Source organism: Sporomusa sphaeroides DSM 2875 (assembly GCF_001941975.2).
GTDB lineage: Bacteria > Bacillota > Negativicutes > Sporomusales > Sporomusaceae > Sporomusa > Sporomusa sphaeroides.
In genome coordinates this window covers 566,277-681,619 of record NZ_CP146991.1, presented here as the reverse complement: position 1 = coordinate 681,619, position 115,343 = coordinate 566,277, and the positions used below count along the sequence as shown (strand labels likewise).

95 protein-coding genes (2 of these 95 cut by a window edge) are annotated in these 115,343 nt (G+C 48.4%); 24 read left to right on the top strand and 71 right to left on the bottom strand.

Going from position 1 to position 115,343, the window contains the following annotated elements; all coding sequences use genetic code 11:
• On the bottom strand, window positions 1-1,396 hold the 5' portion of the coding sequence (locus SPSPH_RS03080) for a sigma-54 interaction domain-containing protein (RefSeq protein WP_075753146.1). Its footprint begins 326 nt before the window's first position; the window shows 1,396 of its 1,722 coding nt (coding positions 1-1,396); it begins with the start codon at window positions 1,394-1,396; its stop codon lies beyond the left edge, outside the window.
• Window positions 1,397-1,782: 386 nt separating this feature from the next.
• Between SPSPH_RS03080 and SPSPH_RS03075 the strand changes: the two genes are divergently transcribed.
• The 3 genes from SPSPH_RS03075 (at window position 1,783) to SPSPH_RS03065 (ending at window position 4,579) form a co-directional block, all read left to right on the top strand.
• Entirely contained in the window at window positions 1,783-2,637 is an 855-nt protein-coding gene (locus SPSPH_RS03075; protein ID WP_075753144.1) for a class I SAM-dependent methyltransferase, read from the top strand.
• A 270-nt stretch (window positions 2,638-2,907) separates the two neighbouring features.
• The gene (locus tag SPSPH_RS03070; protein ID WP_075753142.1) at window positions 2,908-3,840 is read left to right on the top strand and encodes a permease; all 933 of its coding nucleotides are present in this window, start codon (window positions 2,908-2,910) and stop codon (window positions 3,838-3,840) included.
• Window positions 3,827-4,579, top strand: coding sequence for a TIGR03943 family putative permease subunit (locus tag SPSPH_RS03065; protein WP_075753140.1), 753 nt, complete (start codon window positions 3,827-3,829; stop codon window positions 4,577-4,579). Before SPSPH_RS03070 ends, SPSPH_RS03065 begins: the two co-directional genes overlap by 14 nt.
• Window positions 4,580-4,606: 27 nt before the next feature.
• On the opposite strand, the gene SPSPH_RS03060 is transcribed toward SPSPH_RS03065, so the two are convergent.
• Window positions 4,607-5,029 (bottom strand): DUF3842 family protein, encoded by a 423-nt coding sequence (locus tag SPSPH_RS03060; RefSeq protein ID WP_075753138.1) that lies wholly within the window; start codon window positions 5,027-5,029, stop codon window positions 4,607-4,609.
• Window positions 5,030-5,493: 464 nt separating this feature from the next.
• Between SPSPH_RS03060 and SPSPH_RS03055 the strand changes: the two genes are divergently transcribed.
• Both SPSPH_RS03055 and SPSPH_RS03050 read left to right on the top strand, forming a co-directional pair.
• On the top strand, window positions 5,494-6,105 hold the full coding sequence (locus tag SPSPH_RS03055) for an FmdE family protein (RefSeq protein WP_075753136.1): 612 nt from the start codon (window positions 5,494-5,496) through the stop codon (window positions 6,103-6,105).
• Between the two features lie 34 nt (window positions 6,106-6,139).
• On the top strand, window positions 6,140-6,970 hold the full coding sequence (locus tag SPSPH_RS03050) for an SAM-dependent methyltransferase (RefSeq protein ID WP_075753134.1): 831 nt from the start codon (window positions 6,140-6,142) through the stop codon (window positions 6,968-6,970).
• 158 nt (window positions 6,971-7,128) lie between these two features.
• Here SPSPH_RS03050 and SPSPH_RS03045 read toward each other — a convergent pair whose 3' ends face one another.
• From SPSPH_RS03045 to SPSPH_RS03025, 5 genes are all read right to left on the bottom strand, one after another.
• Window positions 7,129-8,784, bottom strand: a complete 1,656-nt coding sequence (locus tag SPSPH_RS03045; protein ID WP_075753132.1) for a methyl-accepting chemotaxis protein — start codon at window positions 8,782-8,784, stop codon at window positions 7,129-7,131.
• A gap of 268 nt (window positions 8,785-9,052) precedes the next feature.
• On the bottom strand, window positions 9,053-10,690 hold the full coding sequence (locus tag SPSPH_RS03040) for a sensor histidine kinase (RefSeq protein ID WP_075753130.1): 1,638 nt from the start codon (window positions 10,688-10,690) through the stop codon (window positions 9,053-9,055).
• The gene (locus tag SPSPH_RS03035; protein WP_109298148.1) at window positions 10,687-11,382 is read right to left on the bottom strand and encodes a response regulator transcription factor; all 696 of its coding nucleotides are present in this window, start codon (window positions 11,380-11,382) and stop codon (window positions 10,687-10,689) included. Before SPSPH_RS03035 ends, SPSPH_RS03040 begins: the two co-directional genes overlap by 4 nt.
• Before the next feature lie 168 nt (window positions 11,383-11,550).
• On the bottom strand, window positions 11,551-11,931 hold the full coding sequence (locus SPSPH_RS03030; RefSeq protein WP_075753126.1) for a DUF2680 domain-containing protein: 381 nt from the start codon (window positions 11,929-11,931) through the stop codon (window positions 11,551-11,553).
• Window positions 11,932-12,150: 219 nt separating this feature from the next.
• A complete protein-coding gene (locus SPSPH_RS03025; protein WP_075753124.1) occupies window positions 12,151-13,266 on the bottom strand; it encodes an HD domain-containing phosphohydrolase in 1,116 nt (371 codons plus the stop codon).
• Between the two features lie 277 nt (window positions 13,267-13,543).
• Here SPSPH_RS03025 and SPSPH_RS03020 point away from each other — a divergent pair, with 277 nt between their 5' ends.
• A complete protein-coding gene (locus SPSPH_RS03020) occupies window positions 13,544-14,926 on the top strand; it encodes an NAD(P)/FAD-dependent oxidoreductase (RefSeq protein WP_075753121.1) in 1,383 nt (460 codons plus the stop codon).
• A 42-nt stretch (window positions 14,927-14,968) separates the two neighbouring features.
• Here the strand turns inward: SPSPH_RS03020 and SPSPH_RS03015 are convergent, their stop codons facing one another.
• The 8 genes from SPSPH_RS03015 to SPSPH_RS02980 all read right to left on the bottom strand — a co-directional run bounded on the left by SPSPH_RS03015 (window position 14,969) and on the right by SPSPH_RS02980 (window position 22,959).
• Complete coding sequence (locus tag SPSPH_RS03015; RefSeq protein WP_075753119.1) at window positions 14,969-15,616, bottom strand: TrkA C-terminal domain-containing protein; 648 nt, start codon at window positions 15,614-15,616, stop codon at window positions 14,969-14,971.
• A gap of 175 nt (window positions 15,617-15,791) precedes the next feature.
• Complete coding sequence (locus tag SPSPH_RS03010; protein ID WP_075753117.1) at window positions 15,792-16,901, bottom strand: betaine/proline/choline family ABC transporter ATP-binding protein; 1,110 nt, start codon at window positions 16,899-16,901, stop codon at window positions 15,792-15,794.
• 14 nt (window positions 16,902-16,915) lie between these two features.
• Window positions 16,916-17,824 carry an osmoprotectant ABC transporter substrate-binding protein gene (locus SPSPH_RS03005; protein WP_075753115.1) on the bottom strand — a complete coding sequence of 303 codons (909 nt, stop codon included), beginning with the start codon at window positions 17,822-17,824 and terminating at the stop codon, window positions 16,916-16,918.
• A gap of 2 nt (window positions 17,825-17,826) precedes the next feature.
• Window positions 17,827-18,471 carry an ABC transporter permease gene (locus SPSPH_RS03000; protein WP_075753113.1) on the bottom strand — a complete coding sequence of 215 codons (645 nt, stop codon included), beginning with the start codon at window positions 18,469-18,471 and terminating at the stop codon, window positions 17,827-17,829.
• Window positions 18,428-19,111 (bottom strand): ABC transporter permease, encoded by a 684-nt coding sequence (locus SPSPH_RS02995; protein WP_075753098.1) that lies wholly within the window; start codon window positions 19,109-19,111, stop codon window positions 18,428-18,430. Before SPSPH_RS02995 ends, SPSPH_RS03000 begins: the two co-directional genes overlap by 44 nt.
• A gap of 535 nt (window positions 19,112-19,646) precedes the next feature.
• Window positions 19,647-20,108 (bottom strand): GNAT family N-acetyltransferase, encoded by a 462-nt coding sequence (locus tag SPSPH_RS02990; RefSeq protein WP_075753096.1) that lies wholly within the window; start codon window positions 20,106-20,108, stop codon window positions 19,647-19,649.
• The gene (locus tag SPSPH_RS02985) at window positions 20,096-21,187 is read right to left on the bottom strand and encodes an alanine/ornithine racemase family PLP-dependent enzyme (RefSeq protein ID WP_075753094.1); all 1,092 of its coding nucleotides are present in this window, start codon (window positions 21,185-21,187) and stop codon (window positions 20,096-20,098) included. Before SPSPH_RS02985 ends, SPSPH_RS02990 begins: the two co-directional genes overlap by 13 nt.
• 479 nt (window positions 21,188-21,666) lie before the next feature.
• The gene (locus SPSPH_RS02980; RefSeq protein WP_075753092.1) at window positions 21,667-22,959 is read right to left on the bottom strand and encodes an SLC13 family permease; all 1,293 of its coding nucleotides are present in this window, start codon (window positions 22,957-22,959) and stop codon (window positions 21,667-21,669) included.
• Window positions 22,960-23,365: 406 nt separating this feature from the next.
• On the opposite strand from SPSPH_RS02980, the gene SPSPH_RS02975 reads away from it, so the two are divergent.
• A complete protein-coding gene (locus SPSPH_RS02975; protein WP_075753090.1) occupies window positions 23,366-24,643 on the top strand; it encodes an SLC13 family permease in 1,278 nt (425 codons plus the stop codon).
• Window positions 24,644-24,668: 25 nt separating this feature from the next.
• Here the strand turns inward: SPSPH_RS02975 and SPSPH_RS02970 are convergent, their stop codons facing one another.
• From SPSPH_RS02970 to rnk, 3 genes are all read right to left on the bottom strand, one after another.
• On the bottom strand, window positions 24,669-25,265 hold the full coding sequence (locus tag SPSPH_RS02970) for an HD-GYP domain-containing protein (RefSeq protein ID WP_075753088.1): 597 nt from the start codon (window positions 25,263-25,265) through the stop codon (window positions 24,669-24,671).
• On the bottom strand, window positions 25,265-26,236 hold the full coding sequence (locus SPSPH_RS02965) for a GGDEF domain-containing protein (RefSeq protein ID WP_075753086.1): 972 nt from the start codon (window positions 26,234-26,236) through the stop codon (window positions 25,265-25,267). The genes SPSPH_RS02970 and SPSPH_RS02965 overlap by 1 nt, the downstream gene beginning before the upstream one ends.
• Window positions 26,237-26,391: 155 nt before the next feature.
• Window positions 26,392-26,805: a nucleoside diphosphate kinase regulator gene (gene rnk, locus SPSPH_RS02960; protein ID WP_075753084.1), complete on the bottom strand. Its 414-nt coding sequence runs from the start codon at window positions 26,803-26,805 to the stop codon at window positions 26,392-26,394.
• A gap of 304 nt (window positions 26,806-27,109) precedes the next feature.
• Between rnk and SPSPH_RS02955 the strand changes: the two genes are divergently transcribed.
• Window positions 27,110-28,300, top strand: a complete 1,191-nt coding sequence (locus tag SPSPH_RS02955; protein ID WP_075753082.1) for a pyridoxal phosphate-dependent aminotransferase — start codon at window positions 27,110-27,112, stop codon at window positions 28,298-28,300.
• Between the two features lie 88 nt (window positions 28,301-28,388).
• On the opposite strand, the gene SPSPH_RS02950 is transcribed toward SPSPH_RS02955, so the two are convergent.
• Entirely contained in the window at window positions 28,389-29,102 is a 714-nt protein-coding gene (locus SPSPH_RS02950; RefSeq protein ID WP_075753080.1) for a L,D-transpeptidase family protein, read from the bottom strand.
• A gap of 105 nt (window positions 29,103-29,207) precedes the next feature.
• The gene (locus SPSPH_RS02945) at window positions 29,208-29,684 is read right to left on the bottom strand and encodes a YhcH/YjgK/YiaL family protein (protein ID WP_075753078.1); all 477 of its coding nucleotides are present in this window, start codon (window positions 29,682-29,684) and stop codon (window positions 29,208-29,210) included.
• Between the two features lie 226 nt (window positions 29,685-29,910).
• Here SPSPH_RS02945 and SPSPH_RS02940 point away from each other — a divergent pair, with 226 nt between their 5' ends.
• From SPSPH_RS02940 to SPSPH_RS02930, 3 genes are all read left to right on the top strand, one after another.
• A complete protein-coding gene (locus tag SPSPH_RS02940) occupies window positions 29,911-31,227 on the top strand; it encodes a sensor histidine kinase (RefSeq protein WP_075753076.1) in 1,317 nt (438 codons plus the stop codon).
• A gap of 152 nt (window positions 31,228-31,379) precedes the next feature.
• Window positions 31,380-32,066, top strand: coding sequence for a response regulator transcription factor (locus tag SPSPH_RS02935; RefSeq protein WP_075753074.1), 687 nt, complete (start codon window positions 31,380-31,382; stop codon window positions 32,064-32,066).
• Between the two features lie 245 nt (window positions 32,067-32,311).
• On the top strand, window positions 32,312-33,565 hold the full coding sequence (locus tag SPSPH_RS02930; protein WP_269147919.1) for a flagellin: 1,254 nt from the start codon (window positions 32,312-32,314) through the stop codon (window positions 33,563-33,565).
• Window positions 33,566-33,612: 47 nt separating this feature from the next.
• Here the strand turns inward: SPSPH_RS02930 and SPSPH_RS02925 are convergent, their stop codons facing one another.
• From SPSPH_RS02925 to SPSPH_RS02895, 7 genes are all read right to left on the bottom strand, one after another.
• Window positions 33,613-34,029 carry a hypothetical protein gene (locus SPSPH_RS02925; RefSeq protein ID WP_075753072.1) on the bottom strand — a complete coding sequence of 139 codons (417 nt, stop codon included), beginning with the start codon at window positions 34,027-34,029 and terminating at the stop codon, window positions 33,613-33,615.
• 13 nt (window positions 34,030-34,042) lie between these two features.
• Complete coding sequence (fliD, locus tag SPSPH_RS02920) at window positions 34,043-35,938, bottom strand: flagellar filament capping protein FliD (RefSeq protein ID WP_075753070.1); 1,896 nt, start codon at window positions 35,936-35,938, stop codon at window positions 34,043-34,045.
• A gap of 27 nt (window positions 35,939-35,965) precedes the next feature.
• The gene (gene flgL / locus SPSPH_RS02915; protein ID WP_075753068.1) at window positions 35,966-37,024 is read right to left on the bottom strand and encodes a flagellar hook-associated protein FlgL; all 1,059 of its coding nucleotides are present in this window, start codon (window positions 37,022-37,024) and stop codon (window positions 35,966-35,968) included.
• A gap of 14 nt (window positions 37,025-37,038) precedes the next feature.
• Window positions 37,039-38,583: a flagellar hook-associated protein FlgK gene (gene flgK, locus SPSPH_RS02910; RefSeq protein ID WP_075753055.1), complete on the bottom strand. Its 1,545-nt coding sequence runs from the start codon at window positions 38,581-38,583 to the stop codon at window positions 37,039-37,041.
• A gap of 37 nt (window positions 38,584-38,620) precedes the next feature.
• Complete coding sequence (gene flgK / locus SPSPH_RS02905; protein ID WP_075753053.1) at window positions 38,621-40,123, bottom strand: flagellar hook-associated protein FlgK; 1,503 nt, start codon at window positions 40,121-40,123, stop codon at window positions 38,621-38,623.
• A gap of 28 nt (window positions 40,124-40,151) precedes the next feature.
• A complete protein-coding gene (locus SPSPH_RS02900) occupies window positions 40,152-41,861 on the bottom strand; it encodes a flagellar hook-basal body complex protein (RefSeq protein WP_075753051.1) in 1,710 nt (569 codons plus the stop codon).
• 105 nt (window positions 41,862-41,966) lie between these two features.
• Window positions 41,967-42,410, bottom strand: a complete 444-nt coding sequence (locus SPSPH_RS02895) for a flagellar hook capping FlgD N-terminal domain-containing protein (protein WP_083945366.1) — start codon at window positions 42,408-42,410, stop codon at window positions 41,967-41,969.
• 330 nt (window positions 42,411-42,740) lie between these two features.
• Here SPSPH_RS02895 and mqnE point away from each other — a divergent pair, with 330 nt between their 5' ends.
• Genes mqnE through SPSPH_RS02875 form a run of 4 tightly spaced genes read left to right on the top strand, consistent with a single transcriptional unit; the run spans window position 42,741 to window position 46,605 of the window.
• The gene (mqnE, locus tag SPSPH_RS02890; RefSeq protein ID WP_373325759.1) at window positions 42,741-43,841 is read left to right on the top strand and encodes an aminofutalosine synthase MqnE; all 1,101 of its coding nucleotides are present in this window, start codon (window positions 42,741-42,743) and stop codon (window positions 43,839-43,841) included.
• A complete protein-coding gene (locus tag SPSPH_RS02885; protein ID WP_075753047.1) occupies window positions 43,841-44,668 on the top strand; it encodes a menaquinone biosynthetic enzyme MqnA/MqnD family protein in 828 nt (275 codons plus the stop codon). Before mqnE ends, SPSPH_RS02885 begins: the two co-directional genes overlap by 1 nt.
• 2 nt (window positions 44,669-44,670) lie before the next feature.
• Window positions 44,671-45,741 (top strand): cyclic dehypoxanthinyl futalosine synthase, encoded by a 1,071-nt coding sequence (gene mqnC, locus SPSPH_RS02880; RefSeq protein WP_422396975.1) that lies wholly within the window; start codon window positions 44,671-44,673, stop codon window positions 45,739-45,741.
• A 15-nt stretch (window positions 45,742-45,756) separates the two neighbouring features.
• Window positions 45,757-46,605 carry an MTAP family purine nucleoside phosphorylase gene (locus tag SPSPH_RS02875; RefSeq protein ID WP_075753045.1) on the top strand — a complete coding sequence of 283 codons (849 nt, stop codon included), beginning with the start codon at window positions 45,757-45,759 and terminating at the stop codon, window positions 46,603-46,605.
• 87 nt (window positions 46,606-46,692) lie between these two features.
• Here the strand turns inward: SPSPH_RS02875 and SPSPH_RS02870 are convergent, their stop codons facing one another.
• Window positions 46,693-47,628, bottom strand: a complete 936-nt coding sequence (locus SPSPH_RS02870) for a DUF1848 domain-containing protein (RefSeq protein WP_075753043.1) — start codon at window positions 47,626-47,628, stop codon at window positions 46,693-46,695.
• A 181-nt stretch (window positions 47,629-47,809) separates the two neighbouring features.
• Here SPSPH_RS02870 and SPSPH_RS02865 point away from each other — a divergent pair, with 181 nt between their 5' ends.
• Entirely contained in the window at window positions 47,810-48,493 is a 684-nt protein-coding gene (locus SPSPH_RS02865; RefSeq protein WP_075753041.1) for a DNA alkylation repair protein, read from the top strand.
• 98 nt (window positions 48,494-48,591) lie between these two features.
• A complete protein-coding gene (locus SPSPH_RS02860) occupies window positions 48,592-48,753 on the top strand; it encodes a DUF1540 domain-containing protein (RefSeq protein ID WP_075753039.1) in 162 nt (53 codons plus the stop codon).
• A 51-nt stretch (window positions 48,754-48,804) separates the two neighbouring features.
• Here SPSPH_RS02860 and SPSPH_RS02855 read toward each other — a convergent pair whose 3' ends face one another.
• The 25 genes from SPSPH_RS02855 to SPSPH_RS02735 all read right to left on the bottom strand — a co-directional run bounded on the left by SPSPH_RS02855 (window position 48,805) and on the right by SPSPH_RS02735 (window position 85,630).
• Window positions 48,805-50,019 (bottom strand): ABC transporter permease, encoded by a 1,215-nt coding sequence (locus tag SPSPH_RS02855; protein WP_075753037.1) that lies wholly within the window; start codon window positions 50,017-50,019, stop codon window positions 48,805-48,807.
• A 1-nt stretch (window position 50,020) separates the two neighbouring features.
• Window positions 50,021-50,704 (bottom strand): ABC transporter ATP-binding protein, encoded by a 684-nt coding sequence (locus tag SPSPH_RS02850; RefSeq protein WP_075753034.1) that lies wholly within the window; start codon window positions 50,702-50,704, stop codon window positions 50,021-50,023.
• Window positions 50,705-50,736: 32 nt separating this feature from the next.
• Window positions 50,737-51,819, bottom strand: a complete 1,083-nt coding sequence (locus SPSPH_RS02845) for an efflux RND transporter periplasmic adaptor subunit (protein ID WP_075755912.1) — start codon at window positions 51,817-51,819, stop codon at window positions 50,737-50,739.
• A 17-nt stretch (window positions 51,820-51,836) separates the two neighbouring features.
• Window positions 51,837-53,108, bottom strand: coding sequence for a TolC family protein (locus SPSPH_RS02840; RefSeq protein WP_075753032.1), 1,272 nt, complete (start codon window positions 53,106-53,108; stop codon window positions 51,837-51,839).
• A 143-nt stretch (window positions 53,109-53,251) separates the two neighbouring features.
• Window positions 53,252-56,365: an EAL domain-containing protein gene (locus SPSPH_RS02835; RefSeq protein ID WP_075753030.1), complete on the bottom strand. Its 3,114-nt coding sequence runs from the start codon at window positions 56,363-56,365 to the stop codon at window positions 53,252-53,254.
• Between the two features lie 287 nt (window positions 56,366-56,652).
• Window positions 56,653-57,924, bottom strand: coding sequence for a sensor histidine kinase (locus tag SPSPH_RS02830; RefSeq protein WP_075753028.1), 1,272 nt, complete (start codon window positions 57,922-57,924; stop codon window positions 56,653-56,655).
• A 2-nt stretch (window positions 57,925-57,926) separates the two neighbouring features.
• A complete protein-coding gene (locus SPSPH_RS02825) occupies window positions 57,927-58,601 on the bottom strand; it encodes a response regulator transcription factor (RefSeq protein ID WP_075753026.1) in 675 nt (224 codons plus the stop codon).
• A gap of 260 nt (window positions 58,602-58,861) precedes the next feature.
• The gene (locus tag SPSPH_RS02820) at window positions 58,862-59,122 is read right to left on the bottom strand and encodes a hypothetical protein (protein WP_075753011.1); all 261 of its coding nucleotides are present in this window, start codon (window positions 59,120-59,122) and stop codon (window positions 58,862-58,864) included.
• 249 nt (window positions 59,123-59,371) lie between these two features.
• Window positions 59,372-61,033, bottom strand: coding sequence for a ribonuclease J (locus SPSPH_RS02815; protein ID WP_075753009.1), 1,662 nt, complete (start codon window positions 61,031-61,033; stop codon window positions 59,372-59,374).
• Window positions 61,034-61,348: 315 nt separating this feature from the next.
• Window positions 61,349-62,125: an SDR family NAD(P)-dependent oxidoreductase gene (locus SPSPH_RS02810; protein WP_075753007.1), complete on the bottom strand. Its 777-nt coding sequence runs from the start codon at window positions 62,123-62,125 to the stop codon at window positions 61,349-61,351.
• Between the two features lie 189 nt (window positions 62,126-62,314).
• Window positions 62,315-63,643, bottom strand: a complete 1,329-nt coding sequence (locus SPSPH_RS02805; RefSeq protein WP_233138634.1) for an MFS transporter — start codon at window positions 63,641-63,643, stop codon at window positions 62,315-62,317.
• 232 nt (window positions 63,644-63,875) lie between these two features.
• Window positions 63,876-64,727, bottom strand: a complete 852-nt coding sequence (gene panB / locus SPSPH_RS02800; RefSeq protein ID WP_075753005.1) for a 3-methyl-2-oxobutanoate hydroxymethyltransferase — start codon at window positions 64,725-64,727, stop codon at window positions 63,876-63,878.
• 63 nt (window positions 64,728-64,790) lie between these two features.
• Complete coding sequence (ilvD, locus tag SPSPH_RS02795; protein WP_075753003.1) at window positions 64,791-66,521, bottom strand: dihydroxy-acid dehydratase; 1,731 nt, start codon at window positions 66,519-66,521, stop codon at window positions 64,791-64,793.
• Window positions 66,522-66,714: 193 nt separating this feature from the next.
• Window positions 66,715-67,962, bottom strand: a complete 1,248-nt coding sequence (locus tag SPSPH_RS02790; RefSeq protein ID WP_075753001.1) for a four-carbon acid sugar kinase family protein — start codon at window positions 67,960-67,962, stop codon at window positions 66,715-66,717.
• A gap of 223 nt (window positions 67,963-68,185) precedes the next feature.
• The gene (locus tag SPSPH_RS02785) at window positions 68,186-70,108 is read right to left on the bottom strand and encodes a sigma 54-interacting transcriptional regulator (RefSeq protein WP_158027039.1); all 1,923 of its coding nucleotides are present in this window, start codon (window positions 70,106-70,108) and stop codon (window positions 68,186-68,188) included.
• Window positions 70,109-70,184: 76 nt separating this feature from the next.
• Entirely contained in the window at window positions 70,185-71,864 is a 1,680-nt protein-coding gene (ilvD, locus tag SPSPH_RS02780) for a dihydroxy-acid dehydratase (protein ID WP_075752999.1), read from the bottom strand.
• Between the two features lie 120 nt (window positions 71,865-71,984).
• A complete protein-coding gene (locus SPSPH_RS02775) occupies window positions 71,985-72,884 on the bottom strand; it encodes a dihydrodipicolinate synthase family protein (protein ID WP_075752997.1) in 900 nt (299 codons plus the stop codon).
• Window positions 72,885-72,919: 35 nt separating this feature from the next.
• Window positions 72,920-74,488, bottom strand: coding sequence for a response regulator (locus SPSPH_RS02770; protein ID WP_075752995.1), 1,569 nt, complete (start codon window positions 74,486-74,488; stop codon window positions 72,920-72,922).
• Window positions 74,489-74,755: 267 nt separating this feature from the next.
• The gene (locus SPSPH_RS02765; protein WP_075752993.1) at window positions 74,756-76,324 is read right to left on the bottom strand and encodes a histidine kinase; all 1,569 of its coding nucleotides are present in this window, start codon (window positions 76,322-76,324) and stop codon (window positions 74,756-74,758) included.
• Window positions 76,325-76,609: 285 nt separating this feature from the next.
• Window positions 76,610-77,899 (bottom strand): nickel-dependent lactate racemase, encoded by a 1,290-nt coding sequence (gene larA, locus SPSPH_RS02760; protein WP_075752991.1) that lies wholly within the window; start codon window positions 77,897-77,899, stop codon window positions 76,610-76,612.
• A 152-nt stretch (window positions 77,900-78,051) separates the two neighbouring features.
• Complete coding sequence (gene panB, locus SPSPH_RS02755; RefSeq protein WP_075752989.1) at window positions 78,052-78,903, bottom strand: 3-methyl-2-oxobutanoate hydroxymethyltransferase; 852 nt, start codon at window positions 78,901-78,903, stop codon at window positions 78,052-78,054.
• Between the two features lie 26 nt (window positions 78,904-78,929).
• Window positions 78,930-79,763, bottom strand: coding sequence for a 3-methyl-2-oxobutanoate hydroxymethyltransferase (gene panB / locus SPSPH_RS02750; RefSeq protein ID WP_075752987.1), 834 nt, complete (start codon window positions 79,761-79,763; stop codon window positions 78,930-78,932).
• Between the two features lie 31 nt (window positions 79,764-79,794).
• Window positions 79,795-81,459, bottom strand: coding sequence for a dihydroxy-acid dehydratase (ilvD, locus tag SPSPH_RS02745; RefSeq protein ID WP_075752985.1), 1,665 nt, complete (start codon window positions 81,457-81,459; stop codon window positions 79,795-79,797).
• Between the two features lie 395 nt (window positions 81,460-81,854).
• Entirely contained in the window at window positions 81,855-83,684 is a 1,830-nt protein-coding gene (locus tag SPSPH_RS02740) for a putative bifunctional diguanylate cyclase/phosphodiesterase (protein WP_075752983.1), read from the bottom strand.
• A gap of 260 nt (window positions 83,685-83,944) precedes the next feature.
• Window positions 83,945-85,630 (bottom strand): methyl-accepting chemotaxis protein, encoded by a 1,686-nt coding sequence (locus SPSPH_RS02735; protein WP_075755909.1) that lies wholly within the window; start codon window positions 85,628-85,630, stop codon window positions 83,945-83,947.
• Window positions 85,631-85,951: 321 nt separating this feature from the next.
• Between SPSPH_RS02735 and SPSPH_RS02730 the strand changes: the two genes are divergently transcribed.
• The gene (locus SPSPH_RS02730) at window positions 85,952-86,257 is read left to right on the top strand and encodes a tyrosine-type recombinase/integrase (protein ID WP_338736672.1); all 306 of its coding nucleotides are present in this window, start codon (window positions 85,952-85,954) and stop codon (window positions 86,255-86,257) included.
• A gap of 625 nt (window positions 86,258-86,882) precedes the next feature.
• Here SPSPH_RS02730 and brnQ read toward each other — a convergent pair.
• The 5 genes from brnQ to SPSPH_RS02705 form a co-directional block, all read right to left on the bottom strand.
• Window positions 86,883-88,232: a branched-chain amino acid transport system II carrier protein gene (gene brnQ, locus SPSPH_RS02725; protein WP_269147918.1), complete on the bottom strand. Its 1,350-nt coding sequence runs from the start codon at window positions 88,230-88,232 to the stop codon at window positions 86,883-86,885.
• 406 nt (window positions 88,233-88,638) lie between these two features.
• A complete protein-coding gene (locus SPSPH_RS02720; RefSeq protein ID WP_422396974.1) occupies window positions 88,639-89,385 on the bottom strand; it encodes an ABC transporter permease in 747 nt (248 codons plus the stop codon).
• A complete protein-coding gene (locus tag SPSPH_RS02715) occupies window positions 89,382-90,134 on the bottom strand; it encodes an ABC transporter ATP-binding protein (protein ID WP_075752977.1) in 753 nt (250 codons plus the stop codon). The genes SPSPH_RS02720 and SPSPH_RS02715 overlap by 4 nt, the downstream gene beginning before the upstream one ends.
• Window positions 90,135-90,140: 6 nt before the next feature.
• On the bottom strand, window positions 90,141-91,094 hold the full coding sequence (locus tag SPSPH_RS02710; protein WP_075752975.1) for an ABC transporter substrate-binding protein: 954 nt from the start codon (window positions 91,092-91,094) through the stop codon (window positions 90,141-90,143).
• A 43-nt stretch (window positions 91,095-91,137) separates the two neighbouring features.
• A complete protein-coding gene (locus tag SPSPH_RS02705) occupies window positions 91,138-92,340 on the bottom strand; it encodes an MFS transporter (RefSeq protein ID WP_158027038.1) in 1,203 nt (400 codons plus the stop codon).
• Window positions 92,341-92,654: 314 nt separating this feature from the next.
• Here SPSPH_RS02705 and SPSPH_RS02700 point away from each other — a divergent pair, with 314 nt between their 5' ends.
• The 3 genes from SPSPH_RS02700 to SPSPH_RS02690 all read left to right on the top strand — a co-directional run bounded on the left by SPSPH_RS02700 (window position 92,655) and on the right by SPSPH_RS02690 (window position 96,253).
• The gene (locus tag SPSPH_RS02700) at window positions 92,655-93,983 is read left to right on the top strand and encodes a hypothetical protein (protein WP_075752971.1); all 1,329 of its coding nucleotides are present in this window, start codon (window positions 92,655-92,657) and stop codon (window positions 93,981-93,983) included.
• A 174-nt stretch (window positions 93,984-94,157) separates the two neighbouring features.
• Entirely contained in the window at window positions 94,158-95,537 is a 1,380-nt protein-coding gene (hcp, locus tag SPSPH_RS02695) for a hydroxylamine reductase (RefSeq protein ID WP_198930880.1), read from the top strand.
• 167 nt (window positions 95,538-95,704) lie between these two features.
• Window positions 95,705-96,253 carry a hypothetical protein gene (locus tag SPSPH_RS02690; protein WP_075752969.1) on the top strand — a complete coding sequence of 183 codons (549 nt, stop codon included), beginning with the start codon at window positions 95,705-95,707 and terminating at the stop codon, window positions 96,251-96,253.
• Between the two features lie 18 nt (window positions 96,254-96,271).
• Here SPSPH_RS02690 and SPSPH_RS02685 read toward each other — a convergent pair whose 3' ends face one another.
• The 5 genes from SPSPH_RS02685 to SPSPH_RS02665 all read right to left on the bottom strand — a co-directional run bounded on the left by SPSPH_RS02685 (window position 96,272) and on the right by SPSPH_RS02665 (window position 101,358).
• Window positions 96,272-96,724, bottom strand: coding sequence for a hypothetical protein (locus SPSPH_RS02685; RefSeq protein ID WP_075752967.1), 453 nt, complete (start codon window positions 96,722-96,724; stop codon window positions 96,272-96,274).
• Window positions 96,725-96,864: 140 nt separating this feature from the next.
• Window positions 96,865-97,992, bottom strand: coding sequence for a PP2C family protein-serine/threonine phosphatase (locus tag SPSPH_RS02680; protein WP_143558950.1), 1,128 nt, complete (start codon window positions 97,990-97,992; stop codon window positions 96,865-96,867).
• 345 nt (window positions 97,993-98,337) lie between these two features.
• Window positions 98,338-99,114 carry a GTP-sensing pleiotropic transcriptional regulator CodY gene (gene codY / locus SPSPH_RS02675; RefSeq protein WP_075752963.1) on the bottom strand — a complete coding sequence of 259 codons (777 nt, stop codon included), beginning with the start codon at window positions 99,112-99,114 and terminating at the stop codon, window positions 98,338-98,340.
• Window positions 99,115-99,304: 190 nt separating this feature from the next.
• The gene (locus SPSPH_RS02670; protein WP_075752961.1) at window positions 99,305-100,129 is read right to left on the bottom strand and encodes a phosphoenolpyruvate hydrolase family protein; all 825 of its coding nucleotides are present in this window, start codon (window positions 100,127-100,129) and stop codon (window positions 99,305-99,307) included.
• 11 nt (window positions 100,130-100,140) lie between these two features.
• Complete coding sequence (locus SPSPH_RS02665; RefSeq protein ID WP_075752959.1) at window positions 100,141-101,358, bottom strand: Tm-1-like ATP-binding domain-containing protein; 1,218 nt, start codon at window positions 101,356-101,358, stop codon at window positions 100,141-100,143.
• Between the two features lie 188 nt (window positions 101,359-101,546).
• On the opposite strand from SPSPH_RS02665, the gene SPSPH_RS02660 reads away from it, so the two are divergent.
• On the top strand, window positions 101,547-102,536 hold the full coding sequence (locus tag SPSPH_RS02660) for a pyridoxal-phosphate dependent enzyme (protein WP_075752957.1): 990 nt from the start codon (window positions 101,547-101,549) through the stop codon (window positions 102,534-102,536).
• Between the two features lie 575 nt (window positions 102,537-103,111).
• Here the strand turns inward: SPSPH_RS02660 and SPSPH_RS02655 are convergent.
• The 7 genes from SPSPH_RS02655 to SPSPH_RS02625 form a co-directional block, all read right to left on the bottom strand.
• Window positions 103,112-104,266, bottom strand: a complete 1,155-nt coding sequence (locus tag SPSPH_RS02655) for an aldo/keto reductase (RefSeq protein ID WP_075752955.1) — start codon at window positions 104,264-104,266, stop codon at window positions 103,112-103,114.
• 75 nt (window positions 104,267-104,341) lie between these two features.
• Window positions 104,342-105,556: an MFS transporter gene (locus tag SPSPH_RS02650; RefSeq protein WP_075752953.1), complete on the bottom strand. Its 1,215-nt coding sequence runs from the start codon at window positions 105,554-105,556 to the stop codon at window positions 104,342-104,344.
• Between the two features lie 11 nt (window positions 105,557-105,567).
• A complete protein-coding gene (locus SPSPH_RS02645) occupies window positions 105,568-106,158 on the bottom strand; it encodes a DUF3786 domain-containing protein (RefSeq protein ID WP_233138633.1) in 591 nt (196 codons plus the stop codon).
• Between the two features lie 530 nt (window positions 106,159-106,688).
• On the bottom strand, window positions 106,689-106,868 hold the full coding sequence (locus tag SPSPH_RS02640; RefSeq protein WP_075752947.1) for a hypothetical protein: 180 nt from the start codon (window positions 106,866-106,868) through the stop codon (window positions 106,689-106,691).
• 418 nt (window positions 106,869-107,286) lie between these two features.
• Window positions 107,287-110,469 (bottom strand): efflux RND transporter permease subunit, encoded by a 3,183-nt coding sequence (locus tag SPSPH_RS02635; RefSeq protein WP_075752945.1) that lies wholly within the window; start codon window positions 110,467-110,469, stop codon window positions 107,287-107,289.
• 11 nt (window positions 110,470-110,480) lie between these two features.
• A complete protein-coding gene (locus SPSPH_RS02630; RefSeq protein ID WP_075752943.1) occupies window positions 110,481-111,773 on the bottom strand; it encodes an efflux RND transporter periplasmic adaptor subunit in 1,293 nt (430 codons plus the stop codon).
• A 28-nt stretch (window positions 111,774-111,801) separates the two neighbouring features.
• Window positions 111,802-113,139 (bottom strand): TolC family protein, encoded by a 1,338-nt coding sequence (locus SPSPH_RS02625; protein WP_075752941.1) that lies wholly within the window; start codon window positions 113,137-113,139, stop codon window positions 111,802-111,804.
• Between the two features lie 398 nt (window positions 113,140-113,537).
• Here SPSPH_RS02625 and SPSPH_RS02620 point away from each other — a divergent pair, with 398 nt between their 5' ends.
• Window positions 113,538-114,539: a zinc-dependent alcohol dehydrogenase family protein gene (locus SPSPH_RS02620; RefSeq protein WP_075752939.1), complete on the top strand. Its 1,002-nt coding sequence runs from the start codon at window positions 113,538-113,540 to the stop codon at window positions 114,537-114,539.
• A gap of 33 nt (window positions 114,540-114,572) precedes the next feature.
• On the opposite strand, the gene SPSPH_RS02615 is transcribed toward SPSPH_RS02620, so the two are convergent.
• Complete coding sequence (locus tag SPSPH_RS02615; RefSeq protein WP_075752937.1) at window positions 114,573-115,100, bottom strand: DUF5662 family protein; 528 nt, start codon at window positions 115,098-115,100, stop codon at window positions 114,573-114,575.
• Window positions 115,101-115,275: 175 nt separating this feature from the next.
• On the opposite strand from SPSPH_RS02615, the gene SPSPH_RS02610 reads away from it, so the two are divergent.
• Window positions 115,276-115,343 carry the start of a helix-turn-helix domain-containing protein gene (locus SPSPH_RS02610; RefSeq protein ID WP_075752935.1) on the top strand. Its footprint extends 199 nt past the window's final position, so only the first 68 of its 267 coding nucleotides appear in the window; its start codon is at window positions 115,276-115,278; its stop codon lies off the right edge, out of view.

Below are 115,343 nucleotides of genomic sequence, written 5' to 3'. Positions count from 1 at the left end.
GATCGGGATGCAGCCATTTATGCCAGCCATATTGTTTGTTGATCCGGTCTAGAAACTCGGCAGTCAACAAAAAAATGTCTTCCTTACGCTCTCTCAACGGCGGCAGGAAAAGCGGCACAACATTCAAACGGTAATATAAATCTTCCCGGAAAAGTTTGTTTTTCACCATGTCTTCCAGGTTACGGTTGGTAGCGGCCACAAACCGGACATCAACAGCAAGAGTTTTCTTACCGCCAACACGGCGTATCTCCCGCTCCTGAATGGCTCGTAGCAATTTTACCTGCAAGGATAGCGGCAGTTCGGCAATTTCATCTAAAAACAAGGTTCCCTCATGAGCGATTTCCAGCAGTCCTGCTTTGCCCTCCTTGGCAGCACCGGTAAAAGCGCCTGCCTCATACCCAAACAACTCGGATTCCAGTAGGGTTTCGGGCATAGCGCCACAATTGACCTTGATAAACGGCCGGCAGGAGCGGGTGCTCGCCCGGTGAATCAATTGCGCGAACAGCTCCTTGCCGGTCCCTGATTCGCCTAAAATAAGCACAGTGGAGTTTACCCTGGCTACCCGGAAGGCCAGTTCAATTTTTTCTTTCATCTCCTGATTATTGGTAACAATGGTTTTAAACACCTGCTCGGATCGTAAATAGGTAAGCTCCTGCTGATATCTTACTTCCCTTTTTTCCAGTTGAGCCAGTTGCTTTTTTAGGTGGTTTAATTCCGCTAAATCGCGAAACACCGTCACAACCCGAATAACATCGCCGGCTTCATTCAGCACCGGTACACTGGTCAGTAGCAATTCCTTATTATTGCGGATATCCGTAACATGCAAAACCGTTTTATGTTCAATGACAATATCGGACGTAGTCCGCCCGACATAACCGGCTTGCAACAGTTCTTTAACATGCTTGCCAACATACTCGTCGGCCGTAATACCCGTCATATGCTGATAGGCTTTATTTACCCTGATGATATAGCCTTTGCCGTCACTGACTACAATGCCGTCGTCAACGGCTTCAATCAAACATTCCAGTTCCTTATTCATTTCTTTGACAGAGTCTAACTGGGAAGCAAGATCATCGACATCATAATAGTTCTGAAATTCAGCAATTGCGCCTGTGATTTCCCCATGCTGCCAAATCGGCGTGCGGTTGGTAACCACTTGCCGGCCGGCTAAACTCATACGCTCACCGCGTATGGCATTCCCGGTTGCAAGCACTTCCGGCAGGCGGGTGTTGGGTATGACGGCTTCAATTCTTTGACCGATAAGCTCTGCCTGGCTGCGTTCCAATAACTCGGCGGCAGCTTTGTTTACTGCAATAACAAGCAATTTTTTGTTTACAACAATAATACTATTGTAGGTGGCATCAAAAACAGCCGGATAATCTATAGTCTCTGCCATATTGCCCCCCTGTGTTACAAAATACAGCCTGCAGTCGTATTTTTTGAAAATTTATAAGGTTCTTTCTTCTCCACATTAGCGCAATCTTCCTGCTTTCGATAAAGAAAACACGACTTGCGCCGAGCCTTTGGCGACAGCGAAAGCCGATGTTGCCCTTATCCTGCTCTTAAGAAAGTTATACTTTCTGTTAGGACAAAAAATTCTCCGGGTAAAACAGCCCTTATGGGTAATCATCGAAAGAATTGACAATTACTACAAAACAATTTATATTTAAACTAATAACCTGAATCATGAAGATTCAAATGAACCGGTATGAAACCTGAGGAAAGCAGTCCTTAGATGTTCATGCCTTTTTTTATAACTGTTTTAGCAGGAGGGTGCAGTACATGTGTAACACCAAGTTTTGGACAGATGCCTGGCAGGAGGCAAGAGATACTTATCAGGTTCCCCGTTATGGCAGCAAACAGGATTGGCAGCACTTCTGGAATACCTTTGCCGAACTGCATGCTCTGCGCAACCGCCAAAGCCGCCCCATTTATAATGCAGTTATTGAGGCACTGGCTGCTGATGGAGTGATAACCCCCTTTAGCACAGTGCTGGATATCGGCTGCGGTGCCGGTACCTACACACTGCCTTTAGCTGCCAAAACCAGACAGGTTACCGGCTTGGATACCGCAGAGCAGATGCTGGCCATGCTGCAGTCAGAAGCGGCGCACGAAGGGCTTACCTGCCGGATCGCCCCGCTCAACACCGATTGGCTGGAGTTGCCTGCCGAGCCGGCTTATGATGTGGTTTTCGCCGCCAACACAACAGCCATTAATGACTATGACAGTTTAATGAAAATGAATGAGCTGTCTCGCGGCGTTTGCTGTCTGGTAGGGTTTGCAGGAGCCTATCACAGTAAAGTCCGCACTCTGCTCTGGGAACACCTGATGGGAACACCGCCTGAGCACGCAGCTTTCGATATCCAGTATCCTTTCAACATTCTCTATCAGGAGCGGTATCTGCCTAATATCAAATTTTACAGCTACCGGGAACGGTACCGGGAGACCCTAACCTACATGATTGAATACTATACAAGTTATTTTCGGCTGTTTGGACTGGAAGGCCCGGAAACTACAGCCAAAATTACCGGGTTTCTGGCCAACCGGGCGGTCGAGGATTATTGCACCGAGCTCATTAACACAACTATCGGAGTACTCTGGTGGCGGGCCGACCGCAAATCAATTATTCTGGAATAACCGGCTGAAGCTTCGCATAAAGAAAACACGGTTTATATCAAAACCCCGGCAAAAGCACAAACCGATTGGCAAAACAAAAACAACCCTTTAATGGGTTGTTTTTGTTTTGCCGGAAGCAAGGCGCCCGCCTAGAGGGCTACATTTTTTATAGCTGTGCCTTACTGAGCCAGGTATTTCACTAACTGTAATTTTGTTTTCGTTATTAAGAATATTCCTATTTGACGCTCATATACTGTAACTGTACAAAACCCATTATGGCAGGTGATAGGTATGCAGGATTTTAATACGATTTTTCTCAGTATTGTGATTGAGGCACTCCCACTGGTACTGCTGGGAGTGTTTGTTTCGTCCTTTATCCATTCGTTTGTTCCGCCGGAGTGGATTCAGCGTGCACTACCGAAACAACGCCTGACCGGCATTGTCGCAGCCTGCTTGCTCGGGCTGTTCATACCGCTGTGCGAATGCGGCATGGTACCTATCATACGCCGGTTAATCAGCAAAGGAGTCCCTCCTTATATTGCCATCGCCTTTATGTTATCTGCCCCCATTATTAATCCACTTGTCGCCTGGTCTACTTACCTTGCATTCTCCGGATTTCCACCGATGGTTTTTTACCGGCTGACCGGAGCTTTTATCGCGGTTGTTATTATTGGATTTTTGGTGAGCGCCACCCAGCGGCGGCCGGTACTTTGCGCAAGCGAAGCTGCCGCAGCTAACTGCTGCGGGCACCATGCTCACAAGGCTCCCAACTCAACCCCCGGCTTCATGAATGCCTTGCGCGAGATGTTGTATCATGCCTGTGATGATTTTTTTGCCATGGGGCGGTTTCTCCTCCTAGGCTCATTTTTAGCAGCCTTAATTCAGGTAACCATACCCCGTCTGACACTCTTGTCCTTTGGTCAGGATTCTGTGTATTCAATTGGCGGTATGATGCTGTTTGCATTTCTGATCTCAGTATGTTCCCAGGCCGACGCATTTATTGCGGCTCCCTTCCTGGAACATTTCAGCACAGCCTCCCTGGCAGCTTTTCTTATCTTTGGGCCAATGCTGGATATAAAAAATACCCTTATGCTGTTTACAATATTTAAACCGCTATTTACACTCAAGCTTATCCTGATTATTACAGCAACAGTCTTTGCCGTAAGCTTATCCATGGCCTACTTTCCTCAGCTATGGGAGGTGATTTGTTTTGTTCCTGCTTAAACTTTTCGGGGAAAATCTGTTAAAACTTCTGATACTTTTAGGGTTTAGTCTCCTGTTTTACAATACCCTGACGACACATAACCTGTCCCAGGTCATCAATCCTCAATTCATTGGCAACAGTAAGCTCGGTTTTGGGCTGCTGCTGGTACTGACACTCATTCAGGCAATCCGAACACTCGACTGGCGTCATGCCACCGCCTGCAACTGCCAGCATAAAATCGGTCAGTTCTGCTATATTGTATGTATTGGCACATTGATTCTTGGCCTTATTGTTCCCATCAACCCCCTTGGCTCAACAACCGCTTCCCAAAAAGGGGTAAAGTTCATGCAGGCCGGCATCACTATCCCGGCCAGTCTCCCCCTGCCGTCAGAACAGGCTGCATTGGTAATAACCGATGAAAACCATGTCAGATATGTAACTGCGCTCTATGAAAATACAGCTGCATTTATTGGGAAAGACATCAGCCTGAAAGGCTTTGTTTACCGGCCGGACCAATTACCTGACAGGACCTTTCTTGTCACCCGGTTTGAAATTTCCTGTTGTGCTGCCGATGCCGTTCCCAGTGGCCTGCTTGTTGAATGGAATGACAGTCAGTCCATAAAAAACGACAGCTGGGTAGAGGTACATGGAAAATTAGCCACCGTTGATTATCTGGGAAATAAGCTGCCGGTAATTAAAGCTGCAGAAATTATTCCAATCAAGCCTTTGGCAACTCCCTATGTGTATATCAACAACTGAACCGCAATGGCAAAAGCACCGTCAATGCTACCAGGCTTTCCCCTGGACAAGGTCACTTACTTTCGTCACTGCTTCCTTGATGGATACGACCAGCGGCCGGGTTTCCAGCCCAACGATTTCAAAATGGTGCTGATTCACCGGTACCAGTACTTTATGCGCATCGGCGGAAGCAACAGCTTCGGCAATTTTCGGCGTAATCTCGCCCATTAATGAATTCGGAATAATAATACCAATAGGCCCTACTACGATATCTGCTTTACGGATGGAAACAACAACAGCATTTTCGCCGGTTGCGCCGCGCATGGCACCTGCCCGCACCATATTATTGGTTGCCAGTGCATTGGTCCCCAACGCAATAATATCGGCTTTTTGTCCTAATTGTACCGAAAGCTGCGTAACCAGCTGTACCCCCAGTCCCCCGCCCATACCGTCAATAACTGCAATTAACATTACTTTTTACCACCTTCCACCAAACTGGACGCTGACAATGATGTGCAGCCGCTGCGACCGAAGCACAGCAGCCCTGCGCGCAAAAGCGCATAAAAAAGCACAAAAAAACCATGAAAATATCGCTCTGCGCGAAACCTTCATGGCTGCAATCTCTATATAGACTATTTTCCGACAGCTAAATACCTAACCGTACTTCCTACGGCATTTGGCAGCTTCTGCTGCCTTATGTCATGATTGTATCAAAATTCACGTTTATATGTCAATAGATTGTATGAATGTTCTAAAATATAAGGTTTTACTAAGATATATTTATTGACAAGCCGCCTCGAAGTGGGAGATAATAAGTTGAATTACATTTTTTTGAAACTGAGGTATGAAGCCTTGTTGGGAGACGCGCTAGAGCCCCCGGCAACTTTTTGTACCTTTTTTAAATTGCGAGCACAAAAACACGGGAGGTATTGATTATGAACAATCATCCTGCAGACTATCAAAAGGCGATCGAATTTCACGGGCACTGCTGCCCCGGACTGACTATCGGCTACCTGGCCGCAAAAGCCGCTCTGGCACAGCTCAAGGTAGAACGGGCAGCCGATGAAGAGCTTGTTGCCATTGTCGAATCAGATGGTTGCGGCATTGATGCCATCCAAGTGCTGCTGGGCTGCACCATTGGCAAAGGCAATCTCATTTACAAAGACTACGGCAAACAAGCCTATACCATCGGCAACCGGAGCACAGGCGAGGCCGTACGCATAGTCGTTATGGCCGGCAGCATGGTGCCGCTGACAGCAGAGCAGGAAGCCATAAAGTCAGCCGTATTCAGCGGACAAGCCACACCGGAACAGGAAGAATGCTGGCGCCGGCTTCAGTCTGAGCGTACCGGCCGTTTATTGGCTGCTCCGGCTGAAGACCTGTTCAAAATCCAGAAGGTTGAACTCAAACTGCCGGCAGAAGCTAAAATTTTCAATTCTGTCATCTGTGAGTATTGCGGCGAAAAAGTTATGGAATCCCGCGCCCGCTTACAAAATGGCAAAATCGCTTGTCTGGCCTGCACGGAGGAATACAGCCGGGGTTGGTAAACGGCTGTTAACTTAGCAAGGTGAGGTGATTATCATGTATAATGCCCAATTCTGGGCGAAGGCCTGGGACGAATACCGTCAGACAGCAAACAGGCGCCGTCCTGACCCCAAAGCCTGGGTAGAGTTTTGGAACAGCTTTGCCGGCCGTTATGCCGAACATAATGATGACAACCGGCAAACCCATCAGGAAATTATTGATAACCTTACTGCACAGTGGCCGGTACAGGCAGGCGATACCCTGCTTGACATTGGCTGCGGCCCCGGCACCTATGCGCTGCCGCTGGCAGCCAAAGGCATAAAGGTTACCGGCCTGGACACGGCCGCCCAAATGCTGTCAACCCTGCAGGTGCAAGCCGGGCAGGCAGGTCTGTCAAACGCCATTACACCCCTCCATGCCGACTGGAACGACCTGCCGTCAGAGCCGGCCTATGATGTCACTTTTGCCGCCAAAAGCCCGGCGATCAATGACTACAACACGCTGATGAAAATGATCAAAGTCGCCCGTAAAGTCTGCTGCCTTATTGGCTTTGCCGGCCAACACGACCTTGACCTGCGCCGTCAGCTGTGGGAACAGCTCCTGCCGGAACCGGCTCCCAAGCCCTCGTTTGATATTATTTATCCGCTGAACATCCTGTACCAGGAAGGTTATCGCCCCAACCTGACTTTTTACAGCTATAGCCACTCCGAGCAAGAACCCCTAGATGAACTTACTGCCCATTATATCCGGTATTTTGCCATGCTGGGCATAGCCGGCTCAAAGGCGGAAGGCATAATCTCCCGCTTTTTGCAGGACCGGGCTGTCGATGGCCTGTGCACCGAGCAATCAGCCACAACGGTCGGCGTTATGTGGTGGAAGGTAAAGTAGTCGCAGAGGGCCGTTATGCATAAGCGGAGGTTAAGCGCCGGCGTCGCAGCGTTGTATGACGGCCCTCCGCGCCGGGTTTTGTGGGGGACGCACAAATTTATGCCTTCTGTTTAGATCTAAAAAGGACTGAACGCTTTGCTAAGCGTCAGTCCTTTTACTTATACCTTGAACTTTGCCACCAGCTGGTCCATCTCATCAGCCAAATGCGACAACTGATTGGCTGTGGCGGTAAACTCTTCAATGGAAGCAGTCTGTTCCTGAATAGCGGCTGCCGCTTCCTCTGACTCGGCGGCAATTTCTTTGGATACTGCCGCTATATCATTCGAAGAAGCAGCAATCTCGACAAAGCTGGCTGAGGCAGCTTCGTTGAGCTGAGTTATCTCCTCAACTGCCTTCTTGCTGCTGGCCGACCATGACATGATCTCCCGCAGCGCGTCAGCCAGGTTGGCCACCGCCGTCTCAATGTGAGTCAACTCTCCCCCCAGCATGGTATTGGCATTATGCACAGTGTCCACCTGCTGCTGTACCTGCAAAATCTTGGTTGTCACACTGTCAGCCGCTTCATTGGTTTGTTCTGCCAGTTTCCGCACCTCTTCAGCCACCACCGCAAAACCGCGTCCGGCCTCACCGGCCCTGGCAGCTTCAATGGCGGCATTGAGCGCCAACAGATTGGTCTGCCCGGAAATCGCCTTGATTAAATCAATAATCTGGCTGATATCCTTGGAATGCGCCGACAGCAGATTAATGTTCTCGGTCACCTCAGCCACCGTCTGCCGGAGCTGTTCGGTACGCGCACTTACCACCCCGGCATTTTCACCGCCCTTGTTTGCCTGCTGCTGGGAACCTTCCGACAACTCGGACGCTTCCTTGGCATGCTCTACCATCCGCCGCATGCCGGCGGCAACATTTTCAGTACTGCTTGCCAGATGTCCCATGTTAGAATTTTGTTTATTCGCACCTTCCGCCACTTCCTGCACCACATTGGCTACCTGTTCGACTGCCCGGCTGCTTTCCTCACTGGCTCTTGACAGCATCTGCGCCAAATGTTTGACCTGCTGCGCCGTCTCCTGCGACACTTTGATAATCCTTTGCACGCTTTCAATAAACACATTAAAATGCTTAGTCACTGCACCAATTTCATCCTGCCGGCGGTCGTCCAGACGAATCGTCAAATCACCCTCGCCGGTGGCCACTTGCGCGAAAGAATCTGCCAGCTGGTTAATCGGCCTGATAATCTTGTTGATGATAGTAAACAACGCCAGCAACACCACAATCAAACCAAGTAAAGAAACTCCCACCTGCACGCTTTTCGACACGGCGATCTTACTTTGCGAGCTTTGGTCAAGCAAATTTACCATCTTATTGACTTCCGCCACATAAGCCGGAACCGTGGCGTTTATCTCACCCACCTTGGCCGGTAAGTCAGTCCCGTTCGGCAAGGAAGCAAGCAAGGTTTTGTACTTTTCCCAATAAGGCTTTACCACTTCATATTGCTTTTTACTGGCCTCATCACTGATAGGTTCAAGTTTAAGCGTTTCGTCACCTTTGGCAAAACCGCTGATTATCTTGTCGCAAGCAGTAATTTCCTGTTCAATGTCATTAACAATAGCAGCTTTTTTATCAGCAGCAGCCGTCGCATACTGAGTGGACAACAAGGCTAATTTGTACGCCCTGAAGCGTAGATTGCCTGACAGGTTAATGGCAGGTGCATCTCCCTGCAAGACGCTGTATGTATAAAAATTAATCCCCAGCAAACCTACAATAAACATAAACAACACCAAAATAACTGTCAGCAGCCTTGCTTTTATTGACATAATGAACCTGCCTCCTCTGCAGTATCCTGCAACATTCAATTTTACGACCTTTTGTGACAATATTTTACCATTATGTCCGTCTTGTTGCCAGCAGTTTTTTTATAAATGGAGACTTGATTCAGAAGGGGTTTTAACCCCATCTGAATCTTAGTCGGAATTATCCAGGGACTTAGCCGCTCTTAACTCCCGCTTGCAGAAGCGGGAGTCTTAGAGCGGGTTAGTCATCGGATAAAAATCTTTTTTTATAACAGTCCTTTTTTATATACTGTTATCTGTCCGCCAATAGCCCCTTGTTGGGAAATGTAATAATAAACACCGTTCCCTGTCCTACCTTACTGCTTACTTCACTGGCAGCACCATGCAAATTAATTATTTCCTTTGCAATAGCCAGCCCCAGGCCGGTACCGCCGCCGGTGCGGGTATGCGCTTTGTCGGTTTTATAGAAACGTTCCCAGATATATGGCAGATCCTCTGCAGGAATACCGGCGCCGGTATCGGCGACAATAAGCCTTTCCCCGTTGGCGTCTGCGGTTACACTGACTTTGACGGTGCCGCCCGCCGGAGTAAATTTAAGCGCATTATCCAGCAGGATAACCACAAGTTGCGCCAGCCTGTTGCCATTGCCGGTAATATCAGGTATGCCCCTGCCGATATCTACTGTCAGAGTCACTCCCTTTTCCGCACTCCGCTGCCTGAACAGTGTCACAATATTGGCGGCAATCTCAGCTAAAGAAACCGGCTCGGTTTCCAGCTCGGCAGTACGCGCTTCCAATTGGCTTAAATCTAAAAGCTCGGCGATGAGTTTTTCCAGCCGCACAGTTTCATCACGCATGATTTGATAATATTTCATTGCCAGCTCCGGGCTGCTCACCGTTCCGTCTAATAGTGCCTCATTATAACCACGCAGGATGGTCAGCGGGGTTCTAAGCTCGTGTGACACATTGGCAACAAAATCACGCCTTAGCTTGTCTGTTTTTTCGGCATTACTGACAAATACGGCCAGCGCCTTGGCCAGCGAGTTTAAAGACCGGCTCAAATCACCGACTTCATCGTTGGTCTCGGCCTTAGCCTGAACGGAATAGTTGCCGCCTGCCATGGCTGAAGCCACAGCCTGCATGGACCGTAAAGGGCGAATAATGCCTGATGCCAGATAATTGGCTATACATACGGTAATAAGCACAACCACTGTGCCGGCGGCGGCAATATACCAGTAAATCTGGTTCAGAAAACCGTCAAAGCCGGCAAGCGGCGCATGAATCAAAACCGTGCCCAGCGTCTGGCCCTCCGGTTTGAGGGGAACACCCACAACCAGCATATTTTCTTCATAATAGGGATGGTAAAACGTTTTAGCCCAGGCTCCGTCACCGGCAGATTGCACCTGCTGCCCAATTAGCTCCAGCCCCTGGATATCCGCCAAATTATGCACATGATTTTGTTCGGCCGAACTCTCCGGTGCGGCGTCCTGCCGGTCCGCCCCCCGCATCATGCCCTGTCCTTGTCTATGGTGCATCATTCCCGGCCCACCCGGCATGTTACAGGACGCCGGGGCTCCCATTGGGCCCTTTTTCCTCATGCCGCCCCGGTGATGCAAGGTGTTGGCTGCCAGCTCCCGCTCCTCGGATGCGGCCATCAGATTCAGGGAATTATCGACAACCCACACCCTGGCGCTAAGCAGACTGTCAATATTATTAATGAAACCGGCAAGCTGCACATAGTTTATCCGGCCGGCATAGTAGCCTTCTACTACCCGCGCCGTTTCATAGGCTTTGGCCGTAAACTCACGCTGCTTGCCGGCAATGAAGTATTCGCGGATTAAAAGTGCTGCCCCGGCTGATACGCTTGCCAATACCAAAGTGACGACAATAATAAAGCTGCCAAGCAGTTTATGCTGCAGAGATATTCTCACGGTTTCACCTCGAACTTGTAGCCAATACCCCACACGGTCTTGATATCCCACGGAGGCTCTGCCTGAACCGCCAGTTTTTTTCGAATGCGTTTAATGTGGGTATCAACGGTGCGAGTATCTCCGCAATAGCTGTAGTCCCACACACTTTCCAGCAGTTGTTCCCGTGAAAAGGCAAGGCCGGGATGGGAAGCCAGATACCACAGAAGCTCCAGTTCTTTATTGGCAAGCGGAATCTCCTCATCAAACGCCGTCACCGTATGTCTGTCCAGATCGATTACCAAATGCGGATAGCTTAAAACAGCCGCAGACGATTCTTTCGGCATACCCTGACGCCGCAGCACGGCCTTGACCCGCGCAACCACTTCCCGGGGGTTGAAAGGTTTTGTCACATAATCGTCCGCCCCCAGCTCTAGTCCCATAATGCGATCATCGTCTTCGGCCCGCGAAGTCAGCATAATGATGGGTATATGGGAAAACTTGCGGATTTGGCGGCAGACTTCAATACCGTCCAATATTGGCATCATGATATCCAAAATGATGATATCCGGCTTACTCTCCTGGTATCTTATAAGAGCCTCTGCGCCATCTGCCGCTTCCTGCACCGCAAACCCCTCTTTCACAAGATACAGAGCCAGGAGTTCCCGGATAGGCTGTTCATCATCCACAATAAGCACAGTTTTATCTGTCATGATTACCACCTCTCGATTCGCGGGTTCGCATGTTCGTAATTTGCCTGTGCGAATCCGCGGCTTTCTTCGGACAAGCGAAGCATCAAATTAAGCATATCATAAGCCGCCGATGTGCAAAATAGCCTGCCGCGTTTTTGCGGCAGGCTATGCTATTTAATTTATTCACTGCTATTACCGGGCCCAGCCTCCGTAACCGCAGCCTCCCCGCCCATGGCCCCAGCCATGACCTCCATGCATACGGCCTGGTCCCATGCCCATTCCCCCATAACCGTCTTCCATATAGGAGATTTCCTGGTCGGCTTGTTCTTGGGTTAACCAGCCCCATTCTACTTGTCTTTCCAGCACTTGTTTCCTATGTTCCATTCTTTCTTTGTGCCAGCTGTCAAGCTGAGCCTTTTGCTCACTTGTCAGATTAACCTGCTGACCATTTGTGCCAAAAGCCGGACAGAAACCACCGGGGCCGTAAGCATCACCCGGAGCAGCCAGCGCCACGGAACCTGCCAGTGATAATACCAGAATCCCGACAAGGGCAACAACAGTAATTTTTTTCATAACCATCACTCCCTGTTTTTATTTAATGCAAGTATACCCTATCTGTCCAGGAAAAGTGTGACAGAACTGTGAACAATCGGTGAACTAATCGGTACATGGCAGCATAAACAGCAAAAGCCGGGACAGCCTCGTTATGCTTCGAAGCAATCCCGGCATTTCTTATCTGCCTGAAAGCGCTGTTCCTTTTCTGCACCTTAGCGGCTGCCCCCATGCTTACAATCAGCCTACCGCTTCCTCATCATATAGATGCAGCTTGCTTTCAGGGCGCTCCCGCCGCAAAAAACAAAAAAAGGCATCCAGAATTTCCGGATCAAATTTAGTTCCCCGCCCGGTACGCATAACCATCATTGTCTGCTCCAGATTCATAGCCTTGCGATACACCCGGTCTGAGGTTATGGCTTCATATACGTCGGCTATACTAAGTATCCGGGAAATGAGCGGAATCTCCTCCCCGGCTTTCTTGCTGGGGTAACCACGTCCATCATAACATTCATGATGGTACAAAATATATTCGGCCACTTTTTCCAGTTGTTTGATATTCACCAGGGCATCATAGCCTAATTGGGGGTGCCGTTGAATGATGGCATATTCGCTTTCTGTCAGTTTGCCTGTTTTATTTAATATTTGCTCAGGTATACCAATTTTGCCGATATCATGAAGAACAGCCGCAATCGCCAGTTCTCCCAGCAGGTCGGCCGGCAGTTTAAGTTCTTTACCGATTGCCAGCGCAATGTCCCGCACCCGCGCCGAATGCTCGCCGGTATACTGGTCGCGGTTGCCAATTAACTTGGCCAGCGACGTTACCGTCTCGACGGCCAATTGCTGGTTTTGATGTTCAAGCTCCTGCTTCCCGGTTATATCAAGACCAAACTCTAAGACATAACTGACAGAACCATTGCTTGTCAGCACAGGTACGGCCGTTTGCTCGATGTATTTGACGGCGCCGGAACGATTGCGCCGCCGCGTGGTCTGCGTATGCCGTTTGGCTGTAGTCAGTGTTTTTGCTACCAGGCAGTCGGGACAAACAGCCCCGTCGGCAAAGACCTCATAACACTTCCTGCCCAACGCCGCTTCTCTGGTTACGCCGGTAATGGCTGCCGTAACTTCATTAACCATCAACACCTGATAGGTAGAAGAGATAGCCATGACAGAGCAGGGGGAATTTTCCACCAGAACATCAAACAGTTTTTCCTTATCAGTCATCCCCGGATTATCTATACCGGCCGCAGTAGTGCTGCTTTTCTGTTGATAGCGGCGCAAGGTAAAAGCAATATAGACAAGTACAGCCAGCATAAGAAAATTAATACCAATCAACAATGTCTCCGTTCCTGCCACAGCTTCTCCTCCAACCAATCACCCTATAGAAACTACGAATACAAATAGCCAAGCTGTGGAGAGCCTGGCTAAATTAAGTTGTTATTTAAATTCTTCTGACAAAATTTTACCATGCACGCTAAAGGCTGTCTAGTCGGTAATTTTGAGTGGCTATTAAAAGTTTCCAAGGTGCGAAAAGTTTCCCTGAAAAGAACTTTTTTTCTCTTTACAAAACACTGGCTGATAAAGTATAATGTTGTACGGTCTGTGCCACAATCATATAGAGAGGTGGTTTTTTATGTCCAATACATTTGACATTGCCATTATCGGCGGCGGCCCTGCCGGTGTATTCGCCGCTTATGAGCTTATTATGAATAATCCTGGCAGTAAGATTGTGCTGGTAGAAGCCGGACACGACATTTATTCCCGACATTGCCCCATTTCCGATAAAAAAGCACCTGCCTGCATTAAGTGCAATCCCTGCGGCATCATGCGCGGGTTTGGCGGCGCCGGTGCATTTTCCGACGGTAAATATAACTTTACTACCCAGTTTGGCGGCTGGCTCAACGAATACCTTCCTGATCAAAAAGTGCTTGATTTGATTGACTATGTCGACCAGATCAATATAAAATACGGCGCACCGTCTGAGTACTTCAGCACCCAAAACAGCAGCCTGGGCAAAGAAGCGCTGCGGTATGACCTGCACCTCCTGGACGCCAAAGTCCGCCATCTTGGCACGGAAAACAACCTGAAGATCCTGCAATCCATATACGATTATTTAAAAGAAACCATCACCATGCTGTTTGGCGTAACCGTCGATTCCATTAAAAAGGTTGGCAGCACCTTTACCCTGCAAACAGCCAAAGACGGCATTATCGAGTGTGATTATCTGATCGCCGCCCCCGGGCGCGCCGGTTCGGAGTGGTTTTCCCACCAGTGCCGCGATTTGGGCCTCTCCTTAACCAACAACCAGGTGGATGTCGGTGTACGGGTTGAAATTCCGGCTGAAGTTTTCCAGCACATTACCGATGATGTGTATGAAGCCAAGCTGGTATACCGTACCAAACAATATGGCGATTTAGTCCGGACCTTCTGCATGAACCCCAAAGGCTATGTTGTTGCCGAAAATACCGACGGTATTGTTACTGCCAACGGCCACAGCTACCGGGATGAAAAGCTGCACAGCAAAAACACCAACTTCGCACTGTTAGTCAGCAATCACTTTACCGAACCGTTCAATGAGCCGCACCAATACGGCAAACGCATTGCCTCCTTCTCCAATATGCTGGGCGGCGGCGTGCTGGTGCAGCGTTTCGGCGATTTGTTAAAAGGGCGCCGGACTAACGAGCACCGCCTGGCGCAAAGCTTTACCCAGCCAACCTTAAAAGCAACGCCCGGCGATTTGAGCCTGGTGCTGCCCAAGCGCCATCTTGACAATATTATTGAGATGATTTATGCACTTAACAAGATTGCCCCCGGTATGGCTAATGATGACACCCTGCTGTATGGAGTGGAAGTCAAATTCTACAGCTCCCGCCTGAAACTGACAGAGGAACTGGAAACCGAGATTACCGACATGTTTGCCATCGGCGACGGTGCAGGCATTACCCGCGGCCTGTCCCAGGCCAGTGCCAGTGGCGTGCATGTTGCCAGAGTCATAACCGAACGCTTAAAAAAATAGATTAATGTGAACCGCCAAGACTTTTAGTCTTGGCGGTTTTATTCACTCACTTACCCTGACGCTGATTTTTTCCTTAGTTCTATTAAAATACTCGGAAGTCCGCTGATATATACCGGTTTCACCAACCACGACAATTTTGTCATAAGGCTCAATTACGGCGTTGGGGCCGGGGGATATAATGATTTCTGTCCCGCGGCGAATGGCCATCACCGTAGCGCCTGTGTGCTGCCATAGTCTGAGTTCCGCGATGGTCTGGCCTACAATATGGGCGTCGGCATTTATGCCGATTTCCACCGGATTGTAGGGTGTAAGGTTTCTCAGCCGGTCAGAGTAATTGATAATTTCTGTAAGCACTGCCTCAATTTTTCCGTCAAGCTCCTGTTTTTCCCGCAGGAGAATTTCAATTTCCTGGCGCAGGGAGTATACAGATTCCGAACTTTTATAGTGTTCAATAAAATTATATGCCTGCTCTACCGAGAGTATAGTTACTTCCTTGCCTTGCGATACATCGACAACATGTTCATCTTTTAACAGCGAGATGGCTTTCCTGATGGTTTCCGGTGACACATTATAATGGCCGGCCAGCAGCGTCCGGCCTGAAATCTTGCTTCCCTCCTCAAACTCACTATTGATGATACGCTGCGCTAAATCAAGTGCAATAGCCCGAAAAATCGGGACATTCCCCTTCATGTTACATCCTCCAAAAATTTGCTACACTTTAATTATTATTATGACACATCTATTACATACTCTGTACATAGACATTATTCCTGCAAGCCGGGAAAATATGAGCCAAAAGAAAATACGGATTGCGCGCAGCCTGTGGCAAACGCGCAATCCGATGACCTTTTCATATACTCAAGTTTTACAAATTCTCGGCGATAACTCTCACCAGCGAGCTTCTGGTTACCAGGCCACGCAGTTTATTGGTATGGTTTACAACAGGTAAGCAGGACAAATCATATTCCACCATGAGATTAATGGTCTGCCGCAGATTTTCATCAGGCTTGACCGTAACAGCCGCCGGCTTCATCACCTGTTCCACCTGGACGGCCTGATCCAATTTCCGGTGAATATCCATTGCTGTCGTCATCCCCAGCAATTGCTCATTATCGTCAATGACAAACAGACTGTCTACCTTGCTCTGCTGCATTTTCTGCAGCGCTTTCTCTAATGATAAATCCGGGTAACATACAACCGGATTACTGTTCATAATATCCTGGACATTAATCCATTCCGGCTGTTGGAGCAGCCGCCTGGAACCAATAAACTCCTCGACAAACCCATGAGCAGGCTGAGAAAGTATCTTCGCCGGTGTATCATCCTGCAGAATTTTGCCGTCTTTCATGACAACAATGCGATCCCCCAGCTTTATCGCTTCATCCATATCATGGGTAACAAAAACGATAGTTTTACGCATCTCTCTTTGTATCCGGAGCAGTTCGTCCTGCAAATTCTCACGCGTGATGGGGTCAAGCGCACCAAAGGGCTCATCCATCAGAATTATTTCCGGATCGGCAGCTAACGCGCGCGCCACTCCGATCCGCTGCTGCTGACCGCCGCTAAGCTCGTGAGGATAGCGCTGCAGGAATTTAGCGGCAGGCAACCCCACCAGTTCAATTAATTCTCCGGCCTTTTTCTCACACTCGGCCTGGGTAGCCCCTTTTAAATCGAGCACTATCGCAATGTTCTGCCCAATTGTCATATGAGGAAACAGCCCAATGCTCTGGATAACATAACCGATGTTGCGCCTAAGAACGACCGGATCAAAGTTCTCGATATTTTCTCCCTTAATCTTGATTTGCCCGGAAGTCGGCTGAATCAAGCGGTTGATCATCTTCATCGTCGTTGTTTTGCCGCAGCCGCTGGGGCCGATAAGCACTACAAATTCTCCGGCACCGATAGACAGCGTAATATCGTCCAATACCGGCTGCTTGTTGTTAAATGCTTTACTTACATGTATCAGCTCAATCATATGTCGAAGCCTCCTTACTTAATGAGGCCCTTTTTGGTTAGAAAGTCAAGGGCAACCTTCTCGGGGGCCATTTTTTTCTCGTCAACAAGATAATTTAACTCTGTCATCGTATCTGTATCGATTATCCCGCTAAGTTTAGCCAGTTCTTCCTTAACGCCTGCAAACTGTTCCAGTGTGTCATTCCGGGCAATAATTACCGCCTCATAGGGAGGAAAGAAGTTTTTGTCATCTGCCAGCACCTTCAAGTCAAAGCTCCGGATTCTGGCATCGGTGGAATAGGCGATAACGGTATCCACCTCTTCATCTTTTACGGCTTTATAGACCAGTCCTATCTCCATGGGGTAGGTCTTGCCAAAGGTAAAACCATAGAGTTTCGTCAGTGCCTGATAGCCGTCAGCCTCGCGGTCCAAAAAGGAAGTATCTGTTCCCAGCTTCATATTGGCCGCATAAGGTGCCAGGTCCGATACTTTGGTCAAACCGTATTTTTGGGCTACATCTCCGCGTACGGTAAGAGCATAGGTATTTTCGAACCCATAAGGGGCAAATACTGTCTGGTTAAACCGTTTGCCAAATTCGGCCTGAACAAAATCAAAGGCCTGTTTTCTGTCAAATATCGGCTGCTCAAGCCCCAGCGGCCCGGTCATCTCTGTGCCGGTATACCGTGTTGATATATCGACTTCCTTGTTCAACATAGCCTGATGGACAATGGTGGAGGCACTAAGATTCGTAACATGCTCCACTTTATAGCCCAGGTTCTTTTCAATCAGCAGCTTCATCATTTCTGCCAGGATTTTGGGTTCACTGAAAGTCTGTGACCCAATCTTAATGGTTTTCGTATCTTTAGTGCCAGTCATTCCCCCGCAGCCGGTAAAAACAACGGCCAGCACCAGCAGCAAACCAATAGTCAACACTCTTGTTCTCATATTTAAACCCCTCCCTGTTTTTGTCCGGGAATAGCCAGCCGTCCTTCCAGCCAGCCAAGCAAAGCATCCAGCGACAAGGCGATAACGGCTGCCGGAATGGCTCCGGCTAAAATAAGCTGTTCTCTGCCCATTGACATACCGGCCATAATCAGCCGGCCCAATCCGCCGCCGCCGATATAGGCAGCCAACGTAGCCCAGCCTACAATAATAATCGTGGAAGTCCGGATTCCTGCCATGATGGCCGACATCGCCAGCGGCAATTCCACTTTAAACAGTATCTGGATTTCACTCATGCCCATTCCCAGGGCAGCTTCTTTAATGCCTTTGTCCACACTCTCAATGCCTGTCACTGTATTCCTGAGAATCGGCAGCAGCGCATAACAGAACAGGGCCACAACCGCCGGTAAAAAGCCCAGACCAAAGAGAGGAATCATAAAGCCCAGCAATGCCAGGCTGGGAATTGTTTGAATACTGTTTACTACACCAAAGACTGCCGCTGCCAGTTCACGGCGGCGAGTCAGATAAATCCCCAGAGGTACGGCTACGGCAATGGCGGCCACCACGGCAACCGCCGTCATCGCCAAATGTTCAATGCCCGCGGCTTTAATCCTGGGAGACAGCTCGCTGAGGTAAACAAGATACTCCATCACGATCACACACCTCTCTTTCCCGCTGCCAGCTTAAACGCGCCTGAAGCTTGCCAAACAGGGCATCAACCGCAAAGGAAAGACCGGCGGCCAGCAGAGCACCGGCCATGATTTCAATATTATCTACCCGGCTAATCCCCTGAAATACGATTTTCCCTAAGCCGCTGCCGCCAATCAGGGCAACGATAGTGGCTAACCCCACAGTAAGTACGGCTGATGTCCGGATTCCAGCCATCATGACCGGAATGGCCAGCGGTAATTCCACTTTTTTCAACAGTTGAAATTCCGTCATGCCAATACCGCGCCCTGCATCCAGCAGACTGCGGTCTACCCCGGTAATGCCTGTATACGTATTCTTGAGCACCGGTAAAATAGCATACAGCACCAAAGCCGTTATTCCGGCCTTAGCACCAATACCAACAATCGGCATTAACAGCCCGAACATGGCCAGCGCAGGTATAGTCTGGATCGTGTTGACAATCAGCAACACCGGCCGCGCCAGCCACCTGACCTTGCTGCTGACAATCCCCAGAGTTATTCCGACTATCGTAGCAATTAAAATAGCCACTGCGCTCATTATAATGTGGTCTGCAGTCATAGCCAGCAAGGTTTGCCATTGTTCACTGACATACATTATCATACTTGCTCACCCTTTCTTTTCAAACAATTTACATGTTCACATAAAGTTGTTTGTTTTGCTTCTATACTGCCCTTGATTTATATAGCACAGGCATGTTGTCAGTATGAGCACAAGCTGCGTACTTGCGGCTCACACTGACAACATGCCTGTAAAGGAAGTCGTTTTTTTTGCCCTTATTCCTTTTTGATAAAGTTATATTTTGGGGTTAGCATAAAGAAACTTTATAGAAACTCATCCGGCATAAGACTATTTCCATTTTAAAACATTTATTCGTAGTACATTTTTTTACAGGCAACTCAATTATAATATAAAGTTGTTAGATGCGCAAGCATTTGCATGCCGGTTTTGTTTGCTGATCAGGCTCCCAGCCCTTGCAAACCGGGCATAGAAAAGGTATCTATTTTTTTTTAAAAGTTCCGGTAAAGTAGACTTAGCTTCAGGTGGGGTAACCCCATCTAAAGGTTAGTCGCCCTTATCCAGGGACTTAGTCGCTCTTACTCCCACCTGGAGAGGTGGGAGTCTTAGAGCGAGTTAGTCATCGGATAAACCGCTCCCGGGTAAGCACCATAACCAACCGATCCTGGCCTTGACCATATTCATTTTCTCTGAACCCGGTTACTTCAAAACCCAGCTTTTCTTTATACACCTTAACAGCAGCTGCATTGTCGGCTGCCACAGTAAGCTCAACTTCCGCAAAATTGTCAGCAAACAGTTGCTGGATGCTTTCCGCAAGCAGTTCAGTACCTATTCCCTGACCGCGGGCTGCCGGCGCAACCGAGACCCCAACCATATAGGCCAGTTCAGGCCTATTCCAGTCACGCATATACTGAACGGCACCAACCACGCTGTCATTTTTCTTACTGACAAACACTCTGCCGTGCCGCATCAGCGGCACAAGATGCCACTCATTCATTCCCCCGCTGCCAAAAGCCTCTTGTTCCAGTTCAACTAACCGCTTAAGTAACACCGGTTCTACTGTCGTAATTAATTCAGCCATTTGTTATCCTTTCTGAATACTTTTTTTATATACCTGGATTGACTCGCCGAAAGCAAGCCGGAGTAAGTGACTCCAAAAGCCAGTTCATCACCAACCCGCACCGATCTTTCTATATCGGTGATGTCCAGAATCATATGGTCGCTGCTGGCTCCCAGAATGGTTACATTATTATCCAGCGGAATCAGGCCTTCGATATAAACATCCTGCTTACCCAACGCCACAATGGCCTTTTTTCGAATGCCAATATCGGCAAATTCCGGTACATTGCCAAACGCGTCCCGGCCAATGTTACCCCTGGGAACCGATGGTTTGAGCTTAGCCTCAATTACCTCGGCTTTTAAAATAAAAGCATCATTTTTAAGCCAATCAATCGCCCGGTTATTTGTTGTATCAGTTCCCAGCAGCATTCCTTCCCCAATACGCAGCTGGTTAATGCCGGCAGGGATTTCACCCTTTTCCACCAGCAGCAGGGATGATGTACCGCCGCCGGAAAGAATCTGGAGCGTAATCCCCAGCCTGTTCTTAATCAGCTTAGCAAGCTCTACCAAAATATTAAGGTTTGCGTACTCGGGCAAAATACCGCCAAAACAGCCCATATTCGTACCCAGCCCCAGCAGGCTGATTCCATCTACCTTGACTATCGCGCGGACAGCGGCCAGAACATTTTCAATCATAATGCCTTCACGCAAATCCCCAACATCGACCATCAGGATAATTTGATGCCTGAATCCCATCGCTTTAGCCGTTTCCCCCAAAGCCCGAATGACGGCTATCTCGGAATTGATGCTTACATCACTATATTTAACCACATTTTCCACATCGCTCAACCGTGGGATTCGCAAGAGGGTTATCGGCGCCGAAATCCCTTCATGCCGTAATTCAATAATATTTTCCATTCTGGCATCAGCCAGCCCGTCAACCCCGCCTTCGAGGACAGCGGTCACAATTTGAGGAATTGCACTAAACCCTTTGGTAACACCAAGCACTTCAATTCCATGTTTATGGCAAACCTCAACAACTTTAGCCGCGTTGTACTTTATTTTGTCCAAATCGATTTCCAACCGGGAACTAAAGCTCATTCTCCCGCCTCCTGTCAGCAGTATAACAACACCCCGTATTTCAATGTTTTTACAAACAACTTAATTATAATACAAGATTGTTAGATGTTCAATTAGTTTTTTTGGGCTTGTGTAATCAGCCTTATCCATACTATTGTTGCACATAGCCAGGCAAAATATCGGTTTCTACCAAAAAAATCTGACAGGACTGCCTGATATTAAGCAAAGCTGCTGGTACGGTGCTTACCGCCGCTAACAGTACTGAGACGCAGCGTTGGATGACAGTCGTCGGTGCCGGGTCTTGTTGTGGTGCGTGCAACTTACAAATAGATTCTGTTAAAATTAAAAAGATGCCGCCCCTATTGTGCACTACAGGGATAGTATCAGTGCATACAACAGGAGCGGCTCCGCTTGAAAAAATTATGCGTTACAGTTTAGCAGTAAAATACCGCACTTATTTCAAGAAAAAAGGTATATCCTTATCAGCAAAACACGGCCTATCAGCTGAGATACCGCAGGTAAATATAGATATTGGCGATAAATACCGACAGCATGGTAAGCGGAAAGCCAATAAGCATAAACCTGATGAAAGATATGGGATGCCCCGCCTGGGCTGCCAGTCCGGCTACGATGACATTGGCACTGGCACCAACAAGCGTCCCGTTGCCGCCCAAACAAGCTCCCAGAGCCAGGCTCCACCAGAGCGGTTCCAGGTTGGTAATCCCTAAAACTCCCATATCTTTGATCAACGGAATCATCGTAGCTACAAAGGGAATATTGTCGACAAAAGCCGAAGCAATGGCACTTAACCAAAGAATCAGCATGGCGGTTGTTACCGGATTACCGGCAGTCAGTTCCATTGATTTTTGAGCTAATAAGGTGATGACCCCTGTTTCAACAAGCCCGCCAACCAAAATGAACAGGCCGACAAAAAACAGCAACGCTACCCACTCTACCTTGTGGAAAATTTTCTCCAGCTGATGATCAGTATTTTTCTTTGCTAAAAGAATCAGTAAGACGGCACCAAACATAGCTACCGTCGCCGATTCCAGATGAAGCTGCTGATGCAAAAAGAAGAAAGTGATCGTAAGGGCCATCACGCCTAAACAAATTTTAAGCAATTTGGGGTCCGTAATTTGCTCCCGCGGATCAAGACTCCTAATACTTGCGCTCAGTTCCGCCGTTGTCGTAAGCTGCTTGCGATAAATCAGTGCAAGTATGGCAACATTAACAATAAGAATAATCATGGATATGCCGGCAAGATTATTAACAAAGGCAAGAAAGTCCAGTTCTTTTACCGCACTGCCGATCATAATATTAGGCGGGTCGCCAATCAACGTCGCCGTACCGCCAACATTGGAAGCAATGATTTGCGAAATCAAATACGGTATTGGGTCAACCTGAAGCTGCTTGGTGATACTCAGCGTAACCGGAACCATCAACAGTACTGTGGTAACATTATCCAGCAGGGCTGAAGCCAGAGCCGTAATTACACCTAAGACAATCATCAGCTTCAGTGGATTGCCATCCACCGCCTTGGCCGCCCAAATGGCCAAAAATCTAAACAGCCCGGTTTCGCTGGTAATGGCCACAATAACCATCATCCCTACCAAAAGCCCCAGGGTATTAAAATCAATATGATGGATGGCCTGTTCCTGGCCCAATACACCCAGCATGATGACAAGTACTGCTCCCGCTAAGGCAACAACCGTACGATGAATCTTTTCAGAAATGATTAGAGCATATGCCGCCAAAAAAACACCTATGGCAATAGACGACTGACTAAATTCCATTTTTTTATTCTCCTTTTTCATGACTTGTAATAGCTATCAGTTTCTCAATTTAACGCAGCAACACGGCAACCCCCTCTTAATAAATAACTAAAGAGGAGTCTTAAAAAGCTCCTCCCTTTGTTATCCCGGTAAAAGAACAGAAGGAGCCCTTGGTGACAGGCTCCTCCCTAAATGCGACATATTTTTTTATATTTATATCATAAACAAAGTTTACGACGATTGTCAAGTTTTCCTTACAAGAAGTTTTAACCACCACAGAACCCAAATATCTCCTTGTTTAATGGAAAAATAAGTAACTGAAATTGACTTAAAACAGAAACTAGCGTATCATAAAAATGTTATCATTCTTTACAAGAAGAGTCTCAAACACAGACGCTCTTCACATTTTCGGGGGAGGCGCATACATTTGCAGGATTATGCTTTTTGGGGTTCTGTTATTGTTTTTCTGATTACCTATATTTTGATTATTTTGGAAAAAATACCCAGAATGGTAGTCGCAATGGGTGGCGGCATTATCATGCTGCTGCTGGGTTTTTTGACCCAGGAGACCGCACTCAAAGATGATATTGATTTTAACACCCTTGGCCTGCTGACCGGCATGATGATTTTAGTGGCTGTTATTCGCCGTACAGGCGTATTTGAAGCTCTTGCCATTTGGTCTGCCAGCATCACGCGCGGCGAGCCGCTGCGGCTGCTGGCGCTGCTTTCCTTCATTACCGCCACGGTATCGGCCTTTCTGGACAATGTTACCACCGTACTCCTAATTGTGCCGGTAACACTGACCCTGACCAAGATGCTCCAGGTTAATCCGGTGCCGTTCTTAATTTCCGAAATAATTGCTTCCAATGTCGGCGGTACAGCCACCTTAATCGGCGACCCGCCCAATATCATGATCGGCAGTGCAACAGGACTTGATTTCAATTCGTTTATAATTAACCTGGCTCCCATCAGTATTATCGTTTTGGCAGTAACAATTGCCCTGTTATTGCTCATCTACCGCAAAGATTTACATATTGATGAAAAAAACCGGGAAGCCATCTTGCAGCTTAATTGCAGAGAAGAAATTAAAGACTGGCAGCTATTAAAAAAATCACTGGCTGTGCTTGCTCTCACCATTATTGCTTTCGTTTTGCACGGATACCTCCAGTTGGAATCGGCGACCATTGCCCTGGCAGGCGCTATCCTGCTCATGCTGGTCAGCCGGGTAGCACCTGAAGACGTCTTAACCGAAGTGGAGTGGCCGACTATCTTTTTCTTTGTCGGACTGTTTGTCCTGGTAGGCGGTTTAAAAGCCACCGGCGTAATTGGCGAACTAGCCCACTGGACGCTCAGTGTGACCCAGGGAGATTTAGTGCAAACCTCGCTCCTGGTGCTCTGGGTATCGGCTATTGCCTCTGCCTTTATTGATAATATTCCCTTTGTCGCCACCATGATTCCTATGCTCCAGGAAATGGGGCAATTATCCGGCATGAGACTGGAGCCATTATGGTGGTCACTGGCGCTGGGCGCCTGCCTTGGCGGCAACGGTACACTCATCGGTGCCTCAGCGAATGTTATTGTTGCCGGCATTGCCGAAAAGAATGGCATCCGTCTCTTATTTATTCCGTATTTAAAAATTGCTTTTCCCCTGATGATCATTTCCATCATCCTGTGTCATGTGTACTTATTGTTGCGGTATTTTTAGCATACATTCAAAAGGGAGCCTGTTATTAACAGACTCCCTTTTCCTGTCCTGCCTGACAAAACGCAACAAAAGCATCGACAATATCCGGGTCAAATTGCGTTCCCCGACAGCGCAGCACCTCCTGCACGGCTGCGGCCTGTGTCATCGGCAAGCGGTAGGAACGGGCACTGGTCATAGCATCAAAAGCATCGGCAAGGGCGATGATTCTCGCTCCCAGCGGAATATCCTCGCCCTTCAGTCCTGCCGGGTAGCCTAAACCATCCCAGCGTTCATGATGATACCGGACGATTTCGGCCGTAGGCCGGAGCAGCGTGACTTTATTTAAAATTTCAAAACCCACCTGGGGGTGACTTTTAATGACATTAAACTCATCAGGGGACAGCCGGCCGGGTTTCAGCAGAATATGATCAGGTATACCGATTTTCCCGATATCATGAAGATGGGCAGCCACATGAATGTTATCCTGACTGGTTTTTGTCATGCCCAATTCTCTGGCAATGGCGGCCGCAAGCTCGGCCACCCGGTCTGAATGTCCTCTGGTATATGTATTTTTGGCGTCAAGCGCCGCTGTAAAGGCCTCCACAAACTCGTGTATGCCGTCTTCCTGGAATAATTTATCCATTAATGAGTCACACCTTTCTGGTTCTCCTGTTCTTCGCCGGTGGCCTGTCCCTGTGCCTCGCAGTCATAATAGGCTACCCTGTCTCTACCCGAATTCTTGGCATGATACAACGCCAAATCGGCATATTTATACAGCTGTTCGGTATTACAACCGGCGCTGCCGCAGACGCCAATAGAGCAGGTGAGCCTCATACTCTGGCCATCACAGGTTTGAAAGGAATAGTTTTTGATACTAATCCGTATTTGTTCGGCCAAATGCATAGCTTCAATACTATCTGTATCGGAAAGCAGCACCGCGAATTCTTCACCGCCAATCCGGGCAACCATATCACTACGCCGGATACGGTTGCGCAAAATAGCGGCAATGGCTTGCAAAACAGTGTCCCCGGTCTGATGCCCATGGGTATCATTAACTTTTTTAAAATGATCTACATCCAGCATAAACAAGGAAATATTCTGCCTGTTGCGATTTACCCGGCATACTTCCTGCTCCAGATGGTCAAAGAAATGACGTCTGTTCGACAAGCCTGTCAGTGAGTCAGTCATAGCCATCTCGATAAGACGCTTGTTAACCGTTTCCATCTCTTCTTTTTGGTCAAGCAATTCCTGTCGGGCCGCAGCCAATTCGTCGATGACAGCCTTTAATTGACTTTCCCGCAAATTAATCGCCCGGGCCATCCAGTTCATATCACGCCTTACAGAAACAAATTCGTTCTCGTCATCACCTGCCGGCAATTCGTTAGGCAAAGCGATCGGAACCAAATATTTTCCGTCTTTGACATGTTGGCAAAAACGCCGGATGGCCTGCAGATCTCTGGTTACCAGCCACTCTTCCGCCACATAGGGCCCCAGCAGTCCCACCAATAGCGCGATACCTGCCCCGATTGCCACTTGGTCGATCATTATAATGACGGAAACAGGCAGAACTGCCCCTAGCATCATCAAAATTTGCAGTTTTGTCGTAATTCTCACTGCCATCACCTTTGTAATGATTGAGAATAATTATCATTTATGCTCTTTTAAAAAACGCCAGACCTACAAAGCTGGCGTCATTGATAATCATTCCCATTTATTATTGTATTGTACTTGCGCTCTGTTGTCAATTACCATTTCGTGCTCCGCGTTGCCTATAATTCAAAATTTCCTGCAGCCTCAGGTTGATAAAGAAGCTTTTCTACTTTCAACCGCACTATTCCGCCCGGAACCTGCCAATCCAGGATGTCGTTTTCGCGATACCCTAAGATAGCCGTACCAATAGGAGCCAAAACAGAAATCTTGTCTTCCTCCAGATCGGCATCGGCCGGATAAACCAATACATATGTCATTTCTTCCTCGGTATCCAAATTTTTCAGTAAAACCTTAGAATTCATAGTAATTACATTACCGGGAATTTCTTGCGGCAGCACTACACAGGCACGGTTAAGCTCCTGCTGCAGATGGATAAGATATTCCTTACCGCCAATACCAAATTCCCTTTCGGTATTAATAAGTTTATCCAGCTTCTGTTTATCGGCCTCTGTGATGAAAATTTCTCTTGACATGTGACTCTACTCCTTATTGATATCTTACGTCAAACGCAAAATATAGTTTAATAAAAAAATTCATATAATTGTATTATTCAATAAATATTCCGGCAATTCCTGCTTCCCGGGAATGTACCGGTTTTGTCTCCCGGAAACATTCGTGCCGGCAGCAGAATCGTTTTTAAATAAAATTGCTACATCTGTAAAGCAATAGTTTCTTCCCGGCGAACTAAAATAAATCAGAAATAGACTGGTCCTGGAGGAATTTAATATAACCTCGCGAATATTATTTACATCAAGTTTAGAAGGGGTAACTACAAATATGAAACTAGCGCATCGTCTAACTCAGCTTGGCACCGAAAATGCTTTTGAAGTACTCAATGAAGTTAACCGTTTAAAAACGGCAGGCCGCGATATTATTAGCTTCGCCATCGGTGAACCTGACTTTGATACTCCGGAACATATCAAACAAGCAGGCATTACGGCCATTCAAGATAATTTTACCCATTACAGTCCTTCAGCCGGTATCTTACCGCTTAGAGAAGCCATTGCCGGCTATATTGCCAAAACCCGCAGCCTATGTGTAAACCATGATGAAGTGGTGGTGACCCCCGGCGGCAAGCCGATTATCTACTATGTCCTGCATGCACTGGTGGACCCGGGTGATGAGGTTATCTATCCCAACCCTGGCTTTCCCATTTACGAATCGGTTATCCGGTTTACCGGCGGCATACCTGTTCCGGTCCCCATTCTCGAGGAAAAGGATTTTAGTATCGATACTGCCGAATTAGAAAAGCTGATCACCCCCAAAACCAAGCTGATTATTTTAAACAGTCCGCATAACCCTACCGGTGGCATGCTTACGGCCAAGGATTTAGCGCATATTGCCGACCTGGCTCGCCGCCATGACTTATGGGTATTGTCTGATGAAATCTATAGCCGGATTACCTATGGCGGAACCTTTGGCAGCATAAGTTCACTGCCTGGCATGCAGGAAAGAACCATCATTCTTGACGGCTTTTCCAAAACCTACGCCATGACCGGTTGGCGGCTGGGTTATGGCGTTATGAACAAAGAACTGGCTGTCCATATTGCCCGCTTGATTACCAACTGCGAATCCTGCACTAATACCTTCGTGCAGTTGGGCGGTATTGAAGCTTTGACCGGTCCGCAGGACTTTGTTGACGGCATGGTTGACGAGTTCAAGGCCAGGCGCGATTTAATTGCCGCCGGTCTGAACAGTATTCCCGGGTTCTCCTGTAAAATTCCCAACGGCGCCTTCTATGTCTTCCCTAACATAACGGAGGCATGCAGGCGATTGGGGCTGCCTGACGGCAAAGCCCTGCAGCAGCACCTGCTCTATAACGCCAATGTCGCGGTACTGCCACGCTCGGCGTTTGGCAAGCGCAACAGCGGCGAAACGCAGGAATATCTCCGCTTCTCTTATGCAACCTCCTGTGATACGATCGCAGAAGGTCTGGAACGTATCGAAAAGGCTATGCGCTTATCGTAAGGCAAACAGCCGCTCTCTGCAACTTTTCAGTTCCCGAATCATTACCAGGCACGCTCCTGGCGGCAAATGCCGCAGGAGCGTTTCTGCTTCATAGTTTAAGCAAATTCATGGTTTTTTCATCAGTAATGCCGGTTTCCGGCAGCCGGTTATCCCGCTGAAAGGCCCTGAGAGCAGCTTCGGTATCTTTGCCGAATACGCCTTTGGCCCGCTCCTGGTAATAGCCCAGGGCCACCAGCTTAAGCTGTAAGACAACAACATCCGGACCGGCGGTCCCCCGCCGCAGCACCCTTGCGATTTTAGGCTTGGGACCAATAATGTCAACCGGCGTACCGATAGGCACCCAGCCATACAATTCCTCCGAATCGGCATTGCGCATGCGAATGCAGCCATGGCTGGCAAAACTGCCGATTGACCAGGGCGCACTTGTGCCGTGGATACCGTAGCTTCCCCACGAAATATCCAGTCCCATCCAGCGGGTCCCCATGATTTCACTGGGGCTCCAGCCTTTGTACACGATGTTCCATTCTCCAACCGGCGTAGGTGTCGCTTGTTTACCGACAGCAACCCGGTAGCGTTTGAACAGCTTATCATTATCATACAGTTCAAGCACGCGGTCATAGATCCGTATTACCAAGCGCATCTCACCTTCCGGTGCTTTGGCCGGTGTACTGACCGAGTAATTCAGAGCGGCAGCATCCATATATTCGAACAACCAAATCCCGCCAAACATGATAAACAAGGTTGCAATAATGATACCAAAGCAGTTTTTAGCCCTTTTGGCATTCCAACAAAAAAAAGGCATCAGCACTGCCCCCTTCGGCATTTGTTATTACTATCATATTAGCGGCAGTTGCTGCCCATGCTTATAAAATTGGCCGGTGGCTGAATCTTATCAATATTTTTTTGCTTATTTAAGATATTGATCTGCTTTAATTTTCACTACCACTTTCCGGACAGTAAGGCCAGGTTTGCTTACACAGGAAGGGCGATGGATATCCCATGGAAAGAATACGGCAAACATGCCGCTGGAAACTTTTATCGCTATTTCGTCTTTTACCGCCGAATAAAAGGTAGCGTCTCTTTCCGCCAGATACCCTTCCGGCTCCGCTGTTCCGCTGGCGATGTCGCCAAAACCCATGATTTCTTCGCCGGAAACGATATATTGAATGTCGATATATTTACTATGGGTTTCGGCTTTACAATTCTCTTTTACGTCAGGTACATACTCCGCAACAATGGCGTACAGGGCATCGCCATCAATAACATGTTTCCCCAAAGCAATTGTTGAAAAATCGGTATCTCTTAAATACTGCAGCCCCTTTTGCAGCAAGGGCATATTCAACCCGGCTTCTTTATCCGCGTTTTTGATATAACCTAATATCATCTGCCTACACTCCTAATTGCTATTTACTATGTATATGTAACTAATACGCTTATCGACGGCAAATTCCTCCCACAACCAACTGAACGCGCGGCTTCCGCTTTCCCGTTATGATAGCAGGGCACAGAACACAGCCACTATCCCAAGCAGGAAAAGCTTCTCAAAATGTAGTATAATCTACCAAGTGCCACCACTTTCAAAGCCGAAGTTCATCTAAGGAGAACCCAGCATGTTTCAAAAACTGCGCCTTAAACTTACCTTGATCAATGTTTCCATCATCCTGGTCCTGTTCCTGCTGCTCATTGTCAGCACATATGGCTTCGCGAACATCAACATCAGCAATCGTATTGAGTCAATAGCAAATAAAATCATGGCAGACATTCAGGCAGATATCATAACCGACCTGCCGCTGCGTCGCCTGCCGCCAGGCATCTCACCCGGCAGAAGCCCCGCCGGGGAGCCGCAAAGTACGCCGCCAGGCAGCCGGCCTGCCCCTCCGCCGGGTATGCCCCCCGGGCCTAATTTCTTCTTTGTGAAAACCACTGCAACCGGTGAGGTTATTTTCCAGTCTTCCGGCCAGCCTCATGACGCAGAACAATTGAAGGTGCTAACCGACCAGGTTCTGCAGACAGCCTCACCCCAGGGTACCATTACCATAGCACAAACCGATTATTTTTATCTGCAAGCGCCACTGCTCCATCAGCCGGGACAAATCATTCTGTTTCATGACCTGGCTCAGGAAACCGGCATGCTGCGAACGGTCCTGACCGCGTTGCTGGCTGTCGGTGCAGTCTGCGCGATTCTTTCGTTTGGCGCCAGCTTTTATATGGCCAACCGGGCCATGACACCGATAAAACAAGCCTGGCAGCAGCAGAATGATTTTCTCTCCGATGCCTCTCATGAACTGCGGACACCCCTGACTGTCATTCAAACCAACCTGGAGATTGTCCGGGAAAGTCCTGATGAAACGGTGGCCAGTCAAAGCAAATGGCTGGATAACATCCAGGAAGAATCCATCTGTATGATGAACCTGATTAATTCGTTGTTGTTCCTGGCCCGGGCCGATTCGGCACAACAACCCTTGCATAAAGAACCCTTTGCTCTCAGTATGACTCTCTTGCAGGCAGCCGCTCCGTTTGAGGCAGTTGCTATCCGCAAGAAAATATTCCTTGATGTAAGCTCCCTTGCCGCACCTGTGATTGTGGGTGACGAAGCCCGCATCAAACAGGTCATTGCCATCTTATTGGACAATGGCCTGCGTCACACTCCCCCTGGCGGTAAGCTCCTGGCAGCTTTGTCTCAGTCGGAAGGAAAAGCCGTTCTCACCATTACCGATTCAGGTGAAGGCATTGCGCCTGAGCATTGGGAGAAAATTTTCGACCGGTTCTACCAGGTAGATAAATCACGCAATAAAGGCGGCTCCGGGTTAGGGCTGTCTATCGCCAGATGGATCATCGAAAACCATGGCGGGACGATTGCTGTAACCAGCACACCGGGAGAAGGAACCACCTTTACTGTCCGGCTGCCTGCTCACCCTGACCGCTAGAATCCGTACAGCATTTTATCCAGCTAACTTTTTTCTAATAATTGTATAAACTAAATATATTTTTAACATTTTTCTGCGAGAATATCTATAGCAAACAAAAACCAAGGACGGTAAATTTTCCACAAGGTTGTGACGCCAAAGGATGTCGTTCCATGAAATTATTACTGGTAGAAGACGAAGTCAAGCTGGCCGATTCCCTCTCCCATCTGCTGCGGCGAAATGGTTTTGTCGTTGATGCCGCTCTTGACGGCCAAACAGGCATGGAAATGGCCTGCACCGGTACCTATGACATTATTGTGCTGGACCGCATGCTGCCTTGCCAAGACGGTATTTCTTTACTCAAGGAGTTTCGCAGTCTCGGCCATGAGACCCCTGTCCTGTTTTTAACGGCCAAGGACTCTCCCGAGGACCGGGCCGAGGGTTTGGATGCCGGTGCGGACGACTATCTCATCAAACCCTTCTTCTCTGTCGAATTGGTGGCAAGGCTCAAAGCCTTAACCCGCCGGCGCACCAAAGAGCTGTCAGAAGATCTCCTGGACGCCGGCGATTTTGTATTAAATCCGCTGCGCTGCCAGGTAACCAAAGGCAATGAAGTCATTCAGCTGACCTTAAAGGAGTCACAACTGCTGGAGCTCCTTATCCGCAACTACGGCCAGGTCGTCACCAAAGAGCAAATCATCCAAAAGGTGTGGGGCTATTTTTCCGAAGCCGAGTTTACCACCGTTAACCTCTATATTCACTACCTGCGCAAAAAGCTGAACCTTTCCAACCTGAAGACAGTATGGGGCGTAGGCTATTATTTGCACCAAACACCCAAGAAATTACATGCTTCAAATTAATATATTCATGTAGACCCATTGGCCTTTCAAGGCCGGTGGGTCTATTTTTTTCTCCTGTTGCACAAATCTTTTATACTAAAATATTTTCTTAATAGTTTTCTGAACAAATTCATAATATTGCCGCCCGAATTTTATAGTAGAAAATCCAAAAGGAGGGTAGCCCAAACCAACAGCTGATTTTTGTTCCATTATAGTGCTCTGTCGGCACGGAAGCTTACTTTTTCAAAATCAAGGAGGAATAACAAATGGGAATGGTTATTAATCACAATCTGTCAGCTTTGAATACTTTTAACAAACTCAATACCAACAACACGCTGATGAATAATTCGCTGGAGAAGCTGTCTTCCGGTTACCGGATTAACAGCGCGGCCGACGATGCGGCCGGCCTGGCCATCTCCGAAAAAATGCGCGGCCAGATCCGCGGTCTTGACCAGGCCAGTGCCAATGCCCAGGACAGCATTTCCATGGTGCAAACCGCCGAAGGCGCGCTCAACGAAACCACCGATATTCTGCAGCGCATGCGGGAGCTTGCCGTCCAGTCGGCCAGCGACACCAACACCGATGATGACCGCACCAATATTCAGGACGAGATGAATGCCCTGGTAACGGAAATCAACCGGATTGCCAGCACTACCGAATTTAACACCAAAAAGCTGCTTGACGGTTCTATGAGCACCAAAATTGCTGCCAGAGCCAACATTCAGTCGAATGCGGCCATCACCGATGGCGGTTCCGCCCTTAGCGCCACATCGTCGGTGCTCACCGACCTGACCGATACGGCAGGCAACTCGCTCGGAATCAAAGAAGACGATACCGTTACTGTCAGTTATATGAAAAATGGTGAATTGGTATCAACCGACGTTACGGTAACAGCCACCACCGACCTGGCCGCTCTTGCCGGCGCTGATTTTGGCTTATCTGTCGATACGGACGGAAATCTGCTGGCAACAGCCTCAGCCGACGGCACGGCAGCTGCCGTTTACGGCCTCACCATTACCGTCAGTTCTACCGATACGGAGGGCAATGTCACCGTCAATACCAAAGCCACCAACGCCCTCTCGGCTTTTACCCAGACACAGTCAGCCAAAGACGACAGTGTTGAAGGCACCGCCACGGTCCTTATCGGGGCCAATACCGGCCAAAGCATCAACATCTCCATTGACAACATGAACGCGCAATCCCTCGGTGTGAACGGCCTTGATGTAAGCTCACAGAAGGCGGCCGATATTGCCATCAGTGTTATTGACACCGCCACGGGAACGGTTTCCTCCATGCGCTCCAAGCTTGGCGCCATTCAGAACCGTCTGGAGCATACTATTAATAACCTGACTACTTCCAGCGAAAACCTGACTGCAGCCGAATCCCGCATCCGTGATGTTGATATGGCCTCAGAAATGGCCAATTACACTAAATTAAGTGTTCTCAACCAGGCGGCAACCGCCATGCTGGCCAAAGCCAATGCCCAGCCCCAGCAGGTACTGACGCTGCTGCAAGGCTAATAAGCAATAATAACCCCCTCCTTCACCGGGAGGGGGTTATTATTGCTTCAGCCCTTGACGCTTAGCCGTCCCCCCGGATGCGGCGCCCAGGAGCCGGTATAGCCGGTTTGCAGGCGCTGCGCTGCCCGGAGTTCGCGCAATTCACCGGCAATCTGCTGCTGTTCGGCGGCCGCAGCCTGCAAGGTCTGCCGATAGGCAGTTACCAGGGCGGTTTGCTGTAACGCCAGGTCTTTGGCAACAGCCTGGAATCCGGCAGGCTGCTGCCAGCCATTGACCTGGCTTGCCAGCAGGATATTGATGGCCGACAGTTCCTCAATCAGCCTGCCCATTTCCTGCAGCACCCGCTTCAGTCCCAGCATATTGCGTTTGGGGATAAAACGCTGCAGCTTTTCTGTATTGGCAGTCATTTGGCCCAGAAGTTCCAACTTCCGGGCCAAATGCCGCTCAGCGTCTAATGACTTCACTTTGTCCAACTCCTTAGGAATCCGACACATAGGATGCCAGTGCCGACAACTGGGAATTCATGGTGCTAATATAGGTCTCCAGGCTTGTGTATTGGGAATAAAGACGTTCTGACAACGCTTCGAGGCGATCCTCTTCTTTTTCAATTCGTTTTTTCAGTTCTGTCAGCTGATCGCTCAGGCTGTTGTCACTCTCGGTGGTATCATTTTCAATCCCGGCCTTTTCCAGCAGCTTGCCTTTGTTACCGGAGCTATCCCGCAGGGTGGAAACATAGTCTGACAAGATATCATAAATCCGGTAGCCAAGCCCCTCTTCACTATACCGCACCGACCGCTGACCGGCATTGAGTGAGCGGACGGTACTTGTGCCGGAATGTGTGGTGGATGACTGGGCAAACAGATTGGCAATAGCCTCCGGCTCGCTTTGGATGGCCTCTTTCAGCGTATCTTCGTTAATATACAGCTTTCCCTGTTCGTCATAAGTGCCGGTAGTAATGCCAATGCGGCTTAGATTCAAATCAGCTACCGAACTCATGAGTGCCGAACGGATGCTTGTCAGCATGGATTTTAAGGTGGAATCACTGGCCAGCAGCCCGGTTTTAGCCTTGGTATTCCATTTCTCAATCTCGCTTTCCGACATTTCGGCTTCCTGGTCTTCTGTCAGCGGCGGATAATCGGAATCATATTTCTCAGACAGCGCAGTATTAATTGTGGCAATTAACTCATTATAGGCGGTAACAAAGCTGGAAATATTGTTGTAAATGGCGTCAACATCCTGCGTTAAGGTGACTGTGGCAGTATCGGAACCACTGGTAACCTGATTTAGCGTATAGGTAACACCCTCAACCGTCACGGTATTGGAACTGCGGGTCAGACTGACACCGTCAATGGTCAGCCTGGCGTCAGTCCCTGCCGTCGTTGTGCCCAGTGCCGCCGCCAGGAAGGTGCTGCCGTTCTCAGACACGTTTAGCATATTGCCTGCACCTGTCGAGTTGGCTGTCAGGGTCAATTGATCGGTAAGCTCATTATAGGCCATGGTGACACCGGCATCACTTTGATTGATGGTGCTGATCATACTGGAAAGCGTGGTATCTTTGTCAAAAGAAAAGCTGACACCATTGATGGAAAATTCTACCTGATCATCATCAAACGTAAATGCCGTGGCCATACTTTCTGCCAATTCTGCCAGCGTCAAAGCAGTACTGATCCGGTTAGATTGCCCGGCCGTAAGTCCCAGTGAACCTAAAGCACTTGCGCCGGTCGCCGGCGCGCTGAGCGTAAGCTTCTGCACACCGCTGCCCTCAACTGCCGCCATTGTCAGATAGCCGCCATCTTCCGTAACAGTTACCTTGCCTGTCCCGACAGCAGCATCAACGGCCGCCTGCACATCGGCAATATCAGTACTATCTGAGTCCAAAGTAACAGTATATTTGGTACCGTCAAGAGTAATCGCAAAGCTTTTGCCTGCGGCTGCCGTATAATCGGCAGCCGACGTTCCCGTAATATCGCCGGAGAACCTGCCGCTTGTTGTCATACTGGCCGCGGTGGCCAGTTGACTGACAGATACGCTGTGTGTGCCGGCAGCGGCGCTGCCGGTAGAGGATGCAGTAACCGCCGCACTGCTGCTGGTAACAGCAAAAGCCTGGAAAGTTTTTTTGCTGATAATACTGCTGGAAGAGGTAAGATCAAAATACTTACTCTGAAACTGTTGAATATTGCTGATAATCTCCCGGTAAGACTCTTGCCGCCATGTGGCCAGCTGCTCCTTTTGCTTCAGCCGGTTCAATTTGCTTTTATTGGCTGCCATCAGCTGCTCCACAATGGAGTCAACATCAATACCTGAGGACAAACCGGTAATCCGGCTCGTGCCATTGACAGTGGTAGCCGTGACGCTGCCGCTTGAACTTGCCATCTATACCACCTCCTCTATTTCTTTAGATTATCTCAGAAAATCCACCAGCGATTTACTCATGACAATGGAGCCGACCGACAGCGACGCATTATACACCGACTGGGCGGTAGTCAGATCGGTTGAAGCCAGCGCGATATCGGCATCCTCGTTATTGCTCATCAGTGCAGTGTAGGTTTCCAAATTGGAAGCAAGGCGCGACTGTGCCATTTCGGCATACTTCATCCTGGCTCCCAAATCAGTTTGTGCCGTGAGGATGGTATTCAAATTCCCTGATAAATCGGTAAGAAAATCATCCATGGCAAATCCGGTGGTTGCGATGGTAACAGCACCTGTCGCCGGATCGGTCGCAGCGGTTTTATAGCTGTCACCGCCATCCAAACCGATTAGAATTTTACTGATGGTGTCAAACAAATTGCCGGCACCGCTGCCTGTTACATCCTGCCCCTCCACATTCACTGCCAGACTTGTACCAAACCCTACATTATAAAAGATTTTCTGATCGCTGCCGGTATCTGTATAGGCTGCATTATTAGTGTAATAATCGGTAATATCGGCATCATCCACTGAAGCGTCGACCGTGGCAGTAAGCGTATTTCCTTTGAAATTTACCATACTGACCTCAGTACTGCCGATAGTAACCGTTTCCAGCGAGTACGGGGGCTCATCGGTGTCATAACCGGCAAATACATAACGCCCGGCGTACGAGGTATTGAGATAGTCTATGGCTGTTTGCTGCAATTGCAGCACTTCACTCTTGATATCTGCCAAATTACTGTCGTTTAATACATCGCTGGAGGCCTGGGTAACCAACTCCTGCAACCGCTGTACCACATCTGTCAGACCATCCAGCGCGGAGTTAGTTACCTCCTGCCAGGATACGGCACTCTCGACGTTTTTCTGGTATTGCTCAACATTAGCAACATAGCTGCGGTATTTGATAGCCCGCGTAGCAATAATGGGATCATCGGACGGCAGTTGAATCTTAGATTGCGTTGACGATACCTGCGAGGCTTTATTCAGCCGCTCCATGTTCTTATTGATATTCCAGACAGTGTTGGCCACCATCATATTGTTGGTAACACGCATACTATCCCTCCTGCCTAGTCAGATGAGACCATATTAATGGTTGTGGCATAGATTTCACTCCAGGTGGATACCATGATCGCCGATGCATTATAGGCTTCCTGATATTTTGTCAGATTAGCGGTTTCTTCATTGGTAGAAACGCCGGATATTGACGCGCGGCGTGTATCAATAGTGTTGACAAGCGAGCTTTGCTTGCTGGCCATTGTCTGCATATATTCACTACCGGTACCCACGGTGGCAATAATTGAGTTCATAAATTCCAACGGTGTGCCGGTGTTGAACATTTTGCTGTCTGCCAGCAAATCAATCAAATCCCTGAGGTTTTCGCTATTTTCCGCACCGCCGGCAGCAGAAGCGGCGGCAATGGTATCGACATCGGCCAGCACCTCGGCCGACAGCGAAATATTGGCGGCCGTGATATTGGCATAAATGCCGGTTGTATCGGTACCGCCGGCCAACAGGTCGGCAGTTGACAGACCATCATAGGAAAAGAAGCGGGTACCTGTCGAGCCATCCAGCCCCACCCCGCCGGCATGACCGGAATAATAGGAAGTGCCGTCGGCAAAAATACCTTCGTTAAAGGCCTTAGCCAGTGTCTGAGCAAATTGATTCAGTTGATTGATATAATACGGGATACCCTTATAGGCCGAACCCTCGCCGGTACCGTCCCGCAGGTCAAGATACGCCTTCAGCTCGCCGCTGTCCGGGGTAAAGGAAGTGCCGGTGTCCTGCCAGCGGATGCCGTACATGCCGTCCTGATTGCTGCCATCGGTAATTTCATAGCATTCCAGATTTCGCGCCATACCATTATTGACCAGCGTTTCGCCATTGACAGTGATGGACAGCACCATATCATCACTGCCGTCAGCCAGCTTACCCACGGCTGTTTGTGTTACATTCACATCAACCAGTCCGGAAAGCTTGTCAATCAGCAGGGTACGCTGATCCTCCAGGTCGTTGGCTGAAGCACCACCGGCGGCAGACACCCGGATTTGTTCATTCAGGGCGGCAATCTGCTTGGCATAAGAATTAATCTGTTCAACCGTGATCTTCACTTCACTATTGCTATCTTCCCGCAGCTGAGTTAAAGTCGCGGACGTACTATTGAGATACTCACAGAGCTCCACGCCTGCTTGCTGCAAAGCTACTCTGCTGGAAGAACCGCTGGGATCGGTGGATAAATCTTCTAAGGCAGAAGAAAAATTGTTAATGGCCGTGGTAAAAGCACTGATATCCTCGGTTTCGCCAAAAGCTGTCTCCACCTCTGTCAACCGGTCGGCTTTGGCTTGGATCTCACCCAGACTGCTGTTATTCTGCCAGTATTTCTGATCCAGCCGGAAACTCCGGACACGCATAACGGCTTCCACTTCCGCGCCGGCACCGATAATATACTTACCGTTATAGATAGCGGCAGGTGTAACCGCTACCTGTTTTACCTCCTGACGTGAATATCCTTCGGTATTCACATTACTGATGTTATTGCTTGTCACCAGCAAAGCGGCGCTGCTGGCATATAGTCCGCGGGAAGAAATGCTAAGCCCGGTCCATGTCGAATTCATCTAATCCCCCCTTTTTTTTAAAATAAGCGGCTAAGGTTTAACCTAGTTCAGCAATTAGATCGGCAAGCAGACCGTCCATCACGCTCAAAACCCGGGCTGATGCGGCGTAAGCATTTTGAAAGGTAATCATATTTGACATTTCTTCGTCCAAGGATACCGTTGAAATGGACTGCCGCTGATTATCAACCTGTGTAGCCAAAGCTGACTGGGTATCGTAGTAATCCGAAGCATCACTGCCTGCTGTCGACAACCAGGAAATTAGTGATTGATAAAAAGCAGTGCCGTCCTGGGACAAACCGTCAAAGGTATAGATGCCGGCACTGCTTAAGTCACAGATGGCCGCCGCCACCGTGTTATCACCCGCAGCCCCGCTGGCGCCGGCCGCCAGCTTGTTAAGATCGCTGACAATAGCGGGATTTACCTGGATGTTGGTGCTGCTTAAAGGCTGACTCGAATCAATAGCGACAAAGAAATCGGTGCCGGTACTGCCATCTAAGCCTGTGCCGGCACTGTGCAGGGAGTTGAGTTTAACCGCCAGGGTGGTGATGAGAGTATTCAAGCCCTGCCGCAGATTACTAAGAGAACTGGTAGCGCTGGCCGTATAAGTATAAACCTTGCCGTCCTGATCCGTATCCAGGATCAACTCCGGGTCAATCGCCCCAATCCCTGTTTGATCGGCATCTTCCAGACAAGCCTTTAAAGTACCGTTGGTAATACTGGCTCTGGTGCCCGTGTCTGCCCAGCGCACTACGAGCGGGTCGGCCGTCGATCCGTCTCCCGCCAGACTCAGTTCATAGCTTTTATTAAGGCTTACCAAAGCCACGCCGCCAATAAAGACAGTAACCGAGCCATTGGCCTGTTCTTGTGTGCTAAAATTTACATAATCGGATAATTGATCCAATAAATAATCCCGCTGGTCCCGCAAATCACTGGCCTCGGCATCGGCGGCTTCGGCCCTGACAATTTGCAGGTTGAGTGCCGCCACCTGGTTGGCAATACTATTGATATCGTCCACAATATCTGCAGCCGAATTGCAGGCATCCTGTTGCAGCGCAGCCAGTTGCTCATCAATGGAACTCAGCGTATCCAGCAAGGTAGCGGCGTACTCGACCACCGCCTGACGATTGGCGATATTGCCGGCATCTCCCGCTAATTCTTCCCAGCTGTCGAAAAAGTTCTGAATGGTTTGCTGCAAACCATCGCTGCCTGAGCCGTCAGTTGCCGAAAACTCGTCAAGAATTTCCTGCGCATAAGTAAGCATGCCGCTTTTGGTGCTCCAATAGGAGGCTGAGGCATTTTTGTCATGATAGGTGCTGTCCAGCAATTGATTACGCGCCCGGCAAACTTCGACAACAGCAACTCCCGCCCCTATTGATGTCTGGCTGGAGATGGGAACTATCTTTTCTGCACTGTTGATTTGCTGGCGGGAATAGCCGCTGGTATTGACATTGGACAAATTCTGGCTTGTCACCGTCAAGGCGCTTTGATTGGCATACATCCCGGAATACGCTATACTGTAGCCGCCGAAAGTTGAGCCCATAATCGCATTCTCTCCTAACTAAGGCAAATTATCGCACCATATTAATGACGGCCTGGAGGCATTCGTCAGACGCAGAAATAATCTTACTGTTGGCCTGATAGGCACGTTGGGTAATCATCATTTCAGCAAATTGTTCGGACAAATCCACATTGGACATTTCCAGCGTACCGGCGCTCAAACTGCCGGTACCCGAGCTGCCGGCGATAACACCGCCGGTGAATGCGCCTGAGTTTACGGTAGTGGTGTACAGGTTATCGCCGATTTTTAAGAGACCTGCCGGATTGGTGAAGTTGGCCAGGGCAATAATCCCCAGCGGCTGGGTATAACCGTTACTGTAAACTCCGGTGATTACCCCGTCTGAGCCGATGCTGAAATCGTCAAGCGTCCCGGCCGGGTAGCCGTCCGAAGTATTGGTCAGGCTGGCAGTATTGGCAGATGTGCTCACCTGGGTCATATCCAGCGCAACCGAAAAAGCAGCCGCACTGGCATTGGAGTTGGTTGGGGTCAGCGTAATGGACGGCGTAGCATCATAGGCATCGTTGGTTGTGATGATCTTGCCGTTTTTATCAAAAGCCAGCAAACCGCTGCCGTTAACAGACAAATTGCTGTCCGCGGTATCAGCCTCCCACTGCCAGTAAGTTACCGGATTGTCAGGATCAGAACTGTCAACATAGCTTTTATATAAACTTACCTGAACATTGTAAGCGTTGCCCAGCGAATCATACACCGTCAGGGTTGTGGTTCCGTCTGCCTCCAGATTAGAGGTATCAATCAGACCGGTAGGATTAACGGCATCAGTGCCGGTGGCGGTAAGTGTGGTATCGGCGCCGGTGGTTGCGCCCAGCAGGCCTGTTAATACTGAATTATCACCGCTCACCGTGAGTGCAGCCGTACTGCCGGCAGCACTTGTGCTTAACTGGATGTAGCCGTTTGTGCCGTCGCCGGTGGCAAAGCTTGCCGTTACACCGCTAATGGCATTCAGGCTGTCAAGAACCGTCTGAATGGTATCACCACTATTAATCGTAACGGCAGTACCGTTAACGGTAATTGTCGTTCCTGCCAGGGAACTCAAATCATCACTGACTGAGGTAAAACCGGTGGCGTTAGCCGTCGCATTGTCCGCACTGCCCAGTGTTGCCGCCGTCGCAGGAGTCACTCCCTGGGCTTCGGCCGAGGCATCGATAGCACCGGTTAAGGTCGATTTTGTCGTGGCCGAGGCGGCCAGTACCTGCTTGCCGTTAGAAAATAGATTCAAAGGTGATACCGCTTTGTCGGTATTAAACACATAGGAGCCGTCGGCCGCGATGGTAAAATCCGACCAGCCGCAGATATTATAACCGTTTACCGTTAAGTTGCCGGCAGCATCCACGCCAAAGTTGCCCGCCCTGGTAAACTGATAGTTGCTGCTGCCGCCCCCCTGCACAATAAAGTAACCGTTACCACTGATGGATACATCATTGGCATTACCTGTGGACTGGGTGCTGCCGACAGTAGTGATCGTGGTGGTAGCCGCCACACCCACCCCGGTACCAACCTGTTTGGCATTGGTACCGCCTTGGCTGGTTGTCGTATTAGCCGCTGTGGCGCCACTGAGTGTCTGACTTAACAGATCGGCAAAACTCACGGTTTGCGCTTTGTAGCCGGCGGTATTGACATTGGCAATATTATTACCGATTACATTTAGCTTGGTTTGTTGGGCTTTAAGGCCGGAGACACCGGAATAAATAGAAGTCATCATTGCAGGTTTTCCTCCTAAATTGCTATTTCCTCAGTCGTTCAGAAATAGGCGCCAGCCCCTCTTCCCAGAGTCCAGCTGACTTTTTCATACCTGTGAAAACAGGTCTTACACCTCGGCCGTGCTGTCGGTGCTGCCGCCGGCTGCGACTTCGGTAACCGCGCTAATCGCAACCTTCGTGCCGCCGATATTCAAATACGGCGTCCCGCCGCTGATAGTTACCGAGTCCACCTTGCCGGTAGTGCTGACAGTATTGCCGGAAGCATTGAGCGCCGTATAAGTGACGGTTTTGCCAATCAGATCATATGCCTGAGCGGCGTCCACACTGTTAGAAATGGTCTGCAATTGATTTAATGAAGTAAACTGAGCCATTTGTGACACATATTCCGTGCTGTCAACAGGGTCTTCCGGGTCCTGGTACTGCAATTCGGTTGCCAGCAGCTGCAGGAATGACTGGAAATCGCCAAAGGTGGAATTATCGGTTGAGCTGGTGGAAGTTGAGGTAGGGGCTGCCCAATAGGCTGTTGAACCGGAAACAGAATTAATACTCATGTTGCTATTCCTCCTTATTGTAGAGAGATATACTCCATGAATAGTTTCGCATTCGCGTGTTTACTATTTGTTTGATAATCTATTAAGAAAATATTAGTTGCCCCAAATAACGACAAAATCCCAACAGTCGGGAACTGTGGGATTTTGCCGCCAGCAGAAAAATAAGTAAGCGCCGCCTTGCCAGCCGGCACCTGCAGTTTGCTGCAACTTAGAAAAAATTCTGTAATGGCAGGAATCCGCCACTCCATCACAGAAGAGGTATAGGTATTTTTCAAAATTCGGAAATTTGTCAGGATATTGTACCTGAAGCAGAATCAGGAGATGAGCTACTTGGAAGATCAATTGCTATCCATTGAACAGAAGCTGGCCGGTGGAGAACGGCTGACGCGCGACGACGGCTTATTGCTGTTAAACAGCAATGAGTTACTGCGGATCGGCGCGCTGGCTCGTTTGGTAAAACAGCGCAAATCCGGCAATAAGGTATATTTTAATGTCAACAGGCACATTAATCTCACCAATGTCTGCAAGGCCCGCTGCAAGCTATGCGCCTTTGGCTGTGATGCCGATGCGTCACAGGCCTATGTAATGGAGCCGGAACAGGCTCTGGCCATTGCCCGCCAGGCAGTCGCCGATGCTCCGGAAATGACCGAACTGCATATTGTCAGCGGGTTGCATCCGGACAAGCCGTTTGCCTATTACGCCGATATTATCCGCGTTATTCACCGGGAGTTTCCCGCTTTGCATATAAAAGCCTTTACCGCGGTGGAAATTGCCCATTTTGCCAAAATTGCCAAACTGTCTGTCCGGGAAGTGCTTACCGTTCTCAAGGAAGCCGGCTTAAACTCCATGCCGGGGGGCGGTGCGGAAATATTAAATGACCGGGTGCGGCACATCCTCTGCCCGGATAAGGCTACTGCCGCCGAATGGCTGGAAGTGGCACGTACGGCGCATCAGCTGGGTATCCGCAGCAATGCTACCATGTTATACGGGCATGTGGAAACCCCGGAAGAACGAATTGACCATTTACTCACCTTGCGTCAGTTGCAGGATGAAACCGGCGGCTTCCAGGCTTTTATTCCCTTCCCCTTCCATCCGGAAAACACCGGGCTTAGTGACCTTAAGCGGACAACAGCCTGGGAGGATTTGAAGATGCTGGCTGTCAGCCGCCTGATGCTGGACAATTTTGATCATGTCAAAGCCTTTTGGATTATGCTGACAGTCCCCATTGCCCAGATTTCCATGGGCTTTGGCATTGATGATTTAGACGGAACGGTAGTGGAGGAAAAAATTCTGCATGCAGCAGGCGCCAAAACGGCGATAGGCATCAGCAAGCAGGAGATTATCGCTTTTATTCGCGAAACAGGCAATATTCCAGTTGAACGGGATACTTTATATCGCGAAGTGCGGGTATATGAGGGGAGCGAAGCCTGATGCGCCCCCGGGTTGGACACATTCAGTTTATTAATTGCTTACCGCTGTATTACGGGTTAGTAAAAAACGGCGTGCTGTGGGATGTGGAATTAACCAAAGACACCGCCCGAGAGCTAAGCCGCCATTTGCTGGAAGGCAGGCTGGATATTTCCCCTGTTCCCTCCATTGAATATTCCCGGAACTGGCGTGAGCTTACTTTATTGCCCAATCTGTCGGTAAGCTGCGACGGTCCGGTAACAAGCATATATTTAGTCAGCAAGCTTCCCATCCAGGAACTGCATAACCGGAAAATCGCGCTGACCAATACGTCCCGCACATCACAGGTACTGTTAAAAATTATTCTTGAAGATAAATACCGGGTGAAACCTGCTTATTTTGAGTGTCCGCCTAATTTGGGCTCCATGCTGCTGGAAGCCGATGCCGCCCTGTTAATCGGCGATGAAGCACTCCAAATTCACTGTCAGGTGCCGCAGGGGTTATATGCCTATGATTTAGGCAGCGAGTGGAAGGAACTGACCGGCTGCCGGATGGTGTTCGCCGTCTGGGCAGCCCGCCGGGGGTTTGCTGAGGAAAATCCGGAGCTTGTCCGGGAAGTACAGCGCTCTTTCGCCCATTCCATGTCCTACAGCCTGACCCATGTTGAGCAAGTGGCCAGAGATGCCGCCCGCTGGGAAGCCTTTGATGCCGCTTTTCTGCAATCCTATTTCACCACACTGCAATTCTCCTTCGATACAGACCATCAGCAGGGACTGCTGGAATATTACCGTCGGGCGCAAGCATTAGGCCATATTGCCGAAATGCCGCAGCTGACGTTTCTGGAGGTATAGTTGTGGTAAACAGCTGGCAGACAATTATCGAACAGACACTGCAAGGCCACCGGTTACAGGATGAAGAAGCCTTGGAACTGTTAACCCGGGGTGATTTGCCGGCCTTGGGACAGGCCGCCGATACCATCAGACAGCGAAAGCATCCCCAGCCCTATACCACGTTTATTGTAGACCGGAATATTAATTATACCAATGTTTGCAAAAGCCAATGCAAGTTCTGCGCCTTCTACCGGCTGGCCAGCGCCGCTGACGCGTATGTATTGGACACAGCAGAACTTCATCAAAAAATTGCCGACACTATTGCTGCCGGCGGCACTCAGATCATGCTGCAAGGCGGATTGCACCCGGAACTGCGGCTTGACTATTTTGAGAATATGCTGCGCGGCATTAAAGCAAAGTTTGCCATTACCATTCATTCCTTTTCCCCGGCGGAAATTGTTCATCTGGCCGGTCAAGCCGGCATCACCATCCGTGAGACACTGAGCCGCCTGCGTGCCGCCGGCCTGGATTCCCTGCCTGGCGGCGGCGCGGAAATATTGGATGACACTGTACGGCAACGGGTCAGTCCCCTAAAAATTTCTGTCAAGCAATGGCTGGCGGTCATGGAAACAGCCCAACAGCTGGGAATGGGCACAACGGCCACCATGGTGATAGGTATGCAGGAAACTTACCGGCAGCGCATCAATCACTTCCGGGTCATTCGTGAGCTGCAAGACCGTACCGGCGGTTTCCGGGCCTTTATCATGTGGACCTTTCAACCAGGCAATACTGAACTGGGCGGCACCAAGGCCAGTGCCTGGGATTACCTGCGGACATTGGCGGTAGCCCGGCTGTACCTTGACAATATCCCCCATTTGCAAGGCTCCTGGGTAACCCAGGGACAATCTATCGGCCAGTTAACCCTGGCCTTTGGCGCCGACGACTTAGGCAGTATTATGCTGGAAGAGAATGTCGTCCGGGCAGCCGGCACCGCCTATCAAATGTCGGTGGACAAAATGGTGGCGCTCATCCGCGCCACCGGTAAAATTCCAGCCCAGCGGAATACGGAATATGAAATTTTGAAAACTTTTTAAAGTGAGGATAAAGGATTGCAAGAAGATACCAGAAATAGGATTCCCCGGGCAAGTATTGCCATTATCGGCGGTTCCGGCACCTTATCCATGGATTTCCCGGCAGCGCTAAACCGCCCGGAGGTAGAAATACTGGGACGGGAAATGGTGTTTGACACCCCCTATGGGCCAACACCGCCCTTGCTCTTATTCCGCCAGGGTGATAAACAGGTGCTGACCTGCCGGATGCACGGCTGGCGCTCGGGAATTAACCGGGCTGACGCTTCCCGGCAGATTTTTTGGCTGTTTCGTGAAGCCGGCGTGAAAAAAATACTGGCAGAAGGCGGCGTGGGCACGGTCAATCATTTGCTTGACCCCCGGGATATGGTGATTGCCTCCGATTATATTGATCAATCCATGCGCAAGGATGTAGGTCTGGAGGGACATTATCTGCTCATTATGCGGCAGGCCCTTTGTCCGCACCTGCGGCAGGAATTAATTACAGCCGCCGAAGCCAGGCCCCTGCACCGGGTTTTTCGCCGGGGAGTGTATGCCGTAACCGATGGGCGGCATTTTGAAAGCCCTGCCGAAGTGGCTATGTTAAAAGGACACGCCGATATTATCGGTCAAAGTCTCTGCCCGGAAGTGTACCTGGCCCGGGAAATCGGCGCTTGTTATGCCGGGTTGTATACGATTGTCAATTACGGCGAAGGTGTGGTAAAAGATTGGGACCATAGTGAATTAAGTCAAATCTTCTATGATGATGCCGATAAGATCGGGCAGGTTTTATTGGATGTCATCAGCCGGCTGGACGATAAGCAAACCTGCGGCTGTGCCGATTTGCGCAAACCGACATTATTAAAAAAAGTATATGGCCCGTCAAGTTAGCACAAATGGCAAAATAGCAGGGCTGAGCAGAAACATCCCGTTTCTACCCAGCCCTGTTATTGTTGTCATTTACGCTGGCCGCTGCTGCTAAAACAATGAAATGTGCGGGACTTTAAGCGAGTTGGCCCTTCTGTCTGTTATAATTTCGTCTCCGCGAAGCTGGTCCAGCAGCGGCGAGTGAGGATCATGCCCCCGCATAGCCTGACATACCATGTTTTCACTTGTCGTAGCATAGCAATAAACGCAGCCGTGAGAGCAGCAGTTATAAGCGCCAATATCAATGCTTTCAATACATTGACAAGCCGGACGCTGGTTGGGGTCTTTTTTCGCGCATAAGGAGCAGCCGAGAATATGCTCAAGCAAGCCCTGGTCAATACAGGCAGCATGAGCAATGCCATAGGAGGCAAAGTCGATGGTCTCAGAACAGGTCGCCAGCGTCAGCTTGTGCCGTTTGGCAATTTGGGCGAAGCCCTGCGCCAGCTGGTTCATGTGCAGGGTGTTTATCTCGCAGACGGCAAACGGCTTCAGCCGCTCCCGGATTTTCGCGTACAGATCGATAAAGCTGAAAACGCATTTTTGGGTATAAGCGGCCAGCTTACCGCACAGCCGGTCAAATTCTGCCAAATGATACTGCACGGAAAAATCGCTGCTGATTATTACCGGATCATAGCGCCAGACTACGCGGTGGCTGCCAATCTTATCGCTTATGTGCCGGAAGGTTTCCATGATTTCCGCTTTGGCCGGCAGCCCTGTTTCTACCTGCCGGTCATAGGGCGTCAGGGTAAACTGAAAATAATACCGGTAGCCCAGCGCATCAATGATATTCAGCCGGTCCAGCATTGGCCGGGGATTTTTTGTCCAGAACACAATGCAGTCAACAACCTCCGGGTTCAGGACAACCTTGGCGATGCGCCTGGGATTTCTTGGATTTTTAACATAGACGAACCCCTGGTGCAGCCGGTTAATGAACCAATCGGCATAAAAGGCCGGAATATCTGTGCGCCTGCTGGCACTTATAATCAATTCTCATCACCATTCATCTTTAGTTTGTATATTTGTTCAGGATGGATAGCTTATTATTCCTATTGTAACAGAGACTTTCGCCTATGTCTTTCAGTATTTCACCTGGTCATGCCAGAAATACTATTAACTTACCAGCTATAATAAAGCAAAGCAAGCTTAATCAAACTATGAGGAGTATGTAATGAAAAAAACGATAAAAGAACGCCTCACTGAGTTGGCCGATGAGGAATACCGGCAGTTTCACAGCAAATTGATTCCCGGTACGGATAATGTGCTGGGTGTGCGTCTGCCGCGCTTGCGCGAACTGGCCAAAGAACAGGCCAAAGGCGATTGGCAGGACTATTTATTGACAGCCAAAGATGACTATTACGAAGAAACCATGCTCCAGGCACTGGTAATCGGTCACATCAGAACAGATATTGCGGCAACACTGCGCTATATCGCAGCCTTTGTGCCCAAGATCAACAATTGGGCGGTGTGTGACAGCTTTTGCAGCAGCTTGAAAATCACAAAAAAGTATCAGGAACAGGTCTGGGAATTTCTACAACCCTATCTGGTGTCGCCCAAAGAGTTTGAATTACGGTTTGGCGTTGTAATGCTGCTGAATTATTATATCGAAGACAAGTACATTGATCAGGTTATAGCCCATTTAGACAATGCCAGGCATGAGGGGTATTACGTCAAAATGGCAGTAGCCTGGGCCCTGTCTGTTTGCTTTGTCAAATATCAGGAGAAAACCATGGCCTATTTACAGCAGAGTACGCTGGACAATTTTACTTACAATAAAGCCCTGCAGAAAATTCTGGAATCCTATCGTGTAAACCAGGAAACCAAGGATCTGATACGCCGGATGAAGCGAAAGTAAAGGATACCTGATGAAACTGGACAAAGCTTGCTCACATATTTTTTTATATTCATGCCATACTAATTTTGGACTGTCAAAAGAAATGGAGGTGAATATATATGGCTTTATCTGGTGTAAAATGTAAAGTTTCCAGCTGTAAACACTGGAAATCAGGAGAGCAATGTGATGCTTCCGCCATTGAAGTGAATGTTGATGGCGGCGGTTCAAACGCTCGGCAAAGTGAGCAAACCAACTGTCGTACCTTCCAGATGAAAAATTAAACCTTTGCAGCCAAGTATGGCAAAGCCGTCCGGTAACCGGACGGCTTTAAATTATTCGTAGCGTAAGGCGTCAATGGGGTTTAGGAGAGCTGCTTTCCGCGCAGGGTACAGGCCGAAGAAGAGCCCGATGCCTACAGAGAAAGCAAAGGAAATGATAATCGGCAGTGGGGTGATGACGGTATTCCAGCCGGCGACAGAGGAAATGCCATAGGAAGCGCCGATACCGACGGCGATACCGATAGCGCCGCCAACAACGCCGATTACCACAGCCTCAATCAGAAACTGCATGAGGATATTGGAATATCTGGCTCCCAGGGCTTTGCGAATACCAATTTCCCTTGTCCGTTCGGTAACAGATACCAGCATAATGTTCATAATGCCGATGCCGCCTACCAGCAGGGAAATGCCGGCAATGCTGCCCAGCAGCATAGTAATGGTGGCTGTGGTTTCCTGGGCTGTTTCCATGACACTGGCCAGATTACGTACGGTAAAGTCGTTCTCCTGGTCACCGGTAATACCGTGCCGGGCTCGCAGCAGGCTGGTAATACCCTCCTGCACCTGATCTACAGCCTCAGAGTCGGCGGCCTGCACGCTAATGGACTGGACATGGGTAATGCCCATCATCCGCTCCTGGGCGGTAGTCAGCGGAATAATAACCGTATCGTCCTGATCCTGCCCCCCGGCTGACTGGCCTTTGCTTGCCAGTACGCCAATAATCGTAAACGGTGCATTATTAATCCGGATGCTTTTCCCTACCGGATTTACATTTTCAAACAGGTTGGCGGCAACAGTAGCACCAATTACCGCCACCCGGTTGCGGGCATTTAAATCGTCGTTGGTAATAAAACTGCCGGCTTCAACACTTACATTGCGCACTTCCATATATTCCGGCGTGGTCCCCTGGACGCTGGTTGTCCAGTTCATATTACCGGCAACCATTTGATACTGGCTGCTGACAGCGGGGGCAATGGCGGCAATGCCGTCTACATCACGGGCTATTGCCTGCGCGTCCTTGAGTGTCAAGGTTGTCTTGGTGCCGGCTGCCCCCCGTACGCCGGAGGAAGAAGAAGCGCCAGGCATAACGATGATAAGATTGCTGCCTAAGCTGGCAATCGAAGTTGAAATTTTATCTCTTACTCCCATGCCAATGGACACCATGGCAATAACCGCGCCAACTCCAATGATAATGCCAAGCATGGTAAGGATGGAGCGCAGCTTATTGGAGACCAGTGCATCCAAGGCTATTTTTACACTTTCCCAAAACACATTACTCCTCCCTTTCTGTATCCCGGACAATAAGCCCGTCCCGGACATGAATTACCCGTTTGGCATGGGCGGCAATATCAGGCTCATGGGTTACCAGGATAATGGTACGGCCGGCGGCATGAAGGCTCTTAAAAATACCCATAACCTCATCACCGGATTTAGTATCCAGCGCGCCGGTAGGTTCGTCGGCCATCAGAATGGAGGGTTCATTGACCAGCGCCCGGGCAATGGCCACCCGCTGGCGCTGACCGCCTGACAGTTCGTTAGGCAGATGATCCATCCTGTTTTCCAAGCCGACAGACGCCAGAGCAGCGGCTGCCCGTTCCTTCCGTGCTTTGGCATTCACCCCGGCATACACCAGCGGTAAAGCAACATTATCCAGCGCCGAAATCCGGGGCAGTAAATTAAAGTTTTGGAAAACAAAACCGATTTTTTTATTCCGGGTCAACGCCAGCTGATCGTCATTGAGTGATGATACTTCCTGCCCGTCCAGCAAATATGACCCGCTGGTCGGGCGGTCCAGGCAGCCCAGTATATTCATCAAAGTGGATTTGCCGGAGCCTGACGGTCCCATGATGGCGGTAAATTCGCCTGCACGGATATCCAGGCTGACACCGGCCAGGGCCGCCACCACGGTGTCGCCCATTTGATAGGTTTTGATAATCTCGGTTAATGCAATTGTCATGCTATGACCCCCTTATACACAGTGGCCCGGTACTAGAACATCGGGCGTCCGCCGCGTCCTCCCTGCTGACCAGCGGTCTGTGCCTTTGTGCTGACTTGCGATAAAACCACTTTATCGCCTTCATTTACGCCGCTGATAATTTCCACCCGGTCATCCCCGGTATTGCCGGTCTTGACCGGAACATTCTGCGTCTTGCCGTCCGGTCCGGCAACAATAACGTATTTTCCTGTTTTATCTGAGCGTATTGCCGCCAGCGGCAGAGTCAGCACGCCTTTATTTTCACTGACAGTAACCGACACTCTGGCAACCATGCCGGGATTTAAGAGATTTTCGGCGTCGGCTACATCAATGGTTACCGGATAATAAGTAACATTCTGGGAAACCGTGGCTTTACGGGAAATAGTAGTGACTATACCTTTAAATTCTTTGTCAGGATAAGCATCCACCGTAAAGCTGACTTTTTGCCCCAGCTCGATTTTGCCAATATCGGTCTGGTCTACGTTGGCTTCAATCTGCATTTTTGACATATCGGCCACTGTCAGGATGACGGTTGGATTGTTAACCCCCTGGGCTACCAGTTCGCCGGCTGACAACGGTTGGCCGATGACGCTGCCTGTCATGGGTGAGACAATCACGGTATCATCCAGCTTAGACATAACCTCGTCATAGTTGGCCTGGGCAATATTATATTCCATGCTGGCATTATCCAGCGTCTCTTGCGAAGCACCGCCAATGCGGGTCAGCCTGGAGGTCCGCTGATATTTCAGCGCAGCGTTGTCCAGCCGTTCTTTGGCCTGGGTTACCTGGGCCTGCATCTGGGTATCTTCCAGAATAACAAGCACCTGCCCGGCCTCTACCACTTCATTCTCTTTGACCTTAACCTCTTTGATATGTGCCGTTATCTTGGAACTGATGTCAACACTGTCAACCGCCTTGATGGTGCCTGTTGCTTCCACCTCTGAGGTAAGATCCCGGCGCTCGACCTGTATAGTCTGCTGCGGTGCGGCGACAGGCTGGCTCTTGCTTTGATAATAGTACCCGCCGCCGGCCATAGCAGCCACAGCGATGACCACCATGCTGATTGTTTTTTTATGGTTTGCGATTTTTTGCCACATTGTTGTTACCTCCGCCATCATAGAGTATCCGCTCCCGCGCCCATCGCTTTATCCAGTTTGGCTTTATTGACATTATAATCATAAAGCGCCTGCACATGGTTGGTCTTGGCCTGCGTCAGCGCCAGCTGCGCGTCAAAAACGTCAAGATTGGTTGCAGCACCGGCTTTATAGGTTTCCTGCGCAATATACAGGTCTTCGTTGGCTTTGTTTACCGTCACTTCGGTGGTTTGCAGACGTTTTTCCGCTTCTTTCATGTTAAGGTAGCTTTGGCGTACTTCCTGTTCAATGGTATTGGCCGTCTGCTCAGCCTCCAGCCGGGCTTTGTTGAACGAAGACTCGGCCTGATTGATTTGGGACTTGGTTACACCGGCATCGAAAATATTCCAGCTTGCCGAAGCGCCCACCGACCAGTTGGCGTCATTGTCAGGCAGCAGCCGGTCATCCCAGCCGGTGGAAGCCGACAGCGACACCGACGGACGTTTATTGCTTTCCGCAATCTTGATATCTTTCTCGGCACTATCAATGCTTAGCTGGGCCTGAACGGCTTCCGGACGGTTTTGCCGGGCAAAGGCCATGGCTTCCTGCAGACTGCGGGTATCGGCCTGATAGTTAAGTTCGCCCTGTAATTGAACCTCAGTGCCTGCGTCCATGTTCATGGTAGTAAGCAGGTCAGCTACCGCCAGTTCATACTGGTTTTGCGCCTTAATCAGGTTCTGCTCCGCATTGGCGACTTCTACCTCAGAACGCAGAACCTCGGCTTTAGCGGCGACACCTTCCTGGTATTTTGCCTGCACTATGTCCAGATGGGCCTTAAGATTGGCGACACTCTCCTCATTCACGGCCTGCATATTTTTAGCCTCAAGCACGCTATAGTAATTTGTCGTAGCGTCTAAAATGAGCTGCTGCCTGGTTTTCTCCACCTGCAAATCGGCACTGCGCACACCGATTTGAGCCTGTTCAATCCTGGCTTCGGTTTTTCCACCGCTGTACAGCTGCCAGTTCATTCGCAAACTGTTATTAAAACTGTCTTTATCCTTGTCCGAACTGCCCTGGTAATCATAACTGCTGCCAAGAGAAACAGTCGGCTTTTTGCCGGCTTTGGTTTCATCGACACTAAACTCTGATCTCTTTTTATCCTCACCGGCAATATGAATAGACGGGTTATTCTTCAGCGCATAAGTAATACTGTCTTGCAACGACAGTTCAACAGGTGCGGCAAAGGACAGAGTATGTTGTAAGAAAATCAGACCCGCAGTAATGTACGCAGCCTTATTCTTTAATTTAAACATGGGCTAGCAGCCTCCTACCTTAAAATTCTAGCTTACTCATTAGTGTTATTGTAGTAAAGCTTTCTTTGAATTTCCTTAGATTTATGCGAACAGGCTCAAGCAGCAATCATCCGCTTGCCGCTTGAGCCTGTTTCGCACATATTTTACTGTTTAAGCAAAGACATGGCCGCTTCTTCTGCAAGCGGTTTACTGAAAACATAACCTTGAATATGGTCACAGCCGGCCTTTGTCAGTATTGCCAGCTGTTCTTCTGTTTCCACGCCTTCAGCCACTACACTCATCCCCAAAGTATGCCCTAAATCAATAATTGAACCTACTACCTGCAACTGTACTTCATCACTGCTAATCTTGTCAATAAAGGATTTATCTATCTTTAATATCCCTACAGGCAAACTTCTTAAATAGGTTAACGAAGAGTATCCTATGCCAAAATCATCCAGCGCCAGGTTCACGCCAATATCCCGCAATTGACAAAGCTTGTGAACACTGTCTTCCATGGATTCAATGAAAACACTTTCCGTAATCTCAATTTCGATTTGTCCCGGCTTGATGCCGGCAGCCTCAATACTGGTGCGGACACAAGCAACAAAGTCCTCAGACATAAGCTGCCGTGGTGATATGTTCATCGCCACCTGAATATGCTCCTGGCCGCTGTCGGCCAGTCGCCGGGCAAAGCGGCAGGCTTCCTGCAATACCCATTGACCGATAGGCAGAATCAGTCCGCTTTGCTCAGCAAGGGGAATAAAGCGGGCCGGCGAAACGAAACCGTAGTCAGAACTATTCCACCGCAGCAGGGCCTCAAAGCCGACAATACGTCGGTCTGCTGCCGCAAACTGCGGCTGATAATACAGATAAAACTCCCCCCGCTCCAAGCCCCGGCGGAGTCTATTGGTTAACATCATTTTTTCATAGGCCGCTTTCAGCATACTGGACTTATAAAAACGCCAGCAGTTCCTTCCTGCCTGCTTGGCGGCATACATGGCACTGTCAGCCTTTTTCATCAATTCCTCGGCCATAACACCATCCTCCGGATATACAACCAGCCCCACACTTGCCGACAGGTGCAGCTTCTCAAGTGCTACCTCATACTCCTTGCAAAGTTCGCCAACCGTCTTGTCGGCAATTTGCGCCGCTCTGTCCCGGCTGTTTATTCCCGGTACAACAACAAAAAACTCGTCACCGCTAATGCGGGATACAAAAGCCTTTTCGCCAACAGCGGCAACAATATGCCGGCTGGCGGAAACAATGACAGTATCACCAAAGGAATGGCCAAAATTATCATTGACTGATTTAAGATCATCAATATCAATAAACAAAATGACACCGGCCGATTCACCGGCACGAGCCTTCTCCAGCTCTGCTTCAAGGTAATGGGTTAAACTGGCACGGTTCGGCAGCCCTGTCAATATATCGTGATAGGCAAGCTGCCTGATATCCTTCTGGACAAGGTATCGTTCCAGTGCTATCGAGGCCAGGTCGCCAAACTGACGCAGCCCTGCTAAATCCTCCTCACTGATAGGCTGTATTACCTGCTGCCAGCTTATTGTCAGGACGCCTTTCACTTTACCGGCCTGCTTCAGAGGAACCATAATCACACTGCTTATCAAATCACTCAAGCAGCAGTGTTCAACCCGTTCAGGATATTTACGGTAATCCTCAATATAGAAAATTTCACCGGTATTGTAAACATGCCCTTTCATTCCGGTTTGCGCCGGCTGGGGCTCACGGATAAGGGGGGTATCAATCCCAATGATATGATGAATATAAAAATGCTTGCCCTCAGCATCGAACAAACCGATATAACCGACCATCCCGCCAAGCAACTGAACGGCATTATGTAAAATAACCCGAAGAATATCTTCTGTTTCATCTTCCTCAACAGGCTGTGTTAAGAGACCAGTGATCGCCTGGTATTGCCGTTCCCGCAATAACAGCTTGTTTTCGGTCTTACGCCTGGCTTCGTTTTCATCAAGTAAGCGGTAATTGGTATCTTCGAGCGTTTCATTCACAGCTGTCAATTCCTCATTCATGGCTGTCATTTCCTGGTTAGCAGCCCCCAGCTGTGCCGTTCGCGCCTCAACCAATTCTTCCAAACGCTCACGATGCTGACGCAGTTCAGCTACCATCTGATTAAAGTTTGCCGCCAATATAGCAATTTCATTGGACGAATTGGTTGTAAGCCGTACTGCTAAATCACCCTCCTTGATTCGGTTAGTGGCATTTACAATATCCAGCAAAGGATCGGTTATTTTCCGCGAAAACCAGATGGTCAACAATGCTGAAAGAGCAATGACCAGGATGCCGACAAGGGTAGTCTTTACGGTCACATAACTCATAAAAGCCATAACGGCGCTTTTCTTTTGTACAACAATCAGACTCCAGGGGTCAGATGCTCCCGGCAGGGAAATGGTTCTGTAAGCACATATATACTCTTTACCGTCAAGCGCAGTGTATTCCCCCACTCCCACCTTACCTGCCATAACTTCGGCAACAATCGCCTGCAAAGAAGCTGTGCCTTCAAAACTAATCTCTTCGGTGATTTCATTATTCTTGTCATCTCTTAGCACTTTACCGTCGGCATCCCGCAATAATACCTTTTTCTTCATGGTTCTGTAATTATACAGTTCAGCAACCTGTCTCCGGTCAGGATGGGCAATCACCGCCCCGTCGCCATCTAACAGATAGGCGTAGCTGCCTTCCCCGGAATTGTAGTTCTCAACCATCTGCTGGATTTTCCTGACTTCAATATCGGCCATAAGCAGGCCGGCTAATTTACCTTCATTATATATGCCATGCACAATGGTGGTGATAGGAGACTCGGAGGATATGGAATAATAGGTTTGGGAGATGTATGGCTTTCTCTCGGCCATAAATTTTTTAAACCACCAGCGTTCAAACCGGTTGGTTGGCGGCCCCTTTGAGCGGGCTAACTGATCTCCATTCAGTTGCGTCACAGCCAAAACTTGAAAAAATGGCTGCTCCCAGGTAATATCCACTAATAATTCCCGTTGTTTGGCAATATCTAATTTTTCCAACCCGGAATATTCGGCCAGCATCTGATTAACATTGTAAGCATTTTGCATAAACTGAGCAATGTTGGCTGCCAGACTTTCCGCCATAACCGAGTTATTATGATGCATTTTCCTTTCATAATCTTCTGAGACTAAAGAGTAACTAATCGCCAGAGTGGAAACCATGGCTAACAAAATCAACGAACATATAATTAATGTCAATTGCCAGCGAATTGAGAAAAACATACAGAATCACTCTTCCGTACCAGTAGTCCGCCAAGTCTAAAGCCAGAGGATGAAAGCACACTATGGATTTGGGCTTAGCGGACTACTATATTTTCGTATCAATTAAATTATATGTACCTTTCTCTGTTTTTTCGACAATTCCTTGCAAAAAGCGTCTTTTAAAAAAATTTCATTCAAATCTAAGGGAGAGTGACTTCTCTTCATAAAAATAAATCGCACTGACTCCCCTTTCCCTAAGCGGCAGTCAGCGCGATTGCAAATATGGGTCCACTGAAACGGTTACAGCCTTAAGGCAGCTTTTTAACCGGCAAGACAATACTGAACTTGGTACCACCACCAGGCCTGCTCTCTACTCCGATTTTCCCGTCATGCTGCTCTACAATCCATTTGGCAATCGAAAGCCCCAGACCGCTGCCGCCTTTTTCCCGTGAACGAACTTTATCTCCCCGGTAAAACCGGTCAAATACGCGGGGTAAATCCTCGGCCGCTATTCCCTGTCCGGAATCTTCCACAGTCACGATCAGACTATTCCCCTGTTTATTGCCGGTAATTACAATCTCGCCAGGCGGCGGCGTATACTTTATCGCATTATCCAGCAGGATGACCAGCAATTGGTGCAATCGCTCCCGGTCTGCCGTCAATTCCAGCCGGTCACCGGTTGCTGCCCGCAGGGTAAGTCCCTCCATCTCTGCCAACGGCATAAACTGTCCGGCAATCATCTCAATTAATTCATTCAAATTTACCAGGCCTAATTTGATTTCAGACTGATTGGCATCCGATCTTGCCAGGGTTAACAAATCGGCAACCAATTTGGTCATACGTCTGACTTCCCGGACAATGTTGGTTACCCGGATACTTTCTTCTTCCACCGTATGGCTTGGATGGCGCAGCATAAGCTCGGCATTGCTATTAATTACAGCCAGCGGTGTACGCAATTCGTGCGAAGCGTCGGCAACAAACTGCTGCTGCCTTTCCCAGGATTCCTGGATGGGAACCATAGCCCGCCTTGCCAGCGAATATCCGGCAAGAATGATACTCAGCATCCCGATTACCAGTCCGCCGACAATAATAATAAGCAAGTTCCGCAGAGAATCATATTCGGAATCCACGACGCTTACGGCAATGACATTCCGTACATCAATGGAACCTTGCTCGGTCTCAAGGACAGTCTCATCATACCGGTACGGAATACTAATCACCCGGTAAGCATGATTTTCCAGTTCCCGGGTCTGAATTTGCCCTGGCGGTAAATGGGCGACCAGTTCTGCCAGGTGCTCGACATCTACCTCCTCGTTGCGGAATACTCTGACCAGCCTTCCCTGGTCATCCTGCAGCAGGGTAAAGATACGCGGATCAAATAAAGCGCGATTCCGGACCGGAGGCGCCAGTCTGCCGCCGGCTATTTTAAAATTATAGGCCCTGAACCGCATGGCTTCATCCACTTTGTCAAACAGACGATAGGAAACATAGCCATAAATGACTGTCCCGAAAATCACGAAAATCAGCAAAAACACTATAGAATTCATGGCCGATAGCCGGCGCAGCGTGCGATTAAACATGACTACTTCTCCTTAAACATAAAACCGGCGCCGCGTACGGTACGCAGCAGGTTATCATGTCCGGATTGAGCCAGCTTTTTACGAAGATAGTGAATATATAAGTCGACAACACTAATGGTAGTTTCCGACTCAAAACCCCAGACACGGTCAAATATTTGCTCTCTGGTTAAAATCTGTTCTTTATTTAATACCAGAAATTCCAGCAAATCATACTCTTTGGTAGTTAACCCCAAGGCCTGCCCCTCGATAAACCCGTCACGCATCTTACTGTCGATCGTAACTCCGCCATAGCTGATAGTTCCATCACTGGCCAGCGCACCTCCGCGCCTGAGCAAGGCTTTTATTCTGGCCAGCAGCTCCTGAATAGCAAAAGGCTTAACCAAATAATCATCGGCCCCGGCTTCCAGGCCATACACCTTGTCTGCCACACTGTCGCGTGCTGTCAGCAGCAAAATAGGAACTGTATTGTCAACAGCCCGAACCGCCTTAACAATTTCCAGACCGCTAATCTCAGGCAGCATAATATCCAGTATCAATAAATCATAAATTGCCTGCTGGGCTAAATATAACCCCTCATCCCCGGCAGCCGCCTCATCGGTAACGTAATTTTCCTCGGCCAGAAGAGAAATTATCGCTTCCCGTAAGGCATGATCATCTTCGACAACCAAAATTCTCATCAAACCACTCCTGCCTGTAGTATTTCCCCAATATGCCGGCGTAAAGCAAAAAACTTTACTGTATGTATGTAATATACCTTACGTCACCTAACTATTTGGATTATATAGCAGTCTTTTTCCGTCCTGCATCATTGCCATCTCCTTACATATGTCCGGTATGCGCAGCTCCTCCGCCTGACAGGGAGAAAAATTCTTGCTGTCTAATCTCAAATTTTAAGTGGCGCAAGGTATTAGTCTGCACCTACTGAAAGCGTAGGGCATTATTCTTTCCCTGTCAAGTCGGAAAGCTCTCCGGTACTGTCAAGCGGCCACGGTTCCAGCAAAATAACAGGCGGCTCCGCCTCGGCTTGTTGTTTGGCTGCAACGGCTGGCGAAGTTGTTTCCTGGATGCTGAAGACCTCTTCTATAGCTGCCGCAGGCTCTGATGCATAAATCATGGCGGCTACCGGCATAGCCATGATTAAACAGGTGGAAACCAGACTCAGCGCATTGCTGAATAAGCGTTTTAGCATTTTTTCCATCTTCCCCACCCCCAACGGTTTACTTCGATGTTTGTAGTATAGCGTAAATTTTTTTGTATTCTTTTTGAAAAACAACCTGTACGCCTAATTGCCTGTATTTTTTCGTTTGAAAAAGCTGGAAGCTCAAGCTGGCTATTCGGTTAAGAAGAGCTACTGAGGCGCGGATGCTGTCAGGTAAAACCAAGGGAGCACCTGCCGCTAGGCAGGTGCTCCCTTTAACTCATTTCCGGCCGTTAATGCCGCAACAGCCTACAAATCCATGATAATCGGTAGTATCATGGGCCTGCGTCCTGTTTTTGCAAACAAATATTTGCCCAAAGCTTCCCGAATACCGGCCTTAAGAGGTGCCCATTCGGTTATCGGCTGGTTTTCAAAACGTTCTAAAACACTTTTTACGATTTTGCGCGATTCGTCAATCAAAGCATCGGAATCACGAACATAGACAAAGCCGCGGGAAACAATATCCGGACCGTCTAAAATACAACCTCTGGCTTTGTCCAGGGTAACAACGACAATCAATACGCCGTCTTTGGATAATTGCCGCCGGTCCCGGATGACAATATTGCCGACATCGCCAACACCTAACCCGTCTACGAAAATTTTCCCGGCTGTCACTTTACCGGCAAAGCGTCCTGTCTCGGCAGTAAACTCAAAAACATGGCCGTTCTCGCCAATAAATACATTTTCCTTGGGTATTCCTATTTCAGTTGCCAGTTTTCCATGTTGTTTGAGCATCCGGTGTTCACCGTGAACAGGAATGAGGAACTTCGGCCGCACCAAATTCAGGATAAGCTTGAGCTCCTCCTGACTGCCATGGCCGGAAACGTGGATGCCTGACGATCTTTCATATACCACATGGATACCCAGGCGCAACAGCGCATCAATAGTCCTGCCCACAGACCGCTCATTGCCGGGTATGGGATTAGCAGCAATCAGCACCGTATCGCCTGGCGCCAATTCCAAGCTGCGATGGCTCCTGGAAGCCAAACGGCTAAGTGCCGCCATAGGTTCTCCCTGGCTGCCGGTAGTTAAAATCAAAATTTGGTTTTCCGGATAGCGGCCGATTTCATCGACACCAATCAGCACCCCTTCCGGTATGGTCATATACCCCAGCTCAGTAGCCTTGGTTATGACAGTTACCATGCTCCGGCCCAGCAGAGCTACTTTGCGTCCATACTCACACGCCGAATTAATGGCTTGCTGCAACCGGGATACATTGGAAGCAAAGGTAGTCAGAATAATGCGTCCCTTGGCTGAACTGAAATGTTCATCCAGCGCTTCGCTGACAGTGCGCTCTGATTTGGTGTAGCCTTCACGCTCGGCATTGGTGCTGTCAGACAGCAGCACCAGTACTCCCTGATTGCCCAGTTCGGCAAATTTGTGAATGTCGATAATCTGGCCGTCAACCGGAGTCTGATCAAGCTTAAAGTCCCCGGTATGAACAACCGTTCCCAGCGGAGTCTTTAGGTAAACCGCCAGCGCATCGGCAATGGAATGATTGACCCGGATAAAGCCAACCTCGAATTGGCCAAGAGTAATAGCATCGCCAGGGCCCACCGGAATCAGATTACGGTCAGATACAGCATACTCCTTTAGCCGGCCTTCCACTAAGCCTAAGGTAAGCCTGGAGCCATATACAGGCACATCGACCTGACGCAGCAGATAAAACAGGGAGCCAATATGGTCTTCATGCCCGTGGGTTAAGACGACTGCCTTAATCTTATCCTTGTTATCAAAAAGATAACTCATATCCGGTATCACCAAATCAATGCCCAGCATGTCTTCTTCGGGGAATGCCAAACCTGAGTCAACGATAATAATATCATCACCGTAGCGGAATACTGTCATATTCTTGCCAATTTCGCCAAGACCCCCGAGCGGAATAATTAAAAGTTTTTCGTTCTTGTTCAAGAGAACCTCCTGTAATTTTTTATTCTAGGAAAGAAAACACGGCTTGCGCCAGCCTTTGGCGGCGACGGTGGAAACCGGTGTTGTCCTTATCCTGTGTTTAAGAAAGTATTTTTTCTGTTAGGATAAAATGAGAAACTAGGACCCCCGGCAGGTCCTAGTTTTTACTCAACGTTACATTATCATCCGCACAATATGATTAAAATTAACGCCGATCACTAACTAGTGCTTATATTATATACAATCGACAGCTAATTTGCAAATTTTGGCTGGTAATGGAGATTTTATCCGATGATATCGTCAACTTGTCTCAGCCCTTCACCACTGCCAAGGGTCACCGGGGATTTGCACGGCGAACTTACCGCCGCTTATTTCTAAATCGGTGCCGGTAATATAACTGGCGGCATCGGAGGCAAGAAAGACAATCCCTGCCGCCACTTCATTAGCGGCACCGGCCCGGTTGAGCGCAATCTGCCCCAGTGTTTCTGCCGGCTGTTCAGCAAGGCGCCGGCTATTCATCTGTGTATCAATAACACCGGGGATATAGCCGTTTACGCGAATATTATAAGGAGCCAGTTCGGCAGCCAGCGTCCGCGTCAAACTGGAAATAGCCGCCTTGGAGGCAGCATAAGCTCCGCCGCCTGCCGAGGGAATAACGGCAGCATACGAAGAGGCATTTAAAATAACACCACCCTTGCCTTGCCGCATATACCGGGCTGCTACCTGCGCCCCCAGGAACACCGACTTGAGATTAACAGCCAGGATAGTATCCCAATCGGCTTCAGTCATATCCATTAACTTTGCCTTAAGAGAAATTCCCGCGTTATTTACCCATATGTCCAGTTTTCCATAGCTGTCAAAAACCGTTTGGGCAAATGCACTGATTTCCTGCCGATTGGCAGCGTCAGCCTGACAGGTTAGAATTTCCCAGCCTTGCGCTTTCATCGCAGCTTTAAGGCGTTCAAGCTTTTCCTGGCTGCGGCCGCATACCGCCACCTTGCAGCCTTCCTGAAGGAAAGCCTGTACGCAGGCTTCACCGATGCCTGCCGTACCGCCGGTAATCACCGCTACTTTTCCCGCTAAGTTTACATCCATGCTCAATACCTCCTTAGATAAGAAAAACCACTTGGGCGGTGCAGGTGGCCGCTATGCCTAAGAAGCGCCAGCGGCCCAGCGTTGGATGACGGCCGCCCGCACCAGGGTCTTGTAGTAGCATGCAAAACATATGCTTGCCGTTAGGACAACAGAAGGCTATGAGATGTTTTTCTCACAGCCTTCTGCCAGTTATGCCTTTATTCCGGGTTGCTTTAATGATTCAGCAGCCGCTTCCTTTTTGGGGATGGCAAGTACTGAAATTGTGCCGAGAATAGCGAAGGTCGCCAAGAAATACATACCTGCGTTGGTCGAGCCTGTTGCATCTTTCAGGAAGCCGACCATATAAGGTCCGAAGAACCCGCCTAAGTTGCCAACCGAGTTAATGATGGCAATGCCGACGGCAGCGGTAGCTTCCGACAGGTACATATTCGGCAAGGACCAGAATGTACCGACAAACGCATAAATACCCATTTGGCTTACACAAAGCAGCAGCATAGAGGTCATGAGATTATCGGTCATAGTTAAACCAATCAAGCCAAAGAAGGCTATCCCGATCGGCAAGGCTGTATGATACCGGCGTTCCTGCATGGCGTCAGAACGTCTGGCAACATAAACCATAGCAATAATAGCGCACATATAAGGAATTGTGGAGATCAGTCCGATGTTAGATAAACTCATAGCCTTTGCCAGATTTTTCAATATCTGCGGCATCCACATGCCAAGGCCATAGAGAGCAAGAACATAGCAAAGATAGCAGAACGACAGATGCCACACGCGGGAGTTTTTAAACACTTCCCATTTGCTGGCAACTTTAACCTTTAATTGTTTGGCCACATGCTCGCGCTCTAATTCGGCCATCAGCCATTGCTTCTCTTCATCGGTAAGAAACTTAGCCTGATCAGGTCTGTCAACCAGAATAAACAAAGTAACAAAACCCAGGATGACAGCAGGCAGTCCTTCCAAAATGAACATCCAGCGCCAGCCGGCCATTCCCATCCAGGTCACATTCTCCATGATCCAGGACGATATCGGGCCGACGATGATATTAGCCAGCGCCATGCCGCACATAAACAGTGACATGGTTTTCGCAAAATGCTTTGTCGGGAACCAGAAAGTAAAGTACAGAACGATGCAGGGATAAAAACCGGCTTCAGCAGCACCAAGCAGACCCCGCAGGATGGCAACATGAGTAACGTTTTGGGCAAAAGCCAGGAAAACCGTTACCAAGCCCCAGCTGACAAGAATCCTGGCAATCCACTTGCGGGCGCCCACTTTATGCATGATAACATTACTGGGAACCTCAAAAAAGAAATAAGTTATGAAGAAGACACCGGCCAGCATACCAAACATGCTCGCACTGATTCCCAAATCCTTGTTCATCTGCAGCGCAGCAAAACCGATATTTACCCGGTCCAGCATAGCCACAATATACAACAGCATAACATACGGCACAATCTTCCAGCGTATTTTACTCATAAGCTGGTTTTCGCGTTCTTCGGTAAAGACTACATTTGCCAATCAACACACCTCCAAATATAATTGCATAATTTTTTCGTGTGACCAGTACCACTTTGTACGTTTTTGAACATTCTGTCTTTTAAAGCGGTATTTAGCTTGTATATATCAGCCTCCCTTATTGCATTTTTTAAAATTTAGCCAGCCATGATACTGTATGTTACTCTAGCTAAGCTACAAATTTATGAGGGCCAGTCCATCACCTTGACCGGTGATGGACTCCCCTGCCGGCAGCTTACTTTTCCAACGCTGCTAAGAATTCTGCTTCTTCGGCAGCGCTCATTTTGTAAGTATGCTCCGCATCATCCGGGAATTGTCCCTGCCGGACTTCCTCGGTATATGCTTTAAAAGCGTTGGTCAGGTGTTCGCCAACATTGGCGTATTTCTTCACAAATTTCGGCGTAAAGTTATCATACATGCCAACCATGTCGGCATAGATCAGCAGCTGACCGTGGGTGCCGGAACCGGCGCCAATACCCAGAATCGGAATACCGGCCCTGTCGGCAATGGCTTTGCCTACCGCCGTCGGCACACCTTCCACCAGAATACTGAAGGCACCGGCTGCTTCAACGGCTTTGGCCTCATTTACAATTTTCATCGCAGCCGACGCACTGCGGCCCTGGGCTTTGTAACCACCGATTTGGCCCATGAGCTGCGGGGTCAGGCCAATATGACCCATAACCAGGATACCGGCTTGCTGGATAGCTCTAATCCGGCTGGCAATGAGCGGGCCGCCGCCCTCTAATTTGATGCAATCCACCAGCGCTTCTTTCACCAAACGACCGGCATTGGCTACGGCGTCTTCGTCGGATTTCTGGTAGGACATATACGGCATATCGCCGACAATAAAGGTATTGGGTGCGCCACGGCGTACTGCCTGGCAATGACGGACCATATCATCCATTGTTACCGGGAAGGTGGTATCATAACCCAGGCACACCATCCCCAGCGAATCACCCACCAGGATCATATCAACCCCGGCTTTTTCCTGCATTTTAGCCGTAAGATAATCATATGCCGTCAAATATACAATCTTCTCTCCATTTTCCACCATTTGCGCAAAATCATTAATTGTCTTCTTTGCCATGCTATCGCCTGCTTTCCTCTTTATTTTTATCTAACTATAACTACCGGCTGCGTAGGTGACTGCTTAGATATCCAAGCCTGCGCCCTCGGTACAGGTACGGGCCAGTTTTTTGTACATTCTTAGCAGCGGTGTCGTATCTTTTACCGGAAATACCTTCGTCTTTTTGCGTTCCGCCAGCACGGCCGCCACTTCCTGCGGTGCGGCTTCCCTGCCATTAATCCCGACAATATCCAGTGTGCGGGCAGCAACATCCATATGAATCATGTCGCCGTCCTCAAGATAAGCAATCGGCCCGCCTTCTATGGCTTCCGGGGCTATGTGGCCGACAGCCGGTCCCCGGGTCGCACCGGAGAAGCGCCCGTCGGTAAACAGAGCCACACTGCTTGACAGCTCCGGCATATTCCAGAGGGCTTCTGTCGTCCGCAGCATTTCAGGCATGCCTGAGCCTTTCGGACCTTCAAAGCGGATAAAGATAGCGGTATTGGGACCGATCTTTCCTGCCAGAAGCTCTGCCACCGCTTCTTCCTCTGAATCAAATACCCGCGCGGTTCCGGTAAAATTATGGATAGCTTCATCCACACCGGATAACTTAATGACAGCTCCTTCCGGTGCCAGATTGCCTTTGAGAATTTTGATATTCCCCTGGGGTTTCACCGGATTTTTCCGGGTTTTAACAATATCGCCCGCCTGCAGCTTATAGTTGCTCAGGTAGCTGTTCACTTCGGCAAACCAGCCTGTCGCTTCCAGCTCATCCAGGTTTTCACCCACCGTCTTGCCGGTAACCGTCATCGCGTCAAGATACAGCATATCCTTCAATTCCCGCATCAGCGCCGGTACCCCGCCGGCATACCAGAACAGGTCTGTGGGCCATTGACCGCCTGTTTTCAGGCTGACAAGCACAGGAACTTCCCGGTTGATGGCATCAAACTCCTGCTGGTCTATCGCAATCCCCACTTCACGGGCAATAGCCGGCAGATGCAGCAGGGCGTTGGTTGAGCCTCCCAGCGCGGCATGAACCATCAGGGCGTTCATGAAATTTTTCCGGCTGATAAACTTACGGGGAATCAGGGACTTCTTTACATTATCAATAATTTGCCGTCCGGCTCGCCGGGCATAGCGGGTCAAATGGGTGGTGTAGGCGGCGGCCAGAGCATTCCCCGGCAAAGCCAGGCCAAGGGCCTCCGACATGCACTGCATCGTGCTTGCTGTGCCGATAAACTGGCAAGCACCGGCGCTGGGACAGCAGTTACGCGAATAATACATGAGTTCCTGTTCGGTCATCTCACCTTTGACATACTTGTCACCGGCTCCGTAGAGAATTTCGGAGGACATATAATTGGGACCGCTGAGCATGGAACCGCCGGTCACATGGAGAGTGGCCATATCAAGCCTCAGCATGGTCATTAACTGCGCGGGAACCGACTTGTCACAGGAAGCCATAAACACAGCGCCGTCAAAGGGTGATGCCAGGGCGTGGATTTCAAACATAAAGGACATGATTTCCCGGCTTGCCAAGGAGTAATTCATCCCGTCATGCGCCATGGCGATACCGTCACAGATATCGGTAACCGCATAAACCGCCGGCTTGCCTTGTGATTCATAAACACCGATTTTTGCTTCGTCGGCCAGTCCTCCCAAATGGCTGCTGCCAGGATGGCTGTCGCCATGGACTGTATCAATTAAAATCTGGAGTTTTCCCAAATCCGGCTCGTCCCACTGCATTCCGGCCCGTAAGCCGTCTCCCTGATAATTGACTTTGCGTAATTGCTGGCTGCGGCTGCAACCACAACTCATAAAAATCGACCTCCTTTAAAAATAATGCGGTCTTTATGATTGCTCTTATTCCGTGAATCTTGCTCCGGTAAATAAGCTAATTTTCAGATATGCCTTATGATTATAACTATTCCTGAAAAAAGGCATCTTTACCTTCTGAATTTTTTGACATCTCCATTAGGAATCTTGTCATCTTGTGTCAAACAATCGTACCTTATAGCAATTCCAGCACTTTGCGAAGAGAGTTCCGCTTGCCAAAGCCGCCGGCCTTAGTAATCAGGCGCAATCCGTCACAGCTATTGCCCACCGCTTTACCAACCGGGATGCCTGGGAGCAATTCCCGCTCAAGATCAATCAGCGTTATCCCTAATGTATTGCAAATACTTGTTGTTGTACCACCTCCGGAAATAACAAGATTACGCAGCCCCTGCCCTTTTACAATTTCGCGGGTAATGTCTCCCAGTAAATTGGTTATGATCTGACCGTATTTTTGCACTTGTACCGATAAACTTAACGCTCCGGCATCATTGCGGTTCATAAGCAGCATATCTGTTACAAGAACCGGAATCCTGCCGCCTGCCAGCGCCGTTTCCACTCTGGCGATTATCTGCTGCCGCACTGTGGTTGTATGGCCTTCATACACTTCAGCAGCATGAATAGCAATTAACTCGGTATTGGGATAATCCAGCACGCTTACGATTTGTTCGGCCGTAACATGATTTAGCGTTCCGGCAACAATCATCGTTCCTTGCCGTAAGTTTGCGGGCCCTTGGTCAGCGATCTTCCAGGCAATCGGCAAATTTCCCGCCAGACCGGCAGAGCCGACGGCAAGGCAGGGAATATCAATGTTGCTGACGGCAATGGCAATTGTCCGCAAGTCTTCATCTGCCACAGCATCAACGGCAATAAGGTGAATGCCTGCAGCGTGCAGCTTGGTAATTTTTTGAATAAGTTTTTTCTCACCCTGCCGTACATCTCTTAGGGTTAAAACAGCCACCGGAGTCTCAGCGGCAGGCTTTACGATTGACGGGACATAACAGACAGGCAGCGGCCTGCTGTCATCACCCCAAGCCTGGAGAATCTGCAAATAACCATTCTCTACAATTCTGCCATGGGCAGGATAGGATGGCACGATGACCGCCAGGGAGAGTGACAGCGATTCCAGCATGGCTTGTATTTCTTCCGCAATATTACCGCGTAAGGTAGAATCAATCTTCTTATAAAAGCGCCGGAAACCAAGCTTGCTGAGAGTTGACCCAATTTGACAGACACGCTCATAGGCTGCCTGGGCCGACATTTTCCGGGAATTGGTGTTAACGGCAAGCACATCAACCCCGGCACTGTGGTCCAGTAGTCTTGCGTAGTCAAGCACCACTTGCGTACTGAATCCAAACTTCCGGAATTGCACGCCTGCGTCATTTGCACCGATTAGGTTATCTGCAATAATCGCTAACCGCTTCATTATAGCTCCAGCTCCATTTCTGATCTTATATATTGCATGTTTCATGCCAATACCAAACCATATGCTCATTATATCGTAAAACCCAGTATTTTAGGGACTGTTGTCGAAATAGTTCCACTAGGCTAATTTCTTAGTCAGGTATGGATTATTGCAAAACGAAAGCCATGTGCGCAGTCTCAGCTACACGCATGGCTAATTTTATAGCTCCAATGGCTTTTTAGATTTATTGCATTTTGAAATCAATTATTTCATTTTGAAATGATCTTAGTTTCCGCCAAATGGTTGTGGTACTAATCCCGAGAATTTTTGCCGTTTGCTCATGGCTGCCGGTTTCTTTTAAAACCTGCATAATTACGGCATGCTCAATTTCTGCCAAGGTTCCCTGCGGCACCACTCTAACGCCATTTCCCCGGCAATCACAGCTTCTGTCCAAAACCTTTTTTACATCCTCGGCAGTAACCACCGCATCTTTTTTAAGAATCATCAGCCGTTCGATCACGCCCTCTAACTCTCTGACATTTCCCGGCCAGGGATACCGGGTCAGAACGCCCATGGCCCCGGCATTAAAATGCAATGGCTGCTTAAGCAGTTTAGCAGCATATTTTTTACTGATACTATGGGATAAAAGCGGTATATCTTCCGGCCTGTCGGCAAGCGGCAGCAATCTTAGCTGCAAAATATTTAACCGGTGATAAAGATCCCGCCGGAATAACCCCTTTTCCATGAGTTCTGTCAGATCTCTATGGGTTGCCGCAATAATACTGACATCAACAGCGATGACCCGGTCCCCGCCAATCCGCATAATCTCACGCTGCTGCAGCACCCGCAGCAACCGGGACTGCGTTCCCGGAGAAATTTCCCCGATTTCATCAAGGAAAATGGTTCCTTTATCGGCCTGTTCAAACAGGCCTTTTTTGCCATTCTTACGGGCACCGGTGAAAGCCCCGCATTCATAGCCAAACAGCTCGCTTTCCAACAGACTTTCCGGCAAAGCGGCACAGTTCACGGCAACAAAAGGACTCCGGCTGCGTTGACTATAATTATGAATACTTTGTGCAATAATTTCTTTGCCTGTCCCGGTATCACCATGTATGAGAATTGTCGAATCCACACAAGCATAGCTTTTAGCTGCCTCCAGCATTTCCTGCATGAACGCATTGACTGTAATATAATCATCGAAAGTATAGTTTGCCGTATAACCACTTTCCACCAGCGCCTTGCCTGCTTTGTCCCGTTCCTTAAGCAGCGACACTTCAACAATAGTTATTACAGCACCCACCGCTTGTCCGCTTATAAGCATGGGAACAATCCGGCAAGTGAAACCCTGTTCGCCGCCATCGGTAAGCGATACGGTTCTTGTCTGTCCGTATCGCAGCGTATCATCAAGATTTATATCCGGAAAAACAGTAACGGCAAGGCAGCCTACCATCTGATCTTTACTCTTTTTCAACAACTTTTCTGCCGTGTGATTTAGGTAGACAATCTGCCGCTGGCTGTCAACGGCAACAATTCCCTCTCCCGTAAACTCCATGATGGCTTTAAACTGTTCCAGTCTTACCCGGTCGACATGACCTGCCCGGAGCAGTTCCTGCGCCTGCCGCACTGACTTGGATACCGTTTCATGACCAATGGTTACAGAAAAACAAGGAATACCTGCTGCCGTATACTCCGGCTCAACCTCCCGGTTGTCCGCTATCCTGGCAGTTGCGATAACAACAGCCGTCACCTCAGCCGGAGCCGTCTCCCTGCTGCCGGACAAGATTTTAGTCTTGCAGCCCAGGATATCGGCAACCGCAGCAATATCTCCGTGAATGGCTTCGCCGGTTAATCCCAGCACCGCATCGGCCAGACGGCCTGTTTTTGCCAGCCATACCGTTATGTTCTGCAAACTCTGCAAAATATCAAAAATATCAGGACAAAGACAGACTGTGGGAATATTAACTGTTGTTTTTATAGTTTCCGCAAAAGCCGCATAACAAATAAGGGCGTCTATCCCTCTTTCGCTGAGTTGCTGCGCGATGGCAATAACATCTTCCCCGGAAGCCACCGCCACATGAATCTTCTCCCCCCACTCGTTGAAGAGATCCGAGGCCTGCAAAGCAAAGTCCCTGTTAGGAGCAATAAGAGCAATTTTATTTATCAGCAAGCTTAGCCCTCCTATATTAAATATTGTTGCAGGCAGGTGATGTGTTGTCAAAAAGGGAGAAAAAGAATTATGCCCTTTACAGCTCGATTACAGCACCCTTCGCCGCCGAACTTGCCAGCTTAGAGTAAACGCCCAAATAGCCGCGGGTAAACTTAGGCTGCGGTCTCTGCCATTTTGTCAGCCTTGCTTGTATTTCCTCCTCCGACAGATGCAAATGCAGGCTGCCGTTAGGAATATCAATGGTGATTTTATCACCATTTTCCACTGCGGCTAGTGGCCCGCCCTCAGCCGCTTCCGGCGAGATATGTCCGACAAAGCAGCCATTATTTGTGCCGGAAAAACGCCCATCGGTAATTAGTGCCGTTTTCTTGGCCAAACCCATGCCGTAAATATATTTCATAGCTTTATACATCTCCCGCATACCGGGTCCGCCTTTCGGACCTTCATAGCGGATAACAACAACATCGCCTGCGGCAATACCGCCGTTTAAGATGGCCGCTTCAGCGGCTTCTTCACAGTCAAATACCTTGGCACTGCCTGTAAATACATGCATGGCCGGATCGATGGCCGCCGGCTTGGTTACAGCAGTACCGGGCGCAAGATTTCCTTTTAAGATAGCCAGACCTTTTTGTTGGCTGAAGGGTTGGTCCAAGGTACTGATGACATTGGGATTAAAGGGATATTTATATTTATAGGCGGCAAGGTTTTCCGCCACCGTCTTGCCTGTTACCGTAATGCTGTCACCATGCAGCAGCTGTTTTATTTCCTCCATTACTTTCGGTATTCCACCTGCCTGATGAAAATCTTCCATATCATACTGCGAAGCCGGATTTACCTTGGCAATCTGCGGCGTCGTCCGGCTGAGCCGGTCATAGGCAGCCATCATGGCACCGGCATCGATGCCAAGTTCTGCCGCAACCGCCGACAGGTGCAGCACGGCGTTGGTTGAACCGCCGGTTGCCATTAAGACCCTGATGGCATTTTCCAGCGACTGATAGGTGATAACCTTATCTGCCGTTATTTGGCACTGTACCAGCGAGACAATAGCTTTGCCCGTACTTTCCGCCAGTCTCAGCCTGTCGGCATACACCGCCGGTACCAGCGCCGCTCCCGGCAGGGACATTCCCATAGCTTCCGCCATACAGCACATGGTATTAGCGGTGCCATAGAAGGCGCAAGAGCCGCAGGTCGGACCGCAAAGCTCCTCTAATTGCTCATAGGTCTCGCCATCTATTTTATCGCTTTTCAGCATTCCCAAGGCTTCAGACATAGTGGTTAAGTCGGATTTCCGCCCGTCAAACGTTACGCCGCCCAGCATCGGCCCGCCGTTTAGGAAAATAGCCGGAATGGTAAGCCTGGCCGCGGCCATCAGCATACCGGGAACAATTTTATCACACGAACCAAGCAGCACAATGCCGTCTAACCGGTGCGCCTCGACCATTACCTCAATATCATTGGCAATTAAATCCCTGGAAGGCAAAATATAGTGCATGCCCGCATGCCCCTGGGCGGTACCGTCACATGCCCCAATAACTCCGAATTCGGCAACGGCTCCGCCGGCCCGATAGATACCTTTGCGCACATGGTCGGCAACCTGGCGCAGGTTAGCATGACCTGGAACCAGCTCGTTCCAGGAGTTGGCGATCCCAATGACAGGCCGGTTTAAATCGTCGTCAGAAAAGCCCACAGATTTAAATACGCTCCGATTGAAGCACCAGTCGGGTTTTTTTAGAATATCATGACTCCTATTGCCCATAAACCTTCCCCTCCTACTCGATTTTGACCTATAAAAACAGCGTTTTAGGATATTGTTCATTATTATCAAACATCGTTCATGTTTGTACAGAAAAATTTTTATCCCGGATTTTCGTCAACCTCACCGGGAAGTTATCCCCGCTTTATCCAATAAAATTCGAATTGTTTGCGACTGCAGAGCTGTCAGCTCAACTGCCGGTTCTTTTACTGCCGGAACAATGGGGACCCCCACGGCGGCAACAGCACCTTTAATGCCGGCAACAAAGGGCGACGTTACCTCATACAGATTCATCAAAATTGAAATTTGCGCCTGGGCTATGGCAAGCTTGCCGAAATCCCGTGCGGCATAGGCCTTCATAAAATCGGCAAAGACCTCCGGAATTACATTTGTCAGGCCACTGAGAGTCCCGTCACCGCCTGCCATTAAATTAGGCAGCAGATATTCGTCATAGCCGGAAAGAACGCTAAAATCCGGAAACTCGGACTTAACCACCTGAATCAGTTTGCGCGTATGGCTAATATTATCCACCGTATCTTTAATGGCTACAATATGCTTAAACTCTCTGACCAGGCGCAGGACAAGCTCCGGTCCAAGGTCAAAGGCAGTTCTGTCAGGAAAATTATACAGCATGATGGGCAAAGCGGTGCTCCGGGCCAGATTGGCATAATAGCGGTAGATACTGTCCGGGTCCAGCCTGAAATAATAGGGAGCAATGACTACCGCGCCATCGGCGCCTGCCTGTTCCGCAAACCGGGTAAGTTCAATAACCTCCGCCTGCACCGTGCCGCCGGTACCGATAAGCACAGGCACCCGTTTGTTGACTGTTTTGGTAACAAAGGTAATAAATTCTTTCTTTTCTTCCAGTGAAAGGGCAAAAAATTCACCAATACTTCCTAGAAACAGAATCCCGTTAATCCCCTTGTCAATTAAACGGTTAATATGAAGCTCGTTTCCCGGAAAATCAATGTTACCCTGGGCATCAAGCACCGTAATGCTTGGCGATAATATCCCTCTAAACATATAAATCCTCCCCTTCCTAGTTTTGGTGAGCAACCTCAGGAGCCTGATTTGGTTATAGAAGCAACCAGCATACTCGGTGATTGCCGGTAGTGTTTTTTAAACACACTGCTAAAATAACTGGCATCACGGAAGCCAACCATATGGGCAACCTCGGCAACGGTATATTTGCCGCTTAACAATATTTCCCTGGCTTTCTCCAGGCGCACAGAGGTCAGGTAGGCCGCATATCCTTCGCCGGCATGTTTCTTGAAAATACGGCAAAAATAGCCTGTGCTCATAAATAGCTTTTCAGCAAATTGTTCCAGCGTAAGGTCTTTATGATAATTGTTATTGATATATTCAACCGCCCATTTCACCGCCTGCCCGGCGCTGTTTTGATCAGCAGAGCCAAGCTTGCTTTCCAGGCTGTCAATCAAGCTGTACAAGCATTGTTCTAACTCAGCTACCGAAGAAGCCTGATTGACTTCACTGATAATTTTTTTACGCAGCAGACTGGCATCCTTGTCGGAAATAATATACTCAGCATACTTTTCAATAAGCTTATTGACTATTTTTATAACTGCCGCGTGCACGGCTTCCGGCTGACACGCCCGCTCTTTCGCTTCACTTAAAAACTGATAAAACGCTTTTTTGGCTCCGTCCGGTTTCCTTTCCAGCAGACACTCCCGGATTTGCTTTTGCACAGCTTCACAATCCATTTCCGCTGACCCATCCACAGCACTGTCGATAACCAAAAGCCCCTGCTGGCGCCAAAATAAACCGGTTGCCCGTTTTTTCTTAGCCTTTTTGTAATCTGCGCCAAGCTGTGACGGCCTGACAACCAGGCTTACCGCAGCACAAAAAGTAATGCCGTATTTTTGCTCCCACTCTTCTAACTGGTGCTGCAGCATACAGCGCACATCATAATCCCAGCGGTTAAAAATCATAACCAATTCTTCGCTAAAGGAAGTCACAATGGCATGCCCGCCAAAAAGTTCCACCCCTTCCTGCAGCAGCCGTTTCCCCAGCCCCTCCATGTGAGAGCTGCCGGAACCGGGCCAGTACGAAGCAGACAGTACGGCTGCCGGAAAAAAGTCCTCTTTTGCCGAAATACGCTGCAGCAAAGGCAGTGTCTGTGGATTATCACCGTCATTTTTCAAAAGTTCAAATAATTTCTGCCGGTTGACAACAGGCTTGTCCTTGGCAATTTGCCGCTCCATACGCTGAAGCCGCTGACAGGCTATGCGTTGACTCAGCGCGCTGGAGATGCCTTTCCGGAGGGTATCGGCCAATTGATCCGGTTTAATGGGTTTCAGAAGATAGTCGGCAACCTGGGTTCGAAGCGCTTGTTGAGCATACTCAAACTGACCATAAGCCGTTAAGATATAAATGATGGTATCCCGGTGCTTCTCCCGGATAATCTCAGCCGCCTCAAGCCCATTCATAACCGGCATATTAATGTCCAGGATAACAAACTCCGGTTGATACCGGTCCACCAGCTGCACGGCCTGCTCACCATCTGCCGCCTCCCCGCAAATTTCGAAAGGCAGGTTATGCTGATTTACAATATAACGCAGGTAACGGCGTACAGCAGGTTCATCGTCGGCGATAATCATCTTGTACATTTGTTCTCCTCCACTCGTTTAGTGTGAAAACAAGCCAGTAGTCCGCCAAGTCTAAAGCTATAGGATGAATTGCGCGAGATTTTTCGTCCAGCAAGGCGGAGGAGCCGCGCATATCGGACATATGTAAGGTGACGATAAAGTAAACACGGTTTGTGCTGAGCGACAGCGACAGCAGAAACCGATGTTGCCCTTATGCCCCCGTGGGCCAACGAAGCTGGGCGGGAAATCTCGCGATAAGAACACTATGGCTTTGGGCTTGGTGGACTACTATAACCGCAAGACAATCCGGGCCAAAGTCCCCCCCGCTTCCAAGCGTTCAATAGTAAATGTAAACATATCTCCATAATAATGCTTTAATCGCAGGAAGATATTCTTAATCCCGATACCTTTCAGGCTTGGCGGGTCATAATCATCGCCGGACAGCTCACGCACCGCTGCCCCAATGTGTTTAGCTATACCACAGCCATTGTCATGCACCTCAATAATGCCGCAATTATCCTCTTTATACGCCCGCACCAGCAGTTGTCCCTGCTGGGCAACATCCTTAAACCCATGCAAGATGGAGTTCTCAATTAAAACCATGATTGTCATGAAAGGAATTTTCACTTCCAGCATAGCGGGCTCAATGTCAATGGCAACAGCAAATTTGTCGGGAAACCGGGTCTGCTGAATAAACAAGTAATCCCGGACATAGCTTAATTCCTCTTCGATGGTAACTAACGACTCGGCTTTTCCCAGGCTTAATCTCAGCAGATTGGAGAGTGAATACGTTAATGACGCCAGGGTGGTGGCACCATCCATTTCGGCCTGTTGGGAAATAGTATTTAGGGTATTAAAGAGAAAATGCGGATTGACCTGCGATTCCAGAAATTTTAGCCGCGCCTGGCTTAAGGAGTGATGCAGCCGTGCCTGCATTTCCCGCTCCTGGACTAGATTGATCCGGTAGTAACTCAACTCTTTTTCTTTCATGGAGTCAATCATCAGCTGTACCAGTGAAGCACTTACCAATGACAGGGTTTCGGCCACCGAATTAAGATGGTTCCGGTGAATAAAGTTCAGTTTAAAATAAGCTTCCTGCGCACTGTTGACGGCGAAATTTTCCGGAACCAGTTGGGTTAAGTTTGTTGACATTCTTCCATAGCCACAGCCAAGATAGCCCAATACCTTGCCATTGACAATAAACGGGCTTTGAATGGCAGAAACACCAAATTTGCAATGAAAAATCCGTTGTCCCGCATATGCCTGCCGCTCAGTTGCCTCATGCAGGACACAATCGCCGCTTTTCTCATCCAGACAGCTCTGGCAAATTTCCGGCAGGTTGTCTTTATCTGTCAGGAAATTGCCTGCCTCATCAATAAGTGTAACCGTCATCTGCACCGATTGGGACAGCTTTTCCACAATACTGTCAAGATTAATGGCCTTAGCCACTTCTGTGAGAACAATATCTCCGGACATACTGACTTCTTTCAACGGCTTGGGAATCACCGAGTGAACAATGCTAAGAAAAGCCGTCGGTTTGGAGGAGCGATTGGCAAGCCAGTGTTTTCCACCCTCACTGATATAGCCGATTTTACCTTCACCCAGTCTTATTTCCCGTTCATTGCAATAATGCGTGGTTACGCCATCAAGACCAATGATAATTTCAATAAAACCGGTATGCACATGCGACTGCTGCCAGGCACCGGGATATACAATAGCTACAGACACTGTGGGCTGAATGCCCGAACTGTCCGGTTCTAATTGCAGCCAGTACTGTTCTCCCCAATCAAAATGCTGATCACTGACAATTTCTAATTGCAGAGAATCCTTTATTTTGTTAATAATGTCAATGGTCATGCTGCATACCTCATAACATCAGTATCGTATCACTAATAATTTATCCATTGATGGCTAAACTCCTGCATTCCCGAATTGCACAAAGGGCTGTGAGGTTTCCCCCTTCAGCCCTGGCTCCCTGCTTGGAATTAAGCTACTTTGCCGCCGCATCCGGAAAAAAGCGGCTTTATTCTTCATCGCAATTTTTCAAATTTTCATTAATTATAGTATTGGTTAACCGGCAGGTAATTACCTCCTGAATTTATTGATATTCACTATGAATTTATTGCACAACCCCAGGTGGTCTTACTTTAGAATAGGCAGTGTGTTTGCTCCCTGCGGCATTACCGTATACATGGGTTTTTCAACACCGCATTTTTCTCTGGCAATCCGGAGTGCCTCCTCCAGTGTGGTTGTGGGAATCATGCCTGTCTTGGCCACAAGCTCGGCATTTTCAGGACGGGTTACCATGACATAGGTGGCGTGGTTGCTGCATTCGACTTCTTTGAGCGCCACCCAGCCGGGTATGCCAAAATCTGCGCGCAGTGCCTTTTCCATAGCCAGCGTATCATCATAGCCAAACCAGCGGGAAAATTCCTGTGGCTCATAAATATCTTCGCACTCACTCAGCAGCACTACCACACCGCCCTTTTTAACGGCATAATAAGCGTTATCCATAGTTTTACCTGTTTGATAAAGATTGATATCTTTAGGGTAACCGCCGGCACTGGCAACCGTAATATCGGCCAGAGCCTCAATTTCCACACCGTACAGCTGATCTACCAGTTTGCAGCCTTCCTGCCAGGCCGAAACCCAATTACCGGCAAAAATCCCGGCATATTGTCCGTCAGGTGTCGGCACCATATTAATGATAAAGTCCGGTTGAACAAAACCGGCAATCTCCATCATATCTTCATGCAGGTCGTTGCCCAGTGTTTTCCGGGAGGCAGCATTAGGATTAGAGCCTGACCCCACCTCGGCGCCAAGCCCCCACAGGTGGTTCTGGCGAATAGTTTTAATGGAACTGATCCCCGGAACAACACTCTTACGACCGCCGCCAAAGCCTGCCATATAATGATAAATAATGCCGCCTGTCAGGATCAGCCTGTCAGCTTCGGCGGCTATCTTGTTAATCGAAACCTCCGTCCCCCGGCTGGTCGTACCATAATAGACCATATTCTCCGTATCCCAGGCATCATGGTTGACGACTTTAACCCGCTCGCAAATTTCCTTGCCGCACAGTTGGACAAACTCTGCTTCGGTATTTTGGCGATGTCCGCCTACCGCAATAATAATCGTAATATTACTGTCCGGAACCCCGGCTTGGTTAAGGGTGGCAAGGATTTCCGGCAACACCAGCGGCATCCGCTGCCAGGCACGCGTAATATCACTGACAGCAATGGCAACCGTTTCACCAGGTCTTACGAGCTCCTTCAGCGGCGGCGCATCAATCGGCCTGAGCAATGCTTCGCGCACCGCCTGAGGGATATCAGCAACCGGCGGATACTCCCGGCCAATAATTTCGTGCAATACTTGTTCTTTAGGAACAGAGAAGCTCAGCTCTTCTTTGCCGCACTTTACCGTAAAATTCCTCATGTTTCAACACCTCTTTACTTATAGTTTTTATTAAGCGCCAGCGGCGCAGCGTAGCTAACGGCCGTCCGCGCCGGGCTTTGTACCGGCAGCTTTTATTAAAAGAGGCTGGAGGTTGCGCCTCACAGCCTCTTTTCCACCCTTGCCGCTACTTATTATTTAGCCAGCAACGTGAGAAATTCCTTTTCTTCTTCAGCACTCATTTTGTAAGTATGTTCCGCATCATCCGGGAACTGTCCCTGCCGGACTTCCTCGGTATAGGCTTTAAAAGCATTGGTCAGGTGTTCGCCAACATTGGCGTATTTCTTAACAAATTTCGGCGTAAAGTTATCATACATGCCAACCATGTCGGCATAGATCAGCAGCTGACCATGGGTGCCGGAACCGGCGCCAATACCCAGAATCGGAATACCGGCCCTGCCGGCAATAGCTTTGCCTACCGCCGTCGGCACACCTTCCACCAGAATGCTGAAGGCACCGGCTGCTTCAACGGCTTTGGCCTCATTTACGATTTTCATCGCAGCCGACGCACTGCGGCCCTGGGCTTTATAACCACCGATTTGGCCCATGAGTTGCGGGGTCAGGCCAATATGACCCATTACCAGGATGCCGGCTTGCTGGATAGCTCTAATCCGGCTGGCAATGAGCGGGCCGCCACCCTCTAATTTGATGCAATCCACCAGCGCTTCTTTCACCAAACGACCGGCATTGGCTACGGCGTCTTCGTCGGATTTCTGGTAGGACATATACGGCATATCACCGACAATAAAAGTATTGGGTGCGCCACGGCGTACTGCCTGACAATGACGGACCATATCATCCATAGTTACCGGGAAGGTGGTATCATAACCCAGGCACACCATCCCCAGCGAATCACCCACCAGGATCATATCAACTCCGGCTTTTTCCTGCATTTTAGCCGTAAGATAATCATATGCCGTCAAATATACAATCTTTTCTCCATTTTCCACCATTTGGGCAAAATCATTAATTGTCTTCTTTGCCATTTGCAGTAACACCCCTTATCAAGAACTTAGTACAAGCGTTTCAAATCTTCATCATTCATCGTAAAGCAATGTTTTTCTTCCGGGAAGGTACCGTCATCAATTTCCTTGCACCAGGTATCGAAAACATCCACCATTTGCTGTCCCATTTGCGCGTATTGCTTAACAAACTTAGGCACAAATTTATCAAAAATACCTACCAGATCATAGGCGTTCAGGTTGTGGCCATTGCAGTCCCCGCCGCCGCCAACGCTGATAGTTGCGCATTTCACCCGCTCGGTAATGAGTTTGCATAACCCGGCAGGCATGCACTCCAGCACCATGGCAAAAACACCGGCGTTGTCAATGGCAATTGCATCCTGCAGCAGTTTTTCCGCAGCTTCCGAGCTTTTACCCTGAACCTTAAACCCGCCCATCATGGCAGCAGTCTGCGGCGTTAAGCCGATATGACCCATTACCGGAATACCTGCATCAACAACGGCTTTTACGGTATTGGCAATTTTAAAGTCGCCTTCCATTTTTACACAATCGGCGCCAATTTTTAAGAGAGTGCCGGCATTGCGGATGGCCTCATCTTTATTTACCTGGTAAGACAAAAAGGGCATATCACCTACGACAAAAGTATTGGGAGCTCCCCGGCGAACCAGCTTTACATGATAGATCATATCTTCCATGTTTACCGGCACTGTGCCGTCATGTCCCTGAATAACCATTCCCAGCGAATCGCCGACCAGAATGAGTTCGGCAGCCGAACGGTCAACAATACCTGCCATCGGATAATCATATACTGTAATCATTTTGAACTTTTTGCCATTATGTTTTGTCGCAAGAATCTCAGGAATTGTAATTTTTGTTTTAGCCATTGTTATTTCCTCCTACAATTTTCTTTATTTACTATTTAAAGATTGCACCGTCCATTGCTGACGATACCATCTTTGCATAACGGTCAAGATAACTGCCCTTAATTACATGGTCTTGCTTCATCGGCCTCCAGGCTGCTTTGCGGCGGGCCAGTTCTTCGTCACTGACATGCAGGTGAATACTGCCTTGGGGGATATCAATTTCAATCATATCACCTTCCTCGATCAAGGCTATCGGACCGCCTTCCGCCGCTTCCGGCGACACATGCCCGACAGCCGCCCCGGCAGTCGCTCCGGAGAAACGGCCGTCCGTAATCAGGGCCACTTCCTTGGATAAGCCCATACCCACAATGGCTGCTGTAGCGGTGAGCATCTCCCGCATACCGGGTCCGCCTTTCGGGCCTTCATATCTTACGACCACCACATCGCCTGGTTTGATTTGTCCGCCATAGATAGCGGCAACTGCCGGCTCTTCCTGGTTAAAGATCCTGGCCGGTCCTTTGTGGTGATACATTTCCGGCACAACAGCCGCACTTTTACATACCGACCCTTGTGGAGCCAGATTGCCATACAGCAATTGCAGCCCGCCTTTGGCTGAATAAGGATTGTCCAGCGTCCTAATGACATTGCTGTTAATTACCTTAACATCGCTTACATTCTCGGCAACTGTTTTTCCGGTTACAGTCAAAGCTTCTTTATGAAGCAGGCCGTCTCTGCATAATTGTCCCATTAATGCCGTTATTCCGCCAGCATTATGGACATCCGCGGGATAGTGACCATTATTGGCAGGCTTTATCTTCACCAGGTGCGGCACCTTTTGCGCCAGTTCGGTAAAACAATTGATATCAAAATCAATATCTGCCGTTTTTGCCAGTGCGGTCAAATGCAGAATGGTATTGGTAGAGCCGCCGATGGCCAGATCCACAGTAATTGTATTTTCAATGGCTTCTTTGGTCACAATTTGACGCGGTAAAATGGATTTGTGGTATAACTCCATAATTTTCATGCCTGTTTGTTTGGCCAATGCCAACCGTCTGCCGGTACCGGCCAGACAGGTGGAACCAGGCAGACACATCCCCAGCGCCTCTGTAAGGAAATTCATTGTATTGGCAGTTCCCAGCAAATTACAAGCACCACAACCCGGCAGTGCATCTCTTTCCCGTCTGGACAACTCCTCACGGGTAATGATGCCTCTGGCCACATCGCCCTGCGCCGCCATCAAATCGGTATACCCTATTTCCTGTCCGTCAACACAGCCGGTAGCCATCGGACCCCCGCTAATCATGATAGCAGGAATATTGAGGCGAACAGCGGCCATCAGCAGGCCTGGAGTTATCTTGTCACAATTAGTAATCAGCACCATCGCATCATATTGATGCCCGTTGACCATACATTCCACCGAATCACAAATCAATTCCCGGCTGGCCAGCGGATAATGCATGCCATAGTTGCCCTGGGCAATACCGTCGCACAGGCCGATCGTCGGAAACTCTATCGGTGTCCCGCCTGCGGCAATAATTCCTTCCTTAACAGCCTTAGCAATGCTATCCAGATGCACATGTCCCGGCATGGTCTCATTCTGAGTATTAACAACAGCGATCAACGGTTTATCCAGGTCTTCCGGTAAAAATCCCATAGAATAGTACAAAGCCCGGTGTGTTGCCCGTTCCAAGCCCCTTGTGGTAATATGACTTCTCATGTCATTGTTTCCTCCTTTTATTAGTCCTCTATATATTCCGTGTTACAGAATCTGACAGGCGCAGGCGGGTGGTGCAAATAGTTGGCACGTTATATACATCTGTTCACACATGGGCCGGTAAACCTGCAAGTATGTCTTATGCTTATAATCTATTCCTGAAAAAAGCGGCTTTACCTTCTGAATTTTTTGACATTTCCATTAGGAATCTTGTCATCTTCGGGGGAAGCGAAAACAATATAACCCCACAGCTTAGCCGCCGCTGACAACGGCAAAGAGCGCACCGCAAAACGTTTTAACAAAACGCAATGCGGCACGCCCTTTTTGAGTCAGTAACCAGGAAAACAGATTGACCGGCATTCTTGAAATGTGGCTGCCATTATCGCAAATTGCAGCCGTTATTGGCGGCAATGCAATTTTAGCAGCGGCGCTTCCCGACGAAACGCAATTAATAAGTCAATAGCCTGTTCCCACGGCACCGGCCGGCTCAATAAATAACCCTGGATATAATCACAACGGTACTTAAACAATTCTGCGGCCTGCTGTTCTGTTTCCACCCCTTCGGCAACAACAACCAGGCCCAGACTATGTGCCATATGGATAATCGCGCCGGCGAACTGTGCATCGTCGGAGAGGATTTTGTCGATGAACGACTTGTCAATCTTAAGCTTTTTGACTGGCAGGTTTTTTAGATAGGTCAAGGACGAATAACCTACGCCAAAGTCATCCAGTGAAAGACGCACACCGTAAACCTTTAATTCCTGCAATTTGCGAATACTGTCTTCCATCGAATGAATCAGGACATTCTCCGTTACCTCCAGTTCCAGCTGACTGGGTTGAATAGCCGCAGTTTCAATGCTCCTGCGGACAAGTGAAACAAAATCCCTTGCCTCCAGCTGGCAGGGTGAAATGTTAACCGACACGCTTATTTGGCCCAGCCCCAAATCTGTCATAGTGCGGGCAAACTTGCAGGCTTCACGCAATACCCACCGTCCGAGCAGATGAATCAGATCGCTTTGCTCGGCCAGCTTAATAAACCGGTCAGGCGGCACTGCTCCATGTTCCGGGCTTGTCCAGCGCAATAACGCCTCAAAACTGATAATGTCCCGGTCCGGCAGTGACACTATCGGCTGATAATGCAAAGCCAGTTCTCCCCGTTCTATTGCGTAGCGCAGATTATGCTGAATGGACATGTTTTCGCAAGCGTCCTGTTGCATACTTTTTTTATAAAACCGCCAGGAATTCTTGCCGCTTTCCTTGGCAGCATACAGGGCGAGATCCGCCTTCTTAAACAAGTCTTCCGCCTTGTCACCGTCCTCCGGGTATAATGCCACACCAATACTTGCCGAAACGCGGATACTTGTGCCGCAGAGTGTATAATCCCGCGTGAGCGCCTGCGAAATGCGCTCAGTAATGGCGGCAATTTCCTCCCGGTCAGTCCTGTTAAGCAGCAATACGATAAACTCGTCATCGCCAATCCGGGCCACTATATCGGTCGCTGCGGCTTCGCCAAAGATATAGGAGCCGGCTTTGATTATCACCTCATCGCCGCAGGTATAACCGAAAGTATCATTAATCAGTTTAAAATCATCCAGGTCAATGAACAGCACCGCGCCTCCGGCCTGCCCCCGGCTTACCTTTTCGAGCTCCTCTGTCAGCCGTTCTTTAAGACTTGTCCGGTTTGGCAGCCCTGTCAAACTATCGAAATAAATTAGTTGGCGCACCTGACTTTCCGCCACTTTTCGTTCTGCAATTTCTTTTTCAAAATACATAATCAGCATGCCCAGCGCCGCTGCCAGCGCCAGAATGGCCCCCAATAAATATCCCCAGGTTGCAAACCAGGCTACATCGCGCAAAAAGGGATAGTTCACTTTGTGCAACCCCCAGACAATGAAGGTGCAGCCGGCAATTATTTTCCCCGCGCCCGCAATAGGGTAGGTAAGCATGGTTCCGCCAACCCAGAGGTTGACCAACCCAAGAAATATAAAAATAGGCATATATAGCAGTGCGGCTGGCAGGGATAAGTAATTGCCCGCAACAATCCATAATCCCCCCACTATGGACAGCCCTATCCATACCCGCTTGCGCTCATGTCCCCCAAAAGCATCGGTTCCCCAGGCTAGAAAAATACCACTAAGCAGGGAAACAAACTGGTTCGCAGAAAAAAGATACGGCGTGGCCGGAGCAGAGACCAGCCCCAGCTCAGAAATAAGCCGGAGAACATACAAGACCCAGCCTGCTGACCAAAGGCCGATAAAATTTTCCTGATATTGTTGGTAAAGGTATAGGTTGACTGCTAAAAGAACGCTGGTAGTTGCCAGCGTGACAGATACGCTAAAAAGAATCTGTTCTATGATATCCCAACTCCGTTCCGCCGGAGGCTTAACCAGTGTTCTCCAGGTTATAACCGGTATAGCACTCCCGTATTGCCGTTAGCAGCCGATACCGCCGATTGTGGAAGGCGGCACCCAGCCCGTTCAGGTGAGACTCACACACGAAACTTGACCACCGCTGTCTGGAGCTCCTGCGCAAGTTTTGCTAAGGCTTCACTGGAGGTTGCGATTTCTTCCATGGAAGCCAGCTGCTCTTCGGCAGCTGCCGAGACGCCCTGGGCTTCACCCGCTGATTTCCTGCTGAGTTCATCAATCTTTTTGACCGCTCCTACGATATGCTGACTGCCGGCTGCCATCTGCTGAATGGCTGCCGAGATATCTCTTACCTGAGCAGACACTTGCAGCACCAAATCAGCAATTTCACTGAAAGCACCGCCGGCGGTATTGACCACTTCGGCCCCGGTCTTGACTTCCCGGGTACCGTCATTCATGGCCACCACGGCCTTCGCGGTATCTCCCTGGATTTCCCCGATTAAGGCGGCAATCTTTTTAGCTGCCTCCTGAGATTGTTCGGCAAGTTTTCGTACTTCCTCCGCCACGACAGCAAAGCCGCGACCTTGTTCGCCGGCACGGGCTGCTTCGATGGCGGCGTTCAGCGCCAGTAAATTTGTCTGACCGGCAATGCCGGAGATGGTATCCACGATCTGGCCAATTTCCTTAGACCTTTCACCCAGTTTAGCCACTACCGCTGCCGAGGTGTTGACAGTATCTTCAATCCGGGCCATCTGGCTGACCGCTTTGTCCACAGCCTCGCCGCCGTTTTTGGCTTTATCCGCCGCTTGGGACGATTGGGCGGCAACCTGATTAGCACTTGCGGCCATTTGCTGGACACCTGCCGTCATTTGCTGAATCACGGCAGAAGTTTCGTCAGTTGCAGCCATTTGTTCATTGGCGCCGGCGGCCACCTCGGTGATGGAAACAGCAATCTGATTAGCTGCCTGAGCAGACTGCTCCGAGCTGGCGGTTAGTTCCTCCGACGAGGCGGCTACCTGCTCGACATTGGCGTTAATGTGCTTGATAAGTGTTTTAAGCTCTATAACCATCGTATTAAAGGCTGACGCCAGTTGGCCAATCTCATCCTGACTTACCACCCTTACCTGCTGCGTCAAATCTCCGCTTGCCACCTGCTGGGCCACTACCGCCAGCTGGTTGACCGGACGGGAGATGCTGCGGGCGGCAAAAATGCCGATGCCAACACCAAAAAGGGCACTTAACAAACCGGCGGTCACAGCAGCCTTGCCGCTATTGTCGGCGGCCGTTACTGACTTATTTATAGACTCATTAATTTGCTCCTGCCGCCAATCCACATATTCCTTGGCTTTATCCCGCAATTGCCGGCCAAGATCCGTAAGCTCGCCGTTCATTACCGCCAGAGCTTCCTGCTCTTTGCCTGCCTGCTTTAAGGTAATAACTGCCTTTTCGGCTATCTCTGTGTACTTGGCATCCAGTGCCAATAATTCACTTGCGATTTTTTTGCCTTCTGCCGTACGTGCGGTAGCCAACAGCTCTTTTTCAAGCTTTTCGCTTTCTGCCGTCACTCGCCGAAAATTATTAAGCGACACCGAATCCCCGGATATAAGATAGCCACGGAGTGAAGCAAACTTGTTTTCTATACCTCTGGCAATCTCCGCAGTTTGTATTAATCGCGGGATGTCCTCCCCGCCGGTTTTAGTGATTAACTCTCCGGCAATATTGACATTGTACATTACAAAACCGAAACCAATCGCTCCTACGATTACCACCAGCATGAAGTAAGCAATCATTTTACTTAGCAAATTCATCTTCAAAAATATGTGCCTCCTTTTCTTCTTCTTGAGTTGCTCCATACAGATAACAGCCGCAAACCATGTGCGAAATAATGTAACATAATTAGTTTATGTTACATCTTTTTCCGGTTGTCCAGTATGGCATTAAACAAACAGATACCTCATATCCATTGCCCTATGATGACATAGCTGATGGGATATGAGGTATTCATCAATATTACGGCAGGCTATGCAGCTGATTAGGTAAACTCTTACGCAATGTTACAAGGTATTTCCCAGCTTTTCGCCATAACATATTAAATTGGTACATATATTAACAATCAGGATGTGATTAGTATGGAATGCGTTGAACCAATCCGTAGTAAAGAACAAATTAATGCCATTAAATGTTATCTGAGAAACCATAATTTGCGTAATTATTTACTGTTTGTTTTAGGTATTAACAGCGGTTTGAGAATTTCAGACTTATTATCGCTTACCATCGAGGATGTAAAAGAAGTAGATCGCATCATTCTGCGTGAAAAGAAAACCGGTAAACCAAAAAGATTTCCCTTTCAGATACATGTAAGGATGCTATTCAAGAATATTTTACGAATACTAAAATTGATAGTAACTGGCTGTTTAAAAGCAAAAAAAAAATAATCAGGCGATTACTCGGATACAAACTTACAGAGTAATTAATAAAGCAGCACGTATGACCGGTATTACAGAGGCAATTGGTTCACATACCTTGCGCAAAACATTTGGTTATTGGGCCTATAAAATGGCGCAGACATAACTCAAATTCAAAACTGCTTAATCATTCCACTCCTGCTATAACATTAGCTTATATAGGAATTACGAAAGATAGTTTAGATAATATTTATAAAAACTTAAATCTATAACCCAAAACTTTATTGCTGGGAAACAATCTTGTCGAAAGAGGAGGAAATTGCAATAAATGGTTGAATCTAGTATTATTAGTCCTTATGCAATTGTGTAACATAAACTAATTATGTTACATTATTTCTAATTTTATACTCAAAACAATGAGCCTGTAAAACAATTTGTTTTTTTGCTTTTTTCGGAAAAATTCAATTTACCGTGCGAAAAATCTTAAAACTGCTGTAACTGTACAACATATCTAGAAAAACTGTAAAGAAAAAGGTGTTTACCGAGGCGCGGCCTCATACCCACCTTTTGTTAGAATAAATAAGAAGGACAGAGCTTGTACTAAGCTCTGTCCTTCTTCTATTGATAACCATGGTTGTCTGCAATCATACCGGCTTTACCGGATCTGTTCGGGACTCACTTCCGATGAGCCTGAAAAAAGCAGGGAGATAATATATCCCAATACCGCGCCGGCGACAGCCGGTATCAGCCAGCCAAGACTAATGTCAAACAGCGGCAGATAGCTGCTAAAAGACTTGGTAACAAAACCTAGCGAAATGTTAGCCGCCTTTAATCCGTCCACAAGACTAACAATCGCAGTCAAAAGCATGCTATAGCGATAAACCTCTGTCCGGCCGCCAAACAGCGGGTCCAGGAATACCAGGAAAATCAAAACAATTACCAAAGGATAAATGCCAATCAATACCGGTACAGAAAACGCAATGAGCTGCGTTAAGCCAACATTAGAAATCACCAGACTAAAGATCGACAGTATATATACCAGGTTCTGATACGTAAGACGCGGGAAAAATCTGGTAAAAAAGGTAGCACAGGCAGATACCAGACCAATACTGGTTGTTAAACAGGCAAAGATGATCGCCAATCCTAAAATCAAATTACCGGCTGAACCATAATAGATATTAGCTGCCTTGGACAAAATTATGCCGCCATTCTCGGCTTGCCCGATGGTCCCCACACTGGTGGCGCCAAGATAGGCCAAAGACACATAGATGGCCCCCAGGAAAAATGCAGCAATTAAACCGGAGCCGGTGCATACTTTGGCAATCTCTTTAGCGTTCCTGACACCCTTGCTCTTAATGGCATTCACAACAATAATCGCGAAAACAATCGAGGCCAGCGTGTCCATGGTTAAATAGCCTTCCTGAAAGCCTTTGGCAAAAGCATGGCTTTGATACTCTCCCTGAGGCGCCAACGGGGCACCCATAGGGCTGATGAAGGCTTGCCCCACCAGGAAAACCAGCATAACTAACAGCGCCGGGGTTAATATCTTGCCAACCCTGTCGACAATTTTGCTGGGATTTAGCGCCAACCAACAGGTAACCGCAAAGAAAATAACGGAATAGATAAGCAGGCCCAGGCCATCGCTGGCGCCTGCCACAAACGGCTTAACGCCAACTTCGTATGACACCGCACCTGTACGGGGAATAGCAAATAAAGGGCCAATGGTCAGATAGGTGCTCACCATTAAAACAGTGGCAAAAAGCGGGTGAACCCTCTTGGCCAAATCCCCTGCATCATTGCTGCCGGACAAACCGATGGCCAAAACCCCTAATAAGGGAAGGCCGACACCGGTAGTCAAAAAGCCTAAAATAGCAACCCAGACATTCTCGCCTGCCGCTTGTCCCAAAGCCGGCGGGAAAATCAGATTCCCGGCGCCAAAGAAAAGCGAAAATAACATTAAGCCAATCGCCAATGTATCTTGGAACGACAGTTTCTTTACTTCCAACAATATGTCCTCCTTTAGAGTAGTCCGCCAAGCCCAAATCCACAGTGTTCTTATCGCGAGATTTTCCGCCCAGCTTCGTTGGCCCACGAGGCATAAGGGCAACATCGGTTTCTGCTGTCGCTATCGCTTGGCACAAACCGTGTTTACTTTATCGTCGCCTTACATATGTCCGATATGCGCGGCTCCTCCGCCTTGCTGGACGAAAAATCTCGCGCAATTCATCCTATGGCTTTAGACTTGACGGACTACTCGTACTTATACCGTTACAGTATATTACATGTTTACATTTAAATCAATCTTATGTCTTCTTGTTGTATTCATAATTCATTACCTAAAATACCAGCTATAAAAAATAAAACCAGTCTCCCCTTCGTGACAAGGAGAGAGCTGGTTTCTTACTGGCAGCCTATTGATACTGCCATTTGCACAGCTTTCTTTCCAGATAATCAATGGTGCTAAACAAGGTCAGCCCAATGCTGCTTAAGGCAACAATCCCTGAATACATTTCCAGGTAGTTGACCCGCAGCCAGGCGTCCATGATAAAATACCCCATTCCATACTGTGTGCCAAAGGTTTCTGTAAAAAATAACACCGATATAGCGGTCGCCATAGCCACCCGCAGCGCGGTTAAAAACTTGGGCATAGAAGCAGGAATGAGAATGTCACGGACAATATCCGGGAACCCGGCTCCCAAAGAATATAAGGGGTAATAGGTTTCCTTGGGAATGCTTTTAACGCCATCCCTCACCGCCACAATGACCTGGAAAACGATAATCAGAAATATCATCAGTATCTTGGACATTTCCCCCAGGCCAAACACCAGCATCACAACAGGCAGCAGCGCAATCTTCGGAATGGGATAGGTTAAATACACTAACGGCGAAAATAGCTTGTCCCAACCGGAGAAATACCCCATACAGAGTCCCAGCGGGATACCAATAAGTACGGCAAAAAAAACTCCGGCAAGAATACGCCATAGACTGTAAAAACCGTGGACAGCAATTTGCGATACAAAAATTTCGATGAAATTAGCCATTACCGCCGCCGGCGGCGGAATAATCGGCAAAGCTACCCAGTAGGCTGCCGCCTGCCACAATACAAAAAAAATCACGGTTCCGTACAGGTACCAAACTCCCGGTCCCTTTTTCCTCACTTTGACCAATCCTCTTTTATCATCTTGCGTAATTCAATACTAAGCCGGAAAAAATCCTGCTGGTTGCGAACCCCTTCTATTCCGAATAACGGATTGTCAATGATTTTACTGACCCTCCCGGGAGTGGCTGACAAAATAACGATTTTCCGCCCCAAATACACCGCTTCTTCCACATGATGGGTGACAAGAATAGTGGAAACAGAATGCTTACGCCAGACCTGCAAAAACACATTTTGGATTTCCTCCCTGGTCATGGCGTCCAACGCCGAAAAGGGTTCATCCATCAGTAATAGATCGGGCTGCAAAAGAAAGGCACGGGCCAAAGCAACCCGCTGCTGCTGACCGCCGCTCAATTCGCCGGGATAACGATGCTCCAGGCCGTCCAGTCCCAGCAATTGAACCATAGCTGCCTGGTTTTGCCTGTTATCACTGGCTTGTTTGTTTTTTATTTTTACGCCCAGGCGTATATTCTCATAAATGGTTTTCCAGGGCAGCAGTCCGTAATTTTGGGGAATGAAGCCAATCTTTTGCTTTTGCGGTCTAACGGCTTGCCCGTTAATTTCGACAGTTCCCTCAAATTTTTTAATAATCCCGGCCAGTACCTTTAACAACGTTGATTTGCCACAGCCGGAAGGGCCAATGATTGCGCAGGTTTCGCCGGCAGCAAGCTCCAGTGTAATGTCTTTAAGCGCCATATTGTTGGAGTTGCGGTCTTCATAGGCGACACTTAGGTTTTTTATCCTGATCATAATGAACTACCTGACAAAACGGGTGTCGACCAACTCGGAATAAGAATACTTGTTCTTAATAAGCTGTCTGGCCTGCAGCCAGGTCATCACAGCATCAATGTCCTTGGGGTCGGGAGCAACAGCTTTTTTATACTGAGGCAAAACAAGCGCACCTTTGACATCCTGGGGGAAACCGCCTTTGGCAATAACCAAATCGATATAATTCTCCAGCGGTTCCTTGGCTAAGTAGTCGACAGCTTTATTATAAGCCCGGTACATAGCATGAATTTCCTGCTCTTTGCCATTAACAGCCTTAGCCGTAAAGAGTAATACGCCGGGATTTATCCCCAGCCTGTCGGAGGAGTTTACCAGCTTACCGCCATTTTTTATGGCGACACTTGCCAGCGGCTCCGGCAAAGTAGCGGCGGCAATCTTGCCATTTTGCAGCATTTCCAGGCGTGCGGGAATCTGCGGAATAACCACTTTGTTGATGCCATTAGCAGGCAAACCACTTTCATCGGCAATTTTGTCTGTTACATATTCAATAACGGTGTTTTTGGAAACAGCCACATCCTTGCCCTGCAAATCCTTAATGGAGGCAACTGTTTCATTTTTGTTAACAACCATTTTATAGCTGCCGGTTGTTAATGAAGTAATTACAGTATCAAATCCCCCGGCTTTGGCAAAAGCCTCGGCCAGCATATCTGAGATAGTCCCGTCTAAGTTGCCGCTCTGCAGGGCGCTGTCCCGTTCCATTGCACTTTTAAAGGATTTAAGGGTTACTGTTAAACCTTCTTCCTTAAAATAGCCTTTTTCCTGAGCAATGATAAAGGGAATGGAATCTACATCAGGCATAAGCCCGATGGTAAGGCCCTGCAACTGAGAGTGCTTGGGGGAAGTATCTTCTGTTTTGTTGCCGGTGCAGCCTGTCAGGGCAAGCGCCAGCATGGCAACAAGCAGGATAATTGTAACCTTTTTCATGGACAAACCTCATTTCTGTTAATTATCTTCGCAGCGGAAATCATTAGGGTTTTAGCGTAGACCGGCCATAAGTTTGTCTAACTAAATATAGTATATATAATACAATAAAACAGACAACAACATTGGCAGAATAAAAATATATCGATTGATAACCCGATTGTCCGGCCAAAATGCCAAGCACAATAGCCCCCCCGCCAACACCCGTATCCAGCGCGTTAAAAAAAGTGGCGTTGGCAATACTGCGCCTCTCCGGCGTTACCATGTTGATCATCCAGGTCTGTAATGCCGGAAACATTGAGCCGGTACCCAGACCGTAGCAGGCTGCCGCCCATAAAAACGCGTCCGGGGACGAAACCTTTGACAAGATCATTAAACCCAGAAACAAAACTACCGCTCCGGGAATAATGACCCAGGCAGGACCTTTTTGATCAAAAATCCGGCCTGTTACCAGGCGCGCTAAAAATACATTCGAGGTAGCTACCAGGAAGAAATACCCGGCGTTAGCAACATGCACCTCCCTTGCCAGTAATGTCACAAAACTTAACACCCCGCCGATACAAATGCCCAGCAGCAGGCTGAGAACTGCAGGAAAAATCGCTTGCCGCTCAATAAGCCGGCCCATTCCCGGGCTGCCTGCCTCAGCATGGCTAACCAGAGCGGCAGGCATACGTGAAGCCTGCGTCCACACAAACGCCAGCACCTGGCTTGCCGCGGCAACGGCAAACAAAACAGCGAAACCGTAACTGTCCACCACCCATACGCCGATAGCCGGCGCCAACGCCATGAGCAGGGTACTGCCAAGCCCGAAATACCCCATCCCTTCCCCTCGGCGCGAGCCGGGAATAATATCAGATACTATGGTGGCGTACATCGTCGTCGCAATGCCGAAGCCTACCCCGTGAAGTATCCGTGTTGATAATGACAGGGCTACATTTGTCGCCCAATAATAACCAGCTATCGCAATCATGCAAATAACAATACCCCATAGCAAAAAATTCGTTTTTCCCAGCCTGTTAATTCCCTGCACTGTATAAAAGCGAATCAATACGGCGGAAAAAGTGAAGCTCCCCATAATCAGCCCGATTTGCGCGTCTGTTCCCCCAAAACCGGCGATAAACAGCGGCAGGGTCGGTATCAGCATGTGAAAGCCTGAAGCCAATAACGCATTAGAAACTGCCAGATAGATAAATGCCCTGGTCCATAACGGTTCTTTTACTACTGCCGGATTCATTCTGTCTATGTTCACTACCTCTGCTTCCCTGGGTCCACCAAGCCAATATCCACAGTGTTCTTTCATCCTATGGCTTTATACCCTGGCAGACTACTGGTCCAAAATTTTAAATACCATTGCACTGTAAAGCTAACCTTCGTCAAGCTATATCCTCTTCGACACCTACTGTGCTCTTACCTCCAAAAAGTTTGGATTCTTCGTACTTTGGTGAGATTATCCGGCTGCCAGGATATCTTTTCCAGAAAAATTTGCGTTACCCAATTGATCCTCCGGCGTTTAACACTATGAAGGCGCCAATACAAAAAACAATTTCGGGAGGAACAATACTCATGAACTTGAAGCATAAAAAATTAATCGCGGCAATAACCGGAGCTGCAATTATCTCCGGCGGTTTTGTACCAATGCTGTCTCCGCTGGCCCTGGCGGCTGCAAGCCAATCGGCTCCGGCCGCAAACGGGCAGCAGACAGCGGCAGAAGTATTTGCCACAGAAGCTGTAATTACAGAAAACAACGGAGCCACGCGCCGTGTGGTTGTAAACAACACCGGGAAACAAACCATTGCGGTTGCACTTGAAAAAAACATCGTAGACCAACTGCAGCAGGAGGCAAATAAAGGCAGGCAGCAATGGCTCCTGGACCCGGTAAAAGTAGTCAAGGCTAATGCTGCCAAATACGGGTTTGATGCCAAGCAAGACAGCTTCACCCTCATATTTAAACACTACAACAACTCTGCCGGCACCGGCAAAGCCTATGTCCTGGTAGGGCACGGCCCGGCATTTTATTTAGTGGAATTATCCCAGCCGACAGGCTATGGCAATAACAAAATCTGGCAAATCACCTCCATCAAAGAAGCCAAGGTAACCGAGCCGAACAAGCCTAATAAACCTGATGTAGGTCCTGGCGTCACCGGCCTTGATTATAGCAAGGTAATCAAATGGCAGCAGGCGGTCGATGCCGGACGCGAGTTGTGGCGGCTTGACCCAATCAAAGTTGCTAAAAATGAAGGCAAAAACTATGGTTTCTCAGACAAAGACAAATTTACCGTTATCCGCAAAGTAAACAGCAGCTCCCTGTCACGGCATGGACAAACCGACGTTGAGGTAATCCACAACGGCAAGAAATATACCATGATTCTGGTTAAACCCTTCGGCGGACGTGATGCCATCTGGACAACGTACAAGGTGGCAGGCACTGCCGTTACACCAGGTACCCCCAGCGGCGAACAAGTTCTCTATTCCACCAGCAAATATAAGAACTGGCAGTGGAACCTGCCTAAATATCCCCAGGGTACCGGCGTAGCCGCTATCTACAATTATGAACTGCAGGCCAGAAGCTTTCAGCAGCAAGTCCCCCAGGCAGTTCTTGATAAACTCAATAAAGTGGATCTCACCAACAAAGTGGCTTTAGTGGCCTACCTTGGCGGAACTTCTTCCACCAATGAGATCGGCATTGAAAAGGTCACATTGAAAGATAATACGTTGACTGTCAATGTAAGAACAAAAAGCCCCAAGCCTGGTGCGCCGATGACCATGGATTATGTGAATCCTTCCGCCCATGTACTTGTTGACCGCAGTATATTCGAGACCGGCAAGGCTATTAATGTAACCTTTATCGACCAAGCCGGAAAAGTATTAGGAAAAATGAACCTGTCCCTCTAACAAGCCGGAAGCCGCCTAACCAGGCGGCTTCTTATCATTTGTCCGTCTGGGACTAAGTCATCGGATAAATTTAGCAGCAATATCACAGGTTTATATGATTTATATCACAGGCAGCCACGCCTCTTTTCTTTATACTGTAATTATCAATACTACTAAATACGGAGGTTTAACGATATGAGTATGTTTTGTCATCAATGTGAACAGACCGCCAATGGAACCGGCTGCACCAAAGTGGGTGTATGCGGTAAAAATGAAGACCTGCAAAGCTTGCAGGATATTCTGACCTTTGGTCTTAAAGGCATTGCCGCCTACGCTTACCATGCCCGCGAGCTTGGAGCCCGTGATGAACGAGTTGACGCATTTGTCCATGATGCCATGTTTTTTACGCTAACCAATGTTGATTTTAGCCTGGAACGCCATATTGATATGGTAATGAAATGCGGCGAAATGAATTACCGCGTAATGGAACTGTTGGATAAAGCACATACCGAACGTTTTGGCAACCCGGTGCCCACTAAGGTATCAACAGGCACCAAGGCAGGTCACGGTATTTTAATCACCGGCCATGATATCCTCGACCTCTACGAACTACTTAAACAAACCGAAGGTATGGGAATCAATATCTACACCCATGGTGAGATGCTCCCCGCCCATGCCTACCCGGAACTGCAAAAATTCCCGCACCTGGTAGCTAACTATGGTACGGCCTGGCAAAACCAGCAAACCGAATTTGCCGCCTTCCCTGGTGCTATTTTGGTCACAACTAACTGCATCATGCCTGTCAAGGAGTCTTACCGGGAACGCCTGTTTACCAGCGGCGTAGCCGGTATGGAGGGCTGTGAGCATATTACCGGCCGGGATTTCAGCGCGCTGATTGCCAAGGCCAAAGCCTTGCCCGCCCTGCCGGAACAAGCCGGTTCCAGCCTCATGACCGGCTTCCACCACACCGCCGTTTTAGGCTTAGCCGACAAAATCGTGGACGCTGTAAAAAGCGGCAAAATTAAACGCTTTTTCCTGGTTGGCGGCTGTGACGGCGCCAAACCGGGCCGCAATTATTACACCCAGCTGGTGGAGCAAATTCCGCAAGACTGTGTGGTATTAACCGTAGCCTGCGGCAAATACCGTTTCAATCATCTCGATTTGGGCGACATTGACGGCATCCCGCGCCTGCTCGACCTCGGACAATGCAACAACTCCTATTCAGGCATCCAAATTGCGTTAGCCTTAGCCAAAGCCTTTAACTGCGGTGTTAACGACTTGCCGCTCACACTCATCCTATCCTGGTATGAACAAAAAGCGGTAGCCATCCTGCTGACACTGCTAAGTCTTGGGGTCAAAAACATCCGTGTGGGCCCTACACCTCCGGCTTTTATGTCCCCTAACGTGCTAAAGGTATTGCAAGATAACTACAATTTACAACTTATCACCACACCTGACCAAGATCTCCAAGCCATATTTGGCTCTACCCCGGCTGCTGCTAATGCTGCTAATCCGGAGCCTGTGGCAGAACCCTCCTTCTGGGGACGTATCGCTGCTTTTCTGGGATTTAAGTAATCTGCGCCAGCCTTGAACAGTTTTTGCCTCATCCGCTTTTGACAGCAAAGAGCCCGGCCCCTGCGGCCAGGCTCTTTGCTTTGTTTATATATTGCTATATTTACCTAGAATTATGCTCTTAAAAATCTGAAACACTAGATACAAATAAAGCTGAAGGAGGGAAAACCTTGGGAATTAACTCCGCTAAACGCAAACAACTGAGGCGCAAATACAAACGCCGGGCTGCAGCCTTAATGAGTGCCGCAATTCTGACAGGAGCAGCATTGTCCGGTATCCCAGCCACTAAGGCTCTCGCTGCAGAAGCACCATCCAACACGCCCCAGCAAAAACAAGAACAGACATTCAAACATTCTAAGGATTCCCGCCCGCCAGGCCGTGGCTGGCATCAGCACAAACATAGCTGGCCAAGTCCTGATGAGAGTCAAGCCTGGTATCAGGACGGGAAAATTTATTACCGCAGTACCAACAACTCGGCCCGCGATTACCACTACCGCAGCGACTATGCCTACACTATCAATAATCCGGTACAATACCTCAAAGACCGGGCGGCTACCTATGGCTTTGATGCCTACCGTGATTCCTTCTCGCTGCTGAGCGTTACCAACCAGCGGGCCTTTATCGAAGTCCGGAAGCAAGACACGGGAAAACTCTATAACGTATTATTAGAGCGGGATTACAATAATGCATGGAAGATTACCAGCATTCGCGCCTTATAACCCATTTCCCCGTATTATTTAATTATTTGCTGAGCCAATGGCAATACCAATCAGCAGGGCGGCAATGGTGCGCATTTCCCTGTCATGACGCTGTTTCTCCCGTTCCTGACGTTCACGCCATTCCTTGCGGCTTTCATGCGCCCGCCGTCTCATTTCCCGCTCATGGCGTTCATTTTCGATACGTTTACGCTCATTATGGATACGCCGGCGTTCCTGTTCGCGGCGCTCCTGTTCACGGCGTTCACGCTCACGGCGGTCATGGTCACGGCGGTCATGGTCACGGCGGTCATCACGCCCGGGTCCGCGGCGATGGTCGCGGTCAGGTCCATGGCCGCGGCTAAGGTATGATATTTGTTGTGAGTTATCATTATATAAAGAAACAGGTGCAGCCGCAGCAACCGATGAAAACATGCCAACTTGCATTAAGCCAAGCATGGAATAAATAATCGTCTTTTTAAGCATGCAGTTCATAACGCATTACCCCCTTTATTTTCTAATCTAATCATAATATGGGAATATGACAAAAGTATGACAAAACATGAAAATAGTGCATCCCTCACAAAGTTTTGTGGGGATGCACTATTGAAAATTCTCTGGGGGATGTTTCATTTTCACTTGATAACAATCTTCAAAGCTGATGCATCATCGGTTCCTTTATGTTCTGCAACCAGTGCATGTAAGAACGACCAAGTACTGTCTGGCGTAGTGACGGCAAAGGCCTTACGGTCTGCAATCAGGTCAAACAGCCCGTCTGTGAGAAACAAAAATACATCACCCGCTTGAAAAGCTATTTCATGTTCCTCATACTCAGGGTCTGGCAGCAAACCTAGAAATATGCCTGGTTTAGAGATCAAGCCGGTCTGCTGGGCCGTCCAGGCAAACAGATGATTAATACCTGCAACCGCAAAAGACAGCACCTGTCGTTTAAAATCTATTTGAAAATAAATGGCGGCGGCAAACGTATCCTCGGCAACATATGGCGACACCTTCGAATTGATCCACCGCAAAGTATCGCCAGAGGATAGCCGCTTTTCTTTCGCTTGACGAAATAAAACTCGCAAGGCCATTGCTTGCAGCGCCGTCCCAACTCCGTGGCCCATGATATCAGCCACATAACCTGAAAGGGTCTGGGTCTGCTCGTTCCATAAATAATCAAAGATATCACCGCCAACGTGTTCATGCGGCTGATAGATATTGCAGATCGTCAAAAACGCATTATCCAGGTCTGTCGGCAGGAACCCGCGTTGGATACTGCCTGCATAGCGAATGTTGTCAGTCATCAATTTATTCTGTAAGCGAACTTCCTGCTCGGCTTTTTGCCTGATCAGAATTTCTTCTTTTAAACGCCGTTCCCGCTCGTCGAGTTTAATAACCATAGAATTGAACGCAAGTGAAAACTCCCCCATGAAATCAATTCTTTGCTCGTAATCTCCTTTGGCAATTTGCTGTGCCTGCCAGGTTAAATGATTCAGTTTAGAATGGAGTTCTTTTATGCCGGCGGCTAAAAAATTCATTTTCCCCGGACGCTCTATATTCAGATTGCCTCTGGCTAGCGGCACAGTGTATTCGTATAGTTCCTTCATCTGTCCGGCCAGGCGATTGAAGCAGAGAACGACTTGAGCCAGCGGCTTGCTGCATTCTTCGGCAGGTATTTGTTCCGGATATTTGCCCTGCATCAGCAGTTCGAAGCCGGTCTGTAATTGCTTTAATACCAGTAAATCCTGCTTATGCAATGTCAATTTTCTGATTCATGTTACCGAATCCCCTTCCGGTTTATTTTTTGAGCAGACAATCAAGCAGCCTATCACCGCTGCTGCCATACGCAACAGAATCTGTGCCAAGCCGCATGATTGCCAAAAATCATAGCTTTAGCCAAACGGCTGATATTTCATGGTATCTATTCGGTAAATTAGGATAATTATCCTCTATCCATGATTGTGTCTTTGTCATACCGATAAAAAACCGCTCTCTATATTCAAAAACATAAAAGTCCTGCAATTTGTTAATTGCAGGACTTTTATGTTCGCCTAATGATAGCTAAGGCAAATATTTATTCCCGTGAGCCCTAAATTTCCTGGGGCGGCTTAGTGCTTTTTCTTATTTAATTCTCCAATAAGCTGTTCATTGAGAATCCTTATATTTGTGCCTTTCATTCCCAGTGACTTGGACTCAATCACACCTGCACTCTCAAGCTTTCTCAAGGCATTGACAATGACCGATCTGGTGATTTTCTCACGATCAGCAATTTTGCTGGCCACAATTAAATCCTCATTGCCATTGAGTTCATCCATGATAATCATAGCTGCCTCCAGTTCAGAATAAGAAAGCGTATTTAACGCTACCTGGACGATGGTTCGCTTACGCATCTCTTCCTCCAGCTTATCCACGCTGCCCCGGAGCAAACCCATGCCAAGCATGGTAGCACCATACTCGGCCAACACCAGATCCTGTTCAGTAAATTCAGCATGAAACTTGGCAATAACTAACGATCCCAGGCGTTTGCCAATACCAACAACCGGAACTACCAGGGAATACTTTTCATCAATAGGGCATTGCAGTTGCTCACTAAGCACACAATTGCCGTCTTGGAGACGTATATTGCTGCTGGTTTCACGCACCCGCCGCAGTATCTTCACATATTCTTCCGGAAACTGACCCTGTTCTAATACATCTTCCAATATAACTCCACATTCAAATTCCTGCTGCAAAGCATATCCGAGAATTACCCCTTCTTTGTCAACCAGATACACATTGGCTGCCATAAATTCACTGAGAAGCTTGGTAACCTTATTATAATCCACCTTTTCGGATTCTTGCAGCAAATGATTGATTTCCCGCGTTTGTTTTATTAATGCCGTCACGACACAAGCCCGCCTTTCCTATATAATATATTCTATTTCTAACTAAACCCCTAATACTCGGTTTTTGTACCCCTTTCCAATTTTTGATTGCAGGTTATTATTTATTTCTCACAAACGGACAGAATTCCTGCCACATCCGACAGGATTTAGCAGGAATTCTACTATTTTTCGCTATTACGGTGTGATATGTCTATTTTTTTATTGCTTTGAAGGCCTCGGTTTGCTGCTTTATTCCCACTTCTGTGGCAAACCTTTCAATACTGGAAGCACCAAAGAAACCTGCCACATCACGAGTGTTCGCAATGATATACTGTGCATCTGCCGGTTCTGCGATAGGACCGCCATGACATAAGACAAGAATATCCGGCTTGACCGCCTTGGCAGCATCACAAATCGTCTGGACTTTGACAACACAATCATCCAGCGTTAATGCGGTTTTAGCCCCGATTGTGCCTTTGGTTGTCAACCCCATATGAGCCACAATGATATCGGCTCCGGCTTTAGCCATTTTCACGGCTTGCTCGGTATCAAATACATAAGGGGAAGTAACCAGATCCAGTTCATGCGCTTTTTTGATCATTTCGACTTCCAAATCGTATCCCATGCCGGTTTCTTCCAGGTTCTGCCGGAATACGCCATCAATGAGCCCAACGGTAGGGAAGTTCTGGACACCGGCAAACCCTTGCTCCTTTAGCTGCTTTAAGAACACTTCCATAATCCGAAACGGGTCGGTACCGCATACGCCGGCTAAAACAGGGGTATGCTTCACAACAGGTAATACTTCGGCCCCCATCTCGACAACAATCTTATTGGCATCGCCATAGGGCAGCAAGCCTGCCAGTGACCCCCTGCCTGCCATTCTATATTTCCCGGAATTATAAATAATGATTAAATCGACACCACCGGCCTCACCGCTTTTGGCCGATATCCCGGCCCCGGCTCCGGCGCCCACTATAATTCTGCCGGCAGTGATTTCCGCTCTCAGCTTCTTTAGTATTTCGCTTCTGGTTGGCATAAAAACGCCTCCTACCTGTGTTTTTCTGTTACCAGTTCAATTAATTTTTGCGCAGCCGCTGTGGAAAACTCAATATCATTGATATTCGCATTGATTTCGATAATTTCAACAAGCGGATTGGTAATATTGTCTTTGAGCGTTTTAAATAACATGGCATCCTCCTCCGGGCCATAGAAGGGCTGGCCGGGGGAATCAATCATGGAGACTCCCTGCAACGGCAGCAATAACGCCGCTTTGGCTGTACACATATTTAGTTTTTCGGCAATCATCAGTCCCAGCTGCCTATTTTCCTCAACCGTGGTGCGCATCAAGGTCACCGTAGGATTGTGTTTATAAAAATTACGCCCGTTATATTTGCCCGGAACGGTGCTAATGGGCCCGAAATTCACCATATCCAAAGCGCCAACAGAAACAACTTGCGGTATTTGATTTAGGGCGGCGGCTTCCAGTCTTTTATCTCCGGCTGCCATGTTGCCCCCCATAAGCTCATCACACCACTCTGTTGTGGTAATGTCAAAAACGCCTTCAATATAACCGTCTTTAATCAAACCTTCCATGGCTTTACCGCCGGTTCCTGTCGCATGGAAGATTAAAACCTCATAACCTTGCTGCTCGAGATATTCTCTGGCCTGATCTACACAAGGCGTCGTCACCCCGAACATAGAAGCGGCAATCAGAGGTTTCTTTGCAATCACTTTATTTACTTCAAATTTTACCATTCCCGCGATAGCCAGTGCCGCATTGGCAAAGATTTTCGTTGAGATAGAATTTAAGCCGGCAACATCCACAATGGAGGGATACATAAAAATATCACTGGTTCCCACATACATGGATACATCGCCTGCCGCTACGGTTGAAACCATAACTTTCGGCACACCGATCGGCAGAGCCCGCATGCCGGGAGTGACCAGTGAGGTCCCGCCGCTCCCGCCACAGGAAATTACGCCGTCAAACTTACCTGCCGCATACAGCTGGGGAAGCAATTTTTCCAAGCCCCGGGAGAGTACATCGGTTGCCAGCGCGCGGTCTTTGTTAGCCGCGATGGTTTTAATATCGGCTCCCACGACGCGGGCAATGTCTTCATTCGAAACATCTGCCGCCAGTTTTGACTCAAATACCCCTGTATGAATCATGAAGGTCTTCAAACCCAGGCTGTGAATGATTTCTTGCAGATAAGCAAACTCAAGACTTTTGGAATCAAACGTTCCGGCAATAGCAACTGTTTTCATGATAACCCCTCCTCGCGATTCGTGAGTTAACGGGATGACTGCACAGCTAAATTTTCCTGTTAACAAAATGATACCGTATTTTCAGATAAATTCATATATTTATTACATTTATAGTTTTTATTTTTCCCAATTATATTATGATAGATACAGGAGTGTTCAACATACTTATGTAGAAGGGGTGGGCGTTCATGCATTTTTATTGTTCTGATTGTAAAAAGGTATATCCCGTTAGTGGCCTTGCGTATCAATGTGAATGCGGGGGACTTTTTAAGCTCTATAAAGCAAAAGAAGAAGCAATTCCCAAAACGGTGTCCCTGGGAGAGGTTGTGACTCCGGTTGTAAAACGCAAGCTGGAGAACATAGAGGTTAATTTAAAGCTTGATTATATGAATCCCACCGGTTCCTTTAAAGACCGGGGGGCTTTGGTTACAATTAATATGCTCAAGGAGTTAGGTATCACCGAAGTGGTTGAGGATTCTTCCGGTAATGCCGGGGCAGCTTTCGCCGGTTATTGTGCGGCAGCCGGCATTACCTGCAATATCTATTTGCCAGAAAATACATCGGCAGGCAAGATTAAACAAATTAGTGCCTATAAAGCCAATATCGTTAAGATTCCGGGAACACGTGATGACGTGGCGGCGGCAACCCTGAAAGCAGCCGCGAAAACCTATTATGCTTCCCACGTTTATAATCCATTGTTTTTCGAAGGAACTAAGTCGCTTGCCTATGAAATCTATGAGCAAGTCGGCATACCCGACTATATCGTTGTGCCTGCCGGTAACGGCACTATGCTGCTGGGGGTATATATCGGTTTTAAAGAACTGGGGAAACTCCCCCGTATCATTGCCGTGCAAAGTGAGAACTGTGCGCCTGTGTACAGTAAATTTAAAAACCAGCCAAATAAGGAAATAACACCAACTGTCGCCGAAGGCATCGCTGTTGGAAAACCCAGGAGAATTGATGAGATGATAGCCGCCGTTAAAGACAGCAATGGCGATGTTATTACCGTCGATGACGAAAGGGTAATACAAGCTCAGCAAATGCTTGGTAACATGGGCATTTATGTCGAAGCCACTGCCGGCGTGGCCGTCGCCGGCATGCTGCACTATTTTCAGGGACAATCTGACAACAAAATTACTATTGTCGTCCCTTTAACCGGTACAGGGTTAAAGAAATAGGAGAAGTCGAAGAAAAGAAAAACCACCATCCAAAGGATGATGGTTTTTCTTCGCCATATATATTTGTCAATTCACTATGTTTCCCAGCAACTAAATTATGCCAGATACGTGAACTAAGTTTAGTACAAATAAAGAAACTGCAATAAAGACTAGAGCGGCCCCTCCAAGCTGAAATGCCATAGTATCATCCCTTTCCTTACCCTATTTTTAGTTACTGCTGCACCAAAGAAAGCGTGAATAAAATGAAAATATTGAATTGACATAATATAAGATGACTTTATTCTACTCCGATTAAATTGTCCTTGCAAGGAGGATTAAGGAACATATAGCCTGAAAATGAGCGCTAAGCCGGACTAAGGATTACTTACATACCCCATAAGTAAAATAACTCCTGATTAGGAGCTTTTATGGATATACCGGCCGCCATACAAAACTTATTTTGTTATACATGTAAAAACCTCCCAGGGTCTTTTTTCATCCTACCCTGGGAGGCTTTCGCTTTCATTTTCACTGCACCGATACACATGGTACACATCAAGCGCACCCCCTTGATAATTCCGCAGCCTGCCTGATGTTTAATGACCAAAAAGTTTGACCGCCTGTTTCATTTTGTCTATAACATTTACAGCAAAAGGACAGTTCTTCATACATGACCCGCATGCTATACATTCATGTGCATGATGATCCAGTACGGCATAATGATTCTTCACTGTTTCCGGCACATCGACCTGAATTAAAGCTAAATCCAAATATTTATTTACTAATGCAATATCAATTTTTTCCGGGCAGGGGGCGCAATGTCCGCAATACATACAGTGTCCGTGTAAGTTACTTCTTGGTGCACTCACAAGAACTTCACTATAATCCTTTTCTTTATTGCTTGCAGTGTTGTAGGCGGTCGCTGCCAATATTTCCTGCAGATTAGCCACGCCAACCATTACGGAAGCCACTGCCGGTCTAGTTAAACAGTAATGTAAGCATTGTACCGGGGTCAGTGCTTTGGCAAAGGGAGATGCCTGGTCACTGAACAGCACTCCGGCAGCATATCCCTTCATAACAGTTAAGGCGACACCCGCGTTGCTGCAAGTTTGGTATAATCTATTACGCTTGGGGTCAATGCCTTCATAAATCCGGTCTTTAAAAGTACTTTCTTCAAACAGGATATTTACATCCTCATTAGCTGGCAACATATCATAAGCCGCATTGATGCTAAACAAAATTACATCAATTAGTCCTGTTTCCACTGCGCTAAAAGCAATATCCGGATTATGGGTTGATATTCCTAACGATTTAATAATTCCTTTTGCCTTTAATTCTTTGGCATATGTGATTATTTCTCCCGTAAAGATGTTATCAAAATCTTTTTGATCATCCACATAATGCAACATGCCAATATCAACATAGTCTAACTGCATTCTGCGCAAAAAATCTTCAAATGCACCGACAACTTCATTGTAATCCCTGGTGCGCCGGTATTGCCCGTTATCCCAGACAGAACACAGATGCCCCTGAATAACAAAACTGTCCCGGGGATATTTGCTTAACGCTTTGCCAACATTACTTCTGACTTCCGGATTGGAATTGTATATATCAAGAAAATTAACGCCTTCGTCAAGGGAACAATCAATAATTGCTTCACAAGCCACAGCGTCTATATTCTCAAGTCCGCCGCCGCCAAGGCCAATGGTACTTACTTTAATCCCAGTTCTCCCTAAAACCCGATATTCCATACTAACCTCCCTGTCACAAAATTATCAGCCCCGGATTTCCCTAACCCTAATCTAGCACTTGGAGTCCAGTCCATGTCAAGCACTTTTTGGGGGCAGTACAGCGTCCTCCCGAATCGGCAGGTTAACCAGTGCCGCTAAAGCTGCCAGTACAATGTCCGCATACCACATCCAGAGAAAATTACCATCATGCGCCATGGCAAGGCCCCCCAGCCAGGCACCTAAAAAACCGCCAATCTGATGGGTCAAGAGCGTCAAGCCGAAAAGGGTAGCCAAATATCGTGTTCCGAACAATTTTCCCACAAGGCCGGCGGTCGGAGGTACTGTCGCCAGCCATGTAAACCCAAGCGATGCAGCAAAGATATAAAATGTCAAAGCCGTTTTGGGAGCCAGAAGATATAGTCCAATCATTACAGCGCGACTGCCGTACATAACAGCAAGTATATACTTCATCCGGTAGCGCGAGCCCAGTGAGCCGGCAAATAAACTGCCTGCTATATTAAACAAGCCGATTATAGCTAACGAGGCCGCCGATACATTGGCAGAATGCCCGCATAACGCAACTTCTCCCGGCAAATGAGTCACCAGAAAGGCAATGTGAAAACCGCAGGTAAAAAACCCTGCATGCAGGCACAGATAGCTTCGATCCTGCATCGCCAGCCGTAATTGCTGTATCAACCCCCCGGCTGGCTGCTCTGCTGCCACTGCCATTGCAGGTGCTCGCTTGCCGCATAGCAGTGAGGCCAGAGGAATGGTAAGCAAGGTTGTTGCCGCCATGGTAAACATGGCGGTAACCCAGCCAAATCCACTAATAACAGCCTGAAGTAAAGGGGCAAAAATAAATTGGCCTAACGAGCCTCCCGCATTAATAAAACCGCCGGCAAAAGCCCGGCGTTCGGCAGGTATCCGCTGTGAGGTAGCACCAATAAGTATGGAAAAGCTCCCCGCGCCGGCTCCTGCCGCACTTAAAACCCCCATAGTTAACACCAGCGACCACTCTGAATTAGCGAACGGAGTAAGGGCTAAGCCTCCTGCAAGCAAGAAAGTGCCAAAGACAATCACTCCATAAGAGCCCCTTTTGTCAGCAATCGCGCCAAAAATAGGCTGCGCCAGCCCCCATATAAACTGCCCTACAGCGAGAGCAAAGCTAATGGAAACAATACCTAAGCCGGTTGTTGTATCGATTGGTGAAACAAAAAGCCCCACCGATTGTCTGGCACCCATAGTAATCGCCAAAATTGCAGCTGAACTTAGCATGATCAACCATGCTGTCCTGGTTGAATTGACTTCCATATATATCTCCTTTAGTTACCAGGCACCATGTCCATGCCGGCTAATTTAATCAGTTTGTTGGCAAGATAGCTGCCGACGCCGATAACACTCTCAATATGCAGGAAATGTTCGATAGACGGGTCAAATAAAACTGTGGCGTTTGCCGGAACTTCTTCGTCTCCCTCCCAGATAAGCACACACAGCGGAATCTTGGGAAATACCTGGAAAACAGCGGAGACAGTGCCAAACCCGGCCGGCTGGCCGCCCATCTGTTTGGCGCAGGCTAAGAGGAGCGCCGACTGCCGGCCAAAGGCTTTAATGAGACCGCGGATGGAATCTTTATAGAAAGCGGGATAGAAAAGCATGCCGCCGCCAGGTATTTCCTTAAGGCTGACCCACTTGCAGACAGGTTCTTGCCTGGATGCAAAAAAGGTAAGGTAATGCAGGATGAGCATACGCGCACCGATGCCGGGAACCAAGCCATCTGCCGCATTATAAATGGTTTGCCGGCTGCAGTCGACAATAAACTGCTCATTAAAAAACGGAACAATAAACTGCTGCCTGTCACTAAGGTAGGTTACCTGCATGATCTCGGCAACTTCAGCAGGATCTTTGAGTTTCAAATCCTCCCAGCCCTTATCAAGGGCGACACGGTAATTAGTCTTTTCCAGATAAATTCCTCCCCCGTAATCCCTGTATTATGCACCTTCTCACAGGTTAAAGCGGCAACAACGCTTACGCTGCTATATCTAGTAAACAAAATATTAACATTCGGCAGATATTTACAGTAATCCTCTGCTGTTTCCAGCAAGTACCGCTTTCCCTCTTCGCCAGCATTTGCCGGATACGCGAATGTTGCCCAGACTAATCTCTACAAATTCAGCAGCAAGCTATCCGTCTTTCACTGCAATTAAGCATTAGTGTATATACACATATATTGTTTTAAATATACTACCTTGCCTCATACTATGTCAAGCCTTTAAAAAAATATTACCGTATTGCGTACCTGGCAGCCAGGCAAATAAATTTTTACCCCATCTCTAAACATAGTAAACCAAGTGCAGCAAAACAGCCAGCCCAATAAGGCTGACTGTTTGTTTTTTTTGCGGGCTACACAAAGGACAAGCACGTGTGAGCCGCTCACAAGCAAGTTCTAATGGTGACCGGAATGCTCGTTTGACTGGTTGTTGCCACTTTCTGCAGACGGTACTTGTTGATGATCTTGTTGGGTATTGGCTTGTTCAGCCAATACCAGTGCGGAACTCACTCCGGATGTTGCCACAAACGTACCCAGCAATAAAGCAATAACTACTTTTGATACCACTTTGTTCATAATGTCATCTCCCTGAAAACTATATTATTGATCCGATAGGTTAACCCGCCGTTTAAGGGTGACGCACACGGGCATACGGCCCGCCAGTCGCAACTACACCTTTACGTTGCGCCCTATATTCCGACTTACCCACCATCCCCACAGCAGGCTGGCCGCCAGTGCTGTGAGTAAAGCAGTTAGCTGTGCAGCCTTGAATCCGCCGATAAGGAGACTATCTGTGCGCAAAAATTCTAACTGAACCGTGCCAGTGAATATAAGATAAAGCAGGCTTCCTCCTCGACCAACACCACACTTGTTGTAACAAATCATATCATTAAGTTTTGAAGAACCTGTGAATATGTGGTGAAGAAATTGTGATTTCTATAAAGCGCAAGCAGCTCTCCACCAGTCGGAGAGCTGCTTGCATACAATGTCTCGTTTACGTATTGAAGTTATCAGATACGGGAGGTTTTTTGCGCTCGCGCCATTGATTCCAGACCAGATAGATACAAGGCAATACGAGCAGGGTCAAAATCGTGGAGGTAATCAAGCCGCCAACAACTACTGTAGCCATCGGCCGCTGTACCTCTGCACCGGTGCCGGTGGCAAAGAGTAACGGGAATAAGCCGAGACTTGCGACCAGTGCCGTAATCATAACCGGCCTTAGCCGGGTGAGTGCGCCTTCAGTAATGGCTTCTTCCAGCGAGCGGTGACCACGCAGGTGTTTGATATAGGTCACCATGATTACCCCATTTTGGACCGCAATCCCGAAAAGCGCAATAAAGCCGACAGCTGCCGCAACCGTAAGGTAGGTACCGGTAGCGTACATGGCTACAATACCGCCCACTAAAGAAAACGGAATGTTCATCAGAATGAGCAAAGCATCACTGGCAGAGTTGAAGGCCATATACAGTAAGAAAAAGGTGAGCACAATGACTGCCGGTACCACTATCATCAGCCGGTCTTTTGCCCGTTGCTGATTCTCATACTGGCCGGTCCATTTCATGGAATACCCAGGGGGGAAGTCAACCTTTTCTTTAATAACCTGATTGGCTTCATTAACAAAACCAACGACGTCCCGCCCCCGGGTATTCATCTGAACGCTCATCCAATAGACTCCGTTTTCACTGCTAATCATGGATGGTCCGTCCACTACCTGGAATTGAGCGACTTCACCGAGAGGCACATAGGCGCCGGTAGCCGGAGCAGCCGCGGCAGTGGCTTCGCCGCCGCCCATGCCGCCCATACCGCCTGGTGATGTTGAGGCCGCAACAGTGCCGCCACCGGTTACGGGAACGAGGATGTTTTGCATGGCGTCAATGGTTTCGCGGTTTTCCCGGTTGTACCGTACAAGAACGTCAAAGCGCTTACGCCCTTCAATAGTGGTTGTGGCAGTTTTGCCGCCTACCGCTAATTCGATAGCGTCCTCAACGTCGGCGATGTTAAGACCATACCTGGCAGCTTTTTCCCGGTTGACCTGAATTTCTAAATAGCTGGCACCAAAGACTCTTTCGGCCAGTAAATCGCTGACACCGGGCACCGCTCCCAATGCCGTTTCAATGTCAAAGGCCTTTTGCTGAAGCACCTTAAGATCTTCTCCGTAAAGCTTAATACCAAGTTCGGTGCGAACCCCGGTGGTCAGCATGGACAACCGGCCGGCAATCGGCTGAGTAAAGGCTAAGTTGAGTCCGGGGATATTGGCCAGTTTGACCATCATTTCCTGTTCAATCGCCTCCTTGGTCATACCTGGCCGCCACTGCTCTTTGGGCTTTAGGGTGACAATGGTTTCAATCATACTGATTGGCGCCGGGTCCATTGCCGACTCGGCTCGACCCACCTTGCCGACCGACATATCGATTTCCGGAATCTCCATGATGACTTTGTCCATGGTTTTTGCCGATTCCAACGCTTCCGTGAGTGATACACTAGGCATCATGGTCGGCATAACCAGGAATGTCCCTTCATCTAAAACCGGCATAAAAGTGGTACCAAGGAGCGGTAAGAGTGAGAATCCGGCTATCATTACAATTACGGCAATAACAATAGTAGTTTTGCTGTGCTTTAGTACTGACTTCAACGTGGGCGTGTACCATTGATGCATTCTGGCAACAATCCAGGTGTCTTTTTCCTGAATCTTACCTCGAAGAAAGAATGTGCAGAGCACCGGCACCAAAGTGAATGCCAATAACAATGAGCCGGTCATGGCAAAGCTTTTAGCCCAGGCCATGGGGGTATACATCTTGCCTTCGGTACCGGTCATGGTAAATACCGGCAGGAAGGTGACGATAATAATGGTGATGGAAAAGAAGATTGGTACGGCCACTTCTTTGGCCGCTGCCAGCGTCACGTCAATAATACTCCGCCGACCTCGGTCCTCGGCTAAATGCCGGTAAATGTTTTCCACCATAACAATGGCCGCGTCTGTCATAACGCCAATGCCGATAGCAATACCGCCAAGTGACATTAAATTGGCCGATAGGTGAATCTGTTTCATGGCAATCAGCGCGATCAAAATACCAATTGGGATGGCGCTGGTGACAATCAGGCTGGACCGGACATTCCCTAAAAAGGCGATAACAATGATAGACACTAAAATAAACTCTTCAATCAGCGCCCGCGTTAGTGTATTAACTGCTTTTTTCACCAGGTCAGTCTGATCATAAAATGGTACAATCCGCATACCTTCCGGTAAGGTTGGCTGAATTTCCGCTATTTTGTCTTTCGCTTGGTCAATGACGTTCAGCGTATTCTCGCCCATGCGCTGAATAACAATTCCCCCGGCCGCCTCATAACCGGATTTGGTCAGCACACCCCGGCGAAAATCCGGGCCTGCAGTTACACCGGCTACATCTTTGATATATATGGGGACATTGTTGTTTTGGGTAATAACAACATTCTTAATATCATCAATGGACTCGATTAATCCCAGCCCGCGAATGATATATTCCTGACCGTTTTGTTCGACAACTTTGGCCCCAATATTGGCATTGTTAGCATTAAGCGCCCCAATTACCTGATTAAAAGTAACCCGGTAGCTTTGCAGGAGCTGCGGGTAAAGATTGATCTGATACTGCATTACATAGCCGCCAATACTGGCAACTTCGGCTACTCCGGGCACGGCGCCCAGTTGTTGCTTGATGGTAAAATCCTGAATGGTGCGTAATTCAGCAAGGTTGTGGCGATCACTTTCCACGGTATACATAAAGACTTGTCCCATCGGGGTGCTGACCGGGCCTAAGGCTGGCTGCACACCGCTTGGCAGACGGGGAATAGCCTGCTGCACTTTTTCATTTACCACCTGGCGGGCAAAGTAGGGATCTACTCCGTCTTCAAAAATAACTGTTATCAGTGACATGCCAAAAGAGGAAGCTGACCGTACTTGTTTAACCTTCGGCAGTCCCCGCAAGGCCGTCTCCAGGGGATAGGTCACCTGATCCTGGATTTCCTGCGGTCCCCGGCCCATCCAGTCAGCTGAAACAAGCACTTGGTTCTCACTAAGATCAGGAAAAGCATCAATCGGGGTATCACGTATGACAAAAATTCCCCATATAATAACCAGTGCGGTTAACATCAGGACAATCATTCGGTTTTTCAGGGAAAACTCGATTATTTTATTTAGCATGCCAGTCCTCCTTAATGCCCGCTGTGGCCGCTATGCTGGCCTGAGTCAGCCGGAGCACCAGGTATGGCAGGCGCCTGGACCGGCGCTGCACTACCGGCAGCTGGTGCCGATGCTGCGGCTCCCTTACCATCACCCCCGCCGCCATGACCGGCATGGCTGCCAAAGCTGCCTAATTTAGTTTGGGAATCAATAAGGAAGGCAGCAGCTGTTACGACTGTTTCACCAGGCTGCAGCCCGGACAGGATTTGGACATAACCGTCGGCATATTGTCCGATGACTACATCTCGTCTGACGAAGGTATCTTCGCTTTGAGCGACAAAGACAATTTGGCGGCTGCCGGTATCCAAAATACTGGATTCCGGGATGAGCAGACTGTCTCCCAGAGGTATTTGAATCATAGCGTTAACAAACATGTTAGGTTTTAATTTGCCGCCGGGATTAGCCATTTCGACCCGTACTTTAACCGTTCTGGTTGCATCGTCAAGTATCGGGTTAATAAAGGTGACCTGTCCGTTAAAGGTTTCTCCCGGATAGGCGCCGCTAGTTACCACGACCTGCTGACCCGGCTTTATCCCTGCTATGTCTTTTTCGTAAATATCCACATACAGCCAAACGGTAGATAAATCCGACAGGCTGTACATTTTATCGCCGGGCATAAGGAAGGTACCTGCCAGGACTTGTTTTTCCAGCACGGTTCCGCCAAACTGGGCATAAATGGTCATATGGTCCTTGGGTTGTCTGGTATGCTCCAGATGAGTGATTTCATTGTCAGGTACATGCAAAAGTTGCAGTTTGCGCCGGGCAGCCTCGAGCAGACGGTTGTTGATCTGGACTATATCTTTACTGGCATTTTTTAGTTTTTGAACATTTTCCATTGCCAATAAATATTCCTCCTGGGCCGCAATGTAAGTCGGGCTGTATACAGCGGCGATAGCCTGGCCGGGAGCAATCGTTTCTCCTTCGGCGGTCACGTAAAGCTGGTCTATCCGTCCTTCAACCCGGGAAGTGATGTAGGTCCGACCGTTTTCATTCATAGCAATCTTGCCGGTGGTTTTGGTTTCCTTAGTTAACGGCTTAACAAATGCTTGCGCCGTTTGCACCCCAGCCAATTGCCGCGCCTTGGCATCCAAAGTCACGGTGTCTCCCATGGCCATAACCGGGGCATTTGCTTGGTGGCCGGTATGGTCTGCAGCCGCCGGCACATTATGTTGAGCAGTATAGTAGTAGCCCACACCACCAATTACCAGAATGCCGGCAGTCACACCAATAATAAGTTTCTTTTTGGTCTGTAGTGTTTCAATCATGCGGTCCTCTCCTTTTACAGTTTACTCATTATGGCTGCGTTCCACTGGTGAATAAAGGCTTCCCTACTGCATTTTCCAGATTGGCCGCAGCTTTCTCATAATCCACTTTAGCTTTATATAGTCCCAGTTTAGCATTGCGCAGCGTATTAACCCCGTCCAGAACAGTCATAAAATCGGCTTTGCCATGGGTATATCCAACAACCGCCGCCTGGTAATGCTGTTCAGCCTGCGGAACAATGGTACTCTCATATAGTTCAATTTGACGCCAGCTAGTTTGGGCTTCAGTAAGCGCCATTTGGACGTCAAGTTCAGCCATATTCTTCATATTCTGAAGGGCAGCTTGCGAAGCTTCATAGCCGGCTTCCGCTGCTTTGATTTCGGCTTTGTTTTTCCCTTGCCAAATAGGAAACATTGCCATTACTTCAATACTCCAGGCAGGCTTGCGATCTTCAACCATGATTTTCGGGTCCATGCCGCTCATAGTCATTACGTCAATCATGGGTTCCTTATTCTTCTTGTACCCTAAACTGACTTCAAAATCAGGTAATTTCTGTTTTTTTGCTAAATCAATCCCGTTTTGGGCCATGTCCGCCTGATACTGCATCCCTACCACAGATGACTTACTTTCAGTAGCGGTTTTAATAAGGCCGGCCAAATCAAAATCGGGCGGCGGAGCTGTAAATTCTTCTTTAACTTCGAAAGCGGTATTCGTGCTGCGTCCCATCAAGTTGTTAATCTTTGCTTTCGCCACAGCTTCCATCGACGCCATATTTAGCAGATCAATTGTCATCTGTGAAAACTCAGTCTGAGCTTTTAGTGTATCCTGAAGCGGCACCATGCCTGTTGAGTAATTGACTTGAGCCAGCTTCGCAAGCTGACCCATAAGCTGCTGGCTCTCTTTACCAATTGCCAGCGCTTGCTTAGAATAAAGGTAATCATAATAGGCCTGTTTTGCTTGTACATAGACTGCGACCTGTTTCTCATCCCAGCTTGTTTTGCTCATGTTTGCTTCATTTTCTGCCATTTTACCCATTAACTTAAGTTTAGACGGGTTCATAAACTCTTGACTGATAGTAAACTCGGTCATCATGCCGTCACCGGGATTCAAACTGGATGTTGGGATATCGTCTTTCATAAAACCGACTTTAAGATTGGGTTGTGCTGTGGCAGCAGGAATGCGATTGAATTTTTCTTCCCACCTTTTTTCGGTTTCCACCACCGCCGGATTGCTTTTGATGGCGGTGTTTACGATTTCTTGCAGGGTTAAGGGCTGTTCCGCTGCAAGGACTGGCTGTAAATTGGTTGCGAGCATAATACTGCCTACTACGAGTGCTCTTATAATGCCAGTCTTTGAGATATTGCTCATTGTTCATCCTCCTTGAAGTTAATGTACTAGTTCTAGCTGGGGCCTTATGTAGCAGTACAAATATATATACTGCCAGCTATTGCCTGGCTTTAAAGACAAACAGCCCTCCCCCATTCAGAGGACTGTTTGTAGCTTTGGATTTGTTTCAGTATAACAAGTCATTATGAATTACTTATGAATACTTCTTGAAGAACTTGTGTGATTTCACGCTGAACAAATTCAGTTAAAAACAAAACTGGCACCGTATGAGAAACGGTGCCAGTACAATTGCATCACTTATTCAGGTTCAGTTCTCTTGCTAAAGATTGAAATGTCATGTTAGAGTTAATACATCAAGAACTTGGTTTAATGGAATAATTTTTGCGAAAGAAAATTAATTAATCCTGGAGGTGTTGTGAATGAAAGCAATGATGATCCGGAAATATGGCGGTCCGGAAGTATTCGAAATAGCGGCTGTGGACAAGCCTGAACCAATTCCCGGGCATGTAGTATTGAAAGTAGTCGCCAGTAGTGTCAACCCGCTGGAAACGAAAATTCGCTCAGGTTTGGCTGCTGCTATCGGACCCAAATTACCCGCAATTCTTAATGCAGATGTTTCAGGTGAGATTATAGCTGTTGGCGAAGAAGCAGGCCAGTGGAAAGTTGGTGATCAAGTATTCGGTTGTACTGGTGGAGTCGGGAATTTACAAGGAGCATTGGCTGAATTTATGCTGGCAGATGCCAATTTGATTGCGAAAAAACCTGCCTGCATTGATCACTACACGGCGGCCTTATTTCCGTTGGTCACCATAACCGCCTGGGAAGGAATTATGGAAAAATCCTTAGTGAAGCCAGGCGAAAAATTATTAATACATGGTGCTGCCGGCGGAGTTGGGCATATAGCTGTACAATTGGCAAAGCAACAAGGTGCTATTGTTTATGGTACGGTTTTAAATCAGGAGCAAGCCGATGTGGCGAAAGCTTTTGGTGCGGACCATGTTATTTTTTCTAATACTGAGTCTGTCGAAAGCTATGTGGAGAAATACACAGATGGCAGAGGATTTGACGCGATATTCGATCCGGTTGGAGGAGATAATTTAACCAACAGTTTCAAAGCGGTAAAATTAAAGGGAGCAATTTGTACTACTAACGCCAGGACCACTCTGGATATCGGACTGATGCATGCGAAAGCCCTCACTTTACATGCTCTATTGATGACTGTGCCTATGCTTTTCAATATTGAACGAGAACGGCATGGCAGAATACTGAACCATGTAAGTAATTTAATCGAACAAGGAAAATTACATATCCAGAGAGACAAACAGCAGTTTACTTTTGATGAGGTTAATAAGGCTCATGCTTATTTGGAAGCCGGCAAGGCTATGGGGAAAATATCATTGGTAAATTCATTTCAAGGATAACCGGCTGCCCTTTCCCCTCAGACATTACACCGCTTATAGACCCAGCTTTTGTTCAATCCACTGTCTTGTAACGGGATGAAGCAGCAGGTGCTCCTTATTCTGCTGATACCAGGGAATCATATCCAGCCGGTCCGGCTGGCGGGAAACAGCAAGCCAGTCGGCCAGCATTTCGCGCCGGTCTGCATCAGGCATCGGCAGCGGACGGACTGAGCCATTATCAAGGCAAACTACCCAGTGCTGCCAGTGATGAGAATTGCGGTGATAATGACGCAGCCAGCACAGAGCAAGCTCATCATTCGCCCGGTTCAGATCTATACGGCCATCTGCGCCGCGCAAATTGCCTGCCCGCATTGCCCGAACCCGCGGCCTCCATTCACCAGGCGTAAGCTTAGTAAAATCATGCAGCAGCCCCCGCCAGGGGATCCCCAGCTTGCAAGCTTCCTGGAAAACATACCATTTATGCCGTAAAACCGCAGACACATATTGAAGATGATATTTCATAATCAATAAATCACTCTCTTTTTCATCTGTCCAGCAGGAAAATTTTAGTTGAATATCCATCTTTACAATTCCTTTGCTTCAAGCTAAATTCCTTCATTTTACATTAGCTATACAGAAGCCAATGTTTTAAACTGCCAGCTGATAACTTGCAGATTCCTTTCTTTTTTACATCATGGCTTTTATAATTCATGGGTAAATAGGGACAGGCAGTGCCATTTCTTTGAGGTGAGACATTATGAGAGGCAAACATTTAGCGAAATATAGAGAAATTGGCCGCAAAGTTGCGTTTTACCGCAAACTTCG

Excerpts from the sequence above, each read along its gene's own strand:
- SPSPH_RS03075 (WP_075753144.1), top strand. The coding sequence starts at position 1,783 with ATGTGTAACACCAAGTTTTGGACAGATGCCTGGCAGGAGGCAAGAGAT.
- SPSPH_RS03070 (WP_075753142.1), top strand. The coding sequence starts at position 2,908 with ATGCAGGATTTTAATACGATTTTTCTCAGTATTGTGATTGAGGCACTC.
- SPSPH_RS03060 (WP_075753138.1), bottom strand. The coding sequence starts at position 5,029 with ATGTTAATTGCAGTTATTGACGGTATGGGCGGGGGACTGGGGGTACAG.
- SPSPH_RS03055 (WP_075753136.1), top strand. The coding sequence starts at position 5,494 with ATGAACAATCATCCTGCAGACTATCAAAAGGCGATCGAATTTCACGGG.
- SPSPH_RS03050 (WP_075753134.1), top strand. The coding sequence starts at position 6,140 with ATGTATAATGCCCAATTCTGGGCGAAGGCCTGGGACGAATACCGTCAG.
- SPSPH_RS03045 (WP_075753132.1), bottom strand. The coding sequence starts at position 8,784 with ATGTCAATAAAAGCAAGGCTGCTGACAGTTATTTTGGTGTTGTTTATG.
- SPSPH_RS03030 (WP_075753126.1), bottom strand. The coding sequence starts at position 11,931 with ATGAAAAAAATTACTGTTGTTGCCCTTGTCGGGATTCTGGTATTATCA.
- SPSPH_RS03020 (WP_075753121.1), top strand. The coding sequence starts at position 13,544 with ATGTCCAATACATTTGACATTGCCATTATCGGCGGCGGCCCTGCCGGT.
- SPSPH_RS03015 (WP_075753119.1), bottom strand. The coding sequence starts at position 15,616 with ATGAAGGGGAATGTCCCGATTTTTCGGGCTATTGCACTTGATTTAGCG.
- SPSPH_RS03010 (WP_075753117.1), bottom strand. The coding sequence starts at position 16,901 with ATGATTGAGCTGATACATGTAAGTAAAGCATTTAACAACAAGCAGCCG.
- SPSPH_RS03005 (WP_075753115.1), bottom strand. The coding sequence starts at position 17,824 with ATGAGAACAAGAGTGTTGACTATTGGTTTGCTGCTGGTGCTGGCCGTT.
- SPSPH_RS03000 (WP_075753113.1), bottom strand. The coding sequence starts at position 18,471 with ATGGAGTATCTTGTTTACCTCAGCGAGCTGTCTCCCAGGATTAAAGCC.
- SPSPH_RS02995 (WP_075753098.1), bottom strand. The coding sequence starts at position 19,111 with ATGATAATGTATGTCAGTGAACAATGGCAAACCTTGCTGGCTATGACT.
- SPSPH_RS02990 (WP_075753096.1), bottom strand. The coding sequence starts at position 20,108 with ATGGCTGAATTAATTACGACAGTAGAACCGGTGTTACTTAAGCGGTTA.
- SPSPH_RS02985 (WP_075753094.1), bottom strand. The coding sequence starts at position 21,187 with ATGAGCTTTAGTTCCCGGTTGGAAATCGATTTGGACAAAATAAAGTAC.
- SPSPH_RS02980 (WP_075753092.1), bottom strand. The coding sequence starts at position 22,959 with ATGGAATTTAGTCAGTCGTCTATTGCCATAGGTGTTTTTTTGGCGGCA.
- SPSPH_RS02970 (WP_075753088.1), bottom strand. The coding sequence starts at position 25,265 with ATGGATAAATTATTCCAGGAAGACGGCATACACGAGTTTGTGGAGGCC.
- rnk (WP_075753084.1), bottom strand. The coding sequence starts at position 26,805 with ATGTCAAGAGAAATTTTCATCACAGAGGCCGATAAACAGAAGCTGGAT.
- SPSPH_RS02955 (WP_075753082.1), top strand. The coding sequence starts at position 27,110 with ATGAAACTAGCGCATCGTCTAACTCAGCTTGGCACCGAAAATGCTTTT.
- SPSPH_RS02950 (WP_075753080.1), bottom strand. The coding sequence starts at position 29,102 with ATGCCTTTTTTTTGTTGGAATGCCAAAAGGGCTAAAAACTGCTTTGGT.
- SPSPH_RS02945 (WP_075753078.1), bottom strand. The coding sequence starts at position 29,684 with ATGATATTAGGTTATATCAAAAACGCGGATAAAGAAGCCGGGTTGAAT.
- SPSPH_RS02940 (WP_075753076.1), top strand. The coding sequence starts at position 29,911 with ATGTTTCAAAAACTGCGCCTTAAACTTACCTTGATCAATGTTTCCATC.
- SPSPH_RS02935 (WP_075753074.1), top strand. The coding sequence starts at position 31,380 with ATGAAATTATTACTGGTAGAAGACGAAGTCAAGCTGGCCGATTCCCTC.
- SPSPH_RS02930 (WP_269147919.1), top strand. The coding sequence starts at position 32,312 with ATGGGAATGGTTATTAATCACAATCTGTCAGCTTTGAATACTTTTAAC.
- fliD (WP_075753070.1), bottom strand. The coding sequence starts at position 35,938 with ATGGCAAGTTCAAGCGGCAGCGTCACGGCTACCACTGTCAATGGCACG.
- flgL (WP_075753068.1), bottom strand. The coding sequence starts at position 37,024 with ATGCGTGTTACCAACAATATGATGGTGGCCAACACTGTCTGGAATATC.
- flgK (WP_075753055.1), bottom strand. The coding sequence starts at position 38,583 with ATGAATTCGACATGGACCGGGCTTAGCATTTCTTCCCGCGGACTATAT.
- flgK (WP_075753053.1), bottom strand. The coding sequence starts at position 40,123 with ATGGGCTCAACTTTCGGCGGCTACAGTATAGCGTATTCCGGGATGTAT.
- SPSPH_RS02900 (WP_075753051.1), bottom strand. The coding sequence starts at position 41,861 with ATGATGACTTCTATTTATTCCGGTGTCTCCGGCCTTAAAGCCCAACAA.
- SPSPH_RS02895 (WP_083945366.1), bottom strand. The coding sequence starts at position 42,410 with ATGAGTATTAATTCTGTTTCCGGTTCAACAGCCTATTGGGCAGCCCCT.
- SPSPH_RS02885 (WP_075753047.1), top strand. The coding sequence starts at position 43,841 with ATGCGCCCCCGGGTTGGACACATTCAGTTTATTAATTGCTTACCGCTG.
- SPSPH_RS02865 (WP_075753041.1), top strand. The coding sequence starts at position 47,810 with ATGAAAAAAACGATAAAAGAACGCCTCACTGAGTTGGCCGATGAGGAA.
- SPSPH_RS02860 (WP_075753039.1), top strand. The coding sequence starts at position 48,592 with ATGGCTTTATCTGGTGTAAAATGTAAAGTTTCCAGCTGTAAACACTGG.
- SPSPH_RS02850 (WP_075753034.1), bottom strand. The coding sequence starts at position 50,704 with ATGACAATTGCATTAACCGAGATTATCAAAACCTATCAAATGGGCGAC.
- SPSPH_RS02845 (WP_075755912.1), bottom strand. The coding sequence starts at position 51,819 with ATGTGGCAAAAAATCGCAAACCATAAAAAAACAATCAGCATGGTGGTC.
- SPSPH_RS02840 (WP_075753032.1), bottom strand. The coding sequence starts at position 53,108 with ATGTTTAAATTAAAGAATAAGGCTGCGTACATTACTGCGGGTCTGATT.
- SPSPH_RS02835 (WP_075753030.1), bottom strand. The coding sequence starts at position 56,365 with ATGTTTTTCTCAATTCGCTGGCAATTGACATTAATTATATGTTCGTTG.
- SPSPH_RS02830 (WP_075753028.1), bottom strand. The coding sequence starts at position 57,924 with ATGTTTAATCGCACGCTGCGCCGGCTATCGGCCATGAATTCTATAGTG.
- SPSPH_RS02825 (WP_075753026.1), bottom strand. The coding sequence starts at position 58,601 with ATGAGAATTTTGGTTGTCGAAGATGATCATGCCTTACGGGAAGCGATA.
- SPSPH_RS02820 (WP_075753011.1), bottom strand. The coding sequence starts at position 59,122 with ATGGAAAAAATGCTAAAACGCTTATTCAGCAATGCGCTGAGTCTGGTT.
- SPSPH_RS02810 (WP_075753007.1), bottom strand. The coding sequence starts at position 62,125 with ATGGATGTAAACTTAGCGGGAAAAGTAGCGGTGATTACCGGCGGTACG.
- panB (WP_075753005.1), bottom strand. The coding sequence starts at position 64,727 with ATGGCAAAGAAGACAATTAATGATTTTGCGCAAATGGTGGAAAATGGA.
- ilvD (WP_075753003.1), bottom strand. The coding sequence starts at position 66,521 with ATGAGTTGTGGTTGCAGCCGCAGCCAGCAATTACGCAAAGTCAATTAT.
- SPSPH_RS02790 (WP_075753001.1), bottom strand. The coding sequence starts at position 67,962 with ATGAAGCGGTTAGCGATTATTGCAGATAACCTAATCGGTGCAAATGAC.
- ilvD (WP_075752999.1), bottom strand. The coding sequence starts at position 71,864 with ATGGGCAATAGGAGTCATGATATTCTAAAAAAACCCGACTGGTGCTTC.
- SPSPH_RS02775 (WP_075752997.1), bottom strand. The coding sequence starts at position 72,884 with ATGTTTAGAGGGATATTATCGCCAAGCATTACGGTGCTTGATGCCCAG.
- SPSPH_RS02770 (WP_075752995.1), bottom strand. The coding sequence starts at position 74,488 with ATGTACAAGATGATTATCGCCGACGATGAACCTGCTGTACGCCGTTAC.
- SPSPH_RS02765 (WP_075752993.1), bottom strand. The coding sequence starts at position 76,324 with ATGACCATTGACATTATTAACAAAATAAAGGATTCTCTGCAATTAGAA.
- larA (WP_075752991.1), bottom strand. The coding sequence starts at position 77,899 with ATGAGGAATTTTACGGTAAAGTGCGGCAAAGAAGAGCTGAGCTTCTCT.
- panB (WP_075752989.1), bottom strand. The coding sequence starts at position 78,903 with ATGGCAAAGAAGACAATTAATGATTTTGCCCAAATGGTGGAAAATGGA.
- panB (WP_075752987.1), bottom strand. The coding sequence starts at position 79,763 with ATGGCTAAAACAAAAATTACAATTCCTGAGATTCTTGCGACAAAACAT.
- ilvD (WP_075752985.1), bottom strand. The coding sequence starts at position 81,459 with ATGAGAAGTCATATTACCACAAGGGGCTTGGAACGGGCAACACACCGG.
- SPSPH_RS02735 (WP_075755909.1), bottom strand. The coding sequence starts at position 85,630 with ATGAATTTGCTAAGTAAAATGATTGCTTACTTCATGCTGGTGGTAATC.
- SPSPH_RS02730 (WP_338736672.1), top strand. The coding sequence starts at position 85,952 with ATGGAATGCGTTGAACCAATCCGTAGTAAAGAACAAATTAATGCCATT.
- SPSPH_RS02715 (WP_075752977.1), bottom strand. The coding sequence starts at position 90,134 with ATGATCAGGATAAAAAACCTAAGTGTCGCCTATGAAGACCGCAACTCC.
- SPSPH_RS02710 (WP_075752975.1), bottom strand. The coding sequence starts at position 91,094 with ATGAAAAAGGTTACAATTATCCTGCTTGTTGCCATGCTGGCGCTTGCC.
- SPSPH_RS02700 (WP_075752971.1), top strand. The coding sequence starts at position 92,655 with ATGAACTTGAAGCATAAAAAATTAATCGCGGCAATAACCGGAGCTGCA.
- hcp (WP_198930880.1), top strand. The coding sequence starts at position 94,158 with ATGAGTATGTTTTGTCATCAATGTGAACAGACCGCCAATGGAACCGGC.
- SPSPH_RS02685 (WP_075752967.1), bottom strand. The coding sequence starts at position 96,724 with ATGAACTGCATGCTTAAAAAGACGATTATTTATTCCATGCTTGGCTTA.
- SPSPH_RS02670 (WP_075752961.1), bottom strand. The coding sequence starts at position 100,129 with ATGCCAACCAGAAGCGAAATACTAAAGAAGCTGAGAGCGGAAATCACT.
- SPSPH_RS02665 (WP_075752959.1), bottom strand. The coding sequence starts at position 101,358 with ATGAAAACAGTTGCTATTGCCGGAACGTTTGATTCCAAAAGTCTTGAG.
- SPSPH_RS02660 (WP_075752957.1), top strand. The coding sequence starts at position 101,547 with ATGCATTTTTATTGTTCTGATTGTAAAAAGGTATATCCCGTTAGTGGC.
- SPSPH_RS02655 (WP_075752955.1), bottom strand. The coding sequence starts at position 104,266 with ATGGAATATCGGGTTTTAGGGAGAACTGGGATTAAAGTAAGTACCATT.
- SPSPH_RS02650 (WP_075752953.1), bottom strand. The coding sequence starts at position 105,556 with ATGGAAGTCAATTCAACCAGGACAGCATGGTTGATCATGCTAAGTTCA.
- SPSPH_RS02640 (WP_075752947.1), bottom strand. The coding sequence starts at position 106,868 with ATGAACAAAGTGGTATCAAAAGTAGTTATTGCTTTATTGCTGGGTACG.
- SPSPH_RS02635 (WP_075752945.1), bottom strand. The coding sequence starts at position 110,469 with ATGCTAAATAAAATAATCGAGTTTTCCCTGAAAAACCGAATGATTGTC.
- SPSPH_RS02630 (WP_075752943.1), bottom strand. The coding sequence starts at position 111,773 with ATGATTGAAACACTACAGACCAAAAAGAAACTTATTATTGGTGTGACT.
- SPSPH_RS02625 (WP_075752941.1), bottom strand. The coding sequence starts at position 113,139 with ATGAGCAATATCTCAAAGACTGGCATTATAAGAGCACTCGTAGTAGGC.
- SPSPH_RS02620 (WP_075752939.1), top strand. The coding sequence starts at position 113,538 with ATGAAAGCAATGATGATCCGGAAATATGGCGGTCCGGAAGTATTCGAA.
- SPSPH_RS02615 (WP_075752937.1), bottom strand. The coding sequence starts at position 115,100 with ATGGATATTCAACTAAAATTTTCCTGCTGGACAGATGAAAAAGAGAGT.